108 protein-coding genes and 8 tRNA genes (1 of these 116 running past the window's edge) are annotated in these 115343 nt (G+C 53.8%); 85 read left to right on the forward strand and 31 right to left on the reverse strand.

Annotated features, from left to right (window positions below; genetic code table 11):
• Nucleotides 1–316 precede the first annotated feature (316 nt).
• The 12 genes from C0977_RS10940 to pta all read left to right on the forward strand — a co-directional run bounded on the left by C0977_RS10940 (nt 317) and on the right by pta (nt 10323).
• Nucleotides 317–454 carry a hypothetical protein gene (locus C0977_RS10940; protein WP_200814199.1) on the forward strand — a complete coding sequence of 46 codons (138 nt, stop codon included), beginning with the start codon at nt 317–319 and terminating at the stop codon, nt 452–454.
• A gap of 13 nt (nt 455–467) precedes the next feature.
• On the forward strand, nt 468–1142 hold the full coding sequence (locus C0977_RS02595) for a dTMP kinase (protein ID WP_101912348.1): 675 nt from the start codon (nt 468–470) through the stop codon (nt 1140–1142).
• 199 nt (nt 1143–1341) lie between these two features.
• Nucleotides 1342–1416, forward strand: a tRNA-Gly gene (locus C0977_RS02600).
• A gap of 5 nt (nt 1417–1421) precedes the next feature.
• A tRNA-Asn gene (locus C0977_RS02605) sits at nt 1422–1497 on the forward strand.
• Nucleotides 1498–1500: 3 nt separating this feature from the next.
• Nucleotides 1501–1574: transfer RNA gene (locus C0977_RS02610), tRNA-Gln, on the forward strand.
• A gap of 7 nt (nt 1575–1581) precedes the next feature.
• Nucleotides 1582–1657, forward strand: a tRNA-Lys gene (locus C0977_RS02615).
• Between the two features lie 14 nt (nt 1658–1671).
• Nucleotides 1672–1746 (forward strand) — tRNA-Glu (locus tag C0977_RS02620).
• Nucleotides 1747–1752: 6 nt separating this feature from the next.
• Nucleotides 1753–1828: transfer RNA gene (locus C0977_RS02625), tRNA-Val, on the forward strand.
• A gap of 230 nt (nt 1829–2058) precedes the next feature.
• Nucleotides 2059–6942 carry a phosphohydrolase gene (locus tag C0977_RS02630; RefSeq protein WP_101912349.1) on the forward strand — a complete coding sequence of 1628 codons (4884 nt, stop codon included), beginning with the start codon at nt 2059–2061 and terminating at the stop codon, nt 6940–6942.
• Nucleotides 6943–6945: 3 nt separating this feature from the next.
• Complete coding sequence (locus tag C0977_RS02635; RefSeq protein WP_101912350.1) at nt 6946–7917, forward strand: lactate dehydrogenase; 972 nt, start codon at nt 6946–6948, stop codon at nt 7915–7917.
• A gap of 31 nt (nt 7918–7948) precedes the next feature.
• Nucleotides 7949–9010 (forward strand): flavodoxin family protein, encoded by a 1062-nt coding sequence (locus C0977_RS02640; protein WP_101912351.1) that lies wholly within the window; start codon nt 7949–7951, stop codon nt 9008–9010.
• 245 nt (nt 9011–9255) lie between these two features.
• On the forward strand, nt 9256–10323 hold the full coding sequence (pta, locus tag C0977_RS02645; RefSeq protein ID WP_101912352.1) for a phosphate acetyltransferase: 1068 nt from the start codon (nt 9256–9258) through the stop codon (nt 10321–10323).
• A 65-nt stretch (nt 10324–10388) separates the two neighbouring features.
• Here pta and C0977_RS02650 read toward each other — a convergent pair whose 3' ends face one another.
• The gene (locus C0977_RS02650) at nt 10389–10832 is read right to left on the reverse strand and encodes a hypothetical protein (RefSeq protein WP_023053807.1); all 444 of its coding nucleotides are present in this window, start codon (nt 10830–10832) and stop codon (nt 10389–10391) included.
• Nucleotides 10833–10918: 86 nt separating this feature from the next.
• Between C0977_RS02650 and C0977_RS02655 the strand changes: the two genes are divergently transcribed.
• Both C0977_RS02655 and purB read left to right on the forward strand, forming a co-directional pair.
• Nucleotides 10919–12313, forward strand: a complete 1395-nt coding sequence (locus C0977_RS02655) for an NAD(P)/FAD-dependent oxidoreductase (protein ID WP_101912353.1) — start codon at nt 10919–10921, stop codon at nt 12311–12313.
• 73 nt (nt 12314–12386) lie between these two features.
• Nucleotides 12387–13679 carry an adenylosuccinate lyase gene (gene purB, locus C0977_RS02660; RefSeq protein WP_023053800.1) on the forward strand — a complete coding sequence of 431 codons (1293 nt, stop codon included), beginning with the start codon at nt 12387–12389 and terminating at the stop codon, nt 13677–13679.
• A gap of 209 nt (nt 13680–13888) precedes the next feature.
• Here purB and rpsD read toward each other — a convergent pair whose 3' ends face one another.
• Nucleotides 13889–14476 carry a 30S ribosomal protein S4 gene (gene rpsD, locus C0977_RS02665; protein WP_101912354.1) on the reverse strand — a complete coding sequence of 196 codons (588 nt, stop codon included), beginning with the start codon at nt 14474–14476 and terminating at the stop codon, nt 13889–13891.
• A gap of 713 nt (nt 14477–15189) precedes the next feature.
• Here rpsD and C0977_RS02670 point away from each other — a divergent pair.
• From C0977_RS02670 to C0977_RS02765, 21 genes are all read left to right on the forward strand, one after another.
• Nucleotides 15190–15354 (forward strand): DUF362 domain-containing protein, encoded by a 165-nt coding sequence (locus C0977_RS02670; RefSeq protein ID WP_036242868.1) that lies wholly within the window; start codon nt 15190–15192, stop codon nt 15352–15354.
• 112 nt (nt 15355–15466) lie between these two features.
• Nucleotides 15467–15542 (forward strand) — tRNA-Thr (locus tag C0977_RS02675).
• Between the two features lie 363 nt (nt 15543–15905).
• Nucleotides 15906–16157 (forward strand): DUF542 domain-containing protein, encoded by a 252-nt coding sequence (locus tag C0977_RS11070; RefSeq protein ID WP_234987547.1) that lies wholly within the window; start codon nt 15906–15908, stop codon nt 16155–16157.
• Nucleotides 16103–16597 carry a hemerythrin domain-containing protein gene (locus C0977_RS02680; protein WP_234987548.1) on the forward strand — a complete coding sequence of 165 codons (495 nt, stop codon included), beginning with the start codon at nt 16103–16105 and terminating at the stop codon, nt 16595–16597. The genes C0977_RS11070 and C0977_RS02680 overlap by 55 nt, the downstream gene beginning before the upstream one ends.
• A gap of 287 nt (nt 16598–16884) precedes the next feature.
• Nucleotides 16885–17667, forward strand: coding sequence for a DeoR/GlpR family DNA-binding transcription regulator (locus C0977_RS02685; RefSeq protein ID WP_101912355.1), 783 nt, complete (start codon nt 16885–16887; stop codon nt 17665–17667).
• A gap of 1 nt (nt 17668) precedes the next feature.
• Entirely contained in the window at nt 17669–18877 is a 1209-nt protein-coding gene (locus C0977_RS02690) for a four-carbon acid sugar kinase family protein (protein WP_101912356.1), read from the forward strand.
• A gap of 417 nt (nt 18878–19294) precedes the next feature.
• Nucleotides 19295–20623 carry an MFS transporter gene (locus C0977_RS02695; RefSeq protein WP_101912357.1) on the forward strand — a complete coding sequence of 443 codons (1329 nt, stop codon included), beginning with the start codon at nt 19295–19297 and terminating at the stop codon, nt 20621–20623.
• A 36-nt stretch (nt 20624–20659) separates the two neighbouring features.
• Complete coding sequence (locus C0977_RS02700; protein WP_101912358.1) at nt 20660–21814, forward strand: amidohydrolase family protein; 1155 nt, start codon at nt 20660–20662, stop codon at nt 21812–21814.
• A 233-nt stretch (nt 21815–22047) separates the two neighbouring features.
• A complete protein-coding gene (gene pdxA / locus C0977_RS02705) occupies nt 22048–23031 on the forward strand; it encodes a 4-hydroxythreonine-4-phosphate dehydrogenase PdxA (RefSeq protein WP_101912359.1) in 984 nt (327 codons plus the stop codon).
• Nucleotides 23032–23073: 42 nt separating this feature from the next.
• On the forward strand, nt 23074–23946 hold the full coding sequence (gene dapA, locus C0977_RS02710) for a 4-hydroxy-tetrahydrodipicolinate synthase (protein WP_101912360.1): 873 nt from the start codon (nt 23074–23076) through the stop codon (nt 23944–23946).
• Between the two features lie 20 nt (nt 23947–23966).
• Nucleotides 23967–24944, forward strand: coding sequence for a hydroxyacid dehydrogenase (locus C0977_RS02715; protein ID WP_101912361.1), 978 nt, complete (start codon nt 23967–23969; stop codon nt 24942–24944).
• Between the two features lie 157 nt (nt 24945–25101).
• The gene (locus C0977_RS02720) at nt 25102–26415 is read left to right on the forward strand and encodes an MFS transporter (protein ID WP_101912362.1); all 1314 of its coding nucleotides are present in this window, start codon (nt 25102–25104) and stop codon (nt 26413–26415) included.
• A 13-nt stretch (nt 26416–26428) separates the two neighbouring features.
• Complete coding sequence (locus C0977_RS02725; RefSeq protein ID WP_101912363.1) at nt 26429–27577, forward strand: iron-containing alcohol dehydrogenase; 1149 nt, start codon at nt 26429–26431, stop codon at nt 27575–27577.
• 196 nt (nt 27578–27773) lie between these two features.
• Nucleotides 27774–28013: a hypothetical protein gene (locus tag C0977_RS02730; RefSeq protein WP_101912364.1), complete on the forward strand. Its 240-nt coding sequence runs from the start codon at nt 27774–27776 to the stop codon at nt 28011–28013.
• Nucleotides 28007–28531 carry an N-acetylmuramoyl-L-alanine amidase gene (locus C0977_RS02735; protein ID WP_101912365.1) on the forward strand — a complete coding sequence of 175 codons (525 nt, stop codon included), beginning with the start codon at nt 28007–28009 and terminating at the stop codon, nt 28529–28531. Before C0977_RS02730 ends, C0977_RS02735 begins: the two co-directional genes overlap by 7 nt.
• A gap of 50 nt (nt 28532–28581) precedes the next feature.
• On the forward strand, nt 28582–28797 hold the full coding sequence (locus C0977_RS02740; RefSeq protein ID WP_101912366.1) for a DUF1659 domain-containing protein: 216 nt from the start codon (nt 28582–28584) through the stop codon (nt 28795–28797).
• A 33-nt stretch (nt 28798–28830) separates the two neighbouring features.
• A complete protein-coding gene (locus C0977_RS02745) occupies nt 28831–29064 on the forward strand; it encodes a DUF2922 domain-containing protein (RefSeq protein WP_101912367.1) in 234 nt (77 codons plus the stop codon).
• A 277-nt stretch (nt 29065–29341) separates the two neighbouring features.
• Nucleotides 29342–29917: an RNA polymerase sigma factor gene (locus tag C0977_RS02750; RefSeq protein ID WP_101912368.1), complete on the forward strand. Its 576-nt coding sequence runs from the start codon at nt 29342–29344 to the stop codon at nt 29915–29917.
• 359 nt (nt 29918–30276) lie between these two features.
• Entirely contained in the window at nt 30277–36726 is a 6450-nt protein-coding gene (locus tag C0977_RS02755) for an ESPR-type extended signal peptide-containing protein (RefSeq protein WP_159459017.1), read from the forward strand.
• Nucleotides 36727–37258: 532 nt separating this feature from the next.
• Nucleotides 37259–37435 carry an ESPR domain-containing protein gene (locus C0977_RS02760; protein ID WP_159459018.1) on the forward strand — a complete coding sequence of 59 codons (177 nt, stop codon included), beginning with the start codon at nt 37259–37261 and terminating at the stop codon, nt 37433–37435.
• A 95-nt stretch (nt 37436–37530) separates the two neighbouring features.
• On the forward strand, nt 37531–40578 hold the full coding sequence (locus C0977_RS02765; RefSeq protein ID WP_101912371.1) for a YadA-like family protein: 3048 nt from the start codon (nt 37531–37533) through the stop codon (nt 40576–40578).
• A gap of 72 nt (nt 40579–40650) precedes the next feature.
• Here C0977_RS02765 and C0977_RS02770 read toward each other — a convergent pair whose 3' ends face one another.
• Together C0977_RS02770 and C0977_RS02775 are read right to left on the reverse strand one after the other, a co-directional pair.
• On the reverse strand, nt 40651–42126 hold the full coding sequence (locus tag C0977_RS02770; protein WP_101912372.1) for a sensor histidine kinase: 1476 nt from the start codon (nt 42124–42126) through the stop codon (nt 40651–40653).
• Complete coding sequence (locus tag C0977_RS02775; RefSeq protein ID WP_101912373.1) at nt 42110–42793, reverse strand: response regulator transcription factor; 684 nt, start codon at nt 42791–42793, stop codon at nt 42110–42112. Before C0977_RS02775 ends, C0977_RS02770 begins: the two co-directional genes overlap by 17 nt.
• 193 nt (nt 42794–42986) lie before the next feature.
• Between C0977_RS02775 and lspA the strand changes: the two genes are divergently transcribed.
• The 3 genes from lspA to pyrR are packed head-to-tail and all read left to right on the forward strand — an operon-like array spanning nt 42987 to nt 44902.
• Nucleotides 42987–43436: a signal peptidase II gene (lspA, locus tag C0977_RS02780; protein ID WP_101912374.1), complete on the forward strand. Its 450-nt coding sequence runs from the start codon at nt 42987–42989 to the stop codon at nt 43434–43436.
• Nucleotides 43436–44356 carry an RluA family pseudouridine synthase gene (locus tag C0977_RS02785; RefSeq protein WP_023053860.1) on the forward strand — a complete coding sequence of 307 codons (921 nt, stop codon included), beginning with the start codon at nt 43436–43438 and terminating at the stop codon, nt 44354–44356. The genes lspA and C0977_RS02785 overlap by 1 nt, the downstream gene beginning before the upstream one ends.
• 9 nt (nt 44357–44365) lie before the next feature.
• On the forward strand, nt 44366–44902 hold the full coding sequence (pyrR, locus tag C0977_RS02790; RefSeq protein WP_023053826.1) for a bifunctional pyr operon transcriptional regulator/uracil phosphoribosyltransferase PyrR: 537 nt from the start codon (nt 44366–44368) through the stop codon (nt 44900–44902).
• A gap of 117 nt (nt 44903–45019) precedes the next feature.
• On the opposite strand, the gene C0977_RS02795 is transcribed toward pyrR, so the two are convergent.
• Nucleotides 45020–46030, reverse strand: coding sequence for a LacI family DNA-binding transcriptional regulator (locus C0977_RS02795; RefSeq protein ID WP_023053894.1), 1011 nt, complete (start codon nt 46028–46030; stop codon nt 45020–45022).
• 122 nt (nt 46031–46152) lie between these two features.
• On the opposite strand from C0977_RS02795, the gene C0977_RS02800 reads away from it, so the two are divergent.
• From C0977_RS02800 to C0977_RS02810, 3 genes are read left to right on the forward strand one after another with little or no spacing between them, the layout of a single operon-like run.
• Nucleotides 46153–46584: a hotdog domain-containing protein gene (locus C0977_RS02800; protein WP_101912375.1), complete on the forward strand. Its 432-nt coding sequence runs from the start codon at nt 46153–46155 to the stop codon at nt 46582–46584.
• The gene (locus C0977_RS02805) at nt 46581–47645 is read left to right on the forward strand and encodes a nicotinate-nucleotide--dimethylbenzimidazole phosphoribosyltransferase (RefSeq protein ID WP_101912376.1); all 1065 of its coding nucleotides are present in this window, start codon (nt 46581–46583) and stop codon (nt 47643–47645) included. The genes C0977_RS02800 and C0977_RS02805 overlap by 4 nt, the downstream gene beginning before the upstream one ends.
• The gene (locus C0977_RS02810) at nt 47626–47835 is read left to right on the forward strand and encodes a type II toxin-antitoxin system RelB/DinJ family antitoxin (protein ID WP_234987549.1); all 210 of its coding nucleotides are present in this window, start codon (nt 47626–47628) and stop codon (nt 47833–47835) included. The genes C0977_RS02805 and C0977_RS02810 overlap by 20 nt, the downstream gene beginning before the upstream one ends.
• Nucleotides 47836–47905: 70 nt before the next feature.
• Here the strand turns inward: C0977_RS02810 and C0977_RS02815 are convergent, their stop codons facing one another.
• The 3 genes from C0977_RS02815 to C0977_RS02825 form a co-directional block, all read right to left on the reverse strand.
• Nucleotides 47906–48742, reverse strand: a complete 837-nt coding sequence (locus C0977_RS02815; RefSeq protein WP_101912377.1) for a hydroxyethylthiazole kinase — start codon at nt 48740–48742, stop codon at nt 47906–47908.
• Entirely contained in the window at nt 48732–49256 is a 525-nt protein-coding gene (gene thiW / locus C0977_RS02820; protein WP_023053804.1) for an energy coupling factor transporter S component ThiW, read from the reverse strand. The genes C0977_RS02815 and thiW overlap by 11 nt, the downstream gene beginning before the upstream one ends.
• 284 nt (nt 49257–49540) lie before the next feature.
• On the reverse strand, nt 49541–50095 hold the full coding sequence (locus C0977_RS02825) for a 3'-5' exonuclease (protein WP_101912378.1): 555 nt from the start codon (nt 50093–50095) through the stop codon (nt 49541–49543).
• 110 nt (nt 50096–50205) lie between these two features.
• Between C0977_RS02825 and C0977_RS02830 the strand changes: the two genes are divergently transcribed.
• On the forward strand, nt 50206–50910 hold the full coding sequence (locus C0977_RS02830) for a M48 family metallopeptidase (RefSeq protein WP_159459019.1): 705 nt from the start codon (nt 50206–50208) through the stop codon (nt 50908–50910).
• Between the two features lies 1 nt (nt 50911).
• On the opposite strand, the gene C0977_RS02835 is transcribed toward C0977_RS02830, so the two are convergent.
• The 12 genes from C0977_RS02835 to crcB form a co-directional block, all read right to left on the reverse strand.
• Entirely contained in the window at nt 50912–51781 is an 870-nt protein-coding gene (locus tag C0977_RS02835) for a cation diffusion facilitator family transporter (protein ID WP_234987550.1), read from the reverse strand.
• A gap of 156 nt (nt 51782–51937) precedes the next feature.
• Nucleotides 51938–53083: an ABC transporter substrate-binding protein gene (locus C0977_RS02840; RefSeq protein ID WP_023053774.1), complete on the reverse strand. Its 1146-nt coding sequence runs from the start codon at nt 53081–53083 to the stop codon at nt 51938–51940.
• A 196-nt stretch (nt 53084–53279) separates the two neighbouring features.
• Nucleotides 53280–53915: a hypothetical protein gene (locus C0977_RS02845; RefSeq protein ID WP_101912380.1), complete on the reverse strand. Its 636-nt coding sequence runs from the start codon at nt 53913–53915 to the stop codon at nt 53280–53282.
• A 155-nt stretch (nt 53916–54070) separates the two neighbouring features.
• Nucleotides 54071–54958 (reverse strand): radical SAM protein, encoded by an 888-nt coding sequence (locus C0977_RS02850; RefSeq protein ID WP_101912381.1) that lies wholly within the window; start codon nt 54956–54958, stop codon nt 54071–54073.
• 195 nt (nt 54959–55153) lie between these two features.
• Nucleotides 55154–59701 carry a glutamate synthase large subunit gene (gene gltB / locus C0977_RS02855; RefSeq protein ID WP_101912382.1) on the reverse strand — a complete coding sequence of 1516 codons (4548 nt, stop codon included), beginning with the start codon at nt 59699–59701 and terminating at the stop codon, nt 55154–55156.
• Between the two features lie 174 nt (nt 59702–59875).
• Nucleotides 59876–60580 (reverse strand): uracil-DNA glycosylase, encoded by a 705-nt coding sequence (locus tag C0977_RS02860; RefSeq protein WP_101912383.1) that lies wholly within the window; start codon nt 60578–60580, stop codon nt 59876–59878.
• 9 nt (nt 60581–60589) lie between these two features.
• Nucleotides 60590–62203, reverse strand: coding sequence for an ArnT family glycosyltransferase (locus C0977_RS02865; protein WP_101912384.1), 1614 nt, complete (start codon nt 62201–62203; stop codon nt 60590–60592).
• A 9-nt stretch (nt 62204–62212) separates the two neighbouring features.
• Complete coding sequence (locus tag C0977_RS02870; protein ID WP_101912385.1) at nt 62213–63772, reverse strand: ArnT family glycosyltransferase; 1560 nt, start codon at nt 63770–63772, stop codon at nt 62213–62215.
• Entirely contained in the window at nt 63769–64362 is a 594-nt protein-coding gene (locus tag C0977_RS02875; protein ID WP_101912386.1) for a DedA family protein, read from the reverse strand. Before C0977_RS02875 ends, C0977_RS02870 begins: the two co-directional genes overlap by 4 nt.
• 139 nt (nt 64363–64501) lie before the next feature.
• A complete protein-coding gene (locus C0977_RS02880; RefSeq protein ID WP_101912387.1) occupies nt 64502–65599 on the reverse strand; it encodes an acyltransferase family protein in 1098 nt (365 codons plus the stop codon).
• Between the two features lie 197 nt (nt 65600–65796).
• A complete protein-coding gene (locus C0977_RS02885) occupies nt 65797–66987 on the reverse strand; it encodes a M20 metallopeptidase family protein (protein WP_023053816.1) in 1191 nt (396 codons plus the stop codon).
• An 80-nt stretch (nt 66988–67067) separates the two neighbouring features.
• Nucleotides 67068–67445: a fluoride efflux transporter CrcB gene (gene crcB / locus C0977_RS02890; protein WP_023053865.1), complete on the reverse strand. Its 378-nt coding sequence runs from the start codon at nt 67443–67445 to the stop codon at nt 67068–67070.
• Between the two features lie 177 nt (nt 67446–67622).
• On the opposite strand from crcB, the gene C0977_RS02895 reads away from it, so the two are divergent.
• From C0977_RS02895 to pth, 5 genes are all read left to right on the forward strand, one after another.
• A complete protein-coding gene (locus C0977_RS02895; protein WP_101912388.1) occupies nt 67623–69194 on the forward strand; it encodes a ClC family H(+)/Cl(-) exchange transporter in 1572 nt (523 codons plus the stop codon).
• 201 nt (nt 69195–69395) lie between these two features.
• Nucleotides 69396–69977 carry a peptidoglycan-binding protein gene (locus C0977_RS02900; protein ID WP_234987551.1) on the forward strand — a complete coding sequence of 194 codons (582 nt, stop codon included), beginning with the start codon at nt 69396–69398 and terminating at the stop codon, nt 69975–69977.
• A gap of 182 nt (nt 69978–70159) precedes the next feature.
• Nucleotides 70160–71533 (forward strand): bifunctional UDP-N-acetylglucosamine diphosphorylase/glucosamine-1-phosphate N-acetyltransferase GlmU, encoded by a 1374-nt coding sequence (glmU, locus tag C0977_RS02905; RefSeq protein ID WP_101912389.1) that lies wholly within the window; start codon nt 70160–70162, stop codon nt 71531–71533.
• A gap of 62 nt (nt 71534–71595) precedes the next feature.
• The gene (locus C0977_RS02910) at nt 71596–72561 is read left to right on the forward strand and encodes a ribose-phosphate diphosphokinase (protein WP_023053783.1); all 966 of its coding nucleotides are present in this window, start codon (nt 71596–71598) and stop codon (nt 72559–72561) included.
• 18 nt (nt 72562–72579) lie between these two features.
• The gene (pth, locus tag C0977_RS02915; protein WP_036242885.1) at nt 72580–73146 is read left to right on the forward strand and encodes an aminoacyl-tRNA hydrolase; all 567 of its coding nucleotides are present in this window, start codon (nt 72580–72582) and stop codon (nt 73144–73146) included.
• Nucleotides 73147–73322: 176 nt separating this feature from the next.
• Here pth and hemB read toward each other — a convergent pair whose 3' ends face one another.
• The 4 genes from hemB to C0977_RS02935 form a co-directional block, all read right to left on the reverse strand.
• Nucleotides 73323–74303, reverse strand: a complete 981-nt coding sequence (hemB, locus tag C0977_RS02920) for a porphobilinogen synthase (protein WP_023053770.1) — start codon at nt 74301–74303, stop codon at nt 73323–73325.
• 3 nt (nt 74304–74306) lie between these two features.
• Nucleotides 74307–75818, reverse strand: coding sequence for a uroporphyrinogen-III C-methyltransferase (gene cobA, locus C0977_RS02925; protein ID WP_101912390.1), 1512 nt, complete (start codon nt 75816–75818; stop codon nt 74307–74309).
• Nucleotides 75815–76774, reverse strand: coding sequence for a hydroxymethylbilane synthase (gene hemC, locus C0977_RS02930; RefSeq protein ID WP_101912391.1), 960 nt, complete (start codon nt 76772–76774; stop codon nt 75815–75817). Before hemC ends, cobA begins: the two co-directional genes overlap by 4 nt.
• 178 nt (nt 76775–76952) lie before the next feature.
• Nucleotides 76953–77588: a precorrin-2 dehydrogenase/sirohydrochlorin ferrochelatase family protein gene (locus C0977_RS02935; RefSeq protein ID WP_101912392.1), complete on the reverse strand. Its 636-nt coding sequence runs from the start codon at nt 77586–77588 to the stop codon at nt 76953–76955.
• A 253-nt stretch (nt 77589–77841) separates the two neighbouring features.
• Between C0977_RS02935 and C0977_RS02940 the strand changes: the two genes are divergently transcribed.
• Together C0977_RS02940 and C0977_RS02945 are read left to right on the forward strand one after the other, a co-directional pair.
• Entirely contained in the window at nt 77842–78684 is an 843-nt protein-coding gene (locus C0977_RS02940; protein ID WP_036242867.1) for a D-alanyl-D-alanine carboxypeptidase family protein, read from the forward strand.
• A 31-nt stretch (nt 78685–78715) separates the two neighbouring features.
• Complete coding sequence (locus C0977_RS02945) at nt 78716–79423, forward strand: response regulator transcription factor (RefSeq protein WP_023053885.1); 708 nt, start codon at nt 78716–78718, stop codon at nt 79421–79423.
• Between the two features lie 76 nt (nt 79424–79499).
• Here the strand turns inward: C0977_RS02945 and rbr are convergent, their stop codons facing one another.
• The 3 genes from rbr to C0977_RS02960 form a co-directional block, all read right to left on the reverse strand.
• Nucleotides 79500–80036, reverse strand: coding sequence for a rubrerythrin (gene rbr / locus C0977_RS02950; RefSeq protein WP_101912393.1), 537 nt, complete (start codon nt 80034–80036; stop codon nt 79500–79502).
• A 138-nt stretch (nt 80037–80174) separates the two neighbouring features.
• The gene (locus tag C0977_RS02955) at nt 80175–80864 is read right to left on the reverse strand and encodes an HAAS domain-containing protein (RefSeq protein WP_101912394.1); all 690 of its coding nucleotides are present in this window, start codon (nt 80862–80864) and stop codon (nt 80175–80177) included.
• Nucleotides 80865–80867: 3 nt separating this feature from the next.
• On the reverse strand, nt 80868–81149 hold the full coding sequence (locus tag C0977_RS02960; protein ID WP_023053870.1) for a hypothetical protein: 282 nt from the start codon (nt 81147–81149) through the stop codon (nt 80868–80870).
• Nucleotides 81150–81301: 152 nt separating this feature from the next.
• Here C0977_RS02960 and C0977_RS02965 point away from each other — a divergent pair, with 152 nt between their 5' ends.
• The 12 genes from C0977_RS02965 to C0977_RS03020 all read left to right on the forward strand — a co-directional run bounded on the left by C0977_RS02965 (nt 81302) and on the right by C0977_RS03020 (nt 91304).
• Nucleotides 81302–82141 carry a mechanosensitive ion channel family protein gene (locus C0977_RS02965; protein WP_200814200.1) on the forward strand — a complete coding sequence of 280 codons (840 nt, stop codon included), beginning with the start codon at nt 81302–81304 and terminating at the stop codon, nt 82139–82141.
• Between the two features lie 10 nt (nt 82142–82151).
• Entirely contained in the window at nt 82152–82364 is a 213-nt protein-coding gene (locus C0977_RS02970) for a DUF951 domain-containing protein (protein WP_023053882.1), read from the forward strand.
• A 199-nt stretch (nt 82365–82563) separates the two neighbouring features.
• Entirely contained in the window at nt 82564–83808 is a 1245-nt protein-coding gene (locus C0977_RS02975; protein WP_101912395.1) for an ATP phosphoribosyltransferase regulatory subunit, read from the forward strand.
• The gene (gene hisG, locus C0977_RS02980) at nt 83783–84415 is read left to right on the forward strand and encodes an ATP phosphoribosyltransferase (RefSeq protein ID WP_101912396.1); all 633 of its coding nucleotides are present in this window, start codon (nt 83783–83785) and stop codon (nt 84413–84415) included. The genes C0977_RS02975 and hisG overlap by 26 nt, the downstream gene beginning before the upstream one ends.
• Nucleotides 84416–84437: 22 nt before the next feature.
• On the forward strand, nt 84438–85730 hold the full coding sequence (gene hisD / locus C0977_RS02985) for a histidinol dehydrogenase (RefSeq protein ID WP_101912397.1): 1293 nt from the start codon (nt 84438–84440) through the stop codon (nt 85728–85730).
• The gene (gene hisC, locus C0977_RS02990) at nt 85723–86796 is read left to right on the forward strand and encodes a histidinol-phosphate transaminase (protein ID WP_101912398.1); all 1074 of its coding nucleotides are present in this window, start codon (nt 85723–85725) and stop codon (nt 86794–86796) included. The genes hisD and hisC overlap by 8 nt, the downstream gene beginning before the upstream one ends.
• On the forward strand, nt 86789–87373 hold the full coding sequence (hisB, locus tag C0977_RS02995; RefSeq protein WP_101912399.1) for an imidazoleglycerol-phosphate dehydratase HisB: 585 nt from the start codon (nt 86789–86791) through the stop codon (nt 87371–87373). Before hisC ends, hisB begins: the two co-directional genes overlap by 8 nt.
• Nucleotides 87374–87375: 2 nt before the next feature.
• Entirely contained in the window at nt 87376–87990 is a 615-nt protein-coding gene (gene hisH / locus C0977_RS03000) for an imidazole glycerol phosphate synthase subunit HisH (RefSeq protein ID WP_023053764.1), read from the forward strand.
• A 4-nt stretch (nt 87991–87994) separates the two neighbouring features.
• The gene (gene hisA / locus C0977_RS03005; RefSeq protein WP_023053818.1) at nt 87995–88711 is read left to right on the forward strand and encodes a 1-(5-phosphoribosyl)-5-[(5-phosphoribosylamino)methylideneamino]imidazole-4-carboxamide isomerase; all 717 of its coding nucleotides are present in this window, start codon (nt 87995–87997) and stop codon (nt 88709–88711) included.
• 1 nt (nt 88712) lies between these two features.
• Nucleotides 88713–89477: an imidazole glycerol phosphate synthase subunit HisF gene (gene hisF, locus C0977_RS03010; RefSeq protein ID WP_101912400.1), complete on the forward strand. Its 765-nt coding sequence runs from the start codon at nt 88713–88715 to the stop codon at nt 89475–89477.
• Nucleotides 89474–90118: a bifunctional phosphoribosyl-AMP cyclohydrolase/phosphoribosyl-ATP diphosphatase HisIE gene (gene hisIE / locus C0977_RS03015; RefSeq protein ID WP_234987552.1), complete on the forward strand. Its 645-nt coding sequence runs from the start codon at nt 89474–89476 to the stop codon at nt 90116–90118. The genes hisF and hisIE overlap by 4 nt, the downstream gene beginning before the upstream one ends.
• Nucleotides 90087–91304: an HAD hydrolase-like protein gene (locus tag C0977_RS03020; protein WP_234987553.1), complete on the forward strand. Its 1218-nt coding sequence runs from the start codon at nt 90087–90089 to the stop codon at nt 91302–91304. The genes hisIE and C0977_RS03020 overlap by 32 nt, the downstream gene beginning before the upstream one ends.
• Before the next feature lie 97 nt (nt 91305–91401).
• Here C0977_RS03020 and C0977_RS03025 read toward each other — a convergent pair whose 3' ends face one another.
• Nucleotides 91402–92256: a pirin family protein gene (locus C0977_RS03025; RefSeq protein ID WP_101912403.1), complete on the reverse strand. Its 855-nt coding sequence runs from the start codon at nt 92254–92256 to the stop codon at nt 91402–91404.
• Between the two features lie 61 nt (nt 92257–92317).
• Entirely contained in the window at nt 92318–93427 is a 1110-nt protein-coding gene (locus tag C0977_RS03030) for a dipeptide epimerase (protein ID WP_101912404.1), read from the reverse strand.
• Between the two features lie 219 nt (nt 93428–93646).
• Here C0977_RS03030 and trmB point away from each other — a divergent pair, with 219 nt between their 5' ends.
• The 4 genes from trmB to hydE are packed head-to-tail and all read left to right on the forward strand — an operon-like array spanning nt 93647 to nt 97950.
• A complete protein-coding gene (gene trmB, locus C0977_RS03035) occupies nt 93647–94324 on the forward strand; it encodes a tRNA (guanosine(46)-N7)-methyltransferase TrmB (RefSeq protein WP_101912405.1) in 678 nt (225 codons plus the stop codon).
• Nucleotides 94305–95540: an FtsW/RodA/SpoVE family cell cycle protein gene (locus C0977_RS03040; RefSeq protein ID WP_101912406.1), complete on the forward strand. Its 1236-nt coding sequence runs from the start codon at nt 94305–94307 to the stop codon at nt 95538–95540. The genes trmB and C0977_RS03040 overlap by 20 nt, the downstream gene beginning before the upstream one ends.
• A 27-nt stretch (nt 95541–95567) precedes the next feature.
• Nucleotides 95568–96836 carry a uracil permease gene (uraA, locus tag C0977_RS03045; RefSeq protein WP_101912407.1) on the forward strand — a complete coding sequence of 423 codons (1269 nt, stop codon included), beginning with the start codon at nt 95568–95570 and terminating at the stop codon, nt 96834–96836.
• Between the two features lie 10 nt (nt 96837–96846).
• A complete protein-coding gene (hydE, locus tag C0977_RS03050; RefSeq protein ID WP_023053825.1) occupies nt 96847–97950 on the forward strand; it encodes a [FeFe] hydrogenase H-cluster radical SAM maturase HydE in 1104 nt (367 codons plus the stop codon).
• A 35-nt stretch (nt 97951–97985) separates the two neighbouring features.
• Here hydE and C0977_RS03055 read toward each other — a convergent pair whose 3' ends face one another.
• Nucleotides 97986–98855 carry a LysR family transcriptional regulator gene (locus C0977_RS03055; RefSeq protein ID WP_101912408.1) on the reverse strand — a complete coding sequence of 290 codons (870 nt, stop codon included), beginning with the start codon at nt 98853–98855 and terminating at the stop codon, nt 97986–97988.
• Between the two features lie 135 nt (nt 98856–98990).
• Here C0977_RS03055 and C0977_RS03060 point away from each other — a divergent pair, with 135 nt between their 5' ends.
• The 14 genes from C0977_RS03060 (at nt 98991) to C0977_RS03125 (ending at nt 109241) form a co-directional block, all read left to right on the forward strand.
• Nucleotides 98991–99566 carry a chromate transporter gene (locus C0977_RS03060; RefSeq protein ID WP_023053796.1) on the forward strand — a complete coding sequence of 192 codons (576 nt, stop codon included), beginning with the start codon at nt 98991–98993 and terminating at the stop codon, nt 99564–99566.
• Nucleotides 99567–99578: 12 nt separating this feature from the next.
• On the forward strand, nt 99579–100151 hold the full coding sequence (locus tag C0977_RS03065) for a chromate transporter (protein WP_101912409.1): 573 nt from the start codon (nt 99579–99581) through the stop codon (nt 100149–100151).
• Between the two features lie 131 nt (nt 100152–100282).
• Nucleotides 100283–100371: transfer RNA gene (locus C0977_RS03070), tRNA-Ser, on the forward strand.
• Nucleotides 100372–100536: 165 nt separating this feature from the next.
• Nucleotides 100537–101511: a C-terminal binding protein gene (locus C0977_RS03075; RefSeq protein ID WP_036242864.1), complete on the forward strand. Its 975-nt coding sequence runs from the start codon at nt 100537–100539 to the stop codon at nt 101509–101511.
• A gap of 40 nt (nt 101512–101551) precedes the next feature.
• Nucleotides 101552–102373: a polysaccharide deacetylase family protein gene (locus C0977_RS03080; RefSeq protein WP_101912410.1), complete on the forward strand. Its 822-nt coding sequence runs from the start codon at nt 101552–101554 to the stop codon at nt 102371–102373.
• A 32-nt stretch (nt 102374–102405) separates the two neighbouring features.
• On the forward strand, nt 102406–103347 hold the full coding sequence (locus C0977_RS03085; protein WP_101912411.1) for a phosphodiester glycosidase family protein: 942 nt from the start codon (nt 102406–102408) through the stop codon (nt 103345–103347).
• Between the two features lie 9 nt (nt 103348–103356).
• Nucleotides 103357–104253 (forward strand): hypothetical protein, encoded by an 897-nt coding sequence (locus C0977_RS03090; protein WP_101912412.1) that lies wholly within the window; start codon nt 103357–103359, stop codon nt 104251–104253.
• Between the two features lie 14 nt (nt 104254–104267).
• The gene (locus tag C0977_RS03095) at nt 104268–104606 is read left to right on the forward strand and encodes a hypothetical protein (RefSeq protein WP_101912413.1); all 339 of its coding nucleotides are present in this window, start codon (nt 104268–104270) and stop codon (nt 104604–104606) included.
• A complete protein-coding gene (locus C0977_RS03100; RefSeq protein WP_101912414.1) occupies nt 104603–105043 on the forward strand; it encodes a universal stress protein in 441 nt (146 codons plus the stop codon). Before C0977_RS03095 ends, C0977_RS03100 begins: the two co-directional genes overlap by 4 nt.
• Nucleotides 105044–105177: 134 nt before the next feature.
• Nucleotides 105178–106428, forward strand: coding sequence for an Nramp family divalent metal transporter (locus C0977_RS03105; RefSeq protein WP_200814201.1), 1251 nt, complete (start codon nt 105178–105180; stop codon nt 106426–106428).
• Between the two features lie 83 nt (nt 106429–106511).
• Nucleotides 106512–107189 carry a metal ABC transporter ATP-binding protein gene (locus tag C0977_RS03110; RefSeq protein ID WP_023053853.1) on the forward strand — a complete coding sequence of 226 codons (678 nt, stop codon included), beginning with the start codon at nt 106512–106514 and terminating at the stop codon, nt 107187–107189.
• Nucleotides 107182–108015 (forward strand): metal ABC transporter permease, encoded by an 834-nt coding sequence (locus C0977_RS03115; RefSeq protein ID WP_023053789.1) that lies wholly within the window; start codon nt 107182–107184, stop codon nt 108013–108015. Before C0977_RS03110 ends, C0977_RS03115 begins: the two co-directional genes overlap by 8 nt.
• The gene (locus C0977_RS03120) at nt 108008–108469 is read left to right on the forward strand and encodes a Fur family transcriptional regulator (protein ID WP_200814209.1); all 462 of its coding nucleotides are present in this window, start codon (nt 108008–108010) and stop codon (nt 108467–108469) included. The genes C0977_RS03115 and C0977_RS03120 overlap by 8 nt, the downstream gene beginning before the upstream one ends.
• Complete coding sequence (locus tag C0977_RS03125) at nt 108462–109241, forward strand: serine hydrolase (RefSeq protein WP_101912416.1); 780 nt, start codon at nt 108462–108464, stop codon at nt 109239–109241. Before C0977_RS03120 ends, C0977_RS03125 begins: the two co-directional genes overlap by 8 nt.
• Here C0977_RS03125 and C0977_RS03130 read toward each other — a convergent pair.
• Nucleotides 109234–109758 carry a nitroreductase family protein gene (locus C0977_RS03130; protein WP_101912417.1) on the reverse strand — a complete coding sequence of 175 codons (525 nt, stop codon included), beginning with the start codon at nt 109756–109758 and terminating at the stop codon, nt 109234–109236. The two genes, C0977_RS03125 and C0977_RS03130, sit on opposite strands and share 8 nt — an antisense overlap.
• A 247-nt stretch (nt 109759–110005) precedes the next feature.
• Between C0977_RS03130 and C0977_RS03135 the strand changes: the two genes are divergently transcribed.
• The 6 genes from C0977_RS03135 to C0977_RS03160 all read left to right on the forward strand — a co-directional run.
• On the forward strand, nt 110006–110293 hold the full coding sequence (locus tag C0977_RS03135; RefSeq protein ID WP_036242878.1) for an ArsR/SmtB family transcription factor: 288 nt from the start codon (nt 110006–110008) through the stop codon (nt 110291–110293).
• 28 nt (nt 110294–110321) lie between these two features.
• Entirely contained in the window at nt 110322–110816 is a 495-nt protein-coding gene (locus C0977_RS03140) for a SixA phosphatase family protein (RefSeq protein WP_101912418.1), read from the forward strand.
• Nucleotides 110817–110827: 11 nt separating this feature from the next.
• Nucleotides 110828–111628 carry a bifunctional hydroxymethylpyrimidine kinase/phosphomethylpyrimidine kinase gene (gene thiD / locus C0977_RS03145; RefSeq protein WP_101912419.1) on the forward strand — a complete coding sequence of 267 codons (801 nt, stop codon included), beginning with the start codon at nt 110828–110830 and terminating at the stop codon, nt 111626–111628.
• 13 nt (nt 111629–111641) lie between these two features.
• Nucleotides 111642–112484: a hypothetical protein gene (locus C0977_RS03150; RefSeq protein WP_023053831.1), complete on the forward strand. Its 843-nt coding sequence runs from the start codon at nt 111642–111644 to the stop codon at nt 112482–112484.
• 27 nt (nt 112485–112511) lie between these two features.
• Nucleotides 112512–113432: a hypothetical protein gene (locus C0977_RS03155; RefSeq protein ID WP_101912420.1), complete on the forward strand. Its 921-nt coding sequence runs from the start codon at nt 112512–112514 to the stop codon at nt 113430–113432.
• A 357-nt stretch (nt 113433–113789) separates the two neighbouring features.
• Nucleotides 113790–115343, forward strand: the 5' portion of a protein-coding gene (locus C0977_RS03160; RefSeq protein WP_101912421.1) for a ribonuclease J. Its footprint extends 108 nt past the window's final position; only the first 1554 of its 1662 coding nucleotides appear in the window; its start codon is at nt 113790–113792; its stop codon lies beyond the right edge, outside the window.

Consider the following 115343-nt stretch of genomic DNA (forward strand, 5'->3'; position numbering starts at 1 on the left):
TTTTTTTTTTTTTTTTTTTTTTTTTTTTTTTTTTTTTTTTTTTTTTTTTTTTTTTTTTTTTTTTTTTTTTTTTTTTTTTTTTTTTTTTTTTTTTTTTTTTTTTTTTTTTTTTTTTTTTTTTTTTTTTATTTTTTTTTTTTTTTTTTTTTTTTTTTTTTTTTTTTTTTTTTTTTTTTTTTTTCTTTTTTTTTTTTTTTTTTTTTTTTTTTTTTTTTTTTTAATGATACGGCGACCACCGAGATCTACACTCTTTCCCTACACGACGCTCTTCCGATCTGCCGAAACGATCACGTTTTACCCTCCTGGCATTCCCGTTTTGGCGCGTGGCGAAATGGTTACGGCGGCGGTGCTGGATTATTTGCGGTGCAAGCTGGCGGCAGGTTACGAGGCGCACGGAGCGGCTGACGGCACGCTGCGGACCTTACTCGTTATTGACGATATCCATGAAAAATGAAGAAGGAAAAACCATGACACGACATTTATTTATTATTGAAGGCGGCGACGGCAGCGGCAAAGCGACGCAGACGAAATTGCTTGCCGCTCGTTTGCGCCGTGACGGATTTCGCGTGAAAAGCGTTTCTTTTCCGGACTATGACAGCGAGTCGAGCGCTCTGGTCAGGATGTATCTCCGCGGCGATTTCGGAACGGCGGCGGATGCCGTCAATCCCTATGCGGCTTCGGCCTTTTATGCCGTAGACCGCTTCGCGTCTTATCAGACTGGCTGGAAAGATTTTCTTGCCGGCGGCGGCATCGTTTTAGCCGATCGGTATACGACGAGCAATATGCTGTATCAGATGATCAAGATTGACGATCAGGCGGAACGGAAGGCGTATTTACAATGGCTTTGGGATTTTGAGTTTACGAAAATGGCGTTGCCTGTACCGGAAAAGGTTTTTCTGCTGGATGTGCCTCTCGCCGTGACGGAGCGTCTCATGGCGCGGCGACAGGGCAAGACGGGCGGTGCTACCGGCGATATTCATGAGCGGGACAGGGCCTTTTTGCGCAAATGTCATGACGCCTATGGCGAACTGGCGGCGCAGTATGGCTGGCAGACCGTCACCTGTACCGCCGGCGGCGAGATGAAGACGGCGGAAGCGATTCATGACGAACTTTACTGTGCCGTAATAAGTGTCCTGGCCTGACGGTCGGGCTGTCGGGGACGGCAGCCGCCGTTTGCCTCGGCGTCCCGCCTTGGGGTGCCGGAGAAGGCTTGACAGGGGATGCGGATTTCTGCTATCATGAACGAGCGTTCTTGGCATCGGCGTTGCGAAGAATTGTAAAAAACAAGTCAAAAACATATTGACAATTGAGGATGGCACATGATAAAATACTTGTTGTCATGCGGAAGTAGCTCAGTGGTAGAGCACCACCTTGCCAAGGTGGGGGTCGCGAGTTCGAGCCTCGTTTTCCGCTCCATATATTCCTCAATAGCTCAGTTGGTAGAGCAATCGGCTGTTAACCGATTTGTCGTAGGTTCGAGTCCTACTTGAGGAGCCATCCAGGGGTATCGCCAAGCGGTAAGGCAACGGACTCTGACTCCGTCATCGTTGGTTCGAATCCAGCTACCCCTGCCAAATTTATGATCCACTAGCTCAGTTGGCAGAGCACCTGACTTTTAATCAGGGTGTCCCGAGTTCGAATCTCGGGTGGATCACCATAATTTCTGAATACGGCCCCTTGGTCAAGTGGTTAAGACACCGCCCTTTCACGGCGAGAACGTGGGTTCAAATCCCGCAGGGGTCACCATTACACGGGCGATTAGCTCAGCTGGGAGAGCGCCTGCCTTACAAGCAGGATGTCAGCAGTTCGATCCTGTTATCGCCCACCAGCAAAAAAGCACATCATGAGATGTGCTTTTTTTGTTTTTTCGTCAGATCCGCTTGTCTTTGCGCAATCGAGGAAAAATCTCCCCCCTTTCGCGGGAACGGCAGGCGGAATTTTTTTGCCCTTTTGCGGCTTCTGTCAGTAGGGAGATGATATATCTTTTAAAAAGACAGGTGTATAATAGAAAATAACAGATATTGCCGTACACGACTGCTGCAGAGGAGAATGATGCTGATGATGACAGATGCCGCCACCGTTACCGACCTTTCGATCATGCTTGAACGAGGCTTATATACGCCGCGATTTCTGCGCCTTGCCCAAATGGATGCGGCAGAGATGGAGCAGTTGCTCGCTCAAGTCGACAATACAGTTCTGGCACGGACCGTCCTCGACTGTACGGATGAAAACGGCCGCTTTTTGCCGCAGGCCGTTTTGGACGGCGTACGTCCTTTGCTGCCGGTTTTGCAGGATGAACCGGCCTGCGGTTGGCTGAAATATTGTTATTATTATGTCCTGACACAAATCTATCCGGAGAATGCCGGTTCCTGGCGCGATGCCGATATTGCCGAAATCATCGGCCGTGATCAGCATTATCGGCGCGGTCGCTGTCTGTTTATGCAGCTTTTGCGCGCCCTCTTCCGGTATGAACGGCAGACGCTGCCGTTTGATCCGACGTGGGAGCTCGCCTTCCTTGCGCCGGAGGAGATAGAAGATAACGGCGATGATAAAGAGTATCTGCGTCTCCGCGAACTGAGCACGGAGTTGTATGCCTATGAATTCATGCGCCTCGGAATTGCCCTCACGCCGTTCCATACGCTCGGCCATATCGGCGGCGTTCATTACGTCGCGGTGTATGCGGCGCGTCAATTGCGGCGCGCCGGCGTCGGCGTCGATGTCGGGCTTGTTTCCGGCGCTGCCGCCTGCCACGATATCGGGAAGTACGGTTGCCGGAAATGTGAAGAGCGGCGTGTGCCGTACCTGCATTATTACTATACCGACCTTTGCTGCCGGCGCGTCGGTTTGCCGACAATCGGCCATATTGCGGCCAATCATTCTGTGTGGGATTTGGAATTGGAGAATCTGCCGGTTGAAGCGTTGTTGTTGATTTACGCCGATTTTCGGGTCAAAAGCACGCGCGCTGACGACGGCCGGGAGATCATCCATTTTTACTCGCTTGCCGAAGCGTTTGATGTGATCCTGGGAAAATTGGATAATGTTGACGAAAAGAAGCGGAGTCGGTATCAGAAAGTCTATGCAAAGCTGGCGGATTTCGAAGCGTACATGACGGAATGGGGCGTCGTCACGGAATTGCCGGCAGATTTTGCGGCCTCGCCGGCGGAAACGAGGCCGCGCCGGCAGCGGGATGCGGCGCTCTTGGACGGGACGGACGTCGTGGACGCGCTGAAGTACGCCGCCATCGGACACAATATCAGACTCATGCGCCTCTTTCGAGATGAAAATGCCTTTACGGGACTGATTGAAGCCGTCCGCAGCGAGCGAAACTGGAAAAATGTTCGTACCTACATCAGTATATTTGAAGAATACTCGACGTATATGACGGAGCAGCAGAAGCTTTTGACGCTGCAGTATCTTTACGAAGCCTTGGCCTATAAGGAAATCGATATCCGCATGCAGGCGGCCAGACTCATGGGGACCCTTGTCGCCGGTTTTAATGAGACGTACTCGAAGGAATTGCCGGAAGGCGTCTCACTGCCGCCGAAAGAAGTGACCGGCCTTTCGCTCTTCGCCCATTACGTCTCGCTTATTACCAAACCCGGCTGGCGCTTTACGGCACAGCATAAGAGTTGGATATCCTACTGTTTGGGGAGTTTTGTCCGCGCCGTGCTGGAGTCTTGCGACGACAAAGAGCGGCTTGCCTATATGCGGCTTCTGCAGCCGTATTATACGCGTACGAATTATCGCGCCGAGCTTTACATCGTGTTGTTGACGGCGTTGATGGAGATGGACAGCGCTTTTTTTGATGAAGAGTTCTTACCTGTCATTGCCGCTTTTATCGCCGCCGCCGCTGCCGGTGAAGAACTCAGCCTGCGCGTGGCCGCCTTGCGCTGCGGCACGCATATTTTCGATCGGCAAGAGCGGGACGATTACCGGCAGCGTCTGCTCCGCGTCCTGGATCTGCCGCAGGACGATGAAGATTTGGGGGAACGGGAAGGCTCGCTTTTTCTCGACAATCTGAAAACAGGTACACATTGGATTATCAAAGTTTCGAACATGGAGACCATGATCCGTCACCTGGAACGGAGCGATAAGGCTGCGGTCATGCATTTGGGAACGCATCTGGCCAATGTTCTGAAGGTCAGTGACAACCCCTTTGTTCGCCGCACTGCCGGAGAAGCGTTGCTGCAGGTGGCGGAGAAAATGACGTATACGCAGCGCAATGAAATCGTCGTCGAATTGTTCAACGGTCTGGAGCTCGGCGATCTCCGCATCTCCAAATACGTTCCCGAATATTTGGGGGAAATTATTTTACGGCTGTTGCCCCAGGAATTTGACGAATGCATTCTTTCGATGGAACAGCAGCTGCTTACGGCCAATACACAAGTTGCGGCATCGATGGTCCATACGATCGGCGTTATTCTCGGCAGTTTCGATACCTTTGCCGGCAGGCAGCGGGAGACGTATGCCGGCGAACACGAAAAAAGGCAGCGGCGGCTGCTGTATCTGATGATCAAGGCCTATGCCCATTACGATACGGAACTCAGCCGAGATGCGTTCCGCTATATTGGCCGCTTTATCTTCAACAACCCGAAGCTGGCGGCGGAACGCGTTGATTTTCTGTTCATTCATTCGTATAAAAAGCTTCTCGTCACGTTGACGGAAAATCGGGAAGGACCGTTGGACTTTTACAGCAATGCCGCCGTATTGAACCATATTTACCGTTATATCGGGTCGCACCAATTCCGGTGCGGCGATTTCGAGCTGCCGAAACGGCAAAAGGTCTGTCTTTATCCCGGCACCTTCGATCCCTTCAGTCTCGGCCACAAGGCCGTGGCTGAAAAAATCCGCGATCTTGGCTTCGAGGTCTATTTGGCCCTTGATGAATTTTCCTGGTCCAAGCATACGCAGCCCCGGCTCATGCGACGGAAGATCATGGACATGTCCACTGCCGATCAGGAGGACATGTACCTCTTTCCCGACGACATTCCCATCAATCTGACGAATGCCGCCGATATGCGGCGTTTAAAAGAGTTGTTCAGAGGAAAGGACGTATATCTGGCCGTCGGGACCGACGTGATCGAAAATGCTTCGGCGTATAAGGCAAGGCCGACGCTCGATTCGGTCCATATGATGAATCATATCGCCTTTGCCAGAGAGACGAGAGAAAGTCGTTACAGTACGGGGAAAAAAGAAAATTATCCCATTCAGGGGAAGGTTATTACGCTGTTGCTCGATAAATTCTACGAAGATATCAGCTCGACGCGGATTCGTGAAAATATTGACCTGAATCGGGATATATCGAATTTAATCGACGCAGTGGCGCAGAATTTTATTTATGAGAATAACCTTTATCTGCGCGAGCCGGCGTACAAGCATGTCGTCGAAGCCAAGGACATGGGTATCGGCTCATTCAAACAGCGCGGCAGAGAAAGTCTCTGGCCGTTGCGGGAGACGTTGCTGGCTGACGGATATGATACGTCGCTGGTTGAAAATTATATTGAAAGCGACGCCGTGCGGACACTTTATATCGACAGCGCCGGCCAATCTAAGGAAATGGTGGCTTACGCCGCCGTGCACCGCATCGGAGCGCGCAGCCTGTTGACGGAATTCGGCGATCCGACATTGACCGCCCACATTCGCGATACGGCCGACGGCAGTATCGCCGCTATCGGCTTCCTTTATGCCCGCGAGGACGGCGCGATTGCCAATATGGGCGAGATCATCATTACGGAGATTATGACGGAACTGATTGCCAGAGATTTCGCCTATGCCGTCTACCATCCCGTCGACGGCGCCGGGTACCAGCCGGCGATCATTACGGCTCTCCGCAAGCAGGGTTTCGTCAATATCGCTCCTGCCGGCGCGGCGATGCCCGTCTATGCGGTCAGCCTGAAGGCGCCGGTCGTGTTGTTCCGTGACGTCGAAACGGTTATCAAGGCGCCTTTCAACAAGAACCCGCGTGTTTTGCAGGCGCTGGACAGGGCGCATCACAATCTGCTCGCCGTCATGCGCCGCCTTTATCCGGGCAAGCTTATCCTGTCCTTCAACACGAGTATCGTTCACAACAAGATTATCAAGAAGGCCGTCGAGTTGAACGGCGTTTCGCCGGTACGCGACAATGAACGGCGTTACGGGCCGTACATGTCCGTGCCGTTCGGCAAGACGCTGAGCAGTGTGCTGATTCCGAATACGGTGACGAAAGCCTTGCATATCGAAAAATATTTCAACCGTTACGTCAAAGGGTTCACGATTGCCGAATCGCATCAATATTCTTCCGTTGATAATCAGCTGCGGACAATTAAATCCTTTAACCGTCCCGTCATCCTGATCGACGACTTGCTGCATAAGGGATATCGTATGCAGATGCTGACGCCGGTGCTGGAGCGTAATCAGATTGAAGTCAAGACCGTTCTCGTCGGCGTCATTACAGGTCGTGCCGTCGATATGATGGCGGCCAGAAAGCTCAACGCCGATGCGGCGTATTTTCTGCCGACATTGGAGATATGGTTCAATGAACGGGATTGCTATCCGTTTTTGGGCGGTGACAGCATTGACAATGCCGGCGATTACAGCAGCTATGGCCGCAATCCTTCGATCAATTTGGTGTTGCCTTATGTCAAACCGGGTTTCATCGGTCACGGCGATGACGATGCGGCATTTGCCTATTCCCTGACCTGTCTCGAAAATGCCCGCGCCATTATGGAAACCCTGCAAGAGGAATATCAGAAAAATTATGAAAAGAAACTGACCTTGAAGCGTCTCGGCGAAGTGCTGACAGCCGTGCGGATCCCCGATATTGACGTCGGCGTCCGCTTTGATGAAAATATGGCGCCGACACGTTTTATTGAAAACGACCTGGAACGGTTGAAACGACTGCGCTGGGGCAGCAGCCGCGCGCAACGGAGCGGCATCCGAACGCCGGGGAAGGAAGAGGTGTAAAAGGTGAGCAAGTATATTCATGATTTGCCGGCAGCCGCCGGCATTGAGGCGCAGCAATGGCAGCCTCACATCAGACAAAGGCATAAAAAAATGCGCGCACATATTTTGGCTCTCGGCGATGTCGGCATGACTATGCTGTTGGGGTTGCGGTTGTTGGGCGGCGATGTCATTTCATCCATCGGGATCTGCGACTTGGATGAAAAGAATCTGGCCCGTTTGGAAATGGAAATCAATCAGGTTCGCTATCCGTTTGGAGAGGTCAGTCTGCCGCCCGTCGATATTGTGACGGAAAAAGAGCTCTTCGCTTGTGATGTGTTTATCTTCTGCGCCAGCAAAGGAGTGCCGCCTGTCGGCGCCGGCGGCGATGTGCGCATGGCTCAGCTTGAAGCAAACAGAGAGCTGATCGGGCACTTTGCCGCGTTGGCTGCCGCCGCGTCCTACGACGGCCTGGTTTGCGTCGTTTCCGATCCCGTCGATCCTCTTTGCGCCGCTTTCCTCGACGCGTCACAACTGTCGCCGACACAGATTCAGGGATACGGTCTCGGCGTCATGCATGCGCGGGCGTGCTATTATGCTGAACGGGAGCGGGAGTTCGGCGCCTATCTTACGGACGGCAGGGCTTTCGGCCCCCATGGGCGGGATCTCGTTCTGGTCAACAGTTTGGAACACTATGACGACGTCTTGTCGCGCCGGCTGACGGAACTCGTCGTCGCGGCCAATGTAGCTGTCCGCGATCTGGGCTATAAGCCGTATATCGCGCCGGCGCTTTCGTCGGCGGCCATTTCCATCGTACTGACGCTGCGCGGCGCCTGGCATTATGGTTCCGTTTATCTCGGCAATGAGCGGGAAGGGGCCTTCTTCGGACTGAAAAACCGGCTGACGTCCGACGGTTTCCGCTATGAAGATATAGCGGCGGCGGAACCGCTCTTCGCAAGGCTGCAGCAGGCCTATGCGCAGTTGTGCGAATTTCGCTGAGCGGCGTTTTCGGCAGGAAGGAGGCTTTTCCATGCTTTACGTCGTCAAACCGGCAGGGCCGGTTTCCGACCGTCTTGACACCGTTCTCGCCTATGCGCTGGCCGGTACGGAGTACTGCGTCGTTACGACTGTTGCCGAATTAACGGCATATTGCCGACGCGGCAGTGTAAAAAAAATTCTCTTTGCCGTTTCGTTAGGGTATGGCGGCATCAATCTTGCTTACGCCGAATTGGCGGCATACCTGGCTTTGGAAAAGGATGTGTTGCAACATACCTGCGGCGGCGTTCTGATAGACGGCGACAGTGAATTGTTTACGAAAAAAGTCGGCCGCGAACTGATCTTTCTGGCCAATCGGGCAGGTTGCCTGTTCCCCGGCAAGCCGCTGGTGGAGGCGACGGGAACGCTGGCGAATTTTGCCGTCCAGGCGGCTCTTCAAGGCGTCGACACGCTGCAGGCCTATAAGTTGAGCGCGCGCCGCCTCGTGCGCAAGGTGACGGCGTTTTCGCCGGCGCCGGTCAGCGCGGAGAACGTACTGGCCCTTCATGCCAGTAGCCGCAGCACGTCCAATACGCTGCTGCTGTGGGAAATGGTGCGGCGGCATCTGTCTTCCGAGATCGCCGTCAACGAGATTTCGCTGCGCAACGGCGCCGTCGTGGATTGTCGCGGGTGCAGCTATGAAACGTGTCTTCACTTCGGCGAGAAAGGTGACTGCTTCTATGGCGGGCTCATTGTCGATACCGTTTATCCTGCCGTCAAAACCTGCGACGTCATGGTTCTGATTTGCCCGAATTACAATGATTCCGTCAGCGCTAACATGATGGCCTTCTTTAACCGCTTGACGGCATTGTTCCGCAAGGATTCCGAAACCTTTGCCGGCAAACGGGTTTATGGCATTATCGTTTCCGGTTACAGCGGCGGCGATCTGGTTGCAGAGCAGATATTGGGCGCCATGAACTGTAATAAGAATTTCATTTTGCCGCCTCGTTTTTCGTTGACGGAAACGGCCAATGATCCGCAACAGATTTTGTCCTGTCCGGGCATTGAAGAGCGGGCGAAAATCTTTGCGGCGCAGATCATGAACGGGCAGGCATAAGCCGCAGTCGTTCTCCGGTATTTGTTTTCCCGTATTCGGTGTCGCGCGTGGCGGCTTCGTCCTCGGCAGAGCCGCTCCCGCTTCAAGTAAAAGGGACAGCTTGGTAATTCTTATGGAAACACAGGAAGGTAAGTATACAAAATAATCGGCTTCACCCTATTTTCTTCCGTTCCTCTTTGTATTATAATAAAAACCGTGTGAAAGGAAATTTTTGTATCCCTATTATTGACAAGGAGTGTATTTCAATGAGATTTACCGAAGACTTAAAAGCTCGTGTAACGAAGGCGCAGAAGAAGATCGTTCTTCCGGAAACGAACAGCCGTCGTGTGCTGAAGGCTGCCGAACGCGTATTAGCTGACGGCTTTGCCCGAATCATTCTCGTCGGCAAGCTGGATCAGATCAAAAAAGACGCATCCAAGTTCCAGATTGATTTGACCGGTGTGGAAGTAATTGATCCGGAAACGTATTATCGCATGGATGAATTGTGCGAATATTTCGCCAAACGCCGTGAAAAGAAGGGCATGACCGTAGAAAAAGCGCGTGAGATCATGATTGCCAATCGTACGATGTTCGGCGCCGGTCTCGTTGCTCTCGGCGAAGCGGAAGGCGTCGTATCCGGGGCGGCTACGACTTCTGCCGACGTTATCCGGGCCGGTCTTCAGGTTATCGGACCGCGTAAGGGCAACAAGACTGTTTCCAGCGCGTTCATTCTCCTGACCAATACACCGCAGTACGGTGATAACGGCATCCTCGTCCTTGGCGACTGCGGCGTTATCCCGAATCCGACGGCGGAACAGCTTGCTGATATTGCCTGCATCTGCGTATCCCGTGCGCGTCGTACGGTGCAGATGCTGAATCCGAAAGTCGCCTTCCTCTCGTACTCCACGAAAGGCAGCGGCAACGGCGATTCGGTGGATAACGTGCGCCGCGCCGTAGAAATTTTGAAGGAACGCAACGTCGACTTTGAATTTGACGGCGAACTGCAGGCCGATGCCGCTTTGGTTCCTGAAGTCGGCGAACATAAGGCTCCCGGCTCCAAAGTTGCGGGCCATGCCAATGTCCTCATTTTCCCGAACCTCGATGCGGCGAACATCGGCTATAAAATGGTACAGCGTTTTGCCAATGCGACTGCTCTCGGCCCCTTGGTTCAAGGTCTGGCCAAGCCGATTCTCGACCTTTCCCGCGGCTGCTCATCTGAAGATGTCGCTGACGTTGTTGCCGTATGCTGCTCCGACGCGATTACGGCCGATATCTATGAAAAAGAGTTTGCTGAATCGCAACAGACTCAGCAATCGCAGCAACCTCAATTATAAGCAGGCACTAAAAAACCACGCAGCCTTTCGTTTGCGTGGTTTTTTTTCGGATCCGCCTCTGCCCTTTAACGGCCGGGCCGCCGGCGTATATTGCCGATAACCATATGCGGACTGAGGCTGCGGTAAGCCATGAATGTGAAGAAGAGGAAACCGAAGAGGAAAGCGACGGCATATTCCATCGTCAGCGGTTCCCGAAGCATGTAGAAATAGGCGCAGATAAGGGTCAGCAGGAGACTGGCGTAAAGCGAGACGATAACGCACCAGGTGCGCTGACCGCGGTCGCGGAGCCGGAGAAAGTCCTTCCATTTTACGTAGGCCGTCAGCGTCGACAGCAGCAGCGCGACGGCGGCGACGGCGGAGAGAATCGGCGAGATTGCCGTGTAGAGGGAAATGAGAAGTAAGAGCATAAGCGCGAAGGTGACGAGAAAAATCCCTTCCTGCAGGCGCAGATCCTTTTTCAGTTCCGCGTCGGCAGGCGGTCTCCGTCTTCGTTCGGAACGTTCCATCATGAAGTCAGACTCCTTTCAAAACACAATACATTCTTTCGTTATTATACCACAAAGAGGAGCAGCCGTTCCTAGAGGAGGTATGGATTATGCATGCAGTGAAGCACTATGATGTTATCATTATCGGCGCCGGTCCGGCCGGGATTTTTACGGCCTTGGAATTGGCCGGCAAAGGCCTTCGGATATTGATTGTCGAAAAAGGGCAAGATATCCGCAGCCGTATTGAGACGAGCCGCAATACGAATGCGCTGCCGAAGGATAAGGTGCGTAACGTCGTCTGCGGTTGGGGCGGCGCCGGGGCTTTCAGCGACGGCAAATTGACTTTGACGACGGAATTCGGCGGCAACCTGACGGACTATATGTCGGCAGGTGAGCTGCGCGAAAAGATTGCCTACGTAGACGAGGTCTATTGCCGTTTCGGCGGCGCCGAGCGCAAGGTGTACGGCGGCGGCAATGAGGAAAATATCCGCCAGATTCAGCGTAAGGCCGCAGCCGCTGATCTGCGCTTTATTCCGGCCCGCATCCGTCATTTGGGAACCGACGTGAACGGTCTCATCTTGACGAACATGCGCGACTTCCTCGAAGGGAAGGTCGATATTATGGCCGATACGGCAGTGGAACAGATTGTGGTGGAACACGGCGCCGTCGTCGGCGTCATCATCGCCGGACAGCTTTATCGCTGCCGTTATCTCGTCAGCGCGCCTGGACGGGAAGGGTCGGAATGGTTTGTCAAGGAAGCCGCCCGGATGGGATTGCAGTTGACAAGCAATGCCGTGGATATCGGCGTGCGCGTCGAAATGCCGGCGGAAATCTTGGAGACCATTACGCAAGTCGTCTATGAATCGAAGCTGATCTATTTCAGTCGTTCTTTCGACGATCGGATACGGACGTTCTGCATGAATCCGTACGGCTTTGTCGTGACCGAAAACAATGACGGCCTGCTGACGGTAAACGGACACAGTTATGCCAACCGCCGCAGTGAAAATACAAATTTCGCCATCCTCGTGTCGAAGAAATTTACGGATCCTTTTCACGAGCCGATCAAATACGGGAAATATATTGCCAATTTGGCGAATATCCTGGGCGGCGGCGTTATCGTTCAGCGTCTCGGCGATCTTCTCGACGGTCGCCGTTCGACGGAAGAACGGATCCGCCGCGGTCTCGTGCGCCCGACATTGCAGGAGGCGACGCCGGGCGACTTGTCGCTGGTTCTGCCGTACCGTCATTTGCAGGACATTAAGGAAATGCTGGAAGCGCTCGACGCCATTGCACCGGGAGCCAATTCGCGGCATACGCTCCTTTACGGCGTAGAAGTAAAATTTTATTCGAACCGTATCGAATTGAACGACAAGCTGGAAACGAAGATTCCCGATTTCTTCGCTATCGGCGACGGCGCCGGCATTACGCGCGGTCTCGTTCAGGCGTCAGCGGCGGGAGTCACCGTAGGCAGAGAGATTTTGCGGCGCGCCGCGCAAGAAAAATAATGAAGAACAGCACGGAATAGTGTATAATAAAGCGGTACCGGTTTTGTAACTTATGACAAAGGAGAGATCCAACGTGATTGAACGTTATACGAAAGAAGAAATGGGCAAGCTCTGGACGGAATACAATGAATGGGATACGCTGAAAAAGGTGGAAATTCTGGCCAGCGAGGCTCAGGCTTCATTGGGGAACATACCGCAGGAAGCTGCTGCCGCTATCAGAGAAAGGGCCGCCTTTTCCGTTGAACGGATTCATGAGATCGAAGCGGAAACACATCATGATATTGCCGCTTTCGTATCCACGTTGTCCGAAAATATTGGAGATGCGGGAAAATATGTACATCTCGGCCTGACGTCGACTGACGTCAAGGATACGGCGATGGGATATATGTTGAAAGAAGCAGCGGATATCCTGCTCAAAGATCTGGAAGAATTTCGGCAGGTCCTGCGCCGCCGCGCCGTGGAATTCAAATACACGCCCTGCATCGGCAGGACGCACGGAATTCACGCCGAAGCGACCACTTTCGGGCTGAAGCTCTGCAATTGGCTGGCTGAAACGGAACGGAATATTGAGCGTATGGAGCACGCCAAAAAAACGATCGCCGTCGGTAAAATTTCCGGTGCCGTCGGTACGTACGCCGACGTCGATCCCTTTGTCGAAGCCTACGTCTGTGAACGGCTGGGCATTGCGCCTTCGCCGATCTCTTCGCAGACGCTGCAACGCGACCGCCACGCCGAATTTGTCTCTACGTTGGCCGTAATCGCCAGCTCTATCGATAAATTTGCTACGGAGATCCGTCATCTGCAACGTACGGAAGTGCGTGAAGCGGAAGAATATTTCAGTCCGAAACAAAAGGGCTCTTCCATCATGCCGCACAAACGGAATCCGATTACTTGTGAACGAATGTGCGGTTTAGCCCGCGTTATCCGCGGCAATGCGCAGGCTGCGCTGGAAGACGTAGCGCTCTGGCATGAACGCGATATTTCCCACTCTTCCGTAGAGCGGGTTATCCTGCCGGACAGCACCATTGCGCTGGACTATATGCTGCAAACCTTTACGCGCGTCGTTGACCGCCTGATCGTCTATCCGGAAAAAATGCTGGCAGACTTGAATCTTACAGGCGGCTTGATCTACAGTCCGATTCTCCTCAATACGCTCGTCGAAAAAGGCGCTGTTCGCGAACAGGCCTACCGCTGGGTACAGCGCAATGCCATGAAGCGTTGGCTTGACGGAGAAGACTTCCTGGAAAACCTGAAAGGCGATGAAGATATAGCGAAATTCATGACCAATGAAGACATTGAGGCGACCTTCGACGTCGGCAAAATGCTCAGTCATGTCGATACGATCTTTGCCCGCTTCGGGTTATAAGAAAAAAAGGACAGATGAAAAGCAGTACCGTTATGAGGCGAGTGCCTTGGGCGGTACTGCTTTTTTGAAAAGGAGGCGCCGGTGTGGGAAAAACTATTTTACCGGCAGACTGCCTGTTTTCGAGAGAATAAAAAATCCCTTCGGAGCCAAGTTGTTGACCTGACCCCAAAGGGATTTTGCTGACGTCGCTTCCGTCCAATAAGAAAAACTTATTTGGAGTACAATTCGACGATAAGTGTTTCGTTGATTTCGATCGGCAGTTCACTGCGTTCAGGAATACGTGTCAGTGTGCCTTCGAAGCCGTCGAAGTTCTTTTCAATGTAAGGAACATCGAAACTCTTCAATTCCTGGAAGGATTTTTTATACATTTCGTTTGCGCGGGAATCTTCTTTCAACGATACGACCGAGCCGACAGCCACATTGGCCGAAGGAATATCGCAGCGTTTGCCGTTGACCAGAATATGACCGTGGTTGACCATCTGACGCGCCTGACGAATGGAATTGGCGAAGCCGATACGATAAACGATATTATCCAGACGGCATTCCAGCAACTTGAGCATGTTTTCGCCCGTAATGCCTTCTTGCTTTCTGGCTTTGTCATAATAACGGACAAACTGACGTTCGAGCAAGTTATAATATGCTCTGAGCTTCTGTTTTTCCAATAACTGTGTACCGTATTCGGACATCTTTTTTTGCCGTTGATCCTTCTTGACCCGTTTTAATGCCTTCGGATGTCCATAGACGTTTACTCCGAAACGGCGACATTCCTTAAATCGGGGTTCTCTCCTCGTTGCCATTTTTCACATCACCTCATTAGTTTAATTTGATTATACATAATGCAACGTAAAAATTATAGCGTTTTGGCGGCTAAAAGTCAATGATGGGGAAGGGGAACGTTGCTTTCCGAGGGAGCGGAGGAAAAAGAGGGCAGCAGGGAGCGGAAGCGGCGTGCGCACGGGATCAAATGGGGATGAAAGGGCGCTTCTGGTAACGATTTTGCGTGTATCGCAAAATCGTTACCGTCTTGAAATGATTCATTTTGAAAAAATTTTAATCTGTTTCTAATCAAAATTGCATTTACATTTACGGAATATTTGGTATGATATGGGTGTAGAAAGAATCATCTACGACATGTTGAAGATATAAGTTGTTCATATACCCCTCGAACACCCCTATCTTATATCTGTCAACCCTATGGTATCGTCTTCCCCCGATGATATCTTAGTAAAAGAAACCGGCAGAAATGCCGGTTTCTTTTTTTTGTTATTCATAAAATGGTATAAAATATACAAGAAAAATCCAGCCCTTCATAACGGGCCGATTTTTAACAATTACTGTAAAAGTATAGTTTTACAGTAATTTGAGAATCGATCGCATTAAACAAAACCTTGATAACCATGCCGATCTTTGCGATTTTTTGACGTTGACATTTTCAATATTTCGTGACATAATGTTGGTGACGATGGGGAAGAAAATCCTTCGTGTTATATTGATTTTGGAGGTGAATAAAATGCATGTAGTTTCTGATGAATGTGTAAAATGCGGCGCTTGCGCTGACGTATGTCCGGTTAGCTGCATTACTGAAGGCGAAACGAAGTATGTTGTAGGCGATGCTTGCATCGACTGCGGCGCTTGCGAATCCGTTTGCCCGACCGGCGCTATTGCAGCTGAATAATAGCAGTTTAACCGTCAATGCAGGTGCATTGGCGGTTTTTCTGTTTATCTGGCGGATATGTAAAAGGATTCTTGACAGAACAGAAAATATATACTATACTAGCTAGGTAATCGCCACTATAGCTCAGCTGGCAGAGCATCTCATTCGTAATGAGAGGGTCGTAGGTTCAAATCCTATTAGTGGCTCCAATCAAGAACTAAGCTCCCGATTCTTCGGGAGCTTTTATTATTTTTGCAAGACAGGAGCGTTTATAAACATGAGGAATAATGAAGATTGAAGCGTTTTCGTAGTGCGCTGTGAAGAATGAGAGGGTGTTAGGACCATAAGGTGCGGTACGACATAATAACAGTCCTGCCGGTAGTGGGAATCCTCGGTTGCGATAAGAGGCCTTTTATGTCCGTTTATATGAGTGACCAAAGAGGAGGTGCGATATTGTCGATTTCGTTGTAATACAAACCGCGATAAAAGACATCCTCCGGTATAATCAAGGCATAGCAAAGGAATCCTATGAAGAGATAGGCAGTTCGTACATCAAGAAGGAGGAAGGCTTTATGATTACCAAAGAACATACGTTGGCGCAGATCGTCAAAGAGTATCCGCAGACAATCCCGTATTTTAATGATCTTCATTTCGATTATTGCTGTGGCGGCGGCATTCCGCTCGCAGAAGCCGTTAAAGATACGGATCTGAATGTTGATACGGTTGTGAAGGAAGTGAATTTATTGCCGAGCATGAGAATAAGCCGGCGTTGGAAGTCGATTCCATCGATCGTTTTAAGCAACAGTCCGTTGCCGCTATGTTGACCGAGCTGGAGGCGACACATCATGTTACGGAAAGACGATTGATGGCGGCCGTTGAGGAAGGCTTAAATAAGATTCTTCTTGTCCATTATCCGCACCACGGCGAAGCTTTGACGCGGCTGCATCATACGTATGCGGCGTTGAAGGCGGAATTGGAGGAACATTTTGCCAAGGAAGAAAAGCTGGTCTTTCCTTTGATGCGCGAACATACTCATCCGGATGCAGCGACGTTGGCCTATGTGCAGCGTTTGGAAGAAGAACACGCTGGAGCTGGCGATTTGATTAAGGACATACAGCAGATGACGGATCAGCTGACCCCGCCGGCCGATGCCTGTCCGACGTTCAAACAGACGTACCGGCTGTTGGGAGAGCTCTTTGACGATGTTTTTGTCCATATTTTTAAGGAAAACGCCATCGTCTTTCCGGAGTATGCGGAACAGTAAGAAATGACTGCCGGTGGAGAAGCAGATCGCACTGCGACCGGTTCCGATGCAGATACGGGGATAAAAAATAATCGATTGACAATGAGACACGTCTATGCCGGTTATCGGCATGGGCGTGTTTTTGGCAGAAGACGCGGAGCGGCGAATGATAACGGAAGAAGCGGTGTTCTTTGCCGAATTACGGGACAAACCAAGATGCTGTTGACCATAGGTTGTTCTGTTGATATAATTATAAAAACAGATACGAACAAAAATAAACATAGCTATTTCAGAAAGAGGAGGAAACGATGCTGCAAGCCGAGCGACACCAGTATATATTGGAAAAGTTATACCGGCATAAGGCCGTTGAAGTGAATGAGCTGGCGACGGAATTGGGCGTTACGCCGATGACGATCCGTCGTGATCTGCAGGCGCTGGAGGAAGGGGGCCGCGTGAAAAAAAGCCACGGCGGTGCCGTTTTGTCGGAATCGATCGCCAGGGAAGCGACATACAGGAACCGCAAACTGTCCCATGTGGAGGAAAAGCGGGCCATTGCCAAGGAAGCGCTGAACCTGATCGAACCGTCTATGAGCGTTTATCTCGATGCCGGTACGACAAATTACGAGCTGGCTATCTTGATGCAGGAACGACATTGGGAAGATGTCACGGTGGTTACCAATGATCTGTCGATCGGTAAGCTGCTCCTGCCCGTTGCCGGCATACAGGTCATTTTTATCGGCGGCATGTTGGATGCGGAATCGGAATCGACATGCAGCTTTTTTGCCAGCCAGATGATGAGCGCAATGCATGTCGATCTAGCTGTTTTAGGTACGCAGGCGATTACCGATGACGGCCGCGTCATGAGCGCGAAAGCCGAAAAAGTTGGTCTCAAGCGAGCTTGTCTGAAAGGGGCCGATAGGACCGTGCTTCTGGCAGATGCGTCGAAATTCGGTAAAAATAAGCTGTATTATCTGTTTGACTTGACCGCTGTCGATATGCTGATTACGGATTATGAAATAAAAGGTTCGCTGGCAACGCTCGTCGACGGCAGCGGGATCGTTTATAAACGGGTAAAGGTAGGAGAAAGATAAGATGAGAGACTTCGTTGTCATTGCCGATGATTTTACCGGCGCTAACGATACGGGCGTGCAGATCCGTGCGAAGGGGATTCCGATCGACGTCGTGTTGGAACCGCAAGATCTTACCGCATCTGACCGATCTGTCGTCATTGATACGGAAAGTCGCGTCGTTACCGCGGCGGAAGCGTATCGTCGTGTGCGGGATGCCTTCTTGAAGGTGCAGGCATGCGGCGGCTGCCGGCATGTCTATAAAAAGGTGGATTCGACGCTGCGCGGCCATTTGCGGGAAGAAATACAAGCGCTTATTGCCGTGTATGAACCGGAAATCATCGTGTTTGCGCCGGCGTTTCCCGATCAGGGCAGAACGGTCAGAGAGGGACGCCTTTGCGTTCACGGTACGCCGCTCTTGGACACGGAACTGGTGACAGATCCGCGCAATCCCGTCAGAGAAGATAAGGTAGCGTCCATTTTGGCGGAAATCACGGGACGGCCCGTTCGGCATCGTAGCGGTGACGCCTTGCGAAATGAAAAAGAACCGTTGGATGGGGCGGCGTTTTCCTTTGATACCGAAACAAACGAAGACTTGGCAGCTATTGCCGGCTTCTTTTTGAAAACGGGGAAGCGCGTTCTTTGGATCGGTTCGGCCGGTTTGGCTGCCGCTTTGTTGCATGCGGCAAAGCCGGCGAGACCGGCCTTGGCCGTTATCGGCAGCGTCAGTACAAAGACGATGGAGCAGATCGCCTATTGCAAGGCGCGCGGCGTCGTTTCGATAAAACTGCCGGCGGCGGCGCTACATTGCGGCGAGGAGACGGCGGCGACGTATCTCGATGCCGCCGTGGCGGCGTTGCGCGCCGGCACCGACGTGATCATTACGGCGGCGGAAACGCGGCGGGATTATGAATCGTTTGCGGCGTACGGACGGGAAAACGGCCTTACCAATGATGACCTGGCGGCATTCACGAAAACTTTGCTGAGCGAGGCGGCGCAGGTCATTTTGGAAAAAGTCGCCGTCAGAGGCGCATTTTTGACCGGCGGCGATACGGCTATTGCCGTTATTCGCCGCTTACAGGCTACCGGGTCCCGTATAGAGAAAGAAATCCGTTCCGGCTTCGTGCAGGGGCGGCTGATCGGCGGTATCATGGAAAACCTGTTGATCGTTACGAAAGCCGGCGCTTTCGGTTCGGAAACGGATATATATGATTGTATGAAAAAAATGGATTAACGAACAGACTGATAAAAAAGGTTCACTACCCTCTCAAGGTAGTGAACCTTTTTTTATTTGAACCGGTGGTAAAATGACAAAGATGCATTACAAGATGTAATCAAAAACGAAAAACAGTCGAAAATTATGCATATATAGCATGATTGTTATGAATATTTGTATTGACCTATATAAAATCAACTTATATAATAATACAAAAAGAAACATTATAAAACATAAAAGAAAAATTATAAGTTTTTTTATGTTTAAACGCAAGACCGGTTCAAGCCGTCAATTTGGTAAGACAGCAGCGTATCGAATACTTTACATAAAAAGATGGAACATTGCGATTGTAAAGTATAGTAGGCCACAGGGACGTTATTTTAACTGGGACTGATGGTCATTTTGTTCCTCTTACCAAATGTGATGATACAACACATGAATTCAGTTGAAAGGGATGTGAACCAAGTGGATGAGATGAACAGAACCAATGCCAGATGGAGAATTTTCTTCATGTTAGCCGTTATTTGCACGATTAATTATATCGATCGCGCAGTTATATCGGTCTGTATGCCACAGATACAGGAAGAACTTCATTTTGCGCCGGAAGTTGTCGGGGCTATTCTCAGTGCTTTTTTCTGGGGTTATGCCTTGATGCAGATTCCCTGCGGTTGGCTGTGCGACCGATTCAAACCGGGAAAAATTTTATTAATAGGCGGACTGTGCTGGGGTGTTTTCCAGATTGTCACGGGCCTTATCAGCAGCAGCAAGATATTCATGTTTGTCAGGGCGTTGTTAGGCGTATCGGAGGCGCCCATCTATCCGGCAGGAGCCAAGTTACAGTCAATCTGGCTGCCGGTCACGGAGCGTTCTCGCGGCAGCGCTTTAGTTGATGTCGGATCCTCCTTGGGGAATGCCTTTGGGGCGCCGTTGGTGGCTTTATTCGTCTTATGGTTGGACGGCTGGCGCGGCGCGTTGGTTGCCATCGGTATTTTGACTGCTGTTATCGTCGTGCTGTGCGGCCGGAAGCTGATGACGACGCCTGATACCAATAAAAATGTCAATCAAGCCGAGCGTGAATACATTAAGAACGCCTTGGAAGAAGAGTGGAAAGCCAATCAACAGGATAGTCGGCTTGCGAAGGCTAACGTCGGCCTCAAAGCCTATTTTGCGAATAAGAGTTTTTGGGGTATGTGTTTTGGCTTTACTTGTGGAAATTGCATCGCTTATGGATTGATGACCTGGGGGCCGATGTACTTGGCAACGGTGCATCACCTCGATATTAAAGGCTTGGGCGGAGCGCTGTTCATTATTTACGGCGTCAGCGTTCTGGGCGGTTTGCTTGGCGGTACGATTACAGATACGCTGAAACGGAAATTCGGCAAAGAAAAATATAATACGATCATGCATGCGAATTTAATGGTTATCGGCGTCGCTACAGGCGGTGCTATGCTGCTCCTGAGCCAATCCGACTCCATTTATATGGCGATTGCCTGCATTACTGTCGCATTATTTTTCCAAAAATGGTCCGGCTGTTTATATTGGACGGTTCCGGCCGCTTTGGCACAACGGGAAAATATCGGGACCGTCGGCGGTTGTATGAACTGTGTGGGGAATATTGGCGGCGCCATTATCCCCCTGGTCATTGGCGGCATTGTCGGAGCCACGGGTTCATATTTCCTGGCGCTGCTCTTATTTGCCTGCTTCGGTATTGGCATCGGGTTGTGCTCCTTGGTCATTAATTTTACAAAAAAAGTCGGCGCATAAAAAGCTTACGACAAGCGAGGGAAGGGAGCGATCAAGGTGGGCAAAGAAAAACTGGATTTACTGATCAAAAATGTCATGATTGTCAATGGCCGGCAGGGAACGGTCGAAAAAGGGTGTGTAGCAGTTGCCGGCGGCCGGATTGCCGCATATGATCCGGCAACGGAATATCTTGTCGGCGATGAAATCGACGGTAACGGATATTACCTGAGTCCGGGCTGGATTGATTCGCATACCCACATTTTTACGGGCGTTACGGAACCTGGATTCGCCGCCGATTTGGGGCTTATTCCGATGGGAGTAACGACGGCTATTGACGGAGGCAGTGCCGGCGTTGCCACCTGGCCGGTATTTAAACAGAAAATTGTTGACAGTACCTATCTGAATGTATTTTATTCTCTTAATGTGTCGCCGGCCGGCCAGATTACAGAACGATATCCGGAAAATGTAGACCCTGCGCACTATGATGTCTCGATGCTGAGACGGATCATGGAGACCGATTCACAGCATGCACGGGGGCTGAAATTGCGCTACGGCGCGGAAGTAGTGGCGGGCATTGACGACGATGTTCTGGGAAAAACGCTGGAATTGGCGGAAGAACTGCAGTGCGCCATTACTATCCATGTTACGAACCCGCCGTGTCCGATGGAAGATATTCTCGAAAGGCTGCGCCCCGGCGACGTGGTATGTCATGCTTATCAAGGGAAAGGCAGTACGATTATCGACGAACACGGGCATGTCAAGGAGGCTGCTATGACTGCGCGACGGCGCGGCGTTCGGTTTGATTCTGCCGATGCGAGGATTAACCATAGTTATCGGGTTATTAAGCAGGCCTTGGCAGAAGGGTTTATACCGGATATTATTTCTACGGATATGACAAAAAACGGTATTTTCAACAATATGTGCTGGGGATTGCCTGTCGTTTTGTCCAAATGGTTTAATTTAGGCCTGTCGCTGCCGGAAGTTATCGCCGCTTGCACGTGTAATCCGGCTGCTATCCACCATCTGCCTGACGGCATCGGTACCCTTGATATCGGCGCGGCCGCCAACCTGACGGTCTTCAGTGTTGAAGAACGGCCTTTCCATTTGCGGAACAGATTGGGTGAAGACTTTACAGGTAAGCAAATGTTGATTCCGCAGGTGACGATCATAAATGGTAACGTGCGGTTTAAAAATTTATATTTCCCCTTTTAAGGGACGTTTCGTTTCAGGGCAGCCGGCAGGCTGCCCTTTTTATGCAAAAATAGCATCAAATCAACGATGATGAGGGAAGACGATGATTAATGAGTATAGGAAAATGCTTTTTTTGTATTGCCGGTGTCGGATATTTTCATTATAATAAAAACAAACAAAAAAGAACATTAAAAAACAAAAATAAACTATTGTTTACGTTTAATAATGTTTTTATCATTGGGAGGAGGCCAATTGTGAAATCAAAATTTGTAGGTATTACTATGGGTGATCCTGCCGGTGTCGGTCCCGAGGTGTCGTTGAAGGCGATTGAAGCGAAAGCGGAGTATAAAGAGTCGGTGCTGATCTACGGCAGTTATGCGGTTCTTGCCTATTATCACCGCCTGCTGAACTTGCAGACGCCGCTGGTGCAGATAGGATGTGCGGCCGATTTTCAGCCGGGTAAAATCAACGTTATTTCCGTCGTTGACCTGGCGTTAGGAAAAGATCTCGAAATCGGCAAGGTATCTCCCGTTGCCGGCGATGCGGCGTATCGCTATATCGAGCGAGCTATCGGCGACGCGCTGAAAGGGGAGATCAGCGTCGTTACGACGGCGCCGTTGAACAAGGAGGCTCTGCATCTTGGCGGGCATAACTATGACGGCCATACGGAGATCTTTGCGACGCTGACGGAGACGAAGACCTATACGATGATGCTCTGGAGCGAAAAGATGTCCGTCGTTCATGTTTCTACACACTGTTCGCTGCGCGATGCCTGTGACCGTGTCCGAAAGGAGCGCGTCATGGAATGTATTCATCTGGCCGACGGCGCGATGAAACAGCTCGGCGTCGCGGACCCGAAAGTTGCCGTTGCCGGTTTGAATCCGCACAGCGGTGAATCGGGCATTTTCGGGCAAGAAGATCTTGAGGAAATTACGCCGGCTGTCGCAGCGGCGCAGGCCGAAGGCCTTCACGTCGAAGGACCGGTACCGCCTGATACGGTGTTCTTAAAAGCTTATAAAGGCATCTTTGATATTGTCGTTGCCATGTACCACGATCAAGGTCATATTCCCATGAAGATGGTTGCCTTTGATTTCGGCGTTAACGTAACCTTGGGATTGCCGATCATTCGCACTTCCGTCGATCACGGCACGGCTTTTGATATTGCCGGCAAAGGGATTGCCAAAGTAGACAGTATGCTCTATGCCGTAGACTTAGGGAAACGATTTGCAGAAGGTTAATTCATATTAATATAGATTTATACGAAAAGGAGACTTGCGATTATGTTTAAAGCTGAAGGATTGATTACCCCTGTTGTGACTGCCTTAACGGACAAAGAAACGTTTGATAAGCGTGCTTACCAAGCCTTTATCAACCACTTGATTGAAGCCGGCGTGCACGGTATTTTCCCGTTGGGAACGAACGGCGAATTTTATGCCTTTTCGGCAGCTGAAAAACTTGAAATCATTGAAGCGGCTGTAGAAGCAGTTAACGGACGTGTTCCCGTCTATGCCGGCACGGGCTGCGTTACGACGAAAGAAACGATTGAAATGTCTTTAGCCGCCAAGAAATTGGGCGTTGACTGCCTCTCTGTTATTACGCCGTATTTCGTTAAAGCCTCGCAAGGCGATTTATACGAACATTTCAGTGAAGTGGCAAAACACGTCGACATGCCGATTTTGCTCTACAACATTCCGGCTCGCACAGGTAATGCCATTGAATGGACGACAGTTAAGAAATTGGCGGCTTTTGAAAATATTATCGGTATCAAAGATTCATCGAGAAACTTCGACAATATGCTGAAATATATCGAAAATACAGATCCGCGTCTGAACGTTCTGCCCGGCAGCGATTCGCTGATTCTCTGGGCCTTGTTGGCCGGCGGCACAGGCGCTATTTCGGGCTGCTCCAACGTTTTCCCCGAATTAATGGTCAGCATCTACAACTACTGGAAAGAAGGCGACATTGAAAAGGCCAACGAAGCGCAGAAGAAAATTCGCCCCTTCCGCAACGTTATGCAAATGGGCAACCCGAATTCCGTCGTAAAATTGGCTGTCAATATGCGCGGCTATCATGTAGGCCCGGCACGTCAACCGTCTAATTGCACCGACCCTGCTATTAAAGCGGCATTGGAAGAAGTCTTTACATTATATTAAGCAACAAGGGGGGAACGAACATGGCAAAGATTGTTATTTCGCATAGACTGCACGATGACGGCATGGCTGTTCTGGAAAAAGCAGGCGTCGACGTCGTTATTACCAACAGCGGCGAACCGGCAGATATGCTGCCTGAATTAAAAGACGCCGACGGTGTTATTATCCGTATCGGTCGTATCGATAAAGCGACGATGGAACAATGCCCGAAGCTGAAAGTCATTGCCCGTCCGGGCGTCGGCGTTGACGATGTCGATGTCGCGGGAGCGACGGAATTAGGCATTCCCGTCGTCATTGCTCCCGGCGCTAATACGCGGTCCGTTGCCGAACATTCGATGGCGATGATGTTTGCTTGCGCCAAGGACATGCTGCACAGCGATCAGGAAATGCGCAAAGGGAATTTCGGCGTCCGCAGTTCGTATAAAGCCTATGAACTCTTCGGCAAGACCTTAGGTCTTATCGGTTATGGACACATTGGCGGCGATTTTGCCGAAATGGCGACGGGCATCGGCATGAAGGTCCTCGTTTATGATCCGTTCATCAGCAAAGAAGCCGTAGAAAAGCAAGGGTACGGCTATCGTGAGACGGTAGAAGATATATTAAAAGAAGCCGATGTCATTTCCATTCACACGCCGCTGACCCCGGAAACGAAGAATATGATCGGCGAAAAAGAAATTGCCCTGATGAAAAGCGACGCGATATTGATTAACTGCGCCCGCGGCGGCATTGTCGATGAAGCAGCATTGGATAAGGCTTTGAGCGAAAATAGAATTCATAGTGCCGGTACCGATGTTGTCGTCCACGAACCGATCGATCCGAACGACCCGTTGTTTACACATGACAATATCATTGTTACGCCCCACATGGCGGGACAGACACGGGAAGCGGCTTCCGGCGTGGCGACGATGGCGGCAGAAGGCGCCGTTGCCGTCGTAAACGGCATGAAATGGGACAAAGTCTGCAATCCGAAAGCTTACGATCATCAGCGGTGGCAGAAATAATATCCCCGATCCCCCGGAGACAGGCAGTCGTTTCGACAGGGGCGGCTCTTTACCGCCGTCGCTGACAGTTCCCGGTCCTATTCGGCCCCGCCTGCCTCTTTTTTTATCGAGATGACTATCTTCGGGGCTGTGTTCCCCGAACAAGGAGTGGATTTTAATGGCTAGTGAAAATAATACCGCTGCGCTTGCCGGCCAGGCCGGCGAAAAGCGCACCCATGTCCGCTGGGCCGTAGCCGCCATGATGTGGGCCGCTATTGCTATCAATTTCATCGACCGAACGACGTTGGCCATTGCGACGCCGCATATTATGAAAGATCTGAGCGTGACGACGGAAGAAATGGGCATGCTCATGTCGGCCTTTTTCTTATGCTATGCGTTATTGCAGATTCCGGCAGGTTTCGTTTCCGAAAAATTCGGTCAACGCAAAGCGCTGGGGTTATCGGTACTCTGGTGGTCTATCGCCACCGGTCTTACGGGCGTTGCTACCGGCTTCAAGTCGTTGCTTTCGTTGCGCATGATCTTGGGGATTGGCGAGGCCGGAGCCTATCCCAGTAATGCCGCCATTACACGCAACTGGTTTCCCAAAAGTGAACGTGCTACTGTCGGCGGCCTTTTTGACAGCGGCCAGAAATTCGGCGGCGCCTTCGGAATCCCTATTCTGACGTGGCTCATGATTCAGATCGGTTGGCAGGGGACTTTCGTCGTTTTGGGTGTTATCGGCGTTGCCTGGTCGCTCATCTGGTTTGCTTTTTTCAAAAACAAACCGGAAGAACATCAGGGCGTCAATCAGGCAGAGTTGGATTACATCCGGGACGGCGAGGATTCGACAGCCGATGCGTCGATGCCGATGAAATGGTATGAATTGTTGAAGTACCGCAACGTTCGCGCCATGTGTATCGGGTTCTTCATGATAAACTACAATTCCTACTTCTTTATCACGTGGCTGCCTATGTATCTGATGAAAGATCGCGGTCTCAGCTTTGCGGAAATGGGCTTTGCCGCATCGCTGCCGCTGCTGTGCGGCGCCGTCGTCGAAATTATTGCCGGCGTTACCTCGGACAAGGTTCATTCGTCAGGTAAATTGTCCCTGACGGCGACACGGAAGCTGTTTCTGTGTATCGGGTTGGCTATGGCGGCTTTCATCGGCTTTGCGGCTGTTACGGAATCGCTCGTTCTGACGCTGATTCTGCTTTGTATTTCCAAATCCGGAACCGTTGTCGCCGCATCTCAAGTCTGGGCTATTCCCAGTGAAATTGCGCCGCGGAATATGACGGGGATCGTCGCCGGCATTCAGAACTGCGTTTCCAATTTCGGTGGTGTCGTCGGTCCTGTTGTCACGGGATTCATCGTCAGTTCGACCGGTCATTTTGAATTCGCTCTGCTTTTCTCGGCAGTATTGTTGGTCATTGCCATGGTCAATTTCGTCTTCGGGTTAGGTAAGATTGAGCCGATACAAGTAGAAGAACGTTAAGGGAGGAAAGAATATGAAACCATGTCAGTTGACGATCCCGGCTGTTACGTATGCCGGCGTCGGCAGTATTGAAAAAATCAAGGAAGTACTTGCAAGAGAAAAGACGCAGTCCGTGCTCCTGTTCACCGACAAGGGCGTTCGCAGCACGGGCATCACAAAAGGGATTGAAGATATCTGTGCAGCTGTCAGGCTGACGATTATCGATGATCTGGCATCGGAACCGTCTTATTTGGATGTCGAACGGGTCATTGCCGAAGTCAGGGACGCACAGGTTGATCTTATCGTCGGCGTCGGCGGCGGCTCGGTCATGGATGCCGCCAAGATTGCCAGTATTGTTATCGGCGCCGAATATAGCGTGCACGACTTGCTCAAGGATCCGACGATCGCCAAAAAGTACATCAAAACGCTGATGGTGCCGACGACGTGCGGTACCGGCTCGGAAGCGACGTGCAACGCCATCGTCGCCATTCCGGAAGAACAGTCGAAACAGGGTATCGTCAATAATTGCATGATTCCCGATTACGTCATTCTTGACGCAACTCTGATTGCCGGTTTGCCGCCGAAGATTATCGCCGCTACCGGTGTCGACGCGTTGGCGCATGTGGTGGAATGCTACACGTCCAATAAGGCGACGCCGCTCAGTGATACGTATGCGAAGGAAGGGGCGCGCAAGATCTTCCGCAATATACGGGAAGCCTATGCGGACGCCGCCAACATGCAGGCCAAATCGGCAATGCTGCTCGGCGCTTTTTACGGCGGCATCGCCATTACCGGTTCGGGGACGACGGCCGTTCACGCCTTGTCCTATCCGTTAGGCGGCAAATATCATATTGCTCACGGCGTTTCCAATGCGATCCTTTTTGCTCACGTCATGGAATTCAATAAAGATGCCTGTGCCGATCGCTTGGCCGAATTGTGCGATGCCGTTTATCCGGAAAAGAGTCGGGAAACGGTGGCAGCCAAAGCGGATTATATCATTGCCGAAATCAAAGATATCGTAGCCGGAACCGATATTCCGACGAGTCTGGAAACGTTTGGCGTCAAGGCAGCGGATCTGGATTTTCTCGTACAGGCCGGCAGCCAGCAAAAACGGCTCTTAGTCAACAATTGCAAGGAATTATCGTTGGATGATATTCGTCATATTTACCAAAAACTGTTTTAAAAACAAGAGAAAAAGGGAGGAGCGGTAAGGCGTTAAGGCCTTGCCGCTCCTCCCTTTTTACGCGCCGAATACGGCGAACGGAGCCGTTTTACGCCTGAAGCAGCGTGGAATTTCAAAAAAACGGTGCATAAAAAAGAAGGCTGCCGGCTCTATATACATGTAAGGGCAAACGAACTGCCCGGAGAAAGGAGGAACGATGGAACGAATGTTACGTTTTTTGCGGCTCATCGAGTGGCGGCAGCTGGTCTATGTCGTCAGGCGGATTGCCGCCGCCCTGTTGCCATGCAGACCCTATGAGCCCTGCGGGTACACGACGCGCTGTCCCTGTCCGGCGGCGCAGACGGCGGCGGTGTCTTCGACGGTCCAGGTATCGCTGTGTTCCGGCTGCCCCTACGGCGGCGACGGCACGGACGGGAGAAAGGAGCGGCCTTGCTGATCTGTATCAATCCCGGTCATGACCGAAAACGCGACAGCGGCGCCGTCAATGAACGTCTCCGCCTGCGCGAATGCGACGCGGCCTATGAGCTGGGGCTGGCCGTAACGGCGGCGCTGGCTCATAGGCAGGTGCGCGTTGCGCTCCGGCAGGACAACGATCTGGCCGCCCTTTGCAAGGAAGCCAATGCAATGGGCGCCGATCTTTTCGTGTCGCTGCACTTCAATGCCTTTGACGGGACGGCGTCGGGAACGGAAACGTTCTGCAGCGGCAGCGCCGGCAGTACGGCGGCGGCCGTTGCCGTGCAGCGTCGTCTCTGCCGGGTTCTGCAGCTTCCCGACAGAGGCGTCAAACGGCGACCTGACTTGTACGTCCTGTCTCGGACGATCATGCCGGCTATCCTCGTCGAAGTCTGTTTCCTCGACAATGACGGCGATATGGCACGTTACGCCGCCTGTCGCGCCGACGTCGCCGCAGCTGTCGCCGCCGCCGTGACGGTGCCATGCCTGCCTGGCGTTTAGCCGCTGCGAAAAGCGGCAGTCTTTCAGCACACGCGAAAGGAGGTGATCATATGGCTAATCGCGTACCGGTTTCCAGTAAGCTGAAGCTCGTCGTCTCGTATGTGGACGAAGCTTCGAAAGAACGAAAACGGGAACTGTCTTTCCGCGACCTTAAAGCCGGCTCCGAGCCGGCTGCAATCGCAGCAGCTTCCGCAGCCTTAGCGGGCCTGCAGGAAGACACGCTGACGACGGTAAAAGAAGTGGTGGAAAACGTTATTGAAATGTAAGCCTGACAACAGGGCGAAAAGGAGGTGAATCGAGTGATTACAAAATCGGCAGTGAAGACCTTGCAGCTTACCTTTGCCGACGGTCAGGGGAAAGAACTTCGTTTTCAGCTTGCGAAACCGAAGTCCGATCTCAGTGCAGCCGTTGTAGATACGGCCGCGAAGGCCGTCATTGACAGCGGGATCTTTGCGACGGAAAACGGTGCCTTGACAGTCTTGAAAGACCGCCAAATCGTGACGCGCACGATCGAAACGTTCGAGGGAGCATAAAGAAAAAGCAGATCTTGGAAGCACTTCTTTCCGAGGTCTGCTTTTTCTTTATGGTTGCAGGCCGAAGATTTTTAATCAAATTCTAATGGTATTTTAATCGGAATCTCATTTTCATTTTACATAATATACACAAAGGAGATAGACGGCCGTCAACGTCGGATCGACGGCGAGACGTCCTGCGCAGAGCCATGCTGGATCAGGAGAGAAGGGAGTTGATCGTCATGCTTGTATCCGGAAGAAGACGTGTAGATCCGGTTCGTATGTAAAGGAGAAAAAGATGGAAGATTCAGTTGAAAACCTCATTGTTGCCGCCAACGAAGGCGATGAAAAAGCGATGCTCCGTGTACTGGAACGGTTCAAGCCGCTGGTGCGCCATCACGCCGGTGCGTTCTGTTGTTTTTTTGACGATTGGGAGAGTGCCGAAATGACGGCGGTGACGGCGCTGCTGGAAGGCGTGCGGACGTATGCGCCGCAGTGCGGCTTCGTGCCGGCGTATTGGCTGAAATGCGCCGTTTACAATTCGCTGCGCGCCGCCGCCAGAAAGGCGCAGCGGGAACGGCGGCTGCTGCTGCGCACTGTTGTCACCGCCGACGGCATGACGGACTTGCCGCCGGAAATCGCCGATGAGACGGCGCCGCTGCCGGAAACGGCACTGCTCGAAAAAGAGCTGCGCTGCCGATTGCGCCGTGCCGTCGCTTCGCTGTCGGAAAAGGAACGAACCTTAGTGCATCTCCGGTATACCTGTCGCCTTTCGGAAAAACGCATCGGCGCCGTAATCGGCCGAAGCCAGTCCGGTGTCAGCCGCGATCTGGCCGCTGTTGTGCGGCGCCTGCGGGAAACGCTGGAAACGTAGCCGTCAGAACTGTTATACAAAACCTGTGCGCCGTTGCGCACAGGTTTTTTTGCCCGATGAACGCGGCGGTTTTGTTCGCGCGCAGGGCCATTCGTTCAGGACGATCAGGAAGAATGAACTCCTGCATAGGGAGATGAGAAAAAAGCAATGTAAAATGTAAAGAAAGGGTAAGGAAAAACGGGGATGTCATGCTATAATTAGACGGAAAATGTCCATATAAAGGACAGGATACTGCTGTGTATGGTAAGAGGACGGATACCTGTGCGGCTGCGGCCGGGTTCATATTGACCATCTGTCAGAGCATGATGCAGAAAGTGGAAGATTCTTTTTACCGGGGAGTCATTGGGGAGGATACAGAATTGAACAAGATATACAAAGTTGTTTGGAGCAGAAGCAAGGGCTGTTATGTCGTCGCGTCGGAATTCGCGAAGCGGCATGTGGGGAAAGTTCGGTCCGGCAGCATTGCCGGCCGGACGACGCTGCTGGGGCTGCTGGTCGTTCATACGCTGGCTGCAGCTCCGGCTTACGCCGTTACCGGCTCAGGCGCTTCTTCCGGGTTTGGCAGCGGCCCTTCCGGTGTCAGCTATACATCGACACAACCGGAAGGACAAAACGGCCTGGCTATCGGCGTGTCAGGCAGTACTTACGCTTATGGCAATGCCAATACCGTTGCTATCGGCACGTCATCTGTCGCGTATGGCAAGTCTTCTGTGGCCATCGGCGGCGCGGTAACGGGGACCGGGTATAATGGACAGATCGCTCTCGGCTGGACAAGGACTAACGGTGAGGGAGCCGTCGCTATCGGTGGCGCGGGAACAACGGGGGCTACCGGAACCGGCGCTGTCGCTATCGGCGGTAACTCTTCCATCGCGAACGGGACGGACGCCGTCGCGCTGGGCGATTCCGGGGCGTCCGGCAACAGATCTGTAGCCTTGGGAGGCAGTTCGGCGACGGGCGCCAATACCTTTGCTGCCAGCGGTGCGGTTGTCAATGGCGCCGGTTCCATCGCGATCGGGCAAACGGCTAACGTCACTGCCGTCAACTCGTCCGCTATCGGCGTAAACAATCAGGCGGACAGCACCGGCGCCGTGATCAGCGGCGTGAATGTACTTGGCAACAATAACAAGGTGAACGCGTCCGGCGCCGGCGTGATCGGGAACAACAACACGGTGGCAGCGCAGAATACAGATGTGTTTATTCTCGGCAACGGTGTGACGGCGACGACGAGTAACTCCGTTTTCCTTGGCACCGGTTCTGCTTATATCGCGGACGGGAGCGGTTCTCCGTCGAAGGGTATCAATAAAACCTATACGGGAGATACCTTAAACGGCAGATCCTTTTCCTTTGCCGGCGGCAATATTGTCACCGGCGTTGTCAGCGTCGGTTCTCTGACCGGCACTCGCCGTATCCAGGGTGTCGCGCCGGGACTTCTGTCCGCCGGCAGCACCGATGCGGTCAACGGCAGTCAGCTTTATGCCGTGGCCAATTCGCTGACGGCGACGATGAACGGAGGACTGAATTTCCAAGGCGATGATTTGACGCCTGTCAATAAACAGCTTGGTGATACGCTGACCGTTAAAGGCGGTACGACGGCAAATCTGACAGATGGAAATATCGGCGTCGTGTCCGATGCAAGCGGCGCTCTCAACGTAAAATTGAAGAAGGATATCGATCTGGGATCAACTGGCAGTATCGTAACCGGTGCGTCGAAGCTGAATACCAACGGCCTTGCTGTCGACGGCAAAACATATGTGGCGGCAACGGGTCTCAATGCGAATAATGCCAAAATCAGCAATGTATCGGCAGGCACATTGGATACGGATGCGGTCAATGTACAGCAGATGAGGGCGGAGCTTGCGGCGGATAAGACGTATATGGCTAATGGGACCAATACGACCATTTCCGGTGATGGAAGCAGCGCCAGTCCCTTTGCGGTAAATTTGAATAACAAGATTACGTTGGGTGATAAAACGAACGCGCCGGATAAGGCGATCACCATCGACGGCACGACAGGAGTGATCACGGCAGGGAACAAGGTGACTGTCAACGGCGTGACGGGGAATATTACGGCAGGCGCCGTGCAGATCGCCGGATCAGGCACGGTCAACGGGCTGACTAACTTGGCGTGGGATATCGACAGTCCGACAGTGGTCAGCGGCCAAGCGGCTACAGAAGACCAGTTGAAGACCGTCAGTGACGGCGTCAAGACCAATACTGCCAACCTGACGACATTGACCAATGCCGTTGGCAGCGGACTCTCTTTCGGCGGCGATGCCGGCGCGGCAATTACGAAGCAACTGGGCGAGCGGATGGATATTACCGGCGGCGCGACGACGGATCTGACGGATAACAATATCGGCGTCATTTCCGACGGAACGGCTCTGCACGTTAAATTGGCGAAAACGCTGACCGGATTGGACAGCGTCACGGCAGGAGGAACGGCGATCAATAGCACGGGCCTCACTGTCGGCGGGAAGACGTACGTGACGGCGGCAGGCCTTGATGGGAACAGCCAGGTCATCACGAACGTGGCCAGCGGCGGCAATACAACGACTAACGCGGCGAATATCGGCGACGTCGCCCGGATCGCGGCAGGAAACGATAAATACGTGACGGGTGGCGCAGTTTCCTACGGCACGGACGGGAAAGGCAGCGCGACCCTTACGGGGGCAAACGGATTGACCGCGACGATGACGGGGCTGCAGGACACGTATATAACGGGCGCAGCGACGGCAGCTGACGGCAAGACGGCGACACTGACGCGCAACGATAACCAGACGTTTACCCTCGACTTGACGAATACGATTAAGGCCGCTGCGGACCAGGCGGCGGCGACGGAACAAACGACGACTCTTTCCAATGGCAGCAACACGACCGTCGCCGGAGTGACAACGGGAAATAATACGGAATACAAAGTGAACGTCAATACCGACGGCACGACCCTCACGACGACCGGCAACAGCCTGAGCGCGGTCACGACGGCGCTGACGGCAGGGGGAACGGGTACCGTTGCGGCGACGGCGGGGAACGCTCTGGTCACGGGAAGCGCGGTAGCCAATGCGATCAACAGCGCAGGCTGGCAGCTGGCGGGGCCGGACGGCTCGAAAAAACTGATTACGGCAGGAAGCACGGTCAACTTCCGTAATGGAAAAGGAAGCACGGCCAACGTTGCCAATGTGAGTGGAGAGTATGCAGTCAGCTATGACGTGAACGTAGACGGCAGTACGATCAAAATCGGAGACGACGGAAAACTGACGGTCAATACGAGCGCTGTCGATACGGACACGGTGACGACGATTGCGTCCTCTGACCAGACCGTGAAGGTCACGAAAGGCGCCAATGACGAAAACGGCAACACGACCTACGACGTTGCCGTGAATACGGGCAAGACGCTGAAGAAAGACGGCGCGACGGGAGCCATCGACGTGAATACGGGAAACGGCCTGACAGTAGGCAGTGACGGAACCATCAATGTAGCGACGACAACGCTGACCACGACGGGCGGGAAAGCATCGGCAGGCACCGCCGACAGCTACGCCACTGCAGGGAGCGTGGCGGAAGCGATCAACAGCGCCAGCTTCAACGTGACTGCCGGAACAAATTCGACAGGCGCCGTCACGACAGCGGTAAAAGCAGGAGAAACGGTAACGTTCAACGCCGGCAGCAACCTGAATGTAACGCAGGCAGGGAGCCAGTTCACGTATGGACTGAACAGTAACCTGACCGGGATCGCATCCCTTGCCAACACGAAGACGGACAACGCTACGGGGACGACGACAGGGACGACCCTGACGTTAAGCGACGCGGCGAACCAGGTGGATTTGGGCGGCGCGCAGGTGATGAATATGGCCAGCGGCGGCACGACAGTGACGAACGGGGCCACCATTGGCGATGTAAAGTCGGCCGTTGCAGCTGCGGCGAACGCGGCCACGACGAACGGCTTGAATTTTACAGGTAATGACGGCGTTAGCGTACACCGTGACCTCGGCAGCACTTTAGCTGTCAGAGGGGGACTTACGGATGTGACGGCAGGCGTATCGAATAAGAACTTAGGCGTGAAAAAGAACAGTGCCGGCGACGGCCTGGAACTGGTCATGAGCGAAAATCCTGCGTTTGAGACAGTAACGGCAGGGACGGAGCTGACGAAGCAGGTAACCATCGGCGACGCCGGTGTAACTGTCGGCGGAAAGGCATATATTACCAATGCAGGGATAAACGCGAACAGCCAAAAAATTACCAATGTCGCTGACGGTACGGCGACAACCGATGCCGTGAACTACGGACAGTTGGCCGCCGTCAAGATCACTGTTGCCGGCGGGCTCAAATTCTCCGGCGACGTGTCGGCGGACACGGCTTTGGCAAATACCTTTAAGCGCAGCCTCGGACAGGAAACAAAGATCGTCGGCGGCGTGACCGATACGGCGCTGCTGTCAGACGGCAATATCGGCATTGTTTCCAACGGTGTCGATACGCTGACGGTCAAGCTGGCGAAGGACCTGCAGGGGCTGGCCAGCGTCCGCACCGGCAATACGCTGATGGATACGAACGGAATAGCTGTCAGCAACAGCGCGGCAGATCCGACGAAGCGCGTTACCTTGACCAATGCGGGACTGGATAACGGCGGCAACAAAATCGTCAATGTCGCTGACGGACTCGTGGAAACGGGTTCCAAGGAAGCGATCAACGGCGGCCAGCTGCAAGGGGTCATTGACGGAATCACGGATGCGGCGAAAGGCGGTTTCGGTTTCTTTGACGACAAGGGCACGAAGGTGCAGCAGGATCTGGGAAAACAGGTCACGTTCAAAGGCGTAGACGGTGTTACTGTCAGCGGCGATAATGAATATAAAACCATGACAATCGGCTTGTCCCGCAATGTCTCTGTCGGTACGAAAGGCGCCGACGGCGCTGACGGAAAAATAAGCGTGAGCGGAAAGAACGGCGCCGGAATTGTGCTGAACGGCGCTGACGGTTCTATCGCTCTCAACGGCGCGAACGGCGCTGACGCCGTTTCCATCAAGAGCGGACAGGGAGCGCCTGCCGTGGACGGTACAGACGGGGCGACGAAGACGCGGCTCTCGTATACGGACGGGACCGTTGTCAGTGATGTAGCCACTTTGGATGACGGGATAAAATACGGCGGTGACTATGGGACGACTGTCAAGAAGAAATTGAATGAACAGGTTAACGTCGTCGGCGGCGTTTCCGATACGTCGTTACTGACGGCAGAGAATAACCTGGGGGTCGTCTCTGACGGCGTCAATAATCTGCAGGTGCGTTTGGCAAAGAACCTGAAAGGGTTGAATTCTATCGATCTGGAAGATGAATTCGGTAATTACACTGCCGTTACGACGACGGGATATGAAGTCGGTGACGACACCGGTTCCGTCAATATAGGCGCTCATGGTATTTTCATCATGCCGAGCCAGGCCGACAGCAATAGCGTTGTCAGTCTGACCGATGCGGGACTGAATAACGGCGGCAATAAGATCACCAACGTAGCTGTCGGCGAAGCTGATACGGATGCCGTCAATATGGGGCAGCTCCGGAAATTTACCGACGGAACCGGCACCGGCGCAACAGGCGGTTTCGGACTGCAAGATGACGCCGGTAAGGCGGTGAAACAAAATCTGGGTGAGCAGATTCGCGTCAAGGGCGACGGTAATATTACGACCGAAGCCGATGACAGTGGAAAGACACTGACTGTGAAACTGGCCGATAACGTTACCTTCGGCGCCGGCGGCGATCCGTCCGGACAGGTGGCTGTTGACGGTACGGCGGGAATCGTGAAGGCCGGTACCGTTACGGTCGACGGCAAGCAGGGGACCGTAGACGGACTGACCAATACGGTTTGGGACGCCGCCCATGACTATTCCGGCTCCGGCAAAGCGGCTACGGAAGCGCAGCTCCAACAGGCAAGCCAGGCCATTCAAAACTCCCTCAAGGCGGCGAAGGTGACCGTATCGGCAGGGAAAAACATAACGGTGACGAAGACTACGGCTGCCGATGGCAGTATTGATTATCAGGCGGCGACGGCGGATGATCTGACGGCCAAGTCTTTTAACGCTGCTGACGGAAACGGCAATACGGCGAATCTCAGCGGCAGCGGGTTGACGGTCACGGCTAAGGACGGCAAGACCTCGGCGCTTACTGCCGCCGCCTTGCAAGTCAACGGCAGCACGTATATAACGCAGGACGGCATTAACGGAAACAACAAAGTCATTACGAATGTGGCAGACGGCAAGGTGGCGGAAGGATCGACGAATGCCGTCAACGGCGGACAACTGTATGTTCGAGATGTCGCTATTGAAAAGCAGGGGGAAGCCATTAACAAGATTGCCAATGCCATTGGCAATCTGAACGACGGCATCGCCGATGTCGGCGCCAATGCGGCGGCATTATCGGCACTGAAGCCGATGGCTTACGATCCCCTCGAACCGACGCAGATCATGGCCGGCTTCGGCGGCTACAAAGGCGCTCATGCCGTGGCGATCGGCATCGCCCATTACCAGAGCGATGCTATGATGCTTCAGGCGGGTATGTCGTTGGGAACGCACGACAACATGTACAACGCCGGGATCACGTGGAAAATCGGCAGCCGCAGCGGCGGAAACGCTGCAGTCGATCGGAACAGAATGGTGACAGGCAATGCCGTTTCCGTCATGCAAAAGGAAATGACGGTCATGAAGGCGCAAAACGATAAATTGCTGTCTGAAAACAAGGCGCAGCGAGATAAGATCGACGCGCAGCAAGAAGAAATTGATACGATGAAGGCGCAGATTCAGGCGCTCATGGCGAAAGTCGGCATGTAAATGTGACTGACTAAGCAGTAGCTGGCGGTACAATTCGCGTAACGCGTATGCGGTGCTTGCCGCATACGTTTATCAGCTGAAAAGCCCCGGTTCCGGGAAGTCCCGGAACCGGGGCTTTTTTGTTGGGAGCAGGGCAGTCGATGGCATCCGGTCATGACTCGGCACTGCGTCGCCATCCGCTTCGTTTCAGCAGTAATAGAAGACGGAACGTCGTTCTTTTTACTTGACAATCCGATTAAAATAGTCCAGAATAAGTAAGAAGTTTATAAAAATAATATAATTATTATTTTTATATAAATAGCACGTAATAAATAGACGATACAGATTACGAATTTAGTACAATTGATGCGCTGTCGTGACGATGCTTCAGCAACTGTACAAAGGCGTTTTGCCCGGCAACGGGAATGGCGGGACGGGGAGTGTTCTGCAAATAAGGGGACTGTGTATCCGCATGCCGCTCCATGGCTTATGGTCGGCGCAATAGCGGCGCCCATACATGGAAAGTTTATTTTGGGAGCAGGGAGGAACTAGTGTGAACAAAGTGTACAAGGTTATTTGGAGTAAGGTGAAAAAACGATATATCGTCGTTTCCGAGCTGGTAAAGAGCCAGGCGCAAAGTAAATCGTCGAAATGCGGTGTTACGCCGGCAGCCATTTTGGCGGCTTTTTTGCTGATTAATATACCGGGGGGGTATATTCGACAAACGTAGCTCCTGACAATGTGGCCCAAATTGGATGGTTTACTATTGATGGGACAACCCATCAGAATGTATCCACTAAGTACAGCTGGGTAGGGGAAAACTGGGTGAATGGTCTGGGAGGAACGTATGGCGGAAATATTGCTATCGGAAAGGGGAATATTGCAGGAATCCATATCGTAAAAAACGCGATTAAAAATGGAGGTATTTTTACTGGTGAATATGAGTACGTGCAGGAACAGGTGGGGATGGATAATCCTGACGGAAGCCTTGTACTTGTGGCAAAAAGAAATACAGCTAATCCGGGAAAAATAGGGTATTCAACGGCACTGGGCTTTGCCACTGCCGCTTCTGCAACCGGAGCGGTGTCATTGGGACATTATACGATTGCTGATGGAGCGGATTCTTTAGCTGGCGGTACAGAGTCTGTTGCGGCAGGGGAAAATTCCATATCCTTTGGTAACGCGACCAAAGCATGGGGAAATAATTCGCATGCTCTCGGCCAAGAAAGTGTAGCCAAAGGGGAGGCTTCAAATGCGTTTGGTCGTAATGCATTGGCAATCGGAACATATTCTACGGCCATGGGTGCTTGGACAGAAGCCCGCGGATGGGGAAGTACGGCATTAGGATCGAGCAGCATTGCTGATGGAGCGTACTCCTTGGCAGCCGGCAGAAAGTCTCAGGCTGTTGCAGAAAATTCGATGGCCTTGAGTGGAGGGATTGTAGAAGAAGGAGCAATAAATTCGGCGGCTATTGGAAAGAATGCGAGGTCGATCATTGCAGACACCGTAGCATTGGGAAGTAATTCTGTGGCAGATCGTGGGGCAGGAGAAAAATTAGGATATGACCCGATCAGTAAAGCTGCTTTTGCCAGTGATGCAGTCATTGCGACTGCTTTGGGAAAAGCAGCGGAGCTGTCTGATATAAATACCCGTATAGCGCCTAAGCAAACGACTTATGATCAGGCTGCAGCCATTTTTAATACGGCAGATACCACTTTTACTGTTGCTGAAAAGATGGTTCAAGCTGCCGATGCGGCTTATAAAACTGCCCAAGTTGATTATGACTTGAATCCTACGGCTGAAAATAAACAGATAATGGACAATGCACAGCTGGCTCTTGGTCAGGCGTATGAGAATTCTCATTATATGGAAGCGTATCTTGCACGAAGAAACGCTGCTATTGCCAAAAATCAGGCCTGGAATGACTTGAATCCTCTTTTGCGGGAAAAGAATGCTTTGTTGGCGCCATTTAAATCGGTGGCCGGAGCCATTTCTGTGGGAACCAGCGGATATACCCGCCAGATTATCGGCGTGGCGGCCGGCAGTGAAGATACGGACGCCGTCAATGTGGCGCAGCTGAAGCAGTTAGGGAAGAAATATGATATACAGCTGGGGCAGGGATTCACCATACAGGCAGGTGCGACGGGTACGAAACAGAAGATTGCCCTTGACGGTACGGCCGCTCCTACACTTACTTTTGATACGGCAGAAGCAGGCAAGGGGCTTACGGTGTCGCGTACGGGCAATACGATTCAATACGGTATTGACGGTACGATGATTGATTTATCTGGCAATAGCAGTATTACGAATGTCATCGATAAACTGGGCCAGGGGTTCAAACTAAAGAGCGGAACTACGGAAACAGCGGTGGCTCTTGACGGAACGGAAACGCCGACTGTAGAATTTGCGTCGGACGACAACCTTTCCGTCAAGTTGGAAGACAAGAAGGTGACGTATGGATTAAATAAGGTCGGTATCACAACGACCTTGGGCGATACTTTTGCGAAAGTGGATGCCAGCAATCTGACAGATGAAAATGTGACCAGCTGGAAGGAAAAACTGGGGATTACCGGCGCACAGTCAGGCACTGCCGCCTCCTGGATGATTGCCGATAAAAACGGTACAGTGACGACGATTGCCAAAGATGGACAGGTGAAATTCGTCGACGGCAAGAACACGACCGTTGAAGTTACAAAAGATGCCGACGGCAAAGCCACTGTCAAAGTCCATATGAGCGATGACGTTACGTTCGGGAAAGCAGGCGCAGACGGCAAAGACGGTCATATCGGCGTGAACGGCAAGGACGGTGTGTCCGGCGTCGGCATTGACGGCAAAGACGGCATCTCCGTTAACGGTAAGGACGGCACACCGGGCGTAACAATTTTCGGCAAAGACGGCGTCGACGGTGTGAACGGAGCCGAAGGGCATATCGGCTTGAACGGCAAAGACGGCCTGACGGATATCCGGACGGGATCGGGCGCCGCCGGTGTTGACGGTAAGAACGGCGAAACGGCGACCCGCATCGTTTACAAGGACCCGAAAGGCATTGAGCATCAGGCGTCCACTCTTGACGACGGCATGAAATTCAACGGTGACGACGGCAAGGTAATCGCTAAGAAACTGAACGAGCAGCTGGCTATCCGCGGCGGTGCGAAAGGGGCGCTGACGACGGGAAATATCGGCGTTACGGCAAAAGACGGCAGCTTGCAAATCGCTTTGGCGAAAGAGCTGACAGGACTGGCATCGGTTACGTCGCAGACCGTGGCGGCGTCGGAAAAACTGGTTATCGGCACGGGTAAAGCGGCGACGACGATCCGTTCGGCGACGGTTACGAAAGGCGACGGCACGACCGGCACGGCCCTTGATCTCGGCGGCGCGCGGCTTACGAACGTGGCTGCCGGCACGGCGGCTACCGATGCCGTAACGAAGGGGCAGGTAGATGCTCTCCTCGGCGGCGTCAGCTCGGGCATTGCCGGCGTGGAAAAGCGCATGAATAAGACCGGCGCCGGAGCGGCAGCGTTGGCGGCGCTGCATCCGCAGGATTTTGATTCTGACGACAAGCTGGCTATTGCCGCCGGTTACGGGCATTACGGAAACGCCAATGCCCTGGCGGTCGGCGCCTTCTATCGGCCGAATAATACGACGATGGTTTCTGTCGGCGGCAGTTTCGGCGGCGGTGAAAATATGCTTAATGTCGGTGTCACCATGAAGGTCGGCAAGAGCAATCCCTATGCAGGGTATTCGAAGGCCGAACTGGTACAGACCATCACAAGTCAGAACCGGCGAATTGAAGAAATCGGCAAAGAAAACCGGCAGTTGAAGGAACAGATGGATGAAGTGATGAAACAATTGGCCGCCTTGCAGCAAAAATAAGGCGCAGACAATAGGAATCCCCGCCCTCTCAGGAGGGCGGGGATTCCTATTGTCTGCGAGAAACGGTTCGGATTAGGACCGCTCGTTGCCGGCCGGCGAAACGCCGCCGGCCGGGGACAGGTCCTTTTCATAGACGGGGAAGATCGCCGTGACGACGGTTCCCTCGCCGAGCTTGCTGTCCAGTTTGAGGGCCGCATTATTGTTCCGGGCGATGTAACGGGCAATGGAAAGACCGAGGCCGGAGCCGCCCGTGTCCTTTGTCCACGATGTGTCGACACGGTAGAAGCGGTCGAAGACGTGGGGAATATCTTTTTCCGGGATCCCAATGCCCGTGTCGCGGACGCTGAAGCTGACCGTGCTCTTTACGACCCGGCAGGAAAGGGTGACGGTGTTGCCGGGGTCCGTGTATTTCAGCGCGTTGTCGGTGAAGATGCGCAGCATCTGTTTGACGCTGGCCGGATCGGCGTAAATGGGGGCGGATTCATTTTCTCCCAATATGATACGGCGGCCGTCGGCGACGGGCAGGAGCTTTTCATACAGGTCTTTGAGGAGTTCCGCCGAATCAATTTTCTCGAAGTGTTCCTGCAAGGTGCCGTTGCTGGAGCGGGCGAAGAAGAGCAGTCGTTCGATAAGCTGCCGCATATAATCGGTTTCCGACTTGATGGCGTCAATGCTCTCGTTTACGATTGCCGGATCGTTTTTGCCCCAGCGGTCGAGGAGATCAATGTAGCCCATGATCACGGTCAGCGGTGTCCGCAGTTCGTGCGAGGCGTCGTTGATGAAGCGCTGCTGACGGTTGTAGCCGGCCTCGATCCGGTCCAGGGCCTGGTTGATCGTCACGGCGAGACTGCTCAACTCATTTTGTCTGCCTGAAAGAGAAATGCGTTTTCCCAGTTGCGGCACTTCAATTCCTTTCAGCGTCTCCTTGATGCGCTCGATGGGGGCCAGGGCCTGTTTCATCAGATACGTGCCGGAGATGGTCGTCAAGGCGATGCAGATGAGAATGGAGACGACGAGATATTCGGACAGGAGTTCGAGAAATTCATTTTCCTTCGTCATATCTCGTTCGAAACGCAGATAAAAGGTTTGGCCTTGCGGATTTTGCCAGGTCTGGTAGTAGATGAATCGTTTTGCGTCCTGATTTTGCACGACCGAGGGCAGGGGAGGAGAGCCGTCGCCGGTAATGGTGTCGTCAATGTAGCGATCGCTCAGGTTGCGCATCAAATGGGCCGGCCCATTGTCCAAGAGCAGCTTGCCGGATTGATCGTAGATCTGGAGTTTGACGAAGGGCTGCAAGTTGGCGTGCGTCAAAACGGACGGATCCATTCTGCCGTATGCGTTCAGGTAGGCTTCGGTTGCTTCGGCGCTGGCATAAAGTGAGCTGCGCGCCGATTCGTTAATAAAAAGATGGATGCCCGTTACGGTGATGATGGCGACGAGGAGGAGAATAAAGCTGACGATGGAAGAATAGAGAAGCACCATCTTCGTGGATATCGGCAGCGAGATCCGTGTTTTTCTCCATTCGCCGCGTTTAATCTTTTGCCACATAGCCGACGCCGCGAATCGTATAAATATACTTTTTGGCGCGCTCCTTTCCCAGTTTGCCGCGAATATACCGGATATAGACATCGACGACATTCGTATCGCCGATGTATTCATATCCCCAGACTTCTTCCAGGATCCGTTCCCGCGTGAGGACGATGTTCTTGTTGCGGATCAGATAAGACAGAAGTTCGAATTCTTTCTTTGTCAGCAAGATGCGGGTATCGTCAAGCTGTACTTCATGCCGGTCGAGAAATAGCTTCATGTCCTTCAGATGCAAGGTGTTTTCCGCCGGACTTCCGTTGCCCCGTTCCCGCAGCAGGACGCGGATGCGGGCGAAAAGTTCCTGGCTGTTGAACGGTTTGGTCAGATAATCGTTGGCGCCAAGGTCGAGACAGGCGACTTTGGTTTCGATATCGTCTTTGGCGGAGAGCATCATAATCGGCATATCCGTGTTTTCGCGGCTCTGTTTGCAGATCGTCATGCCGTCGATGTCCGGCAGCAGGATGTCGAGCAGCATCAGATCAAACTCTTCACGGCCCAGTCTGTCCAATGCGGCGGAGCCGTTGTATTCGATGGTACATTCATACCCTTCATGTTCCAGTTCCATTTGAATAAAACGGGCGATATGCCGTTCGTCTTCAACGACCAGAATGTGGGTTCTTCCAAACATAGATCCTCCTAATATAACGCATACAGATTATATATATCCTTATTATACATGATAGGCAGTCAAGAAGAAACGGTTATTTGCCGGCTGCGGATTCGCCCTTGCCAGGCGGCGGATTCATTGAATTTTATGGCGTTCTGTGGTAGCATGATACTATTCAGACGGTTTGTACACTTACTTTTTTCAGGAGGCTTTTGTGCAGGTTATCGGCATCGCCTTGTTGGTTATTTTTCTCGATCAGGGAAGCAAGTTTCTGATACGGCAGGTCATGGTTCTTCACGAATCGGTACCTGTCGTTCCGGGAATTTTTCATATTTCGTATATATTGAACCGAGGGGCCGCTTTCGGTATTCTGGAGAATCAGCAATGGTTTTTTTTGGCTATTGCCGCCGTTCTCGTCGGTCTGTATGTGCTGTTCCGGCGCAAAATACCGCGGCAAGGCTGTGTGCAGTACGGGCTCGGACTGCTGCTCGGCGGTGCTTTCGGGAATGCCGTCGACCGTTTTTTCCACGGCGCCGTCACGGATTTTTTCGATTTTCGCGTGTGGCCCGTTTTTAACGTCGCCGATATGGGAATCGTCGCCGGCGTCGTTTTGTTGTTGTGGTATTCCTGGACGCATGATCGGGAAGGAGAGAGGAGACCGTGATGGAAACGCGAGCAGTTACGCTGACGGCGGCGGAAGAAGGACTGCGCCTTGATGCCTGTCTGGCGCGGCAGTTGTCCCTTTCCCGCGCTTTTGTGCAGACGCTGATCCGTGAGGGACGGGCGACTGTCGGTGGCAAGGCCGTAAAGGCCAATTATCGCGTGTCCGCCGGGGAGCTGCTGACCGTTTTGTTGCCGGAAGCGGCGGCGGAAACGACGGCGGCAGAGGATATTCCGCTGCAGATCGTTTATGAAGACAGCGATATCATCGTTATCGATAAGGCGCGCGGCATGGTCGTCCATCCGGCGGCGGGAAACCGTCACGGCACCTTGGTCAATGCCTTGCTCCATCATTGCCACGGCGAGCTGTCCGGCATAAACGGTGTTATCCGTCCCGGCATCGTTCACCGCCTGGACAAGGATACGTCGGGGATCATGGTGGCTGCCAAGACGGATGCGGCTCATCGCGGACTGGCGGCGCAGATCAAGGCTCATACGGCGCGGCGCAGCTATTGGGCCCTCGTTCACGGCAATATTGTCGAGACGAAGGGGGTTATTGACGGCGCTATCGGACGGCATCCGAAAGACAGGATTAAAATGGCCGTCGTCGCCAAAAACGGCAGAGAGGCGGTTACGCATTTTACGGTGCAGCGGCGGTACGGCGAATACACGTGGGTCGAATGCCGTCTGGAAACGGGACGAACCCATCAGATCCGCGTCCATATGGCCTATATCGGCCATCCTGTCGTCAATGATCCGTTGTACGGCTATAAAAAGGACGCCTTCCCTATTGTCGGGCAGGCGCTGCATTCACATACGTTGGATCTGGTTCATCCCGTTACGGGACAGGCCATGCATTTTGAGGCGCCGGCGCCGGCCGATTTTCTCGCTTGTCTGGCCGCGGCTGCCGGCAGTGAAGGATAGGAGGGCGGAATGGAAAAAATCAAAACCGTATTGTTGGACGAAAAGGCGATCGGCAGGGCTGTTCGCCGTATTGCCCACGAAATTATCGAACGCAATAAGGGGCTGGAGAATACGATCCTCGTCGGGATTCACACGCGCGGTGTGCCGCTGGCCAAGCGACTGGCCGTGGAACTGGAAGCGATCGAAGGTCTGTCCGTGCCGGTCTTCGACTTGGATATATCGGCATACAGGGACGACGGCAAAAGGCGCATCGAAAAAGTCGGCAGCGGGCAGCCGGCTTTTGACGGCGACGGCAAGACGATCGTTCTCGTCGACGATGTCCTGTTTACGGGCAGGACGGTGCGTTCGGCGCTGAACGCCATTATGGAGTCGGGCAGGCCGCAGTTTATCGAGCTGGCCGTATTGATTGACCGCGGCCATCGGGAACTGCCGATTCGCGCGGATTATGTCGGTAAGAGCGTGCCGACGTCACGGCGCGAAACCGTTGCCGTTCGCCTGTCCGAAACGGACGCTGTCAATCAGGTCGTCTTGTGTGAAGAAACGTAAAAAGAAGAGAAGGATGCGCCGTGCATTCTTCTCTTCTTTTTTCGGTTTGGAGCAAGGAAAAGCGGCCTTCTCATCTGCCGCTTTCGTGTTTGTCGGATACGTGCCGCCAGTACCGGCTTACGGTGACGATTGGGCGATGATTTCTTTGCCGTCAACGTAGACGATCGTCGGATTCGGCCGTTTCTTTTCCAGCAGATCCAGCATCAGGCGCATACATTCTTCGCCGATCGTGCCCATGGGAATGTCGATACGCGACAGCGCCGGTACGGCGAAGTCGTTCATTTCCGGCATGTTGATACCGACGGTGAAGATTTCCAGTTCATCGGGGATGACGGTTCCCAGGGAATGACAGGCATAAAGGACGCCGTGCGCCAAGACGTCGGATTCGCAAAAAAGGGCCTGCGGCAGCCGGTGTGCGGCGTGAAGTTCTTTGAAAACGTCGACGGCGCTGGCCGACGAGGTGCTGCAGAGGATGATCCGTTCGGTCGGAATCGGGTGGCCTGCCGCCGCAAACGTATCGAGGAAGCCGTTCATCCACATGCGCATAATGGGAAACGTCGTATCGTGCGTCAACACGCCGGCATCGTAGATTCCCTTTTTCAGGAAATGCCGTGCCACGTTGCGGCCCACTTCGTAGTTGTCCATCGTCACGCTGCTGTATTTTTCGGACGTGCGGTTAAAGAGCACGACCGGACAGGGAAGGCTGATGGAGTTTAAATAATCCATGTCGCTGTTGGACATGTTGGCAATGATAATGCCGTTAAAATACTTGTTCTGTTCCGTTTCCAGCTGTTTTTGCAGCTGATCGACCTTGTAGGGAACGACTGTCAGATGGGCAATGCGGTTTTGCCGCATCATTTCGCGCTGAATTCCCAACGTAATACGGGCCAAATAGTTGATACGGAAGTCCGTAGCCCAGTAGAAGGCTATGGAATAACCGTCGGCACTGGATGCGCGCAATTTTTTTGCCGATTGGTTCGGGACGTAGTTCATGGCATTGGCGATTTCCGTGATTTTCCGTTGCGTGTCTTGCGAAATTTTCCGTTCTTTTCCTTTTCCGTTCAGGACTATCGATACCGTCGCGATGGAGACGCCGGCCTCCTTGGCGATATCTTTGATTGTCGGCATAGGATCACCTCTTTTTTTTATTGTGACATAAGTAACGCAGTTTTTCAACTCTTTCCTAAAATGATGCGTATTTCATATGATATAATGAAAAAAACAGGATACGTTGTTAAGGAGAGAGAGCTGTGGAAGGAAACGATAAGCATATTAAAACGGCCCATATGGTATTGGGCCGGGATCTGAATCATCATGACACGCTGTTCGCCGGACAGGGAGCTTCCTATCTGATTGAATGCGGTTTTTTGGCGGCGCAGGGATTTTTGGACACGACGGATATCGTGTTTCTCGGTCTTGACGGTTTCCGCTTTTGGCGGCCCGTCCGTAAGGGGGAAACGTTTGCGCTGGAAAGCACGCTTGTCGCGGCAGGCAGGACGAGTGTCGCCGTCCATGTGCTGCTGACCGTTCATGATGAGGCGGCGGCGGAAGCCTTTGCGACCTTTGTTCGCGTTGACGGCGGCGGCAACGCGACGGCGCACGGCCTGAGCCTGCCGCCGCTGACCGGGGCCGCCGCTCTGTTGCGGCAGCGGTATGACCGCTATCAGGAGGCCGGACGATGACCTTTGCTGCAGAAGTGGATGAACTGCTGCGCAACTTGGCGAAGCCGCCGGGCAGTCTCGGACTCCTGGAAGCACAGGCGCGGCAGGTATTCCTGGCCTGGGGCAATACGGAAACGGCGTTTCGGCCGAAACATATCATTTTTGCCGCCGACAATGGCATTACCCGCTCCGGCGCCGTGCAGCAGCTGGCGGAAATCACGTACATGCAAAGCCGGCAGATGGTGGAAGGCGTATCGGCAGTGACCTGCTTTTGCCGCTGCAACGGGATTCCGTACGAAGTTGTCGATGTCGGCATTGACAGTGATGACGGCGTCGGCATCGATCGGAAGATTCGCCGCGGCACGCGGGACTTCGCCGTTGAGCCGGCGATGACGGCGGCGGAACTGGAACGGGCGCTGGCCATCGGCGGTGAACGGGCGGCGGCGGCGAAACGGGACGGCTATACTTGTCTTTCTTTCGGGGAAATGGGCATCGGCAATACGACGACGTCGGCAGCGGTCCTGACGGCGCTCCTGCCCGATCATACGCCGTGGCTGGCAGGCTACGGTTCGGCGCGGGGCAATTACCGACTCCTGCGGCACAAGGAGGAGCTGGTACGGCAAGGACTGCTTGCTTACCCGCAGATACGGGGCAATGCGCTGGAGGCGCTGCGCTGTGTCGGCGGCTATGATCTGGCCGCGCTCTGCGGCGCCATGACGGCCTGCGCCGAACTGCGGCTGCCTTTTTTTATCGACGGCTTTATTACGGCGGCGGCGCTGGCCTGCGCCGTGACGCTGGAACCGTCGGTTCGCGCTTACGCTCTTTTATCGCATTTGTCGCGAGAGCCGGGGATGGCGGCGGCCCTTCGCTATATCGGCCGTGATGAAAACGAGGTTATTTTGCACGGCGGCATGTCTCTCGGAGAAGGCAGCGGCGCCGTTTTGGCTGTCGTACTCTTGCGCTCCATGCTTTATGCCGTCCGGCATATGGCGACGCTGGACGGCATCAATGCGGCAGCGGCGCGGCGACGGGCGGAACGGGACGGGAAAGGAAGGAATGTCGGTGGAAATACGGATAGATGAAGACGTGCGCCGCGGCGCCGCTGCCGTTTTCGAGCGGTTGGGATTGTCGGAGGAAGAGGCGGTCACCCTGTTTTATAAGCGGACGATTGCAGCGGGCCGGCTGCCCTTCGGGGCGGCAGGGACGGAGGGCAAGGAAAAGGTCAGGCGCAAGCGGATGAACGAGCGTTTTGCCGAATGGGACGCGCGGTGAACAGGATGTGCTTGCGGAACGGCGAGGAACAAAAAGGGAGTACCGTTACGGTACTCCCTTTGGTATGCCGTTATTTTGCCTGTAAAATGCGTGCGCCGCGGCAGATCTGTTCATCCGTCAGCGTCGATAAGGCGTCGAAGAGACGGCTGTGAAAGGAGCCCAATCCCGGCCCGGCGGCAGCGGCGATTTCGCCGGCAATACCGAGTGTTACGGTGCCGAGGAGAGCAGCCCGGAAAGGAGTGCCGACGGCAGTGTAGACGGCGATGAGCACGCCGAGCATACAGCCCGTGCCGGTGAGCCGCGCCAACAGCGGCGTGCCGTTGGCAACGGCGCAGCCGGCGCCGGCAGCGGCGATGATGTCGACAGGGCCGCTCATGACGACGACAGACGTTGTCTTGGCGGCATAGGCTGTCAGCGCTGTCATTTTTTCCTCGTAATTGCGGCGTGTCGGCAGATCTTCGGCGCCGGCGTCAATGCCGATGCCGTGCTGCGGCAAGCCTGCAAGGGTCAGTATTTCCGAGCTGTTGCCCTTGATCACGCAAGGCCGGCAGGCGCTGATGAAGTCGACGGCAAAATCTTTACGCAGCGTGCTCGTCGAGATGCCGGTGACATCGATGAGCGTCGGAATTCCCAAAGAGGCGGCGCGGCTGCCGGCAAGGCGCATAGCTTCCATCCGCTCGTCAGTGATGTTGCCGAGGTTGACGGCCAGCGCGCGGGCCTGGCTGACGACTTCTTCCACTTCGCGGCAATGGGACGCCATGCTGACAGTGCCGCCGACGGCCAGGACGAGATTGGCGCAATCATTCATCGTGATCGGATGGGAAAGGCAGTGGATAAGCGGTTTTTCCGTTTCGATACGGCGGCGCAGCGGCATCAGGTCGGCTGCAACCGACAAATTATTTGGCAAATATATTCACTCCTAATTTTTCCTGCAATTCGCGCAGGACTTTTTGCCGCGTCAGGGCCATAAGCAGCAGGAAGGCAATGGAACCGCCGATCAGGGTGCCCGTAAAGAAGAGGGGAACATAAAAGAACCATGACAGGCCGGCACGGCCGAGAACGAAGGCCATAATGGGGTAAGAAACGATGGCGCCGATAACGCCCGTACCGATGATTTCCCCGACGACAGCAGCCCAGAGTTTTCCCTTTGAATAGCGGTATAAAAGGCCGGATAAGGTGGCGCCGAAGACGGCGCCGGTCAGAGCCAGCGGCGGAATGCCCATAAGCGTCATGCGGATGATACCGATTAGGGTCGCGCAGAGCAGGGCGTACCAAGGCCCCATGAGAACGGCGCAGACGATGTTGATGAGGTGCGCCATGGGGCACATGCCTTCAATGCGCAGAATAGGGGAAATGACGACACCGAGACCGATCATCATTGCCAGAAATACGAGACGCAGTACTTTCTTATCTTTTTCCATAAAAAAACTTCACTCCTTTATCTGTTCCCGTGCGTCCGGTCATGTGAAGTGAAGCCTTTTGGTTGTATACACGCAGGAACGCCCATAGGAAAGCTGAGTAACGGTCGGTACTTACGGTACCCTCTCACCCCGCAACACGGGTTCCCTCGCTGTGACGACATCAATCCAGGGCGCTCCCCCTCGATCCATTTCTTAGTATACACGGAATTTTCAAGTTGTAAAGGCGGCCGAGAGAAGGCCGTTCGCTTTCGGTGTTTTCCCGCATATCCTTTAAGGCCGATTTCTCAGAGTGTCTTCAGCTTCAAACCGGTCATATCCAGCAGTTCTTCCACGGACGAGGCGCCGGTTTCGGCGGCTGCCGCCGCGACGACATGGGCGCAGGCGCGGGCGTCGTCGAGGGCCTGATGGTGGCGGAAGGAAAAGCCGAGATGAGCGGCTACCGTATTGAGTTTGTGGTTCGGCAGGTCGGGCCAGACTTTGCGGGAAATCTCGACGCTGCAGGCGTACGTCGTATGGAGCGGTTCCAAGCGGTAGGTCTTAATCAGACTGCGCAAGACGCGTGTGTCGAAAGCGGCGTAATGGGCTACGAGGATGTGGCCGTCCAAATGGCTGCGGATGGCGGGCCAGAGGGCGTCAAAATGATTCTTGTTTTCCACTTGTTGCGGCAAGATGCCGTGAATGCGGATGTTGTCGGGAGAAAAGACCATGAACGGCGGTTTGATAAGCGTATAGCCTTCGCGAATCGTCTCGCTGCCGGCAACGGTGACGGCGGCGAGGGAACAGGCGCTGTTCGGGTATTGATTGGCCGTTTCGAAATCAATGGCCGTAAATTCGAGCATCGGCGTTATCCTTTCTTTTTCCTTTTTTCCATTATACCATGAGACTGCAAAAAATCTTGCCAAGCGCTCCGTTTCGGAAGATAATGGAGAAAAAGCGACAGGAGACGGCTATGGGACAGAAATCAAGAGAGCAGTTGCAGCTGCGTGACGGCGTGATCGTCTATGAGCTGGAACGGAAAGCGGTAAAGAATCTGAATCTCCGTGTGCGCCGCGACGGTACGATCTGCGTGTCGGCCCGGCCCGGCGTCGGCAGAGAACGGATTGAGACGTTTCTGCGGCAGCAGGAAGCGTTCTTCCGGCGCGCGGCGGCGCAGAAAAAAATACAGCTGACGTCGGGGACGCAGCTGTATGTCCGAGGCGAGCCGTATGTGCTGTCTGTCAGAGAAGGCCTGCGCAGCGCAATGTATCTTGATGGCGGCAGGATTCTGCTGGAAACGCCTGCGCCCGAAGACAACGCGGCCTGCCTGGCTGTATACCGCGATTTTCTGGCGTCGTTGGCGCAGCGGTTGCTGCCGCTGCGCTTGGCGGCTCTGTATCCCCGGCTGGAGCCCTACGGGATCCCTTATCCCGCGCTGCGGCAGCGCCGCATGGTTTCCCGCTGGGGTTCCTGTGTGCCGGCGAAGGCCGTCGTTACCCTCAATACGTATTTGGTCATCATGCCGCCGCCGTGTCTGGATCAGGTCGTGCTTCATGAATTATGCCATCTGGTTCATGGCGATCATTCACGGCGTTTTTACTCTTTGCTGACGGCGGTCATGCCGGAATGGCGGCACTGGCGGCGGCTGCTGCGCGAATACGGGCCGTACTGCCTGTAATTCAGGCGGGGTCAAGGTGGATTGTCAGATCGCAGGGGGCGTAGGTCTGTTTCAATTTATGCTCGACGTTGTCCGAAATGGCATGGGCCGTATGGAGCGGCAACGATTGGTCGATTTCCAGATGCAAGTCCATGAGCAGCGTCTTGCCGACAGTGCGGGTCCGCAAGTTATGAAAGCCCTTTACTCCTTCCGTTTCCATGATCAGACGGCCGATTTCTTCTTCTTTTTCCTGCGGCAGTGAGGCGTCGGTCAAGGTCATGAAGCTGCGGCGGCACATTTTGTAGCCGACGCGCAGAATCGCGAGGGCGACGAAAACGGCGATGACCGGATCAAGCCAAGGCCAGCCGGTGAGCTGGATGAGGACGATGCCGATGAGGACGGCCAGCGACGTCCAGACATCGGCGCGAAGATGCATGCCGTCGGCCAGGAGAGCTTCGGAACGGGTCGCTTTGCCGACGTTGCAGAGGCGGTGGGAAACGACGCCGTTGAGTATGACGGAGACGGCCATGGCGGCAATGGCCCAGGTCATGTGCTCCGGCATGGCGGGGGACCAGAATTTTTCGGCAGCTTCGCGCAAAATGGCCAGGGCGGCGACGATGATCAGCAGCGATTCGAAGGCCGCCGAAACGGTTTCGATTTTGCCGTGGCCGTATTCATGCTCCGCGTCGGGAGGTACGGCGGCGGCGCGGACGGCAAGGAGCGACAAAGCCGCCGCCAGCAAGTCGATGCCGGAATGGATCGCTTCGGAAATGAGGCTGACCGTGCCGGTCATTATGCCGATGCACAATTTTCCCGCCGTTAAGAACAAGGTGCTCATAACGGAGAGTCGCGCCGTTCTTTTTTTTATATCTTCCATGTTAGTAGCAGTCATGGCGTTCTCCTTTTCATTACGATAAAAAGCCTGCGGAACTTCGGTATGAGTCCCGCAGGCTTTCCTGCTGCTTTACGCCCGATTGTCTGAACAATCTGTTTCATAAGTCTATATTATCATTTACGTTCTCATTTGTAAAGACGGAAAATGTAAATTTTACCAGCCCAGCAGATGATGGTGTTCTGTCAGGACCGGTTGTTTTTGCCAGAAGGTCATGATGCAGACGTCTTTTATCGCGTCATGATTGCTGTCAAAGCCGATTTTTCCGGTGGCGCCGATAAAGTCGCGCGTATGTTCCAGGCCTTGGATGATTGCCGTATCGCTGCTGCTGTTGCCGCTGCGCATGGCATTGGCCAGCAGCAGCAGGGAATCGTAACTGAGCGCAGCCTTTGCCGACGGCAGTTCGCCGTATTTTTCGTAGAACCGTTCGGCAAAGGTTTCGGAAACGGCGTCGTTAACGTCATTGGCATAATGGTCTGTATAAAACACGCGATTCAGGTCTGCCTCCCGTAGTTGCGGCGCTGTCGAAAGCGCCTGCCAGTCATCGGCGCCGAGGATGACGGTCTCCTTGTCGTGGCGGCGGATGGCGGCGATCAGGGGGACGGCCTTCGTGATATACAGCGGCATGTAGACCGTATCGGACATAGCGGCGGCGGCAACGGCCCGGTCCGCGGCATTCGCGGCGGCCAGATCGATATGGGCCGTTACGGTACCGCCGTGAGCGGTAAAGGATTTTTCAAAGAATTTGGCCAAGTCGAGGGAGTACGGATCGGTACTGTCGCTGACGATGGCGGCCCGCCTCTTTTTCAAGTGGGAAAAGGCGTGTTCCGCAATGGCGCGGGCCTGGACGGAATTGATAAAGGTGGCGCGGAACATATGGGGATATACTTGATGCAGTTCGCTGTTGACGGTAATGTCGGGATGCGTGCCTGCAGGGCTGATAACCGGCAGCTTCAGGGCTTCGGCACGGGTAATGACGGCCAGGGCGGCGGGCGAACGATTCGGGCCGATGACGGCGCAGACGTGCCGTTCCGCGAGGGCGTCCATGGCGGCGGCGGCTTTTTCGGGACTGCCGTGATTGTTCATGGAAATAAGCTGTATCGGTTTGTTCAGAATACCGCCTTCTTCATTGATGACATCTTTCGCGAGTTCAATGCCTTGTTCGGCGGCTCTGTCGGAAAGGGGATCGTTTTCATTCAGGTTCATATTGATGCCGATACGGATTTCATTCGGTTCGGTCAGGCCGCAGCTGCTGCAAAGAAGCGCGAGGGACAGCAGGACGGCGGCAAGTGCGCTGCGCATGCGAAGGTCTCCTTTTACCGGGACGGGAACGGTTTTGACTGTATATGAGCGATATTGCCGACAGTCTTAGGAAAAGTGTAGCAGATACGCGGCAAACTGTAAATATGTTCTCCCCATATGCCGGTGCGGCGGCAACGGCGCTGACCGTAAAACTCCCTGCCGTATCGTTCCGTACGGCAGGGAGTTCGGTACAGCATCAGATAGCGACAGGTTTGTCCGCGTTTGTCCAGAGCTTGGCGCCGCCGGCAGTTTGGCGCAGCTGCAGCGGGTCGGAGACGCCGTAGAGTTCTTCCAGATCGGTCGGGATTCGTTTGTACGGCAGTTTTTCCAGCAGCGTGTCCATCGCATCGCGCAGGATAGCCGCCGGCGAGTTCAGTACGGAAGCGTCGTCGCGATCATGGCCGTGGCAGGCGTAGACGGCATAGGTGTCCGTGCGGCGGTTGTAGGCGCAGACGGCAAGGTCGTAGTTGTATTCGACGAACCATTCATCCTCGTCGCCGTACCAGTCTAGGGAATGGAATTGGTTCCAGTACCAGTTGCGGACGACGGGAACAAGGACGATATCGGCGTCGTATTTTTTGGCGATGCCGCGAAGCGCAGACGGTGTCGCTTCTTCCGGGGCAATGAGCTCGGCAGCGTCCAGACGGTTCCAATAGGGGATGCGGAACGGCTGCCGCAGGGCGCGGGACATATAGGCGGCGACAGGGCCTTCCTGCGTTGTGTCGACGATGATGATGTTGCGCATATGGTCGAACAACGGGGCACTGTCGGCGGCTGCTGCAAAACCGGTGAGCGCAAAGATCATTAAGAAAAGAGCGATACATTTCTTCATGATAAGACTTCCTTTCTCCGTTCAGTTTTTTTATATATTATACCACAAGCGGAGAAAGATGATGGAGACGGGACGGCACACGAAGGGAGCGGACAAAAAACAGGATGGCGCAGGGAAATTATTCGCCGCGCCATCCTGCCGATTTCAGCAGATGTTCAGAAATTGCCGTTGTCATTCAGCAGCGGTACCGTATCATCCAGCATGGGGATATACGATTGCAAGGCTGCCAGCATTTTTTCTTTGTCCATCGGCAAGGTGCCGCCGACGGGGTACAGATTGGAAACATGGTTGCTGCGGAAGATGCAGGGGTTCTTCATCTCCGTATGCTGTAAAATCATTTCCAGTTCTTTCAGGAAGCCGCGTGCCGTCAACGGCGTAAACGTCCCGTTTTGTACGTCGCCGTACAGGGGCACGTTATCGGGAATGATCAAGGTCAGGGCGCTGAGCATGGTCGGATTGATGGCTGAAATGACCTCCGCCGTATGCAAGGCGTGTTCCGTCGTTCGCTCTTTGCCACCGAGCCCGAGGAGGATCATGGCCGAAAGTTTCATGCCCGCCGCGAGCGCTTTCTTTCCCGCCGCAATCGTTTCGGCCCCTGTCGTTCCCTTGTCGACGGCTGTCAGCACGCCGTCGTCGCCGCTTTCGATACCCATGTACAGGATCTGCAGACCGGCTTTTCGAAGGGCTTCCAATTCTTCCGGCGTTTTACGATTCAAGTCGGCAGGAGTAGCGTAGGCGCCGACCCGGGTCAGGGAGGGGAAGGAGGCGTAACATTTTTCCAAAATATGCAGCAAACTCTTGGTCGGCAAGACGAGGGCATCGCCGTCGGCCAGAAAGACGCGGCGTATGAACGGCAACGCGGCGGCGCCGCGTTCGATAATTCCGTCGATTTCCTCCAGAGGACGAATGCGGAATGCGGAGTCTTTGTACATGGCGCAGAAGCGGCACGTGTTATGAGAACAGCCGATCGTTACGCGGAGAATAAAGCTGCGTGCTTCACTGGGCGGACGAAATACGAGTCCGCCGGCATCATCAATTATCATTTGGATCACCTTTCTATATAATCAGCAAATATGGCCTAAGTGATAATAATACTAATTACATATTATACACATTGCGAAATAAAATGCCAATAACTGTTTTGCAATGCTCCTGCAATAACTTGAATGCGTTGGCGCAGACGGCAGGAAAAAACAGGCTGTGAACGAAAAAAAGTTCACAGCCTGTTGGGAAAGCACTTAGTCTTTACCGTATTTTGCCGCAAAGGCGATCATTTCCGCATCTTCGCGAGTATTGCCGTCCGCTTCGGCGGCGGCGATGAGCGTTGTCATTTCTTCATAGGCCGAAGGGATGACTCTGGTCAGGCGCGACAGCGTATCTTCCCAGTCGTCGAGCAGCCGGCGGCCCAAGTCACTGTTCGTACAGATGACATGCTGTTCCAACAGCGATTTGATCCCGGCGGCTTCCGCTTCATCGGTCACTTCTTCCAGTCGGACGAGTTCCGTATTGCAATGGGCCGGTTCCAGATCGTAGACGTAAGCGACACCGCCGGACATGCCGGCGGCGAAATTACGACCCGTGGCGCCGAGGACCAGAACACGGCCGCCGGTCATGTATTCACAGCCGTGGTTGCCGATTCTTTCCACGACGGCCGTCATGCCGCTGTTGCGGACGCAAAAGCGTTCGCCGGCAATGCCGTTGATATAGGCCTCGCCTCGCGTAGCGCCGTAGAAAGCGACATTGCCGATAATGACATTGTCTTCCGGCGGGAAGAGACTTCCTGCCGGCGGCATGACGATGATCTTACCGCCGGAAAGCCCTTTCCCCAGGTAATCGTTGGCGTCGCCTTCCAACGTAAGCGTCAGGCCGGCGGGGATGAACGCGCCGAAACTTTGGCCGGCCGAACCGACGAAGGTCAGGTTGATCGTGTCTTCCGGCAGGCCGGTTCTGCCATAATGCCGAGTGATTTCGCTGCCCAGAAGCGTGCCGGTTACGCGGTCTGTGTTCTTAATGCGCAATTTGGCGCGAATGTGTTTTTGTTCCAGCAAGGCCGGCCGGCACATGCGCAGCAGCTTGGACATGTCCAAGGTCGCATTCAGCTCGTGATCCTGCGGCGTTGTGAAGTGATGGCTGAGCGCAGGATCCGTATAGGGGCGGAAGAGGAGCTTTTCAAGGTCGACGGAGGCCGCCTTCCAGTTCGGCGCTTTTGTCTTCTGCTTCAGACAATCATAACGGCCGATCATTTCGGACAAGGTGCGGAACCCCAGGCGGGCCATGATTTCACGCAGATCTTGGGCGATAAAGCGCATGAAGTTGATGATATATTCCGGTTTGCCTTTAAATTTCCGACGCAGTTTTTCGTCTTGCGTGCAGACGCCGAAGGGACAGGTATTCAAGTGGCAGACGCGGAGCATGTGGCAGCCGATGGCGACGAGCGGAGCCGTGCCGAAGCCGAAGAGTTCGGCGCCGAAGAGCGCGGCAATCGCCACGTCACGGCCTGTAAGCAATTTGCCGTCCACTTCCAGGCGAACCCGGTTGCGGAGACGGTTGAGAAGAAGGGTCTGCTGTACTTCCGCCAATCCCAATTCCCACGGCAGGCCGGCGTGACGGAGACTGGTCCGCGGGGAGGCGCCGGTGCCGCCGTCGTAACCGCTGACGGTAACGGTGTCGGCCTTGGCTTTGACGACGCCGGCGGCAATTGTGCCGATGCCGGCCCCGGAAGTCAACTTGACGCTGATGGCGGCGTCTTTATTGGCGTTTTTCAGATCGAAGATGAGTTCGGCGAGATCTTCAATGGAGTAGACGTCGTGGTGCGGCGGCGGGGAGATCAGCGTGACGCCCGGTGTGGCATGGCGTGTCCTGGCGATGTCGGGAAATACTTTGTTGCCAGGCAGGTGGCCGCCTTCGCCGGGCTTTGCACCTTGGCCGCATTTGATCTGCAATTCATCGGCATGGATCAAATATTCGCCGGTAACGCCGAAACGGGCCGTCGAGACCTGTTTGATCCGGTCATTCGACTCCTTTGTGAAGCGGGCGGCATCTTCGCCGCCTTCACCGGTATTGCTGCTGCCGCCGAGCCGGTTCATGGCAACGGCAACGCATTCATGGGCTTCTTTGCTGAGGGCGCCGTAACTCATAGCGCCGGTGCGAAAGTGTTTGACAATGGCATCCGCCGATTCGACTTCTTCAATGGGAATACTGCCGCCGGCGGGATATTGGAATGAGAGCAAGTCGCGAAGACGGAAGACGGCGGCGTTGTTTACTTTGGCGGCATACTGCTTATAGAGGGCGTAATCGTTTGTCTGGCAGGCTTTTTGCAGCATCGTTACGGTTTCCGGGTCGATGATGTGCGGCTGGCCGTCTTTGCGGTATTGATAGAAATCGCCGGGCGGCAGCGTGCCGGCGCCGGTGTAGGCCGTACTGTGGCGCAGTTCCGTTTCTTTAGCGATTTCGGCAATGCCGATGCCGCCGATGGGCGAAGGCGTATTGATAAAGTACTTATCGATCAGATCTTGGCTGATGCCGACAGCTTCGAAGGTCTGGGCGCCGTGATAACTGCGGACAGTGGAGATCCCCATTTTCGACATGACGGCGAGCAGGCCGTCTTTAACGGCGCTCAGGTAGTTGGCTTGCGCCGCTGCGACGGTCAGGGCCGGCAGCTTTTTCTTATGGCACAGTTCTTTGACCGCTTCGAGAGCCACGTAGGGATTGACGGCCGTCACGCCGTAGCCGATGAGGGTGCAGAAATGATGCACTTCGCGAGGTTCACCCGATTCGAGGACGAGGCCTACGTTGGAACGCAGCGCTTTGGCGACGAGAAAATGATGCAACGCTGCCGTTGCCAGCAGCGCGGGGATCGCTCCCATGCGGGAATTGATGCCGCGGTCGGAAAGGACGAGAATATTGGCGCCGTTGCGGATCGCTTTCAACGCGTCGATGCACAGGGATTCGATTGCCGTTTCCATTCCTTCGGCGCCGCTGTTGACCAGATATAGGAGTGAAATCGTATCGCTGTGCAAGGACGGCGTTTGCAGGTTCTTGATAACGGTCATTTCCTCATTTGTCAGGAGCGGCTGACTGATGCGCAGTCCCGATGTGTTGGCCTCGTCGGGATCCATGATATTGGCGACGTTGCCGAGGATAATCTGCGTCGACATGACGATATTTTCACGGGTGCCGTCAATCGGCGGATTGGTGACTTGCGCGAAGTTTTCCTGGAAATAATCGTAGAGAAGTTGCGGGCGTTCCGACAGGACGGCGAGAGGGACGTCGACGCCCATGGAGTCGATAGGCTGACTGCCGTCACGGGCCATAGGCAGGATGATTTTATCCATGTCTTCCCGCGTATAGCCGAAAACCATTTCCTGTTCTTTCAGATCATAAGGAAGCGGTTGATCCGTCTGGGGGAAGGAGCGCGTGGCCATCAACTCTTCCAGGTCGGTAATATGTTTTTTATACCATTCGCCGTAAGGATGCTCTGCGGCCATTTGTTCCTTGATCTCATCATCGTCAATGAGGCGCTGCGCTTTCGTGTCGACTAGCAGCATTTTGCCCGGTTCCAGCCGCCCTTTATAGAGAATTTTGTCAGGTTGCAAAGACAGGGCGCCGACTTCGGAGCTGGCGATAAGGTAATCGTCGGTAGTAATGTAATAGCGTCCCGGACGCAGGCCGTTGCGGTCAAGCATGGCGCCGACGACGGTGCCGTCGCAAAAGCCGATGGCGGACGGGCCGTCCCACGGTTCGAGCATGAAGCTGTGGTAGCGGTAAAAATCACGTTTGGAATGACTCATGAGCGGATTCTTTTCCCACGGTTCGGGGATCATCATCATCATGGCATGAGGCAACGAGTGGCCGGTCATGTACAGGTACTCCAGGCAGTTGTCGAACATGGCGGAATCGCTGCCGGTCGCGTCGATGACGGGAAACGCCTTTTCCAGATTCGGATAGAGCGGTGATTTCGATTTGCTTTCACGGGCATTAAGCCAGTTGATATTTCCTTGTATCGTATTGATTTCACCGTTGTGTACCATGTACCGGTTCGGATGGGCGCGGGCCCAACTGGGAAAGGTATTGGTGCTGAAACGGGAATGAACCAGAGCGATTGCCGTTGTAAAATCCATATCGGACAGATCAAGGAAAAAATGGCGCAGCTGCACAGATGTCAACATGCCTTTGTAAACCAGGGTTTTTGCCGAAAGGCTGGCAATATAAAAGTCCGTTCCGTTTTCCTGACTGACGGGGATGATTTTCTCTTCGGCAACCTTGCGGATAAGATAGAGATGGCGTTCAAAATCCATCGGTGCCAGATCGGACGGTTTCTGTATGAAGACTTGAAGAAAATGGGGCATCGTCGTTTTGGCGACATTACCGATAAGACTTTCATCGACGGGAACATCACGCCAGCCTAGGATGGAGAATCCTTCGGCCGTCACGACTTCGGCAAAGGCCTGCATCTGTTTTTTGCGAAACGCTTCATAGGGATGCGCAAAGATCATGCCGACTCCATACGCTCCTTCTGCAGGCAAGGCGATATGAGAGACTTCACATTCGCGGCAGAAAAAACGGTGCGGTATTTGCACCAAGATGCCGGCGCCGTCACCGCTTTGGGCGTCGGCTCCCTCGGCTCCGCGGTGCTTCAGGTTTTCCAGTATCGTCAGCGCATTGTCGATCGTGTCATAGGATTTTTCCCCTTTGATATTGGCGACGATGCCGATGCCGCAGGCATCGTGTTCAAACTTGGGATGGTACAGCCCCTGCGCCTCCGGCAATCCATGTGTTTTTTTCATTTTTGCTATCCCCCCTCCAAACGTGATGTATTTAAAAAATAAGGAATATTAAAGTTAATGTTGTAATTATAAAACAAAAAGGAATAAAATACAATAAAAAAAGCTAATATTATTTATCAAAAATAAATAATATTAGCGAAAAAGTAAAATGCAATTTATGCAATTCGATGAAGTTCAGCGATTCAGTTCGGTTTCCTGCACCCAGGCGGCGAATTGCTTGCGGAAGAGGGAAGCGCCGCCGTTGGCGGGATGACGCATAACGGCGGCGTCAATGCCGGCGTGTTGCAGCGTTTCCGCAGCTTTTCTGCCAATTGCGCCGACGTGCGGCGTCGTCGGGAAGAGGGCGAGAAGCCGGCGGGTATAGGATAAACCGGCGGCCAGCTCGGCATCGGACGGTGTGCGGTTCGTAAAGGGCGATGCCTTCCGGGGATGGAAGGGGAAAATATTCCATAAGATGACCGTTTCGGCAGCCAGCGCGTTTTGTGCCAACGCGCCCCAGACATAGGTATCGGTCGGTTCGTTCATTCCCTTTTCCCGTTGCGCCCGGGAGGTCATAAAAGCGCAGTCAGGCCGGCTGGTCCGTTTACCCTGCCGGCCGATGATGGCGGCGCCGGTAACCGTATCATGCCTGTCGAGCAGCATTCGTTCACAGGTTATGGCAATGCCCGTGAAGCGGCAACCCTGGTAACCGGCGGCTTCGGCGACAAGGAGATAACGGGCCACGTGCAGGCGCAGTTGCAGATAGTCATGGAGCTGGCGGCAACGGATCTGCGGCGCTGACGGTCCGCTGTCGCAGCGTTCGTCATAGTCACTCCAAGGATTGAAGACTGCCGGCGCATGGTAGGTTTTCAGAGAGTCAATGAAGTCTGTTATGGTCATGATATTCTCCTAAGGCGTAACATAGAGATGAAAATTTCCGTATGTGCCGGCGGCGCGGAAGTAGTTCTTCAAGGCGGAATGGGCGAACTCCTCGCGGCGGTTGTCCTTGACGATGACCGTTACGGCCTTGCCCTGCTTGATTTTATCGATGATGGCAGTTTCCCCTTCTTCACGGTAAAGATGTTTGCGCTGCCAGACGGCGTCGCGTTTCGGCGGCGCCGCCGTTGCCGCGCTTTCCGGGGCTATCAGAACAGCGCTGCGGCCGGTGTAATAGACAAAGGAGGTACTGTATTCTCCGAAAAAACAGCTATCGCCGCGAAGCTGCGCCGCAGCCGGCAACAGCGCCGTCGTCGAACGGTAGTCGTAAAAGGGGACCAGAACCTGATAGGTCAGCAGCAGATACAGTACGGCAGTGCCGCAGGCGGCAACAAAGGGGATTGCAGGAAATGCCCGGAAATACTGACAAACGGCCAAAATCGCCGCTGCAGCCGGCAGGAAGACGATGATACCGGTGAGGGGCGGTAAGGCGATATTCTTCGGATCGGACACGCAGGCGGCCGCGAAAAACAGCAGCCACAGAAACAGTACCGGCGCTGTGACGATGAACCAATATTTGCGGCTTTCTGAAGCATAAATACTTTTTATGGCGGCAACGCCGAAATAGAGGAGGGGCCAATTGGCAATATAGGCGTAAGTCGGGTATTTCGTCGCCATGAGGCTGTAGAAAACGACGGTACCGACGGCCCAGATCAGGAAAAGACGATGACTGCCGTCGTCGCGGCGGTGCTGCCATAGCCCGCAAAGGCAGGGGCCTGTCCAGGGCAGGAGGCTGACCGGAACGAGAAGCAGATAATAGTACCAGACGTTTGCTTCCGGATGTTCCGAAACGGTGGCTCTGACGATGTTGTTCAAGCCGAGAAAGCCGTCGACGAACGCTGTGCCGTGGAGCGCGTACATCGCGCCGTACCAGGGGGCGGCGATGACGAGGAAGCAAAGGATTCCGAAAGGGTCGAAGATCAGTTTCAAGTAATCTTTCCTGCGGCTGAGCGCCGCAAAGAGGAGGAGAAAGAGCCCCGGCAGAACGATTCCGACAGGGCCTTTGGTCAGGACCGCCAAAGCGGAAAAGACATAGGCCAGGCGGATGTAGAACGGCTTCGTCTCGGTCAGAGAGATAGCGGCGAAGAGCATGGTTCCCGTCGTGAAGAAAAAGAGCATCTGATCCGTAATGACGGATTTGCTGATGATCCAGACGGCAACGGACGTAGCCGTCATGGCAGCCATGAGCGCTGCTGCCGCCGTGCTTGCCGCGGCGCGTCGTACGTACCAGGCGCTGAGGACGACGGCTGCGGCGCCGAACAGGGCCGACGGCAGACGGGCGGCAAAGTCGGTAATTCCGAACAGCGTATAGGACAGGCTGATGAGCCAGTAGATAAAAATCGGCTTGTCATACCAGGGAATGCCGTAAATGTGGGGCGAAATCCAGTCGCCGGAAAGGACCATTTCTTTCGCCGTGAGGGCATAATTGGATTCAACGGGGTCGGTAACGGCCAAATAGGCGTTGCCGGAGAGGAAAAAGAGGAGAGAGAGGAATGCCACGAAGAGCAGGAATGAACGCTGTCGCATAGTTGCCTCCTAGAAATGATTGAGCAGAATGAGTTGCGCCGGCAGATCGGCGAGAACCGGAAATTGCGCTATCGCCGAGCCGGCAGACGTCAATTTGCCGTATGTGTCTTTCGGGATGAGGATGTATACTCTGTCCGGTTTGCTGCGCAGCGATACCGGATCCAGGGCGCTGCAGCCTTTCCATTCCGTGCCGTATACGCCGCTGTAGAAGGCCAGGCCGGGACGCAGACTTTTTTCTATGTAGACGGGCGACGTGCCGTCATAATGGGCGGCAAGGGCGGCGGCAAGGGGCTGTGACGTTATATATGGCGCCAGAGCGGGCAAGATGGCGGCAAAGGTAAGGCCCGTAAAAAGCAGCATGGAAAGGACTGTCGTGTACAGTGCAAGACGGCGCCGGCGCAGCCACAGGAGCAGACCGGGCAGGATGACGGCAGCCGCCAGCAAGATAGATACGGTAAGGATAGGCTCCTTATAGAAATGCGATCCGGTATGGAGCGGGAGCAGATTGCAAAGCAACAGCGCCGCGCCGACGATAAAGGACGTCGCCGGCCAAAGGCGGGGACGATTATCCGCCTTTTCCAAAGACACGGAATACCAGCCGAGAAGCAGGGCTACGGGCGGAAACATAGGCGCAATATAGGTGACGAGCTGCGTTTTCGAAAGGGAGAAAAAGAGGAAGATGAAGACGGCCCAAATCAGGCAAAAACGCAGTGCGTCGCCATCGGGACCGCCTTCCCGGACGGCCCGGCGAAACGCCGGCGCCAAGGCTCCCGTCCAGGGGAGAAGAGCGCCGAGCAGAATGGGGATATAAAAGAAAAGACTGTTTTTGCCGGGATGTTCCGGCGCCGTAAAGCGGGTAATGTTGTGGTAGCCGATGAAAGTGTCGACGAAGGCGTCGCCGTGTACGTAGGTCATGGCCAGATACCAGGGCAGCCCGATGAGAAAAGCCAGCGCAATGCCTTGTGGAAGCCACATCGAGCGTATGAGCCGCCAGTGCCGGCAGACGGCGATGTAACAGCACATGATTAGCGCCGGGAACGCGTAGCCGACAGGCCCTTTCGCCAGGACGGCAAGACCGCAGAAGGCGAAAGCTTCGGCATAACGGCGGCGATAGAAAGCGAGCATGGCGACAGTCAGCGTAAAGACCAGGGTCATGTCCGTCACGGCCGCTTTGGCGATGTAAATGAAGCCGAGACTGGTCAGGAGGATGAGCGCCGCCCGGAAGGCGACGGCTTTGTTAAAAATGGCCTTCCCCTGCCGGTAAACGGTACAGACCGTAGCGATTCCCATGACGGCGCTGGGGAGACGGGACGTGAAATCGGAAATGCCGAAGAGACGGTACGAAATCATTTCGAGCCAGTAGAAGAGGGGCGGTTTATCGTACCAGAAATCGTTGTAAATTCGCGGGGAGAGCCAGTCCGCGGCGGCGAGCATTTCCCGCGCCGTTTCGCCGTACACCGGCTCATCGGGATCGGTCAGGGGAAACATGCCCAAAAAAGGCAGCAAAAAGATTGCTGCCAAAATGAACAGGCCGATGCCGTAACGGTTGTCGTACAGCCAATTCTTCATGATTGGTGAGCCTTGCTGCGGCGGCGCCAGAGAAAAATGGCGGCTGCAATCGCGCAGATGACGGCAATGACGATCAGGAAAATGTGATTGTACTGGATCAGGTCGCGCCAATGACTGCCGAGAATGGAGCCGGCCCAGACCAGGAGCAATGTCCAGGGGATGGTGCCGATGACGGTGTAGATCAAAAATCGACCGAAGGGATAACGGGCGACGCCGGCGGGAAAGGAAATGAAGGTTCGGACGCCGGGCAGACAGCGACAGATCAGAACGGCTGCGCCGCCGTATTTGTTGAACATGGACTCGGCCATATTGAATTTTTTTTCGTTGAAAAAGATGTATTTACCGTATTTCAGCAGCAACGGCCTGCCGCCGTAAGAGCCGAGCCAATAACTGATGACGGAGCCGACGACGCCGGCAAGACAGGCGACGATAAAGGTGGTCCAGAAGGTAAAAATATGTTGGGAAATGAGAAAGCCGGCAAAGCCGAGTATGACTTCGCTGGGAATGGGAATGTTGGCATTTTCGGCGACCATGGCCAAAAACATAGCGACGTAGCCATACGATTCCATCAGCTGCAATAAGGTGTCCATAGAGATCTCCTGTTTGAAATAGTGATAATTAAATATCAGTATTATAATACCACAGGAGCAGGTATGAAACCAGTTTTTTTCAGGCACCGGCGGACGCGGGAACGGTTCGTCGCGCCGCGGCTTTGTTATCAGGGCACTGTTACCGGCGTTGGAAACAGGTCAGGCGGAAGAGCAGATAGTTGGTGAGAAAGTAAACGTATACGAGTGTCAGGACGATGGCGAGGGTTACCTTCAAGACGGGACCGACGGTCAGCGGTAAGAGAAAATATGCGAGCAGTTGCAGGCAGGCGTTGCCCAGATAGTAAAGGGGATAAGCGAAGAGGGCGAGTTTTTCCGTAGACGGAGAGGTCTTGCCGGCAAAGCGGGCGAAGATCGCCAAAAGAGAGAAAAGGCCTGTCAGCGAAATGAAGACATCGGTAATGGGAAGGCCGAACCCGACGAGAAAAAAGAAGTGCCAGTCGCTGCGGTAAAGGACCAGTGCAAGGAGAAGAAGGACCAGCCACGGCAGCGACGGCGTATAGCCCTGCGCCGTGAACCAGCGATGTTTCATGGCGTAAACGCCGAGGGCGAAATAAAGACAGGACGACAGGAGCAGGTAGGGCGTTACGGCCAGCGTATACATTTGCTCGATAACGTTTCCGTAGAAGCCGGGCAGGACGTACCAAATGAGCAGCGTTCCGGCACTGTGCAGCAGCAAAAAAAGAGGTATGACGTAAAGCGGCAGGAGACGTTGTCCCGGTACGCGGCGCAGGATGTTGCGGCGCAGCTTCTTTGCCGCCGTTAATACGAGCGTGCAGAGACAAAGGAGACCGAGAAACCAGTAATGCCCCTGCTCATAAGCGGGACCGAAGAAGGAAGTCGTCAGGAAAGTCAGCGGCGCGACGTCGGATTGGCGGCTCAGCGCCGAGATATAAGCCAGGATCGGCGCGATAACGACGGCGCCGGCCAGCCAAGGCAGACCGATGCGGTGCAGGCGCCGCTGCAGAAAGGGACGAAAGAGACGGACGCGGAGAGAAGCTGCCGTACAGTAGCCGCTGATAAAAAAAAGACAGGGGACGGCAAGCAGAAACAGGAAGTATGCGGCAAGGCTGACGGCGCCGCTCCGTTCTGCGGCGGGCATGGCGACAAAGGTGTGGTGCGGCGTCATGACGCCATAGCCGATGACGGCGGCGCAGCAAAAAAGGATGATAACGCAAAAGGTGCGGAGATTGTCGAGAAACGGGAGCTTAGGGCTCATAAGCGGCCTTCTTTCTGTGAACGTATATAAACGGGAATGAGTTTATTTTCATTATAATACTTTCGTGCAGGTCGTAAAGAGCGGCGCGCAGTTTGCCCGCAGGAAGCGTCAACTTGTCGGGAAAAAAGGGCGCGTCTCTTCGGCCGCTGTGAAAACGAGAACTCCCGCAGCGAGTACGGGAGTTCATTAGGAGAAGATTACACATAGGAGGCGAAGTAATACACGATGGTGACCAGTGTTTCGCACATGTATTTCAGAGCGCTGCTGTCCCAGTGGAACTGCGGCGAATGGCCGATGACCGGCTCATCCTTGTAAATGCCGACGTAATAAAACACGCTCGGCACGGCAGCCGCGAAATAGGCGAAGTCTTCGGAGCCGCTGCCGCGTTTCATGGGAACGACGGAGACGGAATCCAGACAGTGCTCTTTCAGAATCGCGCCGACTTTCTCCGTCGCTGCCGCATCATTGATGCAGACCGGAGAGAAGGGAGCGAGGTTCAGGTCGAAAGTGCCGCCGTACTGCCGGGTAACGGCATGGAGAATTTCTTCCATTTTGTCGAGAATGAGATGCCTTTTCTTTTCGTCATACGTCCGCAGCGTACCCTTCAGTTCCGCCGTGTCGGGGATGACATTCGGGCTCTGGCCGCTTTGGAATTGACCGAAGGTGAGGATGACGCCGTCGCCGTCGGCATGGCAGTGGTAGACGAAATTTTGCAGATCCTGAATGACGGACAGCCCCATCTGGATCGGACTGACGCAGAGTGAGGGCTGGGAACCGTGACCACCTTTGCCGTGGAGGGTGATGATGAAGTCATCGCAAGACGAATTAATTTCACCGCTGCGCAGTCCGACGTAACCTCGCGGCAGGCCGCCGGCGACATGAAGACCGAGTGCATAATCGACGGGCGGATTGTTCAAAATGCCGGAGTCGATCATACGGGCCGCACCGCCGCTGCCTTCTTCGGCAGGCTGGAAGGCGAGGCGGACCGTGCCGCGCAGACAGTCGCGGTGGTCCTGGAGAATCTTGGCGGTGCCGAGAAGATTGGCGGCGTGTCCGTCATGACCGCAGGCGTGCATGATGCCGTCAGCGAGGGAGGCGTAAGGGCAGTCGAATTTTTCCGCCAAAGGCAGGGCGTCGATGTCAGCGCGCAGCAACAGCGTCGGGCCCGGCAGTTCGCCGCGGATCAGTCCCGTGACGCCTGTACCGGCGATGATTTTGACGTCTTCAATACCCATGAGGGACAATTCCTGGAAAATCATCTTGCAGGTGTCAAATTCTCTTTCGCTCAATTCGGGATGGGCGTGAAAATATTCGCGCATTTCCATCATATAGGGAAGAACTTTACGAACGGCAGCGCGTATCGTAAAGTCCGGTACGAAGTCTTTCATTGCCGTGACCTCCTTCTGGCAAGTGTGATGTATACTATCATATTCGTGCTGCTGCCGGGAAATTCCTGCTTGCCTGCCGGTCAAATGAAGGATTCGCCGGCGACGAGGCCGAAAAAGCAGAAAATAAAGGAACCGATCACATTCAGGCCGCCGTAGAGGAAAGCGGCGCTGAAATTTTCCGTCCGTATCAGCGTGATCCACTCGAGATTAAATGTGGAAAATGTAGTAAAACCGCCGAGAATCCCGGTGATGAAAAACAGCTTCAGCCAACCGGGAAGCTCCGTATGACAGGCAAAACAAACGGCCAGGACGCCGATGAGGAAAGAACCGATTACATTGACCAGTATCGTGCCGTACGGAAACGTAAGACCGCCGTGTTGGTTGGCCAGCACGGTGACGCCATAACGGAGCGCGGCGCCGATACCGCCTCCGGCGGCGACGGCGAGGATGTGACTCATAACGCAGAACCTCCCATATAATATGTTTATTTATAATTAGCATGAAACAGATACCTTGTCAAGATAGGAAAAACCGCTCCGCGTCTTTCCCGCGCGGTACAGTCGATGAACGCTGACGCAATGCGCGATTCATGCTATAATGGCTACGGCAAGAAGGCAATAAGGGAGGAATCGATTATGCATATCCGCGGGCAATTAGTGCCGACAATACGCCAATTAAGTCATTGGCCACGGTTTCGGCTGCGGCTTTTTTTTGAAGGTACCCTGGTCGGTATCGTCTCGGGGCTGATCATCAGTCTTTTTCGCTGGGCTCTGGAACAGGGAACGGCCCTTCGGATATCCGTATATACAGTTTTGCAGCAAGGAGGCTTGCCGGAGAATATCGCCTGGTTTCTCTTGCTCATTGCCGCCGGATATCTCCTCCATCGGACCGTCGTTTACGAACCGGATGCCGGCGGCAGCGGCATTCCGCAGGTAAAAGGCGTCATTTCCGGCGTTATCCGTATGCGCTGGCTGCGTATTCTGTGGGTTAAGCTGTTTAGCGGCGTACTGGGCATAGGCCTCGGCCTTTCGCTGGGACGGGAAGGACCGTCAATCCAGATCGGCGCCGTAACAGCTCAGGGGATCAGCCGTTTTTTCGGCCGGACGCGTATGGAAGAACGGTATTTGATTACGGCCGGCGCCAGCGCCGGACTTGCCGCCGCTTTTAACGCGCCCTTGGCAGGCGTGATTTTCGCTTTGGAGGAGCTCCATCGTAATTTTTCCGGCGTCGTGTTGGCGCCGGCTATGGCGGCGGCATTAATGGCAACGATGGTTTGCCGTTTTATTTTCGGAAAGGATTCAATCTTTCAGTTCGGCATGTTGCCGCATTTTCCGCTGCGTTACATGTGGATCGCCCTGATCGTCGGCCTTGTCGCCGCGTTTTTGGGACAACTCTTTAATAAGGGGCTCCTGTCCATGTCGAAATTCTACGGAACGGCTTTTTTCCGCAGCGGTTGGACTCGCGTTTCCTTTGCGCTGGTGACGGCCGGCGTGTTGGGCTATATTCTGCCGGACGTATTGGGCGGCGGTAATGATCTGATCAACAGAATGCATGAAATGCCTCTTTCTTTAGGCCTGTTTCTCTTGCTCCTCATCGGCAAGTACCTGTTCACGTTTATCAGCTACGGCTGCGGCGTACCGGGCGGCTTTTTTTTGCCGATGCTCGTTCTCGGCGCGCTTTCGGGAAGCGTCGTCGGCATCTGCCTGATTCAGCTGGGACTGATGGAACCGGCTTACTTATCCAATATCGTTGTTATTTCCATGGCGGCCTTCTTCACGGCTTCCGTTCATTCGCCGATTACCGGTACGATACTGATCATGGAGATGACCAATTCCTACGACCATCTTCTGGTCCTCTGCACGGCTTCGCTTATTGCGCTGATTGCAGCTAAACTTGGCGGCGGCGAGCCGATCTACGATGTCCTCCTGCAGCGGTTGCTGAAAAAAGGGGGGCCTTCGGCGATTGACGATGGAGAACGTAATATTTTTGAACTTACCGTTGCCAGCGGCAGTCGCGCAGACGGCAGGTTTATCGGACATATCGAATGGCCCGGCCATGTTGCCCTGATTGATGTCAAACGCGGTCACGAGGAGATTGTTCCGGACAACAAAGTAAGATTGCAGGCGGGAGATTATATTTATATTCTCACCGATTCGCCAGGTGCGGCGGAAGCGGTCAGGAGTCTCGTGGAAAAAGAAAATGCATAATAATTATAAAAATTATTACCTGGTGATAAAAATAAAAGGAAAACGATGTTTAAAATACAGATTATCATCTGTTTTCAGAATCAAAATATAAAATAAAAATTCAAAATGAATGTGTTAATATTTATTTTTTTGACTTACGAACCTGTTTTTTGCTATAATCGACGTGTGCCGATTTTTTGTATACAATTGTGAGGTGGTTTTTTGAATAAACGAATACGAATACTTTTCACAGCATTGTTTATTTTTGTTTGTTCCGCTGTAGTGTATGCGAAACTTGATGTAGGAATGACTGGCGCTGAAGTACAGAGCGTACAATATATGCTCAGCGATACGGGGTATTTAACCGGGGGAGCGGATGGTGTGTTTGGAAGCGGTACACAGGCAGCTGTAAAGCGGTTCCAAGCAGATCACGGATTAACGGTAGACGGAATCGTAGGCACACAGACGATGGCTGCGTTGTCTGCTGCGAGCGACCGGGAGGTCAGGGCAGATTCGCAAGGTCAAAGTCAGAAAAAGATAGTTATGGAAGCAACGGCATACTCGGCTGAAGATCCGGGAAATTGCGGGGTCACCGCCATGGGGCATCAGTTGAAACGAGGCTGTGTATCGGTAGATCCGAATGTCATTCCCTTAGGCAGTCGGCTGTATATTGAAGGATACGGCTATGCCGTAGCCGATGATACGGGCGGTTCGATCGTCGGCAATCGCATTGACTTGGCCATGGATTCTAACGCGGAGGCGTTGAATTTCGGCCGGAAGGACGTCGTCGTCCACGTGTTGTAGTTTTTTGTTAGATGATAAAAAGGAGAGGCGAGAGTCTCTCCTTTTTCCTTGTCTGGGGACGATTGAAAAAATTCGGTAAAGTTTATTCCCCCATTTCTCCGAAAAAAGATATATTTTCCCCTTGTTTTATGGTATCCTAAAACAGGTGTTACGGTAATTCATTGCAAGGAGGTTTTTGCATAATGAATGATATAATCGCGTTGATTCTGGCAGCCGGCAAGGGGACAAGAATGAAATCCAAATTGCCGAAAGTGCTGCATAAAGTCGGCGGTGTGCCTATGGTGGAACGCGTGCTGCATACGGCGCAGGCTGCAGGCACGACACGACAGATCGTCGTTGTCGGGTTCGGCGGCGACCTGGTTCGGGATTCTTTGCGCAATCAGGCTGAAACGGCAGTACAGGCGGAACAGTTGGGAACCGGTCATGCCGTATTGCAGGCGGAGCCGCTGCTGCAAGGCATATCGGGAACGCTTTTGGTAACGTGCGGCGATACGCCGCTGCTCCGAACGGAAACGCTCGACGCTTTGCTGGCACAGCATTTGCAAACGCAGGCTGCGGCTACCGTTCTGACGGCTCGGCTGCCGGACCCTTCCGGGTATGGCCGCGTGATTCGCGGTGCCGGCGGGCAGGTCGCCAAAATCGTTGAACAGAAAGATGCAACGCCAGATGAACTGGCCGTTACGGAAGTGAATGCCGGTATCTACTGTTTTGCAATACCTCTGCTCTGGGAGCTGCTGCATGACTTGAAAAACGATAATGCGCAAGGCGAGTATTACCTGACCGACATCATCGGCATGTTGACGGAACGAAAAGCCGTCGTCGGCGCCGTCGCCGCTGCCGATTATGCGGAAACGCTAGGTGTCAATTCCCGCCAGCAGCTGGCTGCGGCAGAAGCGATTCTGCGCCGCCGCAAACTTGACGAACTGCTGACCGCCGGCGTTTCGATCATTGATCCGGCGAGTACATACGTCGATACGACGGTTACTGTCGGCCGGGATACGGTATTATATCCCGGTACGATCCTGGAAGGGCGGACGACGATCGGCGAAGACTGTCAGATCGGTCCGTATGTGCGTATGACGAATGTTGTTATGGGCGATAACGACTGCCTCCAATTTACGTATGCACATGATTGTGAAATCAAAAATGGCTGTGAGATCGGCCCGTTCGTCCATTTTCGACCCGATACGATTGTCGGCAACGGGGTTAAAGTCGGCAACTATATGGAAGTGAAAAATTCGAAAATCGGTGACGGTACAAAGTTACCGCATTTGAGTTATATCGGTGACAGCGATGTCGGCAGCGGCGTCAATATCGGCTGCGGCACGATTACTGTTAATTATGACGGCAAGGTCAAGCATCGCACGACGATTGCAGATCATGCCTTTGTCGGCTGCAACAGCAATCTCGTTGCCCCGGTGACCGTCGGCGAGTACGCTTATGTTGCTGCCGGATCAACGGTTACCAAGGATGTGCCGGAACGGTCTTTGGCCGTAGGCAGAGCGAAGCAGCGCAATATTGAAGGCTGGGTAAAAGAGGATACATATAAGAAATGACCGGCTAATCATGTAGATTTACATTTTAGCATACATGCAGACAGTATTTAGGAGGCTGACGAATGAGTTACGAAGACGGGAAAAAGCTGAAAATTTTTACGGGAAATGCGAATCCGCAGTTAGCAAAGGAAATTGCCGCTTATTTGGGTCTGGAATTAGGGAAAGCCTTTGTCGGCAAATTCAATAATGGCGAAGTGCAGATTATGATTGATGAAAGCGTTCGCGGTAAAGACGTGTTTATTGTACAGCCGACCAGCCAGCCGGTGAATGATAACTTAATGGAGCTGCTGATTATGGCGGATGCGCTGAAACGCGCTTCGGCGCGCCATATTACGGCCGTTGTTCCTTATTACGGTTATGCCCGTCAGGATCGTAAGACGCGCGGCCGTGAGCCGATTACTTCGAAGCTCGTCGCCGATTTGATGGTCACTTCGGGAATCACCCGCGTCGTAACGATGGATTTGCACGCAGGACAGATTCAGGGATTTTTCGACATTCCCGTCGATCATCTCGGTTCGGCATCCATTATGGCCAAATATATCAATCAGAAAAAGGAAGATACCGATTTGGGCGACCTTGTCGTCGTTTCTCCCGATCTCGGCGGTGTAACGCGGGCGCGGGATCTGGCTGACCGGGTCAATGCGCCGATTGCCATTATCGAAAAACGCCGGCCCCGTCCCGGTGTTGCTGAAGTCATGAATATCATCGGTAACGTCGAAGGGAAGACCTGTATTATCATCGACGATATCGTCGATACGGCCGGTTCTCTCTGCGGCGGCGCCAAGGCGCTGCATGAACGGGGCGCGTCACGGGTCATTGCAGCCTGTGCTCATGCCGTTTTGACGGATCCTGCCGTACAGCGCATTAACGATTCCTTTATTTCCGAACTGATCATTACCAATACGATTCCCTTGCCGGAAGAAAAGAAGAGCGAAAAGATCAAGGCCCTTTCCGTAGCGCCGCTTCTGGGAGAAGCGATTATGCGTATCTTCCACGACGTTTCTGTCAGCAAGCTCTTTGAAAAGTAAGGAGATGCGCCGGTGCATATGATTGTGGGTCTGGGCAATCCGGGCCGTGAATACGAACGATCAAAACACAATACGGGCTTTTTAGTCGTCGATGAACTGGCGAAGCGTTGGGAAGTGAACTGCTGGCAGTCGAAGATGGAGGCACTGGTGGCGACGGCAACTGTGGGCGGCGAACCGGTTCTTCTCGTGAAACCGCAGACTTACATGAATGAAAGCGGTCGCGCCGTCGGTCCGCTGATGCGCTGGTATAAGATTGATGAACCGGATGTATACGTCATCTATGACGATTTGGATCTGCCCGTAGGCAAATTGCGCATTCGGACGAACGGCAGCGACGGCGGCCATAATGGGATCAAGAGTCTTTTCGCCAACGGCTGTCGTGACTTTACCCGCTTCCGTATCGGTATCGGTCGGCCTTTGCCGCACCGTGACGTCATCGATCACGTCTTGACACCGTTTCCGGAAGAATTGCAGGAACCCTACGGCGCGGGAATTCAAGCGGCGGCGAAGGCTGTCGAGGGTTGTTTGGCACTCGGTGTGAGCAAAGGAATGAATCGGTTTAATCCGAAGAAAAAGAATCGGTGACCAGGTAGGTCGCGTTGCTGCGAGTTGTCGTGACAGTATTTGCCGGGTAGGCGAAAGCGGTACGTCTTTAAAGACGTACCGCTTCTTTGTTCTTTTCGCTATAATCGGAGTTGGAAACGGATTCTTTTGGTAGGTTCGGCTTGTTTCGCTTATGTGCGGATTCGGCGTATTTCTTTTTAGTTTTCGGCGAGCCAATGAGCGGCAGCCAATGCGTGATAGGTAATGATGATATCGGCGCCGGCCCGTTTCATGGACAGGAGGGATTCGAGAACGACGCGCTTTTCGTCGATCCAGCCGTTGGCGGCCGCCGCTTTGACCATGGCATATTCCCCGCTGACGTTGTAGACGGCTACCGGACGGTCGATGCGCTGTCGCGTCTGACTGACGATGTCGAGATAGGTCATGGCCGGCTTGATCATGATGATGTCGGCGCCTTCGGCCAGATCAAGATCCACTTCTTTCTGCGCTTCGCGCGCGTTGGCCGGATCCATCTGATATTGTCTGCGGTCGCCGAATTGCGGCGCCGAATCGGCGGCGTCACGGAAAGGACCGTAGAAGGCGGAGGCATATTTGACGGCGTACGACATGATCGCTGTGTTTTTCAATCCTTTTTCGTCCAGGGCCGTGCGGATGGCGGCGATTCGGCCGTCCATCATGTCTGACGGCGCAATGATGTCGGCGCCGCTTTCGGCTTGGCTGACGGCGATTTTCTGCAGAAGCTCGAGCGTCGCGTCATTGTCGACGTAGCGGCCGTTTAACTTGCCGCAATGGCCGTGTGTCGTGTACTGGCAGAGGCAGACGTCGCCGACGATGATGCTGTCGGGCAGCTCGCGTTTGATGGCCTGCATGGCCTGCTGTACAGGTGAGGTCATATCCCAGGCGGCGGAACCGATGGCGTCTTTATAAGCGGGAAGGCCGAAAATTTCGATGCCGTTAATACCGGCAGCAGCGGCTTTCTTCGCCGTTTCCACGGCGTTGTCTACGGAAAGGTGAAAACAGCCGGGCATGCTGGGGATTTCTTCTTTGATGTTGCTGCCGGCGACGACGAAGACAGGGTAAATAAAATCGTCGGCAGAAAGCGACGTTTCCCGAACGAGGGAACGAAGCGCTGCCGTAAGGCGGAGGCGGCGGGGCCGCAGGGATGGCAAAGGAAGCATTTTTTACTCTCCAATCTCTTGGTTTATTTTAGCGGCTAAGCCGGGAATCGTGTACGTGTCGGCAATGATGCGGGGCGCAAGGCCATATTCGGCGCAGGTCTGCGCCGTGATCGGGCCGATGCAGGCAAAGATCACCCCGGCGAGGCGGCTCTTATCGCCGCCGAGGAATGTCATCAGACTGGTTACGGTTGACGAACTGGTGAAGGTGATGACGTCGACGGCGCCGTCGTCGAGGAGTTGCAGCAGACGGGCTTTGTTTTCTTCGGCAGGAACGGCGCAGTAGGCTTCACAGACATCGACTGCGGCGCCCAGTGCGCGAAGGGTATCGGGCAATACGGAACGGGCCTTGCGAGCTCGCGGCAGCAGTATTCTGGTCGTTGTCGAAATGTGGGGAGCCAGGGCTGCGGCCAATTCTTCGGCGTGATAGTTTTTCGGAATGATGTCGGCGCGAAGGCCGTAAGGCCGTAGCGCGGCGTCGGTAGCGGAACCGATAACGGCGATTTTGGCCTGTCCCAAGGCGCGGCTGTCTTTGCCGCTGGCGGTAAGGCGGTCAAAAAAGGCGTGTACTCCGTTGGCACTGGTGAAAACGATCCATTCATAGGCCGGGAGGGTGTCAATGGCCGTATCCAATGCCGCGTAGGCGTCGGCAGGCGGCGTCAGTCTGATCGTCGGTACTTCGAGGCAGCAGGCGCCCATTTCTTCCAGGGCCGCCGTCAGGGCCGATGCCTGGGCCTGCGTCCTGGTAACGACGATGCGTTTGCCGAAGAGCGGTTTGGTGTCGTACCAGGCAAGGTGACGGCGCAGACCGACGACGGAGCCGACGACGAAGACGGCCGGCGGCTTCAATCTTGCTTTTGCTGCATCGGCCGCGGCGGTTCCCAACGTCGTTGTCAGGACTTCCTGATTGGGCCGCGTACCCCAGCGGACGAAGGCAGCCGGCGTAGACGGAGATTTACCGCAGGCCAGGAGGCGGGCCGTCAGGTGCGGCAGGTGGTGAACGCCCATGAGGAAGATCAACGTGTCAACAGCGCCGGCCAGTTTGTCCCAATGGACGGAAGACGTTGTTTTCAGCGGGTCTTCATGGCCCGTAATGACAGCAAATGACGAAGCTTCGCGGCGGTCCGTTACGGGAATGCCGGCATAGGCCGGTGCGGCAATGGCGGAGGAAACGCCGGGGACGATTTCGAATGGGATTTTTGCCGCCGCCAAGGCAGACGCTTCTTCACCGCCACGGCCGAAGACGAAGGGGTCGCCGCCTTTGAGGCGGACGACGGTCTTTCCGGCGTCGGCTGCGGCAATGAGCAGCGCGTTGATTTCTTCTTGGCGCAATGTATGGCGCGCCGCCGTCTTACCGGCGTAAATCGTTTCCGCATTGGCGGCGAAAGAGAGGAGCCGTTTGTCGGCTAAGCGGTCGTAAACGACGACGTCGGCCCGCTCCAGCAATTCCTTGCCGCGCAGCGTCAGCAGCTTGTAATTGCCGGGACCGGCGCCTACGAGATAAACCGTCCCCGTCATGGTCGCTCTCCTTGGCAAGGGGCGGTAATGCCGAGGCCGGCAAGGACCTCGCGTCCGCCGGAGGCCAGCAGTTCGTCGGCCAGATTCATTGCCAGTCTTTCCGTATCGGCCGTGACCGGGCAAGTCGCTTTACGGCGGTACAGGACCGCGCCGTCGGCAGAAGCGATGACCGCTTCCAGACTGAAGAGGCGGCCGGAGATATGGCCGAAGACGCCGACAGGAACCTGGCAGCTGCCTTCAATACGGCGCAAAAAGGCGCGTTCGGCAGTAACGGTAAGGGCCGTTGAGGGATCGTTGAGACGGTGCAGCATTCGGCGCAGATCGTCGTCACCGCGCCTGGCTTCCACGGCGAGAACGCCCTGCCCGACAGCCGGCAGACAGAGCGCTGTCGGCAAGTATTGCCGGATGCGGTCATCCAGACCGAGACGCTGTAAGCCGGCGGCGGCCAGGATGATGGCGTCATAGTCTCCGGCATCGAGCTTGGACAGCCGGGTAAGGATGTTGCCGCGCAGGTTTTTGATCGTAATGTCGCGGCGGCAGTGCAGAAGCTGCGCGGCGCGGCGCAGGCTGGACGTGCCGACGATGGCGCCGGCAGGCAGTGTTTCAAAGGTTTTATACGTATTGGAGATAAAGGCGTCACGGTGATCGCCGCGTCTTGTCAAGGCGGCGATGCACAGATCAGACGGCAAACTTGTCGGCATGTCCTTCAAACTGTGGACGGCAATATCGATCGTGCCGTTGACCATTTCTTTTTCCAGTTCTTTAATAAATAGCCCTTTACCGCCGATTTTTGCCAGCGGCGCGTCGAGCAGCATATCGCCTGTAGTGACAATCGGTTTGTACTGTATCTGCAGCAGCGGCGCGATTTTTTTTATTTCAGCGCCGATAGAGAGGGCTTGCCGGACGGCAAGTCTGCTTTTCCTGGTGCCGATGACGATGGTTCGGTTTTCTGTCATATGTTCTCCTTCCGGACATCCGTAGCGAACCTGTTCGGATGTCTGTTGCTGATATCATTGCCTGCAGTGCAGACGGTGTACTCGCGGAGCTTCCTGTTAACGCGGCGTAAGAAGGCCGCACGGAGGCGGTCTCTTTTGCAAGGGTAATGATTCCTTTCCGGCCAGCGGCGCCGCCTTATCATTCGAACCGGTAGCGGTCAATTGCATGGCGGAGCCGCGCCTCGGCCGCATCGATATTTCCTGCGGCGACGAGGGCCATGACGTCGTCCGTCAGCGCCTGCCGCCAAAATTGCTGTCTTTCCTGCGGTGTCTTCAATGTTTGTCGCGCTTCCCGGCGAAGTTGAACGAGGCTTTCCAGGAAGAGCCCGTAGCCAGCGCCGATTTCCGCTGCTAAGACCCGGCGAAAATAGCGGGAGAGAGCCGGTGACTTTCCGCTGGTGCCGATCGTGATCAGCAGGTCGCCGCGACGGATGACGGCAGGTGCGGCAAAATCACTGATTGCCGGCACATCACAGACGTTGACCAAGATTCGCCGGCGTCGTGCTTCGGCGGCCGCAGCCCTGTTGACGGCCTGATTATCGGCGGCGCAAATAAGAAGGTCAAAGGCCTTCACGTCGCCGTCGGTATACTCTTTTTTTTGCCAATGCACTTGCCCGCTGTCGGCCAGCAGCCGCAATTCACGACAGAGCAGCGGCGAGATGATCGTCACCTGTGCCTGTGCCGCCAAGAGTCCTTGCACCTTTTGCAGTGCAACGTTGCCGCCGCCGATGACCAGGCAGGGACGGGCTGAAAGAAAAAGGTTGATCGGATACATGAGGAGGTCCCTTCTTTTTGCAAATCATTTCATCAGTATAACAAATATTATAGTATAACAAATATGCGGTAAATGCTATGCCGCAGTTAGAATAAATGATGTTCCGGCATATGAATCAGGCAGGAAACGGCAGCAGATTGACGGAAGAATGCGGAAATAAATTGACAATATCCGTAATTTGGTAAATAATAACAAAAGATGGCATAAAATATTAATGATAACAGAAATCAAGAAATGAGGATGTGGCAAGGTGATGATTTTTTTTCGTAAACGAGTGCTTCCGACTGTAGTGATGGCTTTCTTTCTGCTTCTTGCCGCGGCGGCCGGTAACGGTGTTCAGGCGTATGTGCCGCCGACAGCGGCGGAAGCCGTGTGCATGCTTGATGCAGATACAGGCAAGATACTCTACCGCGTCAATCCCGATAAATGGGTTCATCCGGCAAGTACAACGAAGATCGTCACCTTTATAACGGCATTGGATCAGGGTGGAGATCGCTTGGATGATCAGCTGCAGATTTCGGCGGAAGCGGCCAATACGGAACCTTCCGTGCTGGGTATCAGTCCGAGCGATAAACTCACGATTAAAGAAGCGATGCGCGGCATGATGGTCGTTTCGGGCAACGATGTGGCGGTGGCGGTGGCGCAAACCTTAGGCGGCACTGTCGCAGGTTACGCGGACATGATGAATGCCGAAGCTGCCAAGATGGGGGCCAGGCATACGCATTTTGTCAATCCGAACGGCTTGACGGCGCCCCGCCATTATACGACGGCTGTCGATATGGCGCGTATGGCTGCGTACGGCTTGAAGCATTATCCCGAATTCCGTTATGCTGTTTCGTTGCCTTCTTACACGGTTAAATACATGGACGGTTCGACAAAGTACGTGACGACGACGAACAAGTTTTTGACCGGCGGGTATGAAGGCGCCGACGGCGTCAAAACAGGCTATACGGATGCCGCAGGGCCTTGCCTCGTCGCTTCGGCGACGCGAGGCGGGCATACGTTGGTCGTGGCTTTGTTTAATGACGATAATCGATGGGAAGATGCGCAGGCGATTCTCGACTACGGCTTTCGGCGCTTGCAGACCGGCGTATAACGGCTGCGCAGCGACAAGGGGGGGAGAAGGCATGGCCCGGGTTTTAGTAATTGAAAAAGATGAATTGATTGCCGCCATGGAGCGGGATTTCCTTGAAGACGGCGGTTTTGAAGTAACGGTGACCAAAGATGAAAACGGCGCTGCCAGCGCCGTTGCCAGAGGCAATATAGACGCGATTCTCATCGAGCATGATTTTCCTGCCGAAAAAGGACTGGCCCTGATTCAGCAAGTGCGGGAAAAGACGAATATTCCGATTCTGGCGGTGTCGTCGCTGCAGGACGATGAAGCTGTTTTGCAGGCTCTCGCCGCCGGAATTGACGATTATATCGTAAAGCCCTTCAATCCGACGCTGCTGGTTGCGCGCCTGAAGGCGCATCTGGCAATTCACGACCGGCTTCTGGGCAAGCGGCTGGAAATTGCGGACGGTCATGCGCCTGATATCGAGTGCGGCGATTTGCGGATCTACGTCCGCCGTCGTCAGGTATACAGAGGCGAGCAGGAGATTTTGCTGACGGGAAAGGAATTTAATTTGCTCGTTTTTTTGGCGCGCCATCCCAATCAGGTGTTTTCTAAAAAATACTTGTTTGAAACGATTTGGCATCTTGATGCTTATGGCGAGATGGCTACGGTAACGGTTCACGTCAACCGGCTCCGCGATAAGCTGAATGAGGTGGAACCGGAATTTACGGCTATTGAAACCGTATGGGGCAACGGCTATCGGTTTCGACTTTCTCCATAAAAATAATACCGCATACGATACTCGTATGCGGTATTATTTTTATGGAGAGCCGGATTAGGCTGCTGTAAGGTAAGGCTCAATAATTTTCGTTCAAAAGTTCAAAAAATGCTTGCGGATGGGCACAGACGGGACATACGTCAGGCGCTTCGGGGCCTTCGAAAATAAATCCGCAATTACGGCAGACCCAGGTCTTGGATTCGTCTCGTTTAAAGGCTTTGCCGCTCTTGATGTTATCGAGCAAAGCGCGGTAGCGTTCTTCGTGATGTTTTTCGATGGCGCCGACTTTGTCGAAGAGGTTGGCAATGTGGTCAAAGCCTTCTTCACGGGCTGTCTTGGCGAAGCCGGGATACATTTCCGTATTTTCGTAGCATTCACCGGCGGCAGCGTCATTCAGGGCGCCGTCAACGTCGGGCATACCGTTGTGGAGAAGCTTGAACCAGATTTTGGCGTGTTCCTTTTCGTTGCCGGAAGTTTCTTCGAAGAAAGCCCGCACCTGTTCATAACCGGCTTTTTTAGCAACGCTGGCGTAATACTGGTACTTCGTATGGGCCTGCGATTCGCCGGCAAATGCAGCCAGTAAATTCTGTTCCGTCTTGCTTCCTTTAAGATCCATGGTAAAGAACCTCCTTTATTAACTAATAACTAATATTTATTATAGCTACATTATTATTATTATTATACTTGATATGGGAGAAAAATCAAGGTTTCCCTGTAAAATCCGAATATTACAAAAATTTTTCTGAGCTGCATTTCAGCGGAAACGTTCTTGCCGCAACGCTTTATGGCAGCGCCGGCTGACGTAGGAGGTAATCAGAAGGGCGAGAAAAATCGCTGCGGCAACGGCGATCATCGTGGCCAGCTGAAGATCGGGAAGGGGTAGGACAGTGGCATAATTGGGAATATAGTAGATGCCGACGGCAAAGAGGATGGACAGAACCAGTGCGATGCAAAGCAAGGCGCTGAGCAGGCTGAAAATCTTTCCGACTATCGCGTAAAAGGAACGGGTAACGGCTGTCGCCGCCTTATTCATCGCGCTCCGCTCCGGCGGTGCGGCGCCGCCGTCTGCGGCAGGTGATGAAACCGCATCGTTAGCTGTTTTTACGTGTAATTCATCCATGGCGTATCGCTCCTGTCTGTATGAAGATGTTCTGCCGGTTCCGGCGGCTTGATCATAAAGGCCCCGCGGTGCAAGGCGGTTCGCGTCGGCAGCATATCGGGGATTCAGTTTCGCATTGTCGGCGCGGACAATGGGCTGTCCCATATAATAACGGTAAATATTTTTCGGCGAGCCCAGCTGATAACAGGTTTCCTCTTCCGGTATGCCGCGTTTGTCGCCGAGACGGAATTGCTCTTCGCAATCTTCTAAGATTCCCTTCAGATCATCGGGATCGCACTTGCGGAAGTAATAACGCAGTAAATCCATGAACTCATATTTTTGCACGATTCAACCCTTCTGTCCGTTTTTCTCCTTTTCGTACAATTGCTGACAAGTTGCACCGACTTGCCACGAAGCGACGGCAAGAACCATTAAAAGGATCAGAAAAATAAAAACGAAGATTGTCGGCATGGGCGGCAGAAATCTGATCGCTGCCAACGGCTCTTGCGAAGTGGCGATACAGAAGGCCGTCCAGACCAATAACGACACGGTAGTCAGCGAAAAAAGCGTTCCCAAGCCGTAAAGCGTACGATAAATCAACTTGTAATATGCAGGTGTTCCGGCTGCCATAGAAGACCTCCTTTTCGCCGTACAGCGCAATAACCAATTCTATAGTACCATAGTTTGTATATCGTTTCCACCATTTCCGCCGATAACTTGCATCGCTGCCGCACATACGGTAAGATAAGAACATATGCAGTGATTATCTGTGAGGAGTCAGTATGGAAATTATTTTCAATCATCCCTTTTGGCAAGGAATGGCAGCGTCTTTTTTGGAACGGGGAAGCCGTATCGCCTTGCTCCTTGTCGGCTTGTTCATCGTACATGCAGTCATTGCGCACGTTCTCGGCGGCGCGCTCCGTTTTCGCTTCGAGAATCTGTCATCGGAGCAGCAGCGCCGGCAGACGACGCTGCTTAAACTGGCGGAGCATTTCATAACGGTATTTTTTTGTTTTGTCGCCGTCGTCATGGTGCTCAACGAACTTTCCGTCGATACGACGTCACTGCTGGCCGGCGCGGGAATTATCGGCTTGGCTATCGGCGTCGGTGCGCAAAGTCTGGTTAAGGATTTTGTGGCCGGGTTCTTTATCATCGCCGAAAACCAGTATTCCATCGGCGATTTTGTTACTATCTGTGAGCATACGGGCACCGTTATGGAAGTTACCTTCCGCACGACGAAGCTCCGTTCTGCCGATCAGGTTCTGCATATTATTCCGAACGGCCTTATTGCCGTTGTCAGCAATTATACGAAAAATCTCTATTTGGCAACGGTACGCATTGCCGTTGAACAGACGGCCGACCCGGACACGGTCCTGGTGGTTTTGACTGCGGCACTGGCGGCATTGTCGGAACGGTACGCGTCGGTAGAGGCCGGCGGCAGTATTGGCGGCATCAGCCGGATGGACGGCAATCAGTTCCTGTATGAAGTATATCTTCCTGCCCAACGGACAGAGGCGGCAGCTGTTTGTGCCGCTTACCGCTATGAAGTGGCTAAAGGGTTTTCGCAAAAACATATCTTGTTGTCCGATTTTATCGTGGCCTCAGGTTTGCCTGGACAGTAAAGGAGTTTGTATGGCTGATTTTGTTCGTTATCAGGTCGGAGATGTTGTTCGGCTGAAAAAGGCTCATCCCTGCGGATCTGCTGAATGGGAAGTATTGCGTATCGGCGTCGATTTCGTTATCCGCTGCTGCGGCTGCGGTCACCGTGTCATGGTACCGCGGCCGAAGTTTGAGAAGGCGGTCAGGAAAATTGTGACATCCGCCGCCGGTGCTGACGAGAAATGACCGTCTTTGACGGCATTCGGCCACAGCGCCGCGGCGCGTTTCTTCCGCCGGGCGCACGTCTTGCCGCTTAGTTATAAAGTTGTGCAATAAATCTGTTCAACAAGTGTTGTATTTCTCTGGGAGTGTGGTATAATATGCAACATAAATTCTTTAACAATTTAATGTAATAAAGAAAAGATAATTTGAGGAGATGTTTTCGTTGCAATACGATACCCTTGACGGTGTGAAGATGCTGCGCCATGACGAGATGAAAAATTACGAACGGATCCAGCGGCAGATCACCAAGGTTTTACAAGTACACGGCTGCAAAATTATCGAAACGCCGAGCTTTGAAGACTACGATGTCTATCAGCAATTTTTTCCCGACTTACGCCGTGAAATGGTGAAAACCATTGATACAGACGGCCGGGTTCTCGTACTGCGGCCTGACGTGACGCTGCCTCTCGTTGAAACGGCGGCGCGGGAGTTTCCTGAAAAAAACAGGCTGCTGAAGTTCGGCTATGTGAGTACGGTCTTTCGCGAGTACTGCGGTAAAACGGCGTACGGAAAAGAATTTTTGCAAGGCGGCGCGGAAATTTTCGGTGACGGCAGTGCCGAATGTGACGGCGAAGTTGTCGTGATGGCTGCAGAAATATTAATGGCTCTCGGCGTAGATGATATTCGCATCGATATGGGAACGGCCGCCTATACGCAGGCGCTGTTTTCCGGTTTGCAAATAGCAGAGAAGGAAAAAAAGAAATTGCGCCGCCTCTTGAATGAGCGGAATCTGGTCGCTTTTGCAGCGTATGCAGATACGCTGCCGTTATCGGAGACGGAACGGCAAGCGCTGAATGCCATGCCCGTTCTCTTCGGTTCTTATGAGGAAACGTTGGCGAAAGCCCGCAGCTATTGTTTAAATCCGGCAATGCAGGCGGCGCTGGATCGCTTGGAGGCGGTGTACGCCTATGTTGACGCTGCCGGTTATCGGGATAAGGTGTATTTGGACTTCGGCTTTACAAGTCCGCTCGGCTATTATACGGATATGATTTTCAAAATATACGTGGCCGGTGCTTCGTACGACGTTATCGACGGCGGCCGGTATGACGACGTGTCGGCTTGTTTCGGCACGCCGCGGCCGGCGTGCGGTTTCGGAATGAACATTAACCTTTTATACGAATTTATGGATGATGCCGGCCTTTTGGCGGGAACGGAACCGACCTTGCAATTGCTCATCCGTTACGACCGCAGCGATCGGCGGCTTGCGTCTCAACTTGCGTCCTGGCGGCGACGGGGGTACCGCGTCGCCGCCTGCGGCACCGGCTGTCTTGTTGACAAGCGCGATTACAGTTTGGCGGCGGAGTATACTGAAGGAAACTATTATCGTCAGGGACAGGTTCTATCTCCGGAAGAATTGGAAGAATTGATAAGGGGGCTTTGCGATGGCGCTTCATATTGCCTTGGCTAAGGGACGTATTCATAAGGCCGTCATGAACTGTTTGCGAGACAGCGGCTATGACTTTTCAACGTACGCTGAAGACAGTCGCAAATTAATATTTGAAGATACCGGCAAAGCCCTCAAGGTGACTCTGGTGAAGTCGCCTGATGTGGCTGTTTATGTCGAGCGCGGCGCCGCCGATATCGGCATCGTCGGCGAAGATGTACTGGCCGAAGACTGTGCCGGTGCGGCCGTCTATGAGGTGTTCGATCTGGGAATCGGCCGCTGCCGCATGGCTGTCGCCGCTCCGCAGGGACGGAGCATCGACCGGAGCCGCCGTCTGACGGTCGGTACAAAGTATCCGCGCTTGGCTCGGCAATACTTCGCCGCCAAACATCACAGCGTGGATATTATCAAGCTGAACGGCTCTGTTGAGCTGGCGCCTCTGGTCGGGTTGGCCGACGTCATCGTCGATATTGTGGAGACAGGCAATACGCTGAAAGCAAACGGGCTGGAAGTATTGGCGTATTTCATGGATTTCAGTGCCCGCATGATCTGCAATAAGGTGGCTTTCAAGGTAAAATATGAGGAAATTCAGCATTTGATTACCATTATTGGCAGGAAAGAGATACAATAAGGTCATAGGGGGAGATGATGTCATGGAATGGATAGAAGTGCCTGAAGAAGGATTTTCCCTGCAAGAGATACGTCGCTATACCCGGCGCGGTCAAGCAGGTGACGACGAGATACGCGGCGATGTTGAAGCCGTTCTGGCTGCCGTCAAGGAGCGGGGCGACGCGGCGTTAAAGCAATTTACCGAGCGTTTTGACGGTGTTCGTCTGGACCGTTTTTTGGTTTCGGAGACGGAAATCGCGGCGGCGCGGGAACAGGTCGGCGCCGGTTTTTTAGCTGTCCTTGAAGAAGGAAAGCGGAATATCGAGGCTTATCACAGAAGGCAGGTGCAGGAGTCGTGGGTCGATACCTTTCGTGACGGCGTCCGGCTCGGGGCCCGTTATACACCGATTCAGCGTGTCGGCGTTTATGTGCCTGGCGGTACCGCGGCGTATCCGTCGACGGTGTTGATGGACGCAGTTCCCGCCAAAGTGGCGGGCGTTCCGTCCATTGCCATTTTTACACCGCCTGCTGACGATGGCAGTGTCAATCCGTATATTTTGGCGGCAGCTTCCGTTGCCGGCGTTTCGGAGATTTATAAAGTCGGCGGCGCACAGGGCATCGCCGCCGCGGCTTACGGTACGGAAACGATCGCTCCTGTCTTTAAGATCGTCGGGCCCGGCAATGCGTATGTGGCCATGGCGAAACGGCTGGTTTTCGGTACTGTCGGCATCGATATGATTGCCGGGCCCAGTGAAGTCGGTATTCTGGCCGATGACACGGCGCATCCCGAATGGATTGCCGCCGACCTGTTGGCCCAGGCGGAGCATGACAGTCGCGCCGCCGTTTTTCTGGCGACACCGAGCCGGGCCTTGGCGGCAGCTGTTGAAAAGGCTGTCGCCGCGCAGCTGGAAACATTGCCGCGGCGCCGGATTGCCTCCGCGGCGCTGGCATGTTACGGCAAGATCTTCATTACGACTACGCGGGAAGCCGCCGTCGCCGTCATGAACCTGATCGCACCGGAGCATCTGGAGATCGTCTTTGCCGATGCGGAGACCTATGTCCGGGACATCGTCAATGCCGGCGCCGTTTTTATCGGTCCCTATACGCCGGAGCCGCTCGGCGATTATATCGCCGGTCCCAATCACACGTTGCCGACTATGGGAACCGCCGCGTTTTCATCGCCTTTAGGCGTCTATGATTTTGTCAAGCGAACCAGTATACTGCAATACGACAAGGACGCGTTTGCCGCCGTTGCCGCTGCAGTGATGACTTTTGCCGACGTAGAAGGACTGCAAGGTCACGGCGCGGCCGTAAGGAGGAGGATGACAAATGAATAATCGCTGGCTACGAGATACGATTCGTAATTTGGAACCGTATGCTGTTCCTGTCGTTCGGGAGTCTATCGTCATCAATGCCAATGAAAGTCCGTATAATATCTTTGACTTTCCGGCCGTACGAGCTGAATTTTTCAGTCGACTCAGAAGTCTGGCGTCTAATCGGTATCCCGATCCGATGGCGCAGGAACTTTGCGCCGTTTTGGCCGCGTATGCAGGGGCCGCGCCGGATCAGATTCTGGCCGGCAACGGCGGTGACGAAATTATCGGTTTAGTGCTGCATACCTTCGTCAACCCCGGCGACGATGTATTGATTCACTCGCCGACTTTTGACGTCTACGGTATTGTCGCCGCTTCGCTGGGAGCTAATGTTTGCGCCGTTCCCGACGATCATGATTTTCAGCGCAACGCAGACGTTTTCAGAAAGACTGTTCACGCGATGCAGCCGAAGGTGACATTTATCTGCAATCCGAACAACCCGACGGGGCATCTTTGGCCGCTTGAAGATATTGCCGCTATTGCCGCCGCATCCGACAATCCCGTCGTCGTCGATGAGGCGTACGTGGAATTTTCCGGTCAGGACAGTGCCGTTTCGCTGCTGAAAAAGCATGATAACCTCATCATCATTCGCACGCTGTCAAAGGCGTTCGGTCTCGCCGGCTTCCGTATCGGCTATGCCGTCGCCGGGAAACGGGTCATCAATGCGCTGACGTTGACGAAAGAAGCCTATAATCTCAACAGTGTCAGCCAATTGATGGGAATCGTAGCGGTGGGGCACAGCGAGGAAATCTTGCGGCAGACCGTTCCGACTGTAGTTGCCAACAGGACGTACCTGACTGCAGAATTGAACCGGTTGGAGGGGATCCGTGCCTACGACAGCGCCGCCAATTTCATTTTGGTCAAGGTCCCGGACGGACCGGCTGTCACCGCGGCTCTGAAGCGTGCCGATATCTGCGCCCGCGTATATGGCGACGGCGTTTTGGCCGACTGCATCCGTATCAGTGTCACGACGCGGGAGGTAGCGGAGCTTTTGATCGCTGTTTTCAGTGGAGGGAAACATTATGCGTAGCGCGCAAGTAGAACGGGAAACGGCGGAAACGCAGATCGCCGTCAGCCTTGATCTGGATGGCACCGGTAATTTTGCCGGGACGACGGGAATCGGGTTCTTCGATCATATGCTGAACCTTTTCGCCTGTCACAGCGGTATTGACGTGACGCTTCATGTTCACGGCGATCTCGACGTCGATACACACCATACGCTGGAGGATTTGGCTATCGTTATGGGAGACGCGTTGACGAAGGCCTTGGGGGATAAGCGCGGCATTCATCGTTACGGCCTGTTCTATTGTCCGATGGACGAAGCGCTGACCCGCGTCGTCATCGATTTGAGCGGCAGGCCGTATCTTGTTTTTGACGTGTCTCTGGGCGTCGAACGGATCGGCGACTTTGAAACGGAAATGCTGCGGGAATTCCTTTATGCGTTTGCCGTACACGGTAAGATGAATCTCCATGTGACGAACTTGTACGGCGCCAATGCGCACCACATTGTGGAGTCCGTTTTTAAAGGGCTGGGACATGCGCTGCAAGAAGCGGTGCGCATGGAGGGGGACGGGACGGCCATCCTTTCGACGAAGGGGGTTCTTTAGCCATGAAGATCGCCATTATCGATTACGGCGTCGGCAACATTGCCAACGTGTACAATGCCTGGCGGCGAATCGGTGTTTCCGCCGTCGTCACGCGCGATGCCGCCGTCATTCGTTCGGCAGATATGATCGAACTGCCCGGCGTCGGCGCTGTTCGCGACGCGTTGGCTAATTTGCGGCGTTATGAATTGATTCCCCTTTTGCAGGAAGAAGTCGGCAAAGGCAAATTTTTTGTCGGCGTTTGTCTGGGCATGCAGCTGCTTTTTGAAAAGGAATACGAAGGCGGAGAAGCCGAGGGACTCGGGTTTTTACCAGGCTCCGTCGTACCCTTTCGGATCGCCCTGAAGGTGCCTCACATGGGGTGGAACGAGTTGTCCTTCCGCCGTCCCCATTGGCTGCAGGAGAAGCTGCCGCCGCGCCCGTACGTTTATTTTGTGCATTCTTACTATAAGACGCCTGTCGATTCGGACGACGTCATTGCTGTCGCCGCGTATGAACATGACGTGCCTGCCGTCTGCGGCCGCGATAACATTCTCGGCATGCAGTTTCATCCTGAAAAAAGCGGCTCCGTCGGTGAACAGATTTTGCGAAATATAGCGGCGTACGCAAGGAAAGGATAAAGAGATGATCGTATTTCCGGCAATAGATATACAAAAAGGAAAGGCTGTCCGCCTGCGTCAGGGCGTCGCCGAGGACAGCACCGTCTATTTTGACGATCCCGTTCAGGCAGCCGTAAAATGGTGCGACGAAGGGGCGTTGTTTTTGCATGTCGTCGATCTGGACGGCGCCTTTTCCGGCGCTTCGGAAAATGCCGACGTCATTGAAGCCATTTGCGACGCCGTCGATATTCCCGTTGAAGTGGGCGGCGGCATTCGCACGGAAGAGACGATAGAAGATTACCTGGAACGCGGTGTGAGCCGCATTATTATCGGTTCGAAAGCGGCTGAAGACGAGTCGTTTTTGATCGACATGGCACAAAAGTATGCGTCCAGCCTGGCTGTTTCCATCGATGCCAGGAACGACGTTGTTGCTACGCACGGTTGGGTCGACGGCAGCGATAAAAAAGTCATTCCCTTTGCGCGTTTTCTGCTTTCCATCGGCATCCGGACGCTCGTATACACCGATATCGGTCGCGACGGTATGTTGACGGGGCCGAATCTGGATATGCTTGAAAAACTGCAGCAGCTGCCTTTTATCCGACTCATCGCTTCCGGCGGCATCAGCAGCATCGAAGATTTGAAGACGTTGCGGCGTCTCGGATTGTATGGCGCGATTACGGGCAAGGCCTTATACGAGGGCAGGCTGACGATGGCAGAAATTCGTTCGTTGCGGGGGATGTAATATGCTGGCAAAACGTATTGTTCCTTGTCTCGACGTACGTGACGGACGCGTCGTCAAGGGCAGACAGTTCAAGGGAATTCAGGACGTCGATGATCCCGTGAAATTAGGGAAGTTTTATTCGAACCAATCTGCCGATGAACTGGTTTTTTACGACATTACGGCGACCCATGAAAAGCGGGGGATTTTTATCGATGTTGTCCGCGCTGTGGCGGAAACGATTACGATTCCTTTCACCATCGGCGGCGGCATTGGCAGCGTCGGTGATTTTCAGAATGTGTTGCAGGCGGGAGCCGATAAGGTATCGGTCAATTCCGCCGCTGTCCGTTCGCCGGTCCTGATTCGATTGGCCGCGGAGCGCTTCGGCAGCCAGTGTGTCGTCCTGTCGATCGACGCGAAGCGGTGCGGCGACGACAGGTGGCGCGTTTTTGTTGACGGCGGCCGTACGGACACGGGCCTTGACGCACTGCAATGGGCGAAGGAGGGCGTGGCGCTAGGCGCCGGTGAAATTTGTCTCAACTCCATTGACGGCGACGGTGAAAAACGAGGTTTTGACTTAGCCTTGAACAGTCTTTTTGCCAGGGAACTGTCCGTGCCGATTATCGCTTCCGGCGGCGCCGGAACAATGGAGGACTTTCGCAATGTCTTTGCAACCGGCGTTGATGCGGCGTTGGCCGCTTCGGTCTTTCATTTCGGACAGATAGCGATTCCGGAGCTGAAACGGTATCTGTCCGGTACGGGCTTACCGATGAGAGAGGTGGGAGAATGATGGAAACTGCAGGGTTGGATACGATCCGGTATGACAGCCGCGGCCTGGTTCCCGCCATTGTACAGGAGGCGCGAAGCGGGGCGGTGCTGATGTTGGCCTATATGAATGCCGAGTCGTTGGCGAAAACGCTGGCAGACGGCGAAACCTGGTTTTACAGCCGCAGCCGCCGGAAGTTGTGGCATAAAGGCGAGACTTCAGGACATTTTCAGCGAGTGAAAGCTATTGCCGTCGACTGTGACAGCGATACGATCTTGCTCCAAGTGGAACAGATCGGCGCCGCCTGTCATACAGGCAACAAAACTTGCTTCTATCGTGCCTTGGCGGGAGCGGAAGGGTTGTATACGGGAAGTCCGGCCGTTCTGCATGCGCTCCACGAAGAGATCGTCAAAAAAAAGAAGCATCCTACGGAGAAGTCGTATACGGCGTACCTATTGCGGGAAGGAATGGATAAGATCTGCAAGAAAATAGGCGAAGAAGCGGCGGAAGTCGTGATTGCCGCCAAGAATGCGGATTATCGCGGCGACGATCCGTCTTTGCGTCAGGAGGTTTGCAAGGAATCGGCGGATCTGCTGTATCACCTTTCCGTCCTTTGGGAAGCGGCGGGAGTCGATGTTAACGAAGTCATGCGCGTTTTGGAATAACGGTCTCACGTCGAAGGGAATAAGAAGACTGCCGGCCATTTGGACAAGACCTTTTGAGGCGCCGATGAAAACGGTTATTTTTGATGTAGACGGCGTTCTTCTCAGTGAAGAGCGATATTTTGACGTGACGGCGTTGACCATATGGGAATGGTTATACAGTCCGTCTTATATGGGACTTGACGGTGCAGCCGTTCATTTTGATGTTTCTGACGGCGAGATTACCGCATTACGGCATCAGCTGTTCGGCGCTGACGCCGTCCTGTCCTGGCTGAAGGGACATGGCGTAAACAGTAACTGGGACATGGTCCATGCCTATCTCGCCGTCACGCTGCTCTTGTTGGCGAGAGACTGCCGGCGGCAGCGCGGCAAGAGCGATTTCGTGCCGCCGTTGACGCAGGAGGCGGTGACGATTTTGGGACGGAACTGGCGTGGTCTGTCGGTACCGCCGGCGGCGGAGATCCTCGCGGCTTTGGCGGCGGCAGTACCGGCCGATGCCGACAAGGATGGCGTTTTTGCCGCGCTGACGGCGCAGGCAGTCGATGAATTGGGAGCGTCAGCGGCGTCCTGGCTGCCTCTTCGTTCGCCCTTCTGGCAACTCCATGTCAATGTCTTTCAGCACTGGTATTTCGGCGATGACCTGTATGCCGAGACCTATGGCGGACAGCCGCTTCAATCGGGAAAGGATGGCTTCCTGACACGGGAGCGGCCGTTGGCGCCGGCGACGGCGATACGGGAAATGTTCGTAACGCTGAAGGAGCGGGGCTATACATTGGCTGTTGCCACAGGCAGGTCGACGGCGGAAACGATGATTCCTTTCCGAACGTATCATTGGCTGGAAGCATTCGACAAGAGCCACATGGCGACGGCCAGTGATGTTGCCGCCGCCTCAAAGCAGCTGGGGCGTTCCCTTGATAAACCGCATCCCTTTGCCTACTATTTGGGAGCCTTCGGCAACGTGCCGGAACGGTACGGCGACTATGTTGAGATGCCGGAACGGTTTCTGAACGGCACCTATTATGTTGTCGGCGATTCGTTGGCCGATGTTCTGGGCGCCCGCTCAATGGGGGCGGTCATGATTGCAACCTTGACGGGACTTGAAGGCGAAGCGGCGCGACCCATGTTTGAACGGGAAGGCGCAGACTTCATCGTTGCCAAGGTTACGGACATTTTGGCAATCCTGACCTGACAGGCAGATGGAAGCGTTCTGCCGACGACAAGGGCCGCAACAGCAGGGAGAAAGAACACCTGCTGTTGCGGCCCTTGTTCGTTTATCGGAATGCCCGTCATTTTTCGTAAGATAACGTATTTTTCAGAAATGTTCCCAGACGGAGTTCACGGAAACATTCCTGCAACTCTTCCGGCGTATTCATGACGATGGAACCACCCCAGGCGACGGCTTCGTCGAGACGTCGCGAGCTCATAAAAAGGACTTGTGCGCCCTGATGGCTGGCAGTTAAGGTGACGGCGTCGCCCGGCGAAAGTTTGGCCGCCGTCTTTTCCGGAAGTGTTTCGGCGCCGACGGTGATACTGCCTGTCAGCGTGAAAATCATGACGGACGCATCCGTTTTCGTATCGACAGTGAAGGCGGCGTTGCCGTTGATGTGGATATCATAATAATCCAGCGGTAAATAGCGGCCCTGAAATCCCTGATGCTGTAAATAGCTGCCTGCCAGCAGGCGAAGGAAGCCGCCTGCAAAGGGAATTTCTTCGATTTTTTCAGCAGTGATCGCATGGTAACTCGGCGGCGCCATTTTATCTTTTTGCGGCAAATTCAGCCATAACTGAACGCCGAGCATCCGTTTTGTCGGCGGCAGCTGTTCTTCATGCAAAATACCGGAGCCGGCGGTCATCCATTGGACGCCGCCGTCACTGACCGTATCGGCTGATCCGAGGCTGTCTTTGTGTCGCATAGCGCCTTTATAAACGTAGCTGATCGTCTCAATGCCGCGGTGCGGGTGCATAGGAAAACCGGCTGTGTAATCGGCGGGATCGGTACTGTCAAAGGAATCGAGCAGCAAGATCGGATCGTAGGCGTCTGTCGTCGTATTGTCAAGGACGCGGACTAACCGGACACCGGCGCCGTCCGTCGTATGAACGCCGCAGACGGTATGAATAACGGATCGTTGTTTTTTTGGCATAAATAATCACTCCTTAGAGCTGTGGCAGGAAGGTCGCGCCGGTTCAGCGGCAAAACTGCGGTCAACAAGATGCGTAAGGCATGGACAACGGTTGCCAGCCGGTAACTTCACTGATGCCGAGTCCCGGCGCTTCAGGCAGGAGAAGCATGTCTTCTTCATAACGGATGCCGCCGATGATGGGGTCGGTTTCCTGCAGGTCTGCGGCATCGAGATCGTTCCGGCCGATCGTACCGCATCCTGCCGATAAAGCGGCAGCCGCCGTAACGCCGATCTTGCTTTCCAGCATACAGCCCATCATGGTGCCGATTCCGGCGGCTGAGGCCAAGGCGGCGATCTTGGCGGCTTCCGCGAGGCCGCCGGCTTTGATCAGTTTGATGTTCAGCAGATCGCAGGCGCGAAGCGCCAGCAGCCGAAAAGCGTCCGGCGCGCTGAAACACGATTCATCGGCCATGATATCTGTGGCGACATGGTCGGTAACAAATTTTAAACCGTCAATGTCGTGGGCGCGGACGGGTTGTTCAATGAACTCGATAGAAAAATCGGCGTCTTCAAAGGCGCGGATGAGGCGGACAGCCTCTTTCGGTTTCCAACCCTGATTGGCGTCAAGGCGGAGACGGATCCCGGGACCGAGTGCGCTGCGGACGGCGCGGATCCGTTGAAAATCGAGGGCGGCATCGGTGCCGACTTTGATTTTCAATGTTCCATACCCGCTTTTTACGGCAGCCAGCGCGTCTTTTACCATCGTTTCCGGTTCATTGATGCTGATTGTCAGATCGGAAGAGACCGTGTTGGCGGCGCCGCCGAAGAAGCGATACAAGGGCATGCGATAATGCTGGCAAAATAAGTCGTGGACAGCGATATCGACGGCTGCCTTGGCGGAAGTGTTGTGCGCCATGGCGGTCTGGATAAGCAGACGGATTTCCTGCAGATCCTCAATGTTGGAGCCCTTTATTTTCGGCGCGATCACAGTGCCGATGGCGGCGGCAATGGCGGTCAGGCTGTCGCCTGTTATCGCGAGCGTCGCCGGCGCGTTGCCGTAACCGACGTGCCCGTCGTCGGTAATGATCTTGACGACGAGATCTTCCGCGTCCGTTACCTGGCGCAGCGCCGTCCGAAAGGGCCGCTTCAAGGGAATTTTGACGATACCGAGCTGAATATCCGTAATCTTCATAAGCGCATCAGTCTCCTCTGCATTGGATTGGTATATTCATTATAGTACATATCGGCAGGGGAGAAAATAGCCTTCGCCGTTGCCGGCATCGCCTCGGGCCGGCCGTATCATTGACAGGGTACCCCTTATTTTTTATAATAAGAAAAGATATGGAAATTCGGGCTGATTTCATGAGGAATCAGCCTGTTTTTCAAGTGGAAATCATTTTGGAGGAATGAGATGCGCTTACGGAGAAAGCCGTGGATCGACGAGGCTGTCAAAGAATATGAGTCCTTCGTCTGTTTGGATGCAAAAGAAGAGATGAAGGGGCGTTGGCGAAGTCTTTTTGCCGATCCGGCAGCGCCGTTGTGGGTAGAGATCGGTACGGGTAAGGGGAATTTCATCGCGCAAATGGCGCAGCTGCATGGAGATGTCAATTTTATCGGCATTGAGGTGCAGCTCGGCGTCTTGTATTACGCCGCTAAAAAATGCGCTGCCGCCGAGACGGAAAACGTGCGCTTGCTGCGTTTCGACGCGACGGCGTTGGAATCGATTTTTGCAGCGCAGGAGATCGATCGGATTTTCATCAATTTTTGCGATCCGTGGCCGAAAAAGCGTCATGCCAAGCGTCGTTTGACATATCGCCTTTTTCTCGACCGTTACTGCCGATTGCTTCGGGCCGGCGGCTGCCTTTGTTTTAAGTCGGACAATCGCGGTCTTTTTGATTTTACGTTGGAAGAACTTACGGCACGGCGCTGGTCTTTGTCCGAAGTGACTTATGACCTGCACAACAGCGGCATCGTCAATGAAGCGATGACGGAATATGAAGCGAAATTCAGCGCGAAAGGACAGCCGATTTTTCACTGCCTGGCAACCAGGCCGACGGAGGTGAGACGGGATGAAGCGGAAGAAAAGTAAGGAATTGAGAATCGCCTTCTGGGCGCTCATGACGGCTTTTGCTTTTCTGTTTGTCATCGGCACGGTCAACGTGTACAGCTCAACCTTTGTCGAAGAGATCGGGACGGGAAATACGTTTGGTTATCTGGGACGTCAGGCTTTTCTGGTGTTTATCGGACTGTTTCCCGGCTTTTTTGTGTATTGCCGCGATTACCATTGGTGGAGCCGTCATGCAGGCAAGCTGGCAGTACTGACGATCATCCTCCTGTTGGCCGTTTTTGCAGGAGGGACCGTCGTTAACGGTGCCCGTCGTTGGATCGGCATCGGCGGTGTCACCTTCCAACCTTCCGAACTGGCGAAGCTTACGGTTATTGTTTGTACGGCGACGGCAATTACGAACAAGCTTTCCCGCCGTCGGGCAATCGAATTTTTGCGGCCGCTGCATCGGGAAAGACGGAAAAAGGGACGGGCCCGTGCGGCGGTGTTGCCTACGGAAGAATTATGGCTGCCCATTTTGTTGAGCGCGTTGGTGTTCAAGCAGCCTGATGCCGGGACGGCAGGGGTTATCTTTCTGTTGCCGGCCATGATGCTTTGGGCCAGCGGCGCCAAGCTTTCCCAGGCGAAATATCCGTTGCTGATCGCCGGCGTTGCCGGCGTGATTCTGCTCCTCTCGGCGCCGTATCGGATGGATCGCATTACGGCGTGGCTTGATCCGTGGTCTTATGAAAAGACCTTAGGGTACCAGACGGTGCAGGGATTGATCGCCATCGGTTCGGGCGGCTTTTTCGGCCAGGGGCTCGGTGAGGGGATCAGCAAATTCAGCTACCTGCCTGAAGCCCACACGGATTTCGCCTTTGCCGTTTTTGCTCAGGAATGGGGATTTATCGGCGCTCTCGGCATCCTGTTTTTATTCGGCCTGATCATTTACTATGGTTGTTACAGCGCCTGCCACAGTCGCGATACGTTCGGCACTCTGCTGGCGCTGGGGGTAACCTTTTATTTCGGCGGCCAGGGATTTATCAATATCGGCATGGTCAGCGGCATGTTGCCTGTCGTCGGCGTACCGCTGCCTTTCATCAGTTACGGCGGCACGTCGCTGATCGTCAATATGACAGCGGCGGCGCTGTTGCTGAATATTTGCCGGGACGGCTACCGCCACGCCGAACAGCAGGAACGGTACGGGACTGTCGCCGCGCCAAAACCGATGCGGCAACAGCTGAAGTTGCCTGCGCGTTAATTCGTATTTTGCGGAGGAGTTACACGAATGGAACAGAGAAAAATCATCGAAGTCGACGAGCGGCTGCCGCTCTTGCCGACGATACCGCTCAGTTTACAGCACCTTTTTGCCATGTTCGGTTCAACGGTACTGGTTCCTTTTTTACTGCACGTAGATCCGGCGACGGCCTTGTTCATGAACGGTATCGGCACGTTGCTGTACTTGACGATCTGTAAATGGCGGTTGCCGGCATACCTCGGTTCCAGCTTCGCCTTTATCTCGCCGGTACTGGCCGTCTGCGCCACGTCCGGCATGTCCTACGGCGATGCGCAAGGAGGGTTCATCGTTTTCGGTCTCTCCTTTATGATTTTGGCCGCCATTGTCGACCGCGTCGGCACCGCCTGGATCGACATACTGTTTCCGCCGGCTGCGATGGGAGCCGTCGTTGCCATTATCGGTTTGGAGTTGGCGCCCCTGGCGATGACGATGGCAGGATATTTGGGCGATGCCCAAGGCATGACCAACGGAACGGCTATTCTTATCTCGACGTTTACCTTGGCCGTGACCGTTTTGGCAACTGTTCTGGGCCGGGGCTTCATCGGCATTATTCCGATTCTTATCGGTGTCGTTTCCGGCTATGTGCTTTCCTATTTTCTCGGTGTCGTCGACATGGCGACGGTCAGTGCGACGCCGTGGCTTGCCGTGCCGACTTTCTATGAACCGAAGTTCAATATCAGCGCCATCATGATGATCATGCCGGCCCTTTTCGTCGTTTTTGCCGAACATCTGGGGCATCTTTTCGTGACCAGCGATATTGTCGGCCGCGATCTGATCAATGATCCGGGGTTGCATCGGTCGCTTTTTGCCGACGGGCTTTCCAATGTCCTTTCCGGCTTTGTCGGTTCGACGCCGAACACGACGTACGGTGAAAATATGGGCGTTATGGCAATTACCGGTGTTTACAGCACCTGGGTCATCGGCGGCGCCGCCGTTTTCGCCATCATTTTTTCCTTTGTCGGGAAGATTGCGGCCCTGATTCACGGGATTCCGACGCCGGTCATGGGCGGTGTCTGCATTCTTCTTTTCGGCTTCATCGCCGCTTCGGGGATTCGTATGCTGGTCGAAAAGAAGGTGGATTATACGCGGTCGAAAAACCTGATTCTTACGGCAGTGACGATGATCTCCGGTTTGTCGGGGGCGACTGTCGTCCTCGGACCGGTGCAGCTCAAAGGAATGGGACTGGCGACGGTTGTGGCCATGCTGCTCAGTCTGGTCTTCCTCTTTTTCGAAAAGATACACTGGTCGAACGAACGCTAGGAAAAAGACGATGAATTTAACGGAACTGTTACGTAAACAACGGGCCATGACGCGGCAGGATCTGATCGACCTGCTGAGTCTTACCGATCCGGATGATTTGCAGCAGCTGTATGATGCCGCCTACGCCGTTAAGGCGGCAACTGTCGGTCGTGTCGTCTATTACCGCGGACTCGTTGAGTTTTCCAATATTTGCATAAAAAATTGCCGCTATTGCGGCATACGGCGCGATAATGACGAAGTCGAGCGATTTGATACGGAACGGGACGATATTCTGGCCATGGCCCGATGGTCATACGAAAGCGGCTACGGTTCGCTGACGCTGCAGTCCGGCGAGCGGCAGGACGAGGCCTTCGTTTCCTATGTGGAAGAACTCATTGGCGATATAAAAAAAATCGGCGGCGGCGCTTTGGGGCTGACGCTGTGCGTCGGCGAACAGACGGAAGAAACGTATCGCCGCTGGTTTGCAGCCGGAGCTCATCGGTATTTGCTGCGCATCGAAACGAGCAACCCTTCACTGTATAATATGCTGCATCCGCGCGACGGCCGGCATGAATGGCAGGTTCGCCGCGATTGCCTGCAGACGTTGCGTCGAATCGGCTATCAAGTCGGCACCGGCGATATGATCGGACTGCCGGGGCAAACGGTAGAGGATCTGGCCGACGATATTCTTTTTTATAAACAGTTGGATATCGATATGATCGGCATGGGGCCTTACGTCGTTCATCACCGCACGCCTGTCGGACAGGCGGTTGCGGCCGCCGGACTTGATTCGCCGGACGCGCGGCAACGGCGGCTTCAATGGGGCTTGTCGATGATCGCCGTAACGCGTCTGTTCCTTGTCGATGTCAATATTGCGGCGACGACGGCGTTGCAGGCGTTGCATCCGCTGGGGCGCGAGCTGGGGCTGAGAGCCGGCGCCAATGTGCTGATGCCGGTCGTGACGGTGCCGAAGTTCCGCGCGCAGTATCTGCTTTACGATCATAAACCTTGCGTCGATGAGCGGCCCGATCAATGCAAAAACTGCCTCAGCGCCCGCGTTGCCTCTGTCGGTGACACCGTCGGCTTCGGCAGGTGGGGCGACTCTCTCCATTTTCATAAAAAAGAAAAGCGATGAACGACAGCGCGACGATCTTTTCGTCGCGCTGTTGCTTATTCCGGAGACAAGGAGTCGATGAACGCCTGGGCCAGGCAGGAGAGATACCGGTCTTTCGGCCAGGCCACGGCGATTGACGTATACAACGTAGCGTCATCGATTACCTTTGCCCGCAGCTGGTCATGTTCGGCCAAAGAGAAGGCGGAAGCCGGAATAATGGCGACGCCGAGACCGGCATTGGCCCAAAGGATCGTCGTTCTGGCATCATCATTCCGGCAGAGGATCGTCGGTTCCAGATCGTGACGCAGCCAGGACTGGCGCAGCAACTTGGCGAAACGGCGATAAATGATGAGGGGTTTCTTGGCCAGGAGTGGCCAGGCGATCGTTTTTTCCCCCGGCTCTTCATCGAAGGCTGCCGTCATTGCGGCGATCATCGGTTCCGCAGGCAGGCGGCGGACGCCAAAGGGAGCGTCGTCAAAGGGCGTGCGGACGATGCCGATTTCAATGATGCCCTTGTGCAGCCAATCGATTACGTTGAACGTATTGCCGTCATAAATTTCGAAGCGGACGTTGGGATATTGACGGCGAAACATTTCCACGCCGCCGTTAAACAGCACGCTTCCCGATGACGAGACCGTGCCGATGCGGAGCGTGCCGCGCCGGCCGCTCTTGAAATCGGCCATTTCCCGCTCCGTTGAATCGGCCAGCGCCAGCAGCTGCTTGGCCCGGATATAAAGGATCTGACCGGCGTCTGTCAGCCGGATCTGACGAGGTCCCCGGCTGAACAAGGTTGAGCCGATTTCCGTTTCCAACAGTTGCATTTGTTTGCTGAGCGGCGGCTGAGCCATGTTCAAGCGCTTTGCCGCAGCGGTGATCTGCCGCTCTTCGGCAATGGTGACAAAGTAATGAAGCTGACGCAAATCCATAACTTGAAAATTTCCTTCCAATAAAATGCATATTAAAAAGATATTGAATATAGAGTATATATATATTTTTAGTATATCATCACAAGTGATATAATCAAGATCGGAAAAGCGGAAAAATGCGATCAGGAGGAAATCATGACAGACAGAGCGGAACGGAAAGTAACAAAAGACTTTTACTGGAAGCTGTTTACATCGACCTTTATTATCAGCGCCGTTACTGTCGGCGGCGGTTACGTCATCATACCGTTGCTGAAGGCGAAGTATGTTGATGAATACGGCTGGATTACAGACAAAGAAGCGCTGGAACTGGTCGCCGTCGGGCAATCCATGCCGGGCGTCGTAGCCGTCAACAGCGCGGTTATTCTCGGCTATCGCATGGCCGGCATTGCAGGTACGCTGACGGCACTGACGGCTACGGTTTTGCCGCCGTTAGCGATTATCATGGCCGTTTCTTTCTTCTATGATTATTTCATCCAAAATATCTATATCAAATTCGCGTTGCGCGGTATGCAGTGTGGCGCGACGGCACTGATCGTCAATGTAGGGCTTGATTTGCTGATTAAGCAGGGCAGAAAGCGGCTGGCTCTGCCCTTGGCTATTATCGGCGGCACGTTTATCGGCACCGTGTTTTTTGATCTCAATATCATGTATTTGATTTTGTTGGATGCCCTGATAGGACTTCTTTTTATGAAACGCGAAAAATATGATTAGGCGGTGATGACGATGATTTATTGGCTGTTGTTTTGGGAATTCTGCAAAGTCGGCGTTTTCTGCGTTGGCGGCGGCTACGCCTCGATGCCGTTGATTCAGGCCAGCATTGTTGACGGCTATCATTGGTTGACAATGAGTGAATTTGTCGATATTTTTACGATTTCGCAAATGACGCCCGGGCCGATCGGGATTAATGCGGCAACCTTCGCGGGCACGAAGATCGCCGGTGTCGGCGGCGGTTTGGCAGCGACGCTGGGATTTGTCACGCCGTCTTTTTTTCTCGGTATCCTTTTGGCGAAACTCTTTTTGAAATACGGCAACATCGGGCCGATTCGCGGCATTCTCAACGGCCTGCGTCCTGCTGTCGTCGCGCTGATCTGCGCGGCGTCGATCAGCTTTATCTGGTTGGCGCTGTGGAATACGGAAGGCGTTCCTCAGGACTGGAGCGCTTTCAGCGGCGGCGGCCTGCTTATCCTGATTGCCGCTGTTATCGCCGTGCGTCGGAAATTCGGTGTCATTCATATCTTGTTGGGTGCAGGTCTTGCAGGTCTCATCTTGGGCGTGGCCGGAATGTTGCAGGTATAACGGTCATGCCGCAACGGGCCGGCAGCGGCTGTTGCCGGCGGGCCGGTGTTGCTCTGGTCGATCGGATCGGCGCCGAATTGAAGATAAATCTTGACGCGGCTCTCTTGAATTTGGTATACTTACTTCATTATGGAAGGGTGTCCGAGCGGTTTAAGGAGCTAGTCTTGAAAACTAGTGATACGGCAACGTACCGTGGGTTCGAATCCCACCCCTTCCGCCAAAGTTGCGAAGGCGCAAGCATTGAAAACAATGGTTGCGCCTTTTTTGTTTCCGCATCGGAAGCGGCAAAATTGGGATTACTTGCCATTTTATGCGAATTATGATATATATTTAAGTGTATATCTATACCTAAAAGATAATCGTATTTATGAAATGGGGCAGTGATATGTATCACATATGTGTTCTGACAGGACACCCGGATGAAGATGAGTTTGGAGAGCGGTTGAGCGATATTGCAGAGGTGGAATATTGCTCGGCCGAGGATGAAGAGGATTTAGCGGATCAGTTGGACGGCGCGGAAATTTTGATCTGTCGTGACGAACCGGTTTCGGCGTCGCTTATCGAACGCCTGGAGGATTTGCGGCTTATCGTTGTGCTTTCGGCTTTTACCGATCATGTCGATGTGGCGGCGGCGGCGGCCAAAGGGATCAGGGTTGTTCGTAATACGTCGTATTGTGTTGACGATATTGCCGATCACAGCGCGGCCATGATCTTGGCTTTATTGCGTCAGCTGCCGGAATATCAGAATGACATCCGCAGTAACAGCCGCTGGCAATACGGATCGATTACCTGGCCGATTCACCGTGTCGGTGATACGCTGATCGGTCTCGCCGGTTTCGGTCATATCGGACGGGCCGTGGCGCGGCGCTTGCAGGCTTTCGGCTGCCCGATCCAAGCGTTTGATCCTTTTGTCGATGAACGGGTCTTGCGGGAGGCCGGCGTCAAACCGGTCGACTTTGATACATTGCTGCAAACGAGCGACCTCGTTTCACTCCATCTGCCGCTGAATGAGGCGACGGAAAACCTGTTTCAAGATGAACAGTTTGAAGATATGAAGAAGGGCGCCATGTTTGTCAACTGCTGCCGCGGCGGGTTGGTTGATGAGGCGGCTTTATATCACGCCGTCGATGACGGTCATATCCGCAGCGTCGCCTTGGACGTCTTGTCTATGGAACATCCGAGCCCGATGCTGCTGAAGATGATTGCCCGTCCCGAATTCCTTTTGACGCCGAGTATCGCCTGCCATTCCGTGGAAGCCGACAAACAGCTTGTCGATGACGGCGAACGGTACATCAGACTCTTTTTGGACGGAAAGTATGATGAATTGCCCGTCGTTCATTGTGAACGGACGGAGTGTTGAGGTTCACCGGCCGGTGAGCGATAAAGGAGGACTCGGAATTTTGCGGATTTGGAAATTGCTGTGCCTGGCGGTTGTCTGCTGCTTCGTGTTGGGCGGCTGCGCCTTGCCGGAGAAAACCGGCGGCGAGACGGCGGAAAAGGCTGTACAGACGAAGCAAACGGCGCCGGCTGTTCCGGAAAAGGTTCCGGAACAGGGCGTGCCTGTGCTGATGTATCATATGATCGGTGATGTCAAAGATAATGACGCCGTTTTGCTCGAGTCTCACTTTCGCCAGCAGATGCAGTTTCTGAAGGATAACGATTACCATCCGATTACGCTGCAGCAGCTGTATGCGTATATGGTGAACAAGCAGCCCATACCGGAGCGTCCCGTTGTCCTGACCTTTGACGACGGGTATCCGGATACGTATACTGTCGTTACGCCGATTATGAAGGAATACGGTTTTGCCTGTACTGTTTTTATTCCGACGTATGACGCCGATCAGGGGACGCGGCTGACTTGGCAGCAAATCAAAGAAATGCAGGCTGCGGGCATTCAGATTGCGTCGCATTGCCATCATCACGACGAGATGGGAGAAATGACGGCGGAGCAGCTCAGGAGCGAAATTGCCACCAGCCAGCAGCGGCTGAAAGAAGAGCTGGGCATTGACAATGCGTTCTTCTGTTATCCCTACGGCAGCGAAGATGAAGCGGCTGAGAAGGAATTACGGCGAGCCGGCATCAAATTGGCCTTCACGATGAAGTCGGGATGGGCCAAATACGGTGATAATCCCTATGCCGTCAGACGCGTCTGGATCGGCAATGCCGTTGATATCGACAATTTCCGGCAACGGCTTACGACGGAACGATATGCGTCCCGTTAAGATATGCTTAGCAGAGGATTCCGAGGTTACGTATGAAACTATTTCGAGAAATTTTTAAATTTATCATGGTGCTCATGGTGTTTTTTGCAGTGACATCGCCTTTTGTCGCTTTATTCGGTCCGTTTGACAATATTAAGCGTACCGTTGTCGGCGCCATCCTTAAGAGCCGTCATCCACAGTACATTACATGGCTTTTTTCGCAAGAAGAGATTGATGCCATTTTGGGCGGCATCAGTACGGCGCCGAAACAGGAACTTTTTAAATTTACGTCGCGCAGCGATTCTTCCTTGAAACTGAAAAATATTGATTCCAGCCGTTTTAAGGGATTTTTGTTGGAAATACCCGACCCGAAACGAGTAGAAATCGCGACGGCGGCGAATCTGGATGAAAAAGGCGACACGACGAGCGGTATCGCCAAACGGAACAATGCCGTCGCCGCCATCAATGCCGGCGGTTTTTATGATGCCAACGGCACTGGAACGGGACGCAGCCCTTATGGCTTTATTATTCATGACAACGGCTTTATCCTGGGAAAAGAATCGGACGACAGTGAAGTGAACGAGTTTGTCGGTTTCACGAAGGACGGCAACCTTATTGCCGGCAATTACAGTAAAGGCGAGCTGGTTTCCATGGGAGTCAAGGAGGGAATCACCTTCGGACCGCCTTTAGTTGTCAACGGGGAAAAGATGATTACCAGCGGCGACGGCGGCTGGGGTGTCGGTCCGCGAACCGCCATCGGCCAACGCAAAGACGGCACCGTCCTCTTTCTCGTTATCGACGGCAGGCAACCGTCTTATTCCATCGGTGCAACGCTGCGTGATCTGCAAAATATTATGTATGAAGAAGGCGCCTATATTGCAGCCAATCTGGACGGCGGGTCCAGTTCGACCTTGTATTTGAATGGCGAAGTCGTCAATAAGCCAGCGGATCTCCTGGGAGAACGCATGATTCCGACGGCCTTCATCGTAAAGTAGGAGGCGCCCATGAAGATCGGTAATGTATTGTTGACCTTTATCGCCGGTGTAGCGATTCAAGCCGGCGTTTACTATTATCTGGACAGTTTCCTGTTTGCACCTACGTCGGATTATAAGATCGGCGGAACCAATCAGCAGGAGGCGCTGGGATTCGGCGTAGAGCCGAACGGGCAGTCCTATTATTCTTATGACAAGCGATTTATGGCCGTAATCAGTAATGAGAACGTGTCGATTTACGAAGCGGGAAAGAAGGGAAATCCTCAGCGTATCAGCCTGCACGGCAGAAATGTTTCTTTCTTTGAATGGCTTCCTGACAGGGATCTGGCTATCTTTGCCACTTATGGCAGGAGCAGCAAGACCGGTGCGTACGGCGTCTTTATTGCCCAGTATAACCCGCAGGCCCCCGACAGAGAGCTGGATACGGAGATTGAAGATGTGCCGCGTGACAGCAAAATCACGGACGTCGCCTATTCGACGGCAACGAATGTCATCTACATGAAGTTGCAGATTGAAGAAGAGCGGTATCGTATTTACCGCACTGATGCGAACTATGATACGCGTCGGATCCCCGTACAGGCGGAGGATATCGGTAAGATTGCCGTCTTTTATGACCAGGATATTCTCTTTTACGACAATTTGAAGCGCGGTATCGTCTACATGTTGGAAGGCGCGACGGGGACGTGGCGCGAGATTTCGCCAAACGGTAATTTCCGCCTCGTCGGCATAGACGGGCAGGAGATTTACATTGCCGAAGTGAATCGTGACGGTAAGGCCGTTGCGGCTTATCGCGGCCGTTTAAAAAAGGGCTTCACGAAGATTGCGACATACCAGACGCCGGAAGAGTTTTCTTCCCTGACACTGGACAGTATGCATGAAGCATCAGATAACATGGATAAAGAAAAGTAAGAAAAGGGGCATATATGGCTAAGCATAAAATACCTAAAAACCGTTCCCTTGAGGATATGTTTGCCGGCGTGAAAGAGGAGCTCACTTTTGAAACGGCAGACTGGGATGACGGAGAACCGCGGCGCTCGCCGTCCGGGGCCGCCAAGGCGGCACGGCAAAGTCCGGGCGATTTTCGCAAACAGTTTTTTACGGAAGACTTGCAGGAAAAAGTGGGAGCCCTGCTGTTGGAGATCAAGATGGCTTACTATAAAGACGGTGTCGGCGATATTTCACTCCAGGCCGTCAGAGACGGCCGCAATATCGTCATCAAAACAGCGCCGAAAGCCGTTAAAAAAGGAGGTAGATTACAGTGATAGCATATAAGCGGATTGTGGTTCCCGTCGACGGCTCGGAGAACGCCAAACGGGCGTTGGAACATGCCTGTGCGCTGGCCGTTGCCGCCGATGCGTCGCTGATCCTGGTGTATGTCGCTACGATCATTTCGTCGACGCCGAGTTTCGGTTCTCTTTTCGGCGGCTATGCGGCGGAGCGGGTGGCAGTGGAACTGCAGGAAAAGGGGGAACGGATCCTGCAGGAAGCGGCTGCATCTGTGCCGCACCGGGTGAAAGTCGAACGGGTTTTTGAAGTCGGCGCCCCTGATGCGATCATTCTTTCCGTCGTTAAGGAAAAGGCGGGCGACATGATCGTCATGGGCTGCCGCGGCCTGGGAAAAGTGGAAGGGTATGCCCTGGGATCTGTCAGTCAATATGTCATGAATCATGCCAACGTTCCCGTCATTTTGGTAAAATAAGGGAGCGTGAGCAAAGCATCGCTTTTTTTATCAGGAAAGCGATGCTTTTTTTATGATTCGGCGGCGTTATTGGCAGCCGCGATACGATCCGCGATGGCGTGTTATTTACTATAAGAGGAAATACAGGTGATACCGTGTTTGGTACATATGGCAAGCGACATGATTTTCAGATGAATGCGCGGAAGGCGCTGAAGTATATCGGTCCGGGCATTTTGATTACTGTCGGCTTTATTGATCCCGGCAACTGGGCGGCCAATATAGCTGCCGGCGCCGAGTACGGTTACGCCCTTTTATGGATGGTGACACTGGCTACGATTATGCTCATTTTTTTGCAGCATAACGTCGCCCATTTGGGTATTGTTACCGGTCTTTGTCTGGCAGAAGGCGTGACGCACTACTTGCCTCGCCGCCTGGCGCGGCTGGTTCTTGCCACTGCCGTTTTGGCGGCGGTGGCTACGGCAATGGCGGAGATCCTTGGCGGCGGGTTGGCAATATCCATTTTGACGGGACTGCCGGTCCTGCCTGCTTGCTTTTTCACGGCAGCGGCTTGCTTTTGGCTCTTGTGGACGAATTCGTACAAGCGATTGGAAAAAATTATCATTGCCTTCGTGTCGCTGATCGGTCTGTCTTTTTTGGCCGAAGTGACCCTCGTCCATATCGACTGGCAGGCGGCGGCGCCGGCTATGGTCATGCCGTCGCTGCCGGCGGGCTCGGTCATGATCGTCATGAGCGTACTCGGTGCCGTCGTCATGCCTCATAATTTGTTCCTCCATTCGGAAATCGTGCAGAGCCGCCAATGGAACCTGCAGGATGAGACGGTTATCAGCGAACAGCTGAAGTATGAATTTTTAGATACGATTTTATCCATGGGAATCGGTTGGGCTATCAACAGTGCGATGATACTGATTGCCGGAGCAGTCTTTTTTTCGCAGGGTATCACCGTGACGGAGATCGGACAGGCTCAGGCTATGCTGGAGCCGATGCTGGGCAAGGCGGCGGCGTTGCTCTTCGCCTTGGCACTTTTCTTTGCCGGCCTGGCTTCGACGACGACGGCCGGTATGGCCGGCGGAACGATCTATGCCGGTATTTTCGGCGAGGCCTACCAGATCAAAGATTATCACTCATGGCACGGTGTCGCCTTGACGTATCTTCTGGCGCTGGTCATTATCTGTCTGATCGTTGACCCGTTTCAGGGACTCGTTTATTCCCAGATCGCCTTGAGTGTCCAGTTGCCGTTGACGATTTTTACGCAGATATATTTGACTTCAGCGCATAAGGTCATGGGGAAATTTGCCAATACGACGCTGCAAAAGACGATTCTCGGTACGATTGCCGTCATCGTGACGCTGCTGAATGGCTTGCTTCTGTGGGAGATGCTGCAATAAAGGGGATATTGATGCAAATGCCTTGCGTTTGCAAATGGGGCGGTCTATAATAAAACGAACCTGTATGGGGAGGAGGTAGCGTTGTGATCGACTTGGAACATATGTATTACGCCTACGATTTGGGCGCGCCGTTTATCTTGAAGGACATTACGCTGCATATTGATAACGGCACCTATCTTTCCGTTGTCGGTGAAAACGGGTCGGGGAAGAGTACGCTCCTGAAACTTTTACTGGGCCTGATAAAACCTGTGCGCGGCAGGATGTACAATGATTTTTCCCGCACGGCCTATGTGCCGCAGCGTTTTGAATCGCTGAACAGCCAATTTCCGATTACGGTGCGGGAAGTCATGAATTGTTACCGTAAGGTGCTTCATATCAAGGACAGTTCCGTCGTAAAAAACTATTTGGAACTCGTCAAGATGGAAGCGTTCGGCGACTCGCTGATCGGCAATCTTTCCGGCGGTCAATGTCAAAAAGTCTTTATTGCCAGAGCGTTGATGGCCCGTCCCGATCTGCTCATCCTCGATGAGCCTTCCGTCGGCATTGACGTTAAAAGTCAAGCCGAGCTTTACCCGTTTTTGAAAAAATTGAATACAGAGCAAGGGATTACCGTCATTGCCGTAGAACATAATTTACGGGCGGCGATGAAAAATTCCCGCTACCTGTACCATCTCGCCGGCGGCAGCGGGCATTTATGTTCGCCAAAAGAATATATTAAGGAATATGTGACCGAGAATACGGGGAGTGAATCGTATGTTTGAATATACTTTTATGCAGAATGCCTTCGTCGTGGCGATTCTCATTTCCATCGTTTGTCCGCTGATCGGCATGTTCCTCGTGCTGCGTCGTTATTCCATGATCGGCGACGCTTTGTCACATGCTTCTTTGGCCGGTGTGGCTGTCGGTCTTTTGCTCAATGTCAATCCGATTATCAGCGCTTTTTTTCTGACGTCTTTTTTCGGCATTCTCATCGAAGTGCTGCGCAATCAGTTTCGCCGCTACGCTGAACTGATCCTGGTTATCGTCCTGTCATTTTCCGTCGGCATCGCCATTACGATCATCAGCTCCGGCGTAGTTCACGCTAACGTAGAGTCCTTTCTTTTCGGCAGTATTCTCACGGTGTCCCGCGAAGACGTGATTTCCGTTATCGTTCTCGGCATCGTATCCATCATTACGATCGTATGGCTGTATCCGCAGCTGGTCATGCTCACTTTTGATGAAGACGGCGCAAAGATCGCCGGAGTCAGGAGCCGGCTTATTAACTACATCTTTGCCGTTCTTGTAGCGGCGACGATTTCCGTTTCGATCCGCGTTGTCGGTATTCTCGTCATCAGTTCGCTCATCGCCTTGCCGGTAGCCACGGCGTTGCAGCTTAAGAAAGGTTTTCGCCGGACTTTGCAGCTATCCGTTCTTTGCAGTTTTGTCGATATTCTTTCCGGTCTTTTCCTGTCGTACTATATCGACGCGGCTCCCGGCGGCGTGACGGCCGTATTGTCCGTGCTGATGCTGTTGGCGGTCATTGCCGTGCGTCAGTGCCGTCAGGCGCTGCAGCGGCGCAGAGAAGGGAGGATTAACGGTGATGGATGAAAAGGAATACGGTGCGTTGCTTCACAAGCACGGTTTGAAAAACACGCGGGCCCGCAATTGGGTGTTGCATGTGCTGCTCGCTCGAGAAGGCGTTCTTACGGCGGAAGAAATCTATCAGAACATCGATCAGAACGGCGGCAAAGTAAATTTTTCAACTGTTTACCGAATTTTGGAATTATTTGAAACGGCGTCGCTTGTGGAGAAAACCTTTTTACCCGATTTAAAACGGCACGGTTATGCGCTTCGTTCCATAGGGCACAGGCATCGGCTGATCTGCCTGCGCTGCCATAAGACGGTGGAAATTTCCGCATGTCCGTTGGCGTCGTTTGAAGAGCGGATTGCCGCTGAAACGACATTTCAGATCGTAGGACATAATCTGGAACTTTTCGGGTATTGCGGCGACTGTCGTCGGCAACTCCGGAGAGAAGAGGAAGGAGACGGCGTTTATGAATGAAACGCTGCAGCAGGTATGCGACGATTATTGGCACGGCGCCGGCGAGCTTGCCGTTTACTGCCGGCGTCTCGGCGGCGAGGAACCGTTTTTGCTGCGAGACAGGCCGATGGCGGCGGCCAGTCTGATCAAGATTCCGATTATGATTGAAGCCTTCCGGCAGGAACGGGCCGGGAGGATTTCTTTTTCCGCACGCTGGCCCGTACGCGCCGCCGTTCCTGGCGGGTCTTTCTATACGCTGCCGATCAACACGCCGGTGACGACTGCCGTGTTGATCGAACACATGATCGTTGAAAGCGACAATACCTGTGCCAACATGCTCTTGGATATACTCGGCATGGCCGCCGTCAATGACTGCATCGACGGTCTCGGGCTGAAAGGGACTCGGCTGCGGCGGAAAATGATGGACTTTACCGCCGCCGCGGCGGGCCGAGAGAATGTGACGACGCCTGGCGATATGGGGCGGTTGATGACGCTGCTGGCAGAAGGTCGTTGCCTGGGCCGGCGCGCCGATGCGGCTATGTGCGGCATTCTTTCCCGACAGGAAGACAATTGCGTCATACCGGCGCAGATGGCCCGCAGTCTCCGCATCGATCATAAAACAGGCGAGTTGGCCGGCGTCTATCATGACTGCGGCATTCTTTATGCGCCGCAGGGCAAACTCATTCTCTGTCTCATGGCTGACGGCATAAAAAATGAGGCTCAAGCCATTTACGACATGTCGTATTTGGCTCGAGCCTTGTATGACGCGGTTGCGGCCGCTCCGGTTATTTGATGAAGATAACGTAGTCGTCTTTGCGCGGCTTCGGCGGCGGTGCCGTTTCGGCGGGGTAGCCGAGGATGCAGTGGCCGACGCCGACGAGATGTTCCGGCAGTCCCCATTTTTTCAGCAGCGCTTTGCCTTCAGGCGAAGCGAATTCTTCTTTGGCGCGGTTGATCCAGCAGGAGCCGAGACCTAAGGCTGCCGCGGCGTTCATCAGATTGCCCATGACGAGGCAGCCGTCCGACCAGGCATTGGCGGAACGCTCCGGATCGGCAAAAACGATGACGACTGTCGGCGCACCATAAAGAGGATCGCTGTCGGTACCCAGAATCTTTGCGTTCATGGCGGAAATGGCGGCGATGACAGCTTCATCCTGGATGACGACCATCGAGGCGCCTTGCAGTCCTTTGGCGGACGGAGCATACATGCCGGCTTCAAGAATCTGATTCAATTCCTGATCGGTAATCTGCTCTTTCTTATACTTGCGGATACTGCGGCGTGAGAGCAACGTTTGAAGGGATTCGTTCATAACTGATCATCTCCTTGTTTTAATATATTTTTATTATAACATAGGATGGTTATTTTTGTGATGTAAAAAAACGGCGGTCCCGTTTTTACGGAAACAAACCTGCGCGCCGGTTCGATTGACGCCGCCGAGTATGGTATAATACAGTCAGCGGAATTGCGTCGGAACGGTAAGCTTGCAGGCAGAGAATGGAGAGAAACTCGTGACAGAAAATTACACTAAACAACATCCTTTTGAGGACGAAAAAGACATTTCCGTCTTGGAAGAGTATACGCAGCCTTTAGCCAACTTGTTTAAAATCCTCGGCGACCCGACACGGCTGCGCATTTTGCAGGCATTGATGAAGAGTGAGCTTTGCGTATACGATATTGCCGATACGATACAAATGGGGCAATCTGCCGTTTCCCATCAATTGCGTATTTTGCGTGATTCTCATTTGGTGCAATTTCGCCGCGACGGCAAGACCGTGTATTATTCATTGGCCGACGATCATGTTTATACGATGCTTCAAGTCGGTTTGGAGCACGTTGCCGAATAAAGGGACAGTCAAAAAGGGGGACGATGTCATGTATGTTTGTCTGATGCGGCACGGCAAGGCGGAAAAAGCGCATGCCGGCTGTGCAGATGCCGAACGCAAACTGACTGACAGGGGGCGGTGCGATGTGGCGGCAATGGCCGAGTTCGCAACCAATTGGTGGCCTTCTGGCAAAAAAGCAATGGAAGTGAGTCCTTACGTGCGGACGAAAGAGACGGCGGAGATTATCAGCCGCCGTCTTCATTGCCGCAATATGCATGTCAACGACGCGTTGGTTTCAGGCGATTTATCTCGCCTTTACCGGGACGTCCTCTCCCGGCGGGACGCCGATCTTCTTTTGCTTATCGGACACTCGCCGTACTTGGAAAACTGGAGCACCGAATGGACGGGAACGACCCTTGATTTTAAGACGGGCGGCATGGCGTTGTTTGATTACGATCCTTATGACGGCGAAGTCGGTACGGCTTCCCTGTTATTTTATATTCAGCCGGCTGCAGTCAGATTGTTGCTGAAGCTGCAGCATTAGGAGGTAGAAACATGAAACATGTCTTATCAATTGCCGGTACGGACCCTTCCGGCGGCGCCGGTGCGGCGGCGGACTGCAAGACCTTTTGCGCGCACGGTTGTTTTGCGCTCAATGTCATTACTGCCGTCGTTTCGCAGAATACGCAGGGCGTGCGGGATTATATGGATGTTACGCCGCCGCTGATCGCATCTCAGATTGACGCCGTCTTTGAAGATATCGATGTCGATGCCGTCAAGATCGGCATGGTCAGCGTCGTCGAAACGATCCGGATCATTGCGGCCAAGTTGAAACGATATCAGCCACCCTTTGTCGTCATTGATCCCGTCATGGTGGCGACGAGCGGTCATCGGTTGCTCCGCCCGGAAGCGGAAGAATCGCTGCGTAAAATGCTGTTGCCGTTAGCGACGGTGCTGACGCCGAATATTCCGGAAGCGGAGGTGCTGACGGGCAAGGAGATCCGCGATTTCCGCGATATGGAAGAGGCGGCTCGCGCCATTGCCGCCATGGGAGCGCAAACGGTGCTGGTCAAGGGCGGTCATCGTACGGAGGATGCTACGGATTTGTTCTTTGACGGCAAGGAAATGCATTACTTCAAGGGACGCCATATTGACAGCACGAGTACGCACGGAACAGGCTGTTCTCTTTCCAGCGCCATTGCGGCCGATCTGGCGAACGGCATGACGCTTACCGATGCCGTTGCCGCGGCGAAGGCGTATGTTTTTGACGGTATTGCGCACGCTGAACCGATCGGCAAGGGGCATGGGCCGATTCATCATTTCTACGGGTTATACGAAAAAGCGGGAATCGTTTAAGAGAGGGAACAACATGATTGGAAACTATATCAAGAAAACGCTTTGTCTTTTTGCCGCCGCCGCAACGGTTACCGGCAGCGCCTTGGCGCTGACGCCGGCAGAGACGTACGAGGCGGCGGCCCGCAATATGGCGGCGCATCCGCAAGGAGAATACACGGTACAAATGAATGTGCAGGCTCCGTTCATGTCGGTGGGACGGCTGAAAAACAAAATCGACATACAGGAAATGCCGTTCAAAGTCAAAAGCACGGCCAGCGTTGGTTTTCTCGGCAACGAAACGTTGAGCGGCACGTCCTCCCTTTATGCCGAGCAGGACGGCGCTGTCGTTCACGTTTACTACGGTTACGGTGATGAGGACAGCCGGACGTGGCAGTCGTATGATCGCCCTTTACGCGACGCGATGCCGCTGGCTGCAACGTTGCGTGCTGACGGCAATGTGCTGGCAGGCGTGAAAACGGTCACGGCGATTTCGGCGCATACGTATCGGGTCGTCTATGACATGTCCCGCCTGTATGCGACAGGTGATGAAGCGAAGTGGGCTGAAGCGGGCCTTTCCGGGGAAGAAAGGAAGGCATTGAAGGAAGCGCTGCTGGCGTTGCAGCAGAGTGGCGATATCCTTGCAGACGTCACGATTGACCCCGCAACGGCGCGCATCAGTCATATCTATTTCCCGCTGACGCCGCAGCTGCGCAGTATTGCAGCACTGATTGCGGCCAATGCCAATGTCCCGGAAGCGCAAAAGGCGTTGATCGGCCGGATTCTGGCCTACAGCAGCGTGAATGTGACCGTTGATTGTGCGCCTCTGCCGGAAAATATCGACTTTACGGTACCGGCTGCGGCCCAAAAAACGAGATAATTGTGGAGTTTTTGAGGAGGATAATTTATGCATAGGAAGTCGTTATGGCTGAAAAATATACTGCTTACGGCAGCGTCGACGTTACTGCTCAGTACGGCCGCGTTGGCGGCAGACCCGTTGACGACGTATACGGAGGCCGTCCGTCATAGGGCTGCAAACCCGGACGGCCAATATACCGTACACGTCGCCTATGATATGCCCTTTTTTAAAGGCGCCGTGAAAGAAATGATTTCTTTGCAAGCGAATCCGTTTGCCGTGAAGGTGACGGCGCAGGCGGAAGACGCTTCACTTCCGACGTTGGCGACGACGGTTACCGCTTATAGTGAAGTGGCGGATAAGGAATACCATTTTTACTATGGCGTCACCAGTATGGGTGCAACGCAGTGGTATGTCGTCTCCGGGACGGCTGATGCCGCCATGGTCGGACAAAGCCTGACGTCTCTGTTCCAGGTCTTTGGCGACGGTATTACGGCGGTTCGGCAAACCGGCTCGCATACGTACGTCGTCGAATATGATACGAATCGGCTCGGGGCCATGCTGAAGCCGCCTGCTGCCGAGAATAAGACGGCCGATAAGATTTTGTGGGCCTTGAAGCAAAACGGCACGTATACGGTTACGGCGACGTTGGATTCGACGGACAAGGCGTTGCAGCAACTGACGTTTCCCATGACGCCGCAATTGCAGGGCCTGCTTGCCGTATTGGCCGAAGACTATCCGCGGTTTACTCCGCCGGAACGGGAAATTATCCGGCAATATGCCGAGAATGCAACGCTTGACGTAACGTTGACTATTGCGCCGCTGCCGCCGGGAGAAGATCTGCGTGTGCCGGCTGCCGTCAAGAAGGTGGCTGTACCGATAACGGATGGCGCCGCGACGCGTACGGGTACCGTCCGTGAAGGCGATAAAGCGGGTTCGTCGCCGCAGTCTGCCGGACAGGGGCAGGACTGATGACGGCTCGGGAATAGCCGGTCGCTGTTTCGCGTGCCCGTATTCGTTCGAGAAGACGATGCGAAAAGTGAAGTGCCGGTGCGTGAGGCTTTGCGCATTTCGGCAGCGCCGAAGGGAGCGGCAGTGCAGCTTCGCTGCGCGATTTAAACGTAAGGCGGGCGGATTATTTCATCAAATCTGCTCGCCTCAAATTGTAAAGAGAGTATATGAATCTTCGGAAATATGTTGACAGAGAGCTTAAAATAACGGAAAATGGTATAAACGGGACAAACGGACGGATGTTTATGAATTATGGGGTGTTTGTACGTATTACCGATTCACATTGCAGAACCATACGATATAGGAGGTAGAAAAAAATTGGCTAAGAAGGAAAAGCTCTTTGTAATTCCATTGGGAGGCCTGGGGGAAATCGGGAAAAACATGACGGTTATCCAGTACGGAGAGGATATTGTCGTCTTGGATGCGGGATTGGCATTTCCCGATGACGACATGTTCGGCATTGACCTGGTCATTCCCGACATGAGCTATTTGATCGAAAATCGTGACAAAGTCAGAGCCGTCGTTATTACGCACGGACATGAAGACCATATCGGCAGTTTGGCATATTTATTGAACGAGATCAACGTTCCCGTTTATGCTACAAGGCTTGTGTGCGGTCTGATTGAAGGGAAGCTGAAAGAAAATCGTATTTCGAATTATTCATTGAATGAAGTGAAGCATGGCGATGAAGTGGAAATCGGCTGTATGAAGGTCGGCTTTATCCATACGAATCATTCCATTCCCGATGCAAGCGCCATTTATTTTAAAACGCCTGTAGGTACGGTCGTTCATACCGGTGACTTCAAGATCGATCTGACCCCTGTCGATGATCAGTTGATGGATATCCATAAGTTTGCCGATCTGGGCAGGCGCGGCGTGCTGCTGCTCATGTCGGACAGCACGAATGCCGAACGGCCGGGGTATACGGAGTCGGAAAAAACGGTCGGACAGGCTTTTCTCCGTGAATTCAGCCAGGCCAAGGGACGGATTATCCTAGCTACCTTTGCGTCGAACATTTCCCGCATTCAGCAAGCTGTCAATACGGCGGTCCTCTATAAACGAAAGGTTGCCGTTCTGGGACGGAGCATGGTCAACAACGTTCAGATTGCCACGGAATTGGGCTATTTGGATATTCCGGAAGGAGTCCTTATCGAGGCTGACGAATTGAATCGGTATCCTGCCGATCAGGTGCTGATTCTGACGACGGGCAGCCAAGGGGAACCGATGGCCGGATTGTCCCGGATGGCTTCCAACAATCATCGCAGTGTCAGCATCATGCCCGGCGATACCGTCATCATTTCGGCGACGCCGATTCCCGGCAACGAGATGGGCGTCAGCCGCACCATTGATAATTTGATGAAACTCGGAGCCCATGTCGTTGCCGGCAGAGACAAAAAAATACACGTTTCCGGGCACGGCAGCCAGGAAGAATTAAAAATCATGCTCGGTTTGATTAAACCGAAATATTTCATTCCCGTTCACGGCGAGTACCGAATGCTTAAGAAGCACGGCGAAATGGCTGTGGAAATGGGAGTCGACAAAGCGCATATCCTCATTGGCGATAACGGCCAGATTTTCGAGTTTACGGGACGCAGCGGGCAAAAAACGGGCCGTGTCAATGCCGGCCGCGTTTTCGTCGACGGACTCGGCGTCGGCGATGTCGGCAACATCGTCATTCGCGATCGACAGCAGTTGGCCATGGAAGGCGTCGTGATCGTTGTCATGACCTTGGCGAAAGGAACCAGTCACGCTTTGGCGGGCCCCGATATCGTTTCCCGCGGCTTCGTCTATGTCCGTGATTCGGAAGCGCTTCTGGCGGAAGCGCACGAACGGGTTGCTGCCGTTTTGGAACGATGTGAAGCGGGCAATATC

This window comes from Megasphaera vaginalis (ex Bordigoni et al. 2020), from assembly GCF_900240295.1.
In the GTDB taxonomy this organism is placed as follows: Bacteria; Bacillota; Negativicutes; order Veillonellales; family Megasphaeraceae; genus Megasphaera; species Megasphaera vaginalis.

Bases quoted from the DNA above. Each gene is read 5' to 3' on its own strand.
- C0977_RS02640 (WP_101912351.1), top strand. From the start codon at position 7,949: ATGCTTTACGTCGTCAAACCGGCAGGGCCGGTTTCCGACCGTCTTGAC.
- C0977_RS02685 (WP_101912355.1), top strand. From the start codon at position 16,885: ATGCTGCAAGCCGAGCGACACCAGTATATATTGGAAAAGTTATACCGG.
- C0977_RS02630 (WP_101912349.1), top strand. From the start codon at position 2,059: ATGATGACAGATGCCGCCACCGTTACCGACCTTTCGATCATGCTTGAA.
- C0977_RS02720 (WP_101912362.1), top strand. From the start codon at position 25,102: ATGGCTAGTGAAAATAATACCGCTGCGCTTGCCGGCCAGGCCGGCGAA.
- C0977_RS03090 (WP_101912412.1), top strand. From the start codon at position 103,357: ATGAAGATCGGTAATGTATTGTTGACCTTTATCGCCGGTGTAGCGATT.
- C0977_RS02730 (WP_101912364.1), top strand. From the start codon at position 27,774: ATGGAACGAATGTTACGTTTTTTGCGGCTCATCGAGTGGCGGCAGCTG.
- C0977_RS03125 (WP_101912416.1), top strand. From the start codon at position 108,462: ATGAATGAAACGCTGCAGCAGGTATGCGACGATTATTGGCACGGCGCC.
- C0977_RS02830 (WP_159459019.1), top strand. From the start codon at position 50,206: ATGGGACAGAAATCAAGAGAGCAGTTGCAGCTGCGTGACGGCGTGATC.
- C0977_RS11070 (WP_234987547.1), top strand. From the start codon at position 15,906: ATGATTACCAAAGAACATACGTTGGCGCAGATCGTCAAAGAGTATCCG.
- C0977_RS02750 (WP_101912368.1), top strand. From the start codon at position 29,342: ATGGAAGATTCAGTTGAAAACCTCATTGTTGCCGCCAACGAAGGCGAT.
- C0977_RS03055 (WP_101912408.1), bottom strand. From the start codon at position 98,855: ATGGATTTGCGTCAGCTTCATTACTTTGTCACCATTGCCGAAGAGCGG.
- C0977_RS03085 (WP_101912411.1), top strand. From the start codon at position 102,406: ATGAAACTATTTCGAGAAATTTTTAAATTTATCATGGTGCTCATGGTG.
- thiD (WP_101912419.1), top strand. From the start codon at position 110,828: ATGAAACATGTCTTATCAATTGCCGGTACGGACCCTTCCGGCGGCGCC.
- C0977_RS02970 (WP_023053882.1), top strand. From the start codon at position 82,152: ATGGCTGATTTTGTTCGTTATCAGGTCGGAGATGTTGTTCGGCTGAAA.
- C0977_RS02880 (WP_101912387.1), bottom strand. From the start codon at position 65,599: ATGAGCCCTAAGCTCCCGTTTCTCGACAATCTCCGCACCTTTTGCGTT.
- C0977_RS02650 (WP_023053807.1), bottom strand. From the start codon at position 10,832: ATGATGGAACGTTCCGAACGAAGACGGAGACCGCCTGCCGACGCGGAA.
- hemB (WP_023053770.1), bottom strand. From the start codon at position 74,303: ATGCTTCCTTTGCCATCCCTGCGGCCCCGCCGCCTCCGCCTTACGGCA.
- C0977_RS03060 (WP_023053796.1), top strand. From the start codon at position 98,991: ATGACAGACAGAGCGGAACGGAAAGTAACAAAAGACTTTTACTGGAAG.
- C0977_RS03115 (WP_023053789.1), top strand. From the start codon at position 107,182: ATGTTTGAATATACTTTTATGCAGAATGCCTTCGTCGTGGCGATTCTC.
- C0977_RS02690 (WP_101912356.1), top strand. From the start codon at position 17,669: ATGAGAGACTTCGTTGTCATTGCCGATGATTTTACCGGCGCTAACGAT.
- C0977_RS02835 (WP_234987550.1), bottom strand. From the start codon at position 51,781: ATGACTGCTACTAACATGGAAGATATAAAAAAAAGAACGGCGCGACTC.
- hisG (WP_101912396.1), top strand. From the start codon at position 83,783: ATGGCGCTTCATATTGCCTTGGCTAAGGGACGTATTCATAAGGCCGTC.
- C0977_RS02670 (WP_036242868.1), top strand. From the start codon at position 15,190: ATGCATGTAGTTTCTGATGAATGTGTAAAATGCGGCGCTTGCGCTGAC.
- C0977_RS03065 (WP_101912409.1), top strand. From the start codon at position 99,579: ATGATTTATTGGCTGTTGTTTTGGGAATTCTGCAAAGTCGGCGTTTTC.
- C0977_RS02845 (WP_101912380.1), bottom strand. From the start codon at position 53,915: ATGAAGAAATGTATCGCTCTTTTCTTAATGATCTTTGCGCTCACCGGT.
- uraA (WP_101912407.1), top strand. From the start codon at position 95,568: ATGGAACAGAGAAAAATCATCGAAGTCGACGAGCGGCTGCCGCTCTTG.
- C0977_RS02785 (WP_023053860.1), top strand. From the start codon at position 43,436: ATGGAAACGCGAGCAGTTACGCTGACGGCGGCGGAAGAAGGACTGCGC.
- C0977_RS03130 (WP_101912417.1), bottom strand. From the start codon at position 109,758: ATGAACGAATCCCTTCAAACGTTGCTCTCACGCCGCAGTATCCGCAAG.
- hisA (WP_023053818.1), top strand. From the start codon at position 87,995: ATGATCGTATTTCCGGCAATAGATATACAAAAAGGAAAGGCTGTCCGC.
- C0977_RS02935 (WP_101912392.1), bottom strand. From the start codon at position 77,588: ATGTATCCGATCAACCTTTTTCTTTCAGCCCGTCCCTGCCTGGTCATC.
- C0977_RS03020 (WP_234987553.1), top strand. From the start codon at position 90,087: ATGTTAACGAAGTCATGCGCGTTTTGGAATAACGGTCTCACGTCGAAG.
- trmB (WP_101912405.1), top strand. From the start codon at position 93,647: ATGCGCTTACGGAGAAAGCCGTGGATCGACGAGGCTGTCAAAGAATAT.
- C0977_RS02870 (WP_101912385.1), bottom strand. From the start codon at position 63,772: ATGAAGAATTGGCTGTACGACAACCGTTACGGCATCGGCCTGTTCATT.
- C0977_RS02960 (WP_023053870.1), bottom strand. From the start codon at position 81,149: ATGGCAGCCGGAACACCTGCATATTACAAGTTGATTTATCGTACGCTT.
- C0977_RS03030 (WP_101912404.1), bottom strand. From the start codon at position 93,427: ATGAAGATTACGGATATTCAGCTCGGTATCGTCAAAATTCCCTTGAAG.
- thiW (WP_023053804.1), bottom strand. From the start codon at position 49,256: ATGGAAAAAGATAAGAAAGTACTGCGTCTCGTATTTCTGGCAATGATG.
- pth (WP_036242885.1), top strand. From the start codon at position 72,580: ATGATTGTGGGTCTGGGCAATCCGGGCCGTGAATACGAACGATCAAAA.
- C0977_RS02910 (WP_023053783.1), top strand. From the start codon at position 71,596: ATGAGTTACGAAGACGGGAAAAAGCTGAAAATTTTTACGGGAAATGCG.
- C0977_RS02840 (WP_023053774.1), bottom strand. From the start codon at position 53,083: ATGCGCAGCGCACTTGCCGCCGTCCTGCTGTCCCTCGCGCTTCTTTGC.
- C0977_RS03025 (WP_101912403.1), bottom strand. From the start codon at position 92,256: ATGCCAAAAAAACAACGATCCGTTATTCATACCGTCTGCGGCGTTCAT.
- C0977_RS02895 (WP_101912388.1), top strand. From the start codon at position 67,623: ATGCATATCCGCGGGCAATTAGTGCCGACAATACGCCAATTAAGTCAT.
- hisB (WP_101912399.1), top strand. From the start codon at position 86,789: ATGCGTAGCGCGCAAGTAGAACGGGAAACGGCGGAAACGCAGATCGCC.
- pta (WP_101912352.1), top strand. From the start codon at position 9,256: ATGAGATTTACCGAAGACTTAAAAGCTCGTGTAACGAAGGCGCAGAAG.
- hisH (WP_023053764.1), top strand. From the start codon at position 87,376: ATGAAGATCGCCATTATCGATTACGGCGTCGGCAACATTGCCAACGTG.
- C0977_RS02695 (WP_101912357.1), top strand. From the start codon at position 19,295: ATGAATTCAGTTGAAAGGGATGTGAACCAAGTGGATGAGATGAACAGA.
- C0977_RS02865 (WP_101912384.1), bottom strand. From the start codon at position 62,203: ATGCGACAGCGTTCATTCCTGCTCTTCGTGGCATTCCTCTCTCTCCTC.
- glmU (WP_101912389.1), top strand. From the start codon at position 70,160: ATGAATGATATAATCGCGTTGATTCTGGCAGCCGGCAAGGGGACAAGA.
- C0977_RS02940 (WP_036242867.1), top strand. From the start codon at position 77,842: ATGATTTTTTTTCGTAAACGAGTGCTTCCGACTGTAGTGATGGCTTTC.
- C0977_RS02795 (WP_023053894.1), bottom strand. From the start codon at position 46,030: ATGCCGACAATCAAAGATATCGCCAAGGAGGCCGGCGTCTCCATCGCG.
- C0977_RS02945 (WP_023053885.1), top strand. From the start codon at position 78,716: ATGGCCCGGGTTTTAGTAATTGAAAAAGATGAATTGATTGCCGCCATG.
- C0977_RS02655 (WP_101912353.1), top strand. From the start codon at position 10,919: ATGCATGCAGTGAAGCACTATGATGTTATCATTATCGGCGCCGGTCCG.
- C0977_RS03075 (WP_036242864.1), top strand. From the start codon at position 100,537: ATGTATCACATATGTGTTCTGACAGGACACCCGGATGAAGATGAGTTT.
- C0977_RS02850 (WP_101912381.1), bottom strand. From the start codon at position 54,958: ATGATAATTGATGATGCCGGCGGACTCGTATTTCGTCCGCCCAGTGAA.
- C0977_RS02770 (WP_101912372.1), bottom strand. From the start codon at position 42,126: ATGTGGCAAAAGATTAAACGCGGCGAATGGAGAAAAACACGGATCTCG.
- crcB (WP_023053865.1), bottom strand. From the start codon at position 67,445: ATGAGTCACATCCTCGCCGTCGCCGCCGGAGGCGGTATCGGCGCCGCG.
- rpsD (WP_101912354.1), bottom strand. From the start codon at position 14,476: ATGGCAACGAGGAGAGAACCCCGATTTAAGGAATGTCGCCGTTTCGGA.
- dapA (WP_101912360.1), top strand. From the start codon at position 23,074: ATGTTTAAAGCTGAAGGATTGATTACCCCTGTTGTGACTGCCTTAACG.
- C0977_RS02885 (WP_023053816.1), bottom strand. From the start codon at position 66,987: ATGAAAGACTTCGTACCGGACTTTACGATACGCGCTGCCGTTCGTAAA.
- C0977_RS03095 (WP_101912413.1), top strand. From the start codon at position 104,268: ATGGCTAAGCATAAAATACCTAAAAACCGTTCCCTTGAGGATATGTTT.
- C0977_RS02825 (WP_101912378.1), bottom strand. From the start codon at position 50,095: ATGCTCGAATTTACGGCCATTGATTTCGAAACGGCCAATCAATACCCG.
- C0977_RS03140 (WP_101912418.1), top strand. From the start codon at position 110,322: ATGTATGTTTGTCTGATGCGGCACGGCAAGGCGGAAAAAGCGCATGCC.
- hydE (WP_023053825.1), top strand. From the start codon at position 96,847: ATGAATTTAACGGAACTGTTACGTAAACAACGGGCCATGACGCGGCAG.
- C0977_RS02725 (WP_101912363.1), top strand. From the start codon at position 26,429: ATGAAACCATGTCAGTTGACGATCCCGGCTGTTACGTATGCCGGCGTC.
- C0977_RS03040 (WP_101912406.1), top strand. From the start codon at position 94,305: ATGAAGCGGAAGAAAAGTAAGGAATTGAGAATCGCCTTCTGGGCGCTC.
- C0977_RS02805 (WP_101912376.1), top strand. From the start codon at position 46,581: ATGACCTTTGCTGCAGAAGTGGATGAACTGCTGCGCAACTTGGCGAAG.
- C0977_RS02875 (WP_101912386.1), bottom strand. From the start codon at position 64,362: ATGGACACCTTATTGCAGCTGATGGAATCGTATGGCTACGTCGCTATG.
- C0977_RS02715 (WP_101912361.1), top strand. From the start codon at position 23,967: ATGGCAAAGATTGTTATTTCGCATAGACTGCACGATGACGGCATGGCT.
- C0977_RS02775 (WP_101912373.1), bottom strand. From the start codon at position 42,793: ATGTTTGGAAGAACCCACATTCTGGTCGTTGAAGACGAACGGCATATC.
- cobA (WP_101912390.1), bottom strand. From the start codon at position 75,818: ATGACGGGGACGGTTTATCTCGTAGGCGCCGGTCCCGGCAATTACAAG.
- C0977_RS03150 (WP_023053831.1), top strand. From the start codon at position 111,642: ATGATTGGAAACTATATCAAGAAAACGCTTTGTCTTTTTGCCGCCGCC.
- C0977_RS02965 (WP_200814200.1), top strand. From the start codon at position 81,302: ATGGAAATTATTTTCAATCATCCCTTTTGGCAAGGAATGGCAGCGTCT.
- C0977_RS02740 (WP_101912366.1), top strand. From the start codon at position 28,582: ATGGCTAATCGCGTACCGGTTTCCAGTAAGCTGAAGCTCGTCGTCTCG.
- C0977_RS03155 (WP_101912420.1), top strand. From the start codon at position 112,512: ATGCATAGGAAGTCGTTATGGCTGAAAAATATACTGCTTACGGCAGCG.
- hisIE (WP_234987552.1), top strand. From the start codon at position 89,474: ATGATGGAAACTGCAGGGTTGGATACGATCCGGTATGACAGCCGCGGC.
- hisF (WP_101912400.1), top strand. From the start codon at position 88,713: ATGCTGGCAAAACGTATTGTTCCTTGTCTCGACGTACGTGACGGACGC.
- C0977_RS02595 (WP_101912348.1), top strand. From the start codon at position 468: ATGACACGACATTTATTTATTATTGAAGGCGGCGACGGCAGCGGCAAA.
- pyrR (WP_023053826.1), top strand. From the start codon at position 44,366: ATGGAAAAAATCAAAACCGTATTGTTGGACGAAAAGGCGATCGGCAGG.
- hemC (WP_101912391.1), bottom strand. From the start codon at position 76,774: ATGACAGAAAACCGAACCATCGTCATCGGCACCAGGAAAAGCAGACTT.
- rbr (WP_101912393.1), bottom strand. From the start codon at position 80,036: ATGGATCTTAAAGGAAGCAAGACGGAACAGAATTTACTGGCTGCATTT.
- hisC (WP_101912398.1), top strand. From the start codon at position 85,723: ATGAATAATCGCTGGCTACGAGATACGATTCGTAATTTGGAACCGTAT.
- C0977_RS02860 (WP_101912383.1), bottom strand. From the start codon at position 60,580: ATGACCATAACAGACTTCATTGACTCTCTGAAAACCTACCATGCGCCG.
- hisD (WP_101912397.1), top strand. From the start codon at position 84,438: ATGGAATGGATAGAAGTGCCTGAAGAAGGATTTTCCCTGCAAGAGATA.
- gltB (WP_101912382.1), bottom strand. From the start codon at position 59,701: ATGAAAAAAACACATGGATTGCCGGAGGCGCAGGGGCTGTACCATCCC.
- C0977_RS03120 (WP_200814209.1), top strand. From the start codon at position 108,008: ATGGATGAAAAGGAATACGGTGCGTTGCTTCACAAGCACGGTTTGAAA.